Annotated in this window: 113 protein-coding genes, 1 tRNA gene and 1 pseudogene (2 of these 115 cut by a window edge); 49 read left to right on the plus strand and 66 right to left on the minus strand. The window is 65.7% G+C overall.

What is annotated here, in order from left to right; all coding sequences use genetic code 11:
- The 3 genes from AC2ITM_RS14655 to AC2ITM_RS14665 form a co-directional block, all read left to right on the plus strand.
- Positions 1-932: the 3' portion of a class I SAM-dependent methyltransferase gene (locus AC2ITM_RS14655; protein ID WP_486469443.1), read on the plus strand. The gene continues 109 nt to the left of window position 1, outside the view; the window shows 932 of its 1,041 coding nt (coding positions 110-1,041); its start codon lies beyond the left edge, outside the window; its stop codon occupies positions 930-932.
- Entirely contained in the window at positions 922-1,677 is a 756-nt protein-coding gene (gene pgeF / locus AC2ITM_RS14660) for a peptidoglycan editing factor PgeF (RefSeq protein WP_486467369.1), read from the plus strand. The genes AC2ITM_RS14655 and pgeF overlap by 11 nt, the downstream gene beginning before the upstream one ends.
- A gap of 99 nt (positions 1,678-1,776) precedes the next feature.
- Positions 1,777-1,932 (plus strand): hypothetical protein, encoded by a 156-nt coding sequence (locus tag AC2ITM_RS14665; protein WP_486467370.1) that lies wholly within the window; start codon positions 1,777-1,779, stop codon positions 1,930-1,932.
- On the opposite strand, the gene AC2ITM_RS14670 is transcribed toward AC2ITM_RS14665, so the two are convergent.
- The gene (locus AC2ITM_RS14670) at positions 1,929-2,429 is read right to left on the minus strand and encodes an Lrp/AsnC family transcriptional regulator (RefSeq protein WP_486467371.1); all 501 of its coding nucleotides are present in this window, start codon (positions 2,427-2,429) and stop codon (positions 1,929-1,931) included. The two genes, AC2ITM_RS14665 and AC2ITM_RS14670, sit on opposite strands and share 4 nt — an antisense overlap.
- A gap of 198 nt (positions 2,430-2,627) precedes the next feature.
- Here AC2ITM_RS14670 and trxB point away from each other — a divergent pair, with 198 nt between their 5' ends.
- Together trxB and AC2ITM_RS14680 are read left to right on the plus strand one after the other, a co-directional pair.
- Positions 2,628-3,605 carry a thioredoxin-disulfide reductase gene (gene trxB / locus AC2ITM_RS14675; RefSeq protein WP_486467372.1) on the plus strand — a complete coding sequence of 326 codons (978 nt, stop codon included), beginning with the start codon at positions 2,628-2,630 and terminating at the stop codon, positions 3,603-3,605.
- A gap of 304 nt (positions 3,606-3,909) precedes the next feature.
- The gene (locus AC2ITM_RS14680; RefSeq protein WP_486467373.1) at positions 3,910-5,625 is read left to right on the plus strand and encodes a bifunctional sulfate adenylyltransferase/adenylylsulfate kinase; all 1,716 of its coding nucleotides are present in this window, start codon (positions 3,910-3,912) and stop codon (positions 5,623-5,625) included.
- A gap of 284 nt (positions 5,626-5,909) precedes the next feature.
- On the opposite strand, the gene AC2ITM_RS14685 is transcribed toward AC2ITM_RS14680, so the two are convergent.
- Together AC2ITM_RS14685 and AC2ITM_RS14690 are read right to left on the minus strand one after the other, a co-directional pair.
- Positions 5,910-6,134, minus strand: a complete 225-nt coding sequence (locus tag AC2ITM_RS14685; protein WP_486467374.1) for a DUF1150 family protein — start codon at positions 6,132-6,134, stop codon at positions 5,910-5,912.
- A gap of 4 nt (positions 6,135-6,138) precedes the next feature.
- Complete coding sequence (locus AC2ITM_RS14690) at positions 6,139-6,552, minus strand: Hsp20 family protein (RefSeq protein ID WP_486467375.1); 414 nt, start codon at positions 6,550-6,552, stop codon at positions 6,139-6,141.
- Between the two features lie 161 nt (positions 6,553-6,713).
- Between AC2ITM_RS14690 and AC2ITM_RS14695 the strand changes: the two genes are divergently transcribed.
- The 3 genes from AC2ITM_RS14695 (at position 6,714) to AC2ITM_RS14705 (ending at position 8,650) form a co-directional block, all read left to right on the plus strand.
- Entirely contained in the window at positions 6,714-6,938 is a 225-nt protein-coding gene (locus AC2ITM_RS14695) for a YdcH family protein (RefSeq protein WP_486467376.1), read from the plus strand.
- Positions 6,939-7,092: 154 nt separating this feature from the next.
- Positions 7,093-7,581 carry a 5-(carboxyamino)imidazole ribonucleotide mutase gene (purE, locus tag AC2ITM_RS14700; RefSeq protein WP_486467377.1) on the plus strand — a complete coding sequence of 163 codons (489 nt, stop codon included), beginning with the start codon at positions 7,093-7,095 and terminating at the stop codon, positions 7,579-7,581.
- On the plus strand, positions 7,574-8,650 hold the full coding sequence (locus tag AC2ITM_RS14705) for a 5-(carboxyamino)imidazole ribonucleotide synthase (protein WP_486467378.1): 1,077 nt from the start codon (positions 7,574-7,576) through the stop codon (positions 8,648-8,650). Before purE ends, AC2ITM_RS14705 begins: the two co-directional genes overlap by 8 nt.
- A gap of 80 nt (positions 8,651-8,730) precedes the next feature.
- Here the strand turns inward: AC2ITM_RS14705 and AC2ITM_RS14710 are convergent, their stop codons facing one another.
- The 4 genes from AC2ITM_RS14710 to groES form a co-directional block, all read right to left on the minus strand.
- Positions 8,731-9,861: an alpha-D-ribose 1-methylphosphonate 5-triphosphate diphosphatase gene (locus AC2ITM_RS14710; RefSeq protein WP_486467379.1), complete on the minus strand. Its 1,131-nt coding sequence runs from the start codon at positions 9,859-9,861 to the stop codon at positions 8,731-8,733.
- 87 nt (positions 9,862-9,948) lie between these two features.
- Entirely contained in the window at positions 9,949-10,470 is a 522-nt protein-coding gene (locus AC2ITM_RS14715; RefSeq protein ID WP_486467380.1) for a GNAT family N-acetyltransferase, read from the minus strand.
- A 272-nt stretch (positions 10,471-10,742) separates the two neighbouring features.
- Entirely contained in the window at positions 10,743-12,380 is a 1,638-nt protein-coding gene (gene groL / locus AC2ITM_RS14720; RefSeq protein WP_486467381.1) for a chaperonin GroEL, read from the minus strand.
- A gap of 63 nt (positions 12,381-12,443) precedes the next feature.
- A complete protein-coding gene (groES, locus tag AC2ITM_RS14725) occupies positions 12,444-12,731 on the minus strand; it encodes a co-chaperone GroES (RefSeq protein ID WP_486467382.1) in 288 nt (95 codons plus the stop codon).
- Between the two features lie 344 nt (positions 12,732-13,075).
- Between groES and AC2ITM_RS14730 the strand changes: the two genes are divergently transcribed.
- Positions 13,076-13,432 carry a nuclear transport factor 2 family protein gene (locus AC2ITM_RS14730; protein WP_486467383.1) on the plus strand — a complete coding sequence of 119 codons (357 nt, stop codon included), beginning with the start codon at positions 13,076-13,078 and terminating at the stop codon, positions 13,430-13,432.
- Here the strand turns inward: AC2ITM_RS14730 and AC2ITM_RS14735 are convergent.
- Positions 13,411-14,040, minus strand: a complete 630-nt coding sequence (locus AC2ITM_RS14735; protein ID WP_486467384.1) for a DUF2161 family putative PD-(D/E)XK-type phosphodiesterase — start codon at positions 14,038-14,040, stop codon at positions 13,411-13,413. The two genes, AC2ITM_RS14730 and AC2ITM_RS14735, sit on opposite strands and share 22 nt — an antisense overlap.
- Positions 14,041-14,214: 174 nt before the next feature.
- Here AC2ITM_RS14735 and AC2ITM_RS14740 point away from each other — a divergent pair, with 174 nt between their 5' ends.
- Positions 14,215-15,135 carry a manganese-dependent inorganic pyrophosphatase gene (locus AC2ITM_RS14740; RefSeq protein ID WP_486467385.1) on the plus strand — a complete coding sequence of 307 codons (921 nt, stop codon included), beginning with the start codon at positions 14,215-14,217 and terminating at the stop codon, positions 15,133-15,135.
- 70 nt (positions 15,136-15,205) lie between these two features.
- Here the strand turns inward: AC2ITM_RS14740 and AC2ITM_RS14745 are convergent, their stop codons facing one another.
- Positions 15,206-16,393 carry an MFS transporter gene (locus AC2ITM_RS14745; protein ID WP_486467386.1) on the minus strand — a complete coding sequence of 396 codons (1,188 nt, stop codon included), beginning with the start codon at positions 16,391-16,393 and terminating at the stop codon, positions 15,206-15,208.
- A 100-nt stretch (positions 16,394-16,493) separates the two neighbouring features.
- On the opposite strand from AC2ITM_RS14745, the gene AC2ITM_RS14750 reads away from it, so the two are divergent.
- The 4 genes from AC2ITM_RS14750 (at position 16,494) to AC2ITM_RS14765 (ending at position 19,454) form a co-directional block, all read left to right on the plus strand.
- Positions 16,494-17,090 carry a TetR/AcrR family transcriptional regulator gene (locus AC2ITM_RS14750; RefSeq protein ID WP_486467387.1) on the plus strand — a complete coding sequence of 199 codons (597 nt, stop codon included), beginning with the start codon at positions 16,494-16,496 and terminating at the stop codon, positions 17,088-17,090.
- A gap of 94 nt (positions 17,091-17,184) precedes the next feature.
- Complete coding sequence (locus AC2ITM_RS14755; protein ID WP_486467388.1) at positions 17,185-18,057, plus strand: TIGR01459 family HAD-type hydrolase; 873 nt, start codon at positions 17,185-17,187, stop codon at positions 18,055-18,057.
- A 102-nt stretch (positions 18,058-18,159) separates the two neighbouring features.
- Positions 18,160-18,603, plus strand: coding sequence for a MaoC family dehydratase (locus tag AC2ITM_RS14760; protein WP_486469444.1), 444 nt, complete (start codon positions 18,160-18,162; stop codon positions 18,601-18,603).
- Between the two features lie 41 nt (positions 18,604-18,644).
- On the plus strand, positions 18,645-19,454 hold the full coding sequence (locus AC2ITM_RS14765) for a DUF817 domain-containing protein (RefSeq protein ID WP_486467389.1): 810 nt from the start codon (positions 18,645-18,647) through the stop codon (positions 19,452-19,454).
- Here the strand turns inward: AC2ITM_RS14765 and AC2ITM_RS14770 are convergent.
- Positions 19,451-19,831, minus strand: a complete 381-nt coding sequence (locus AC2ITM_RS14770; RefSeq protein ID WP_486467390.1) for a hypothetical protein — start codon at positions 19,829-19,831, stop codon at positions 19,451-19,453. The genes AC2ITM_RS14765 and AC2ITM_RS14770 overlap by 4 nt on opposite strands.
- Positions 19,832-19,952: 121 nt before the next feature.
- Between AC2ITM_RS14770 and AC2ITM_RS14775 the strand changes: the two genes are divergently transcribed.
- Entirely contained in the window at positions 19,953-20,717 is a 765-nt protein-coding gene (locus AC2ITM_RS14775; protein ID WP_486467391.1) for an alpha/beta fold hydrolase, read from the plus strand.
- On the opposite strand, the gene AC2ITM_RS14780 is transcribed toward AC2ITM_RS14775, so the two are convergent.
- The gene (locus tag AC2ITM_RS14780; RefSeq protein ID WP_486467392.1) at positions 20,693-20,998 is read right to left on the minus strand and encodes a hypothetical protein; all 306 of its coding nucleotides are present in this window, start codon (positions 20,996-20,998) and stop codon (positions 20,693-20,695) included. The genes AC2ITM_RS14775 and AC2ITM_RS14780 overlap by 25 nt on opposite strands.
- 457 nt (positions 20,999-21,455) lie before the next feature.
- Here AC2ITM_RS14780 and AC2ITM_RS14785 point away from each other — a divergent pair, with 457 nt between their 5' ends.
- Positions 21,456-21,572: an entericidin A/B family lipoprotein gene (locus AC2ITM_RS14785; RefSeq protein WP_486467393.1), complete on the plus strand. Its 117-nt coding sequence runs from the start codon at positions 21,456-21,458 to the stop codon at positions 21,570-21,572.
- Positions 21,573-21,614: 42 nt separating this feature from the next.
- On the opposite strand, the gene lepA is transcribed toward AC2ITM_RS14785, so the two are convergent.
- Positions 21,615-23,414 (minus strand): translation elongation factor 4, encoded by a 1,800-nt coding sequence (gene lepA / locus AC2ITM_RS14790; RefSeq protein ID WP_486467394.1) that lies wholly within the window; start codon positions 23,412-23,414, stop codon positions 21,615-21,617.
- A 235-nt stretch (positions 23,415-23,649) separates the two neighbouring features.
- Here lepA and AC2ITM_RS14795 point away from each other — a divergent pair, with 235 nt between their 5' ends.
- Both AC2ITM_RS14795 and AC2ITM_RS14800 read left to right on the plus strand, forming a co-directional pair.
- Positions 23,650-24,426 (plus strand): MBL fold metallo-hydrolase, encoded by a 777-nt coding sequence (locus tag AC2ITM_RS14795; protein WP_486467395.1) that lies wholly within the window; start codon positions 23,650-23,652, stop codon positions 24,424-24,426.
- 304 nt (positions 24,427-24,730) lie between these two features.
- Positions 24,731-24,949: a hypothetical protein gene (locus tag AC2ITM_RS14800; protein ID WP_486467396.1), complete on the plus strand. Its 219-nt coding sequence runs from the start codon at positions 24,731-24,733 to the stop codon at positions 24,947-24,949.
- A gap of 4 nt (positions 24,950-24,953) precedes the next feature.
- Here the strand turns inward: AC2ITM_RS14800 and AC2ITM_RS14805 are convergent, their stop codons facing one another.
- Positions 24,954-25,412 carry a low molecular weight protein-tyrosine-phosphatase gene (locus AC2ITM_RS14805; RefSeq protein ID WP_486467397.1) on the minus strand — a complete coding sequence of 153 codons (459 nt, stop codon included), beginning with the start codon at positions 25,410-25,412 and terminating at the stop codon, positions 24,954-24,956.
- 64 nt (positions 25,413-25,476) lie between these two features.
- Between AC2ITM_RS14805 and AC2ITM_RS14810 the strand changes: the two genes are divergently transcribed.
- Complete coding sequence (locus tag AC2ITM_RS14810) at positions 25,477-26,172, plus strand: NAD-dependent deacylase (RefSeq protein WP_486467398.1); 696 nt, start codon at positions 25,477-25,479, stop codon at positions 26,170-26,172.
- Here AC2ITM_RS14810 and AC2ITM_RS14815 read toward each other — a convergent pair.
- The 3 genes from AC2ITM_RS14815 to AC2ITM_RS14825 form a co-directional block, all read right to left on the minus strand.
- Positions 26,169-27,947: an SLC13 family permease gene (locus tag AC2ITM_RS14815; RefSeq protein ID WP_486467399.1), complete on the minus strand. Its 1,779-nt coding sequence runs from the start codon at positions 27,945-27,947 to the stop codon at positions 26,169-26,171. The two genes, AC2ITM_RS14810 and AC2ITM_RS14815, sit on opposite strands and share 4 nt — an antisense overlap.
- Before the next feature lie 62 nt (positions 27,948-28,009).
- Positions 28,010-28,843 carry a TIGR00282 family metallophosphoesterase gene (locus AC2ITM_RS14820; RefSeq protein ID WP_486467400.1) on the minus strand — a complete coding sequence of 278 codons (834 nt, stop codon included), beginning with the start codon at positions 28,841-28,843 and terminating at the stop codon, positions 28,010-28,012.
- A 125-nt stretch (positions 28,844-28,968) separates the two neighbouring features.
- Positions 28,969-29,697, minus strand: a complete 729-nt coding sequence (locus AC2ITM_RS14825) for a M48 family metallopeptidase (RefSeq protein ID WP_486467401.1) — start codon at positions 29,695-29,697, stop codon at positions 28,969-28,971.
- A 79-nt stretch (positions 29,698-29,776) separates the two neighbouring features.
- Here AC2ITM_RS14825 and AC2ITM_RS14830 point away from each other — a divergent pair, with 79 nt between their 5' ends.
- The gene (locus AC2ITM_RS14830) at positions 29,777-30,007 is read left to right on the plus strand and encodes a hypothetical protein (RefSeq protein WP_486467402.1); all 231 of its coding nucleotides are present in this window, start codon (positions 29,777-29,779) and stop codon (positions 30,005-30,007) included.
- A 5-nt stretch (positions 30,008-30,012) separates the two neighbouring features.
- Here AC2ITM_RS14830 and AC2ITM_RS14835 read toward each other — a convergent pair whose 3' ends face one another.
- On the minus strand, positions 30,013-30,279 hold the full coding sequence (locus AC2ITM_RS14835) for a DUF167 domain-containing protein (protein ID WP_486467403.1): 267 nt from the start codon (positions 30,277-30,279) through the stop codon (positions 30,013-30,015).
- 80 nt (positions 30,280-30,359) lie between these two features.
- Here AC2ITM_RS14835 and AC2ITM_RS14840 point away from each other — a divergent pair, with 80 nt between their 5' ends.
- The 3 genes from AC2ITM_RS14840 to AC2ITM_RS14850 are packed head-to-tail and all read left to right on the plus strand — an operon-like array spanning position 30,360 to position 32,781.
- On the plus strand, positions 30,360-31,463 hold the full coding sequence (locus AC2ITM_RS14840) for a class II histone deacetylase (RefSeq protein ID WP_486469445.1): 1,104 nt from the start codon (positions 30,360-30,362) through the stop codon (positions 31,461-31,463).
- A gap of 38 nt (positions 31,464-31,501) precedes the next feature.
- Positions 31,502-32,080, plus strand: a complete 579-nt coding sequence (locus AC2ITM_RS14845; protein WP_486467404.1) for a nitroreductase family protein — start codon at positions 31,502-31,504, stop codon at positions 32,078-32,080.
- Positions 32,065-32,781: an EI24 domain-containing protein gene (locus tag AC2ITM_RS14850; RefSeq protein WP_486467405.1), complete on the plus strand. Its 717-nt coding sequence runs from the start codon at positions 32,065-32,067 to the stop codon at positions 32,779-32,781. The genes AC2ITM_RS14845 and AC2ITM_RS14850 overlap by 16 nt, the downstream gene beginning before the upstream one ends.
- 69 nt (positions 32,782-32,850) lie before the next feature.
- Here the strand turns inward: AC2ITM_RS14850 and AC2ITM_RS14855 are convergent, their stop codons facing one another.
- The 3 genes from AC2ITM_RS14855 to fabA all read right to left on the minus strand — a co-directional run bounded on the left by AC2ITM_RS14855 (position 32,851) and on the right by fabA (position 35,503).
- On the minus strand, positions 32,851-33,639 hold the full coding sequence (locus AC2ITM_RS14855) for an enoyl-ACP reductase FabI (RefSeq protein ID WP_486467406.1): 789 nt from the start codon (positions 33,637-33,639) through the stop codon (positions 32,851-32,853).
- Between the two features lie 8 nt (positions 33,640-33,647).
- Entirely contained in the window at positions 33,648-34,877 is a 1,230-nt protein-coding gene (fabB, locus tag AC2ITM_RS14860) for a beta-ketoacyl-ACP synthase I (protein WP_486467407.1), read from the minus strand.
- A gap of 116 nt (positions 34,878-34,993) precedes the next feature.
- The gene (fabA, locus tag AC2ITM_RS14865; protein ID WP_486467408.1) at positions 34,994-35,503 is read right to left on the minus strand and encodes a bifunctional 3-hydroxydecanoyl-ACP dehydratase/trans-2-decenoyl-ACP isomerase; all 510 of its coding nucleotides are present in this window, start codon (positions 35,501-35,503) and stop codon (positions 34,994-34,996) included.
- A 198-nt stretch (positions 35,504-35,701) separates the two neighbouring features.
- On the opposite strand from fabA, the gene irrA reads away from it, so the two are divergent.
- A complete protein-coding gene (gene irrA / locus AC2ITM_RS14870; protein ID WP_486467409.1) occupies positions 35,702-36,121 on the plus strand; it encodes an iron response transcriptional regulator IrrA in 420 nt (139 codons plus the stop codon).
- A gap of 66 nt (positions 36,122-36,187) precedes the next feature.
- Here the strand turns inward: irrA and AC2ITM_RS14875 are convergent, their stop codons facing one another.
- Entirely contained in the window at positions 36,188-36,616 is a 429-nt protein-coding gene (locus tag AC2ITM_RS14875) for an FKBP-type peptidyl-prolyl cis-trans isomerase (RefSeq protein ID WP_486467410.1), read from the minus strand.
- A 209-nt stretch (positions 36,617-36,825) separates the two neighbouring features.
- On the opposite strand from AC2ITM_RS14875, the gene AC2ITM_RS14880 reads away from it, so the two are divergent.
- From AC2ITM_RS14880 to AC2ITM_RS14920, 9 genes are all read left to right on the plus strand, one after another.
- Positions 36,826-37,509, plus strand: coding sequence for a haloacid dehalogenase type II (locus AC2ITM_RS14880; protein ID WP_486469446.1), 684 nt, complete (start codon positions 36,826-36,828; stop codon positions 37,507-37,509).
- Positions 37,509-38,336: an alpha/beta fold hydrolase gene (locus tag AC2ITM_RS14885; RefSeq protein WP_486467411.1), complete on the plus strand. Its 828-nt coding sequence runs from the start codon at positions 37,509-37,511 to the stop codon at positions 38,334-38,336. The genes AC2ITM_RS14880 and AC2ITM_RS14885 overlap by 1 nt, the downstream gene beginning before the upstream one ends.
- Positions 38,333-39,301, plus strand: coding sequence for a threonine ammonia-lyase (locus AC2ITM_RS14890; protein ID WP_486467412.1), 969 nt, complete (start codon positions 38,333-38,335; stop codon positions 39,299-39,301). Before AC2ITM_RS14885 ends, AC2ITM_RS14890 begins: the two co-directional genes overlap by 4 nt.
- Before the next feature lie 342 nt (positions 39,302-39,643).
- The gene (gene pcaD, locus AC2ITM_RS14895) at positions 39,644-40,435 is read left to right on the plus strand and encodes a 3-oxoadipate enol-lactonase (RefSeq protein WP_486467413.1); all 792 of its coding nucleotides are present in this window, start codon (positions 39,644-39,646) and stop codon (positions 40,433-40,435) included.
- A complete protein-coding gene (gene pcaC, locus AC2ITM_RS14900; RefSeq protein WP_486467414.1) occupies positions 40,425-40,811 on the plus strand; it encodes a 4-carboxymuconolactone decarboxylase in 387 nt (128 codons plus the stop codon). Before pcaD ends, pcaC begins: the two co-directional genes overlap by 11 nt.
- Positions 40,808-41,536, plus strand: a complete 729-nt coding sequence (gene pcaH / locus AC2ITM_RS14905) for a protocatechuate 3,4-dioxygenase subunit beta (protein WP_486467415.1) — start codon at positions 40,808-40,810, stop codon at positions 41,534-41,536. The genes pcaC and pcaH overlap by 4 nt, the downstream gene beginning before the upstream one ends.
- A 4-nt stretch (positions 41,537-41,540) precedes the next feature.
- Positions 41,541-42,140, plus strand: coding sequence for a protocatechuate 3,4-dioxygenase subunit alpha (pcaG, locus tag AC2ITM_RS14910; protein WP_486467416.1), 600 nt, complete (start codon positions 41,541-41,543; stop codon positions 42,138-42,140).
- Positions 42,141-42,246: 106 nt separating this feature from the next.
- On the plus strand, positions 42,247-43,575 hold the full coding sequence (locus AC2ITM_RS14915) for a lyase family protein (RefSeq protein ID WP_486467417.1): 1,329 nt from the start codon (positions 42,247-42,249) through the stop codon (positions 43,573-43,575).
- A gap of 551 nt (positions 43,576-44,126) precedes the next feature.
- Positions 44,127-44,450: a metalloregulator ArsR/SmtB family transcription factor gene (locus tag AC2ITM_RS14920; protein WP_486467418.1), complete on the plus strand. Its 324-nt coding sequence runs from the start codon at positions 44,127-44,129 to the stop codon at positions 44,448-44,450.
- A gap of 60 nt (positions 44,451-44,510) precedes the next feature.
- On the opposite strand, the gene AC2ITM_RS14925 is transcribed toward AC2ITM_RS14920, so the two are convergent.
- The 4 genes from AC2ITM_RS14925 to ettA form a co-directional block, all read right to left on the minus strand.
- Entirely contained in the window at positions 44,511-44,717 is a 207-nt protein-coding gene (locus AC2ITM_RS14925; RefSeq protein WP_486467419.1) for a cold-shock protein, read from the minus strand.
- A 237-nt stretch (positions 44,718-44,954) separates the two neighbouring features.
- Complete coding sequence (locus AC2ITM_RS14930; protein WP_486467420.1) at positions 44,955-45,452, minus strand: hypothetical protein; 498 nt, start codon at positions 45,450-45,452, stop codon at positions 44,955-44,957.
- A 143-nt stretch (positions 45,453-45,595) separates the two neighbouring features.
- On the minus strand, positions 45,596-46,051 hold the full coding sequence (locus tag AC2ITM_RS14935) for a hypothetical protein (RefSeq protein ID WP_486467421.1): 456 nt from the start codon (positions 46,049-46,051) through the stop codon (positions 45,596-45,598).
- Positions 46,052-46,156: 105 nt separating this feature from the next.
- Entirely contained in the window at positions 46,157-47,812 is a 1,656-nt protein-coding gene (ettA, locus tag AC2ITM_RS14940; RefSeq protein ID WP_486467422.1) for an energy-dependent translational throttle protein EttA, read from the minus strand.
- A gap of 174 nt (positions 47,813-47,986) precedes the next feature.
- Here ettA and AC2ITM_RS14945 point away from each other — a divergent pair, with 174 nt between their 5' ends.
- From AC2ITM_RS14945 to dacB, 4 genes are all read left to right on the plus strand, one after another.
- On the plus strand, positions 47,987-49,381 hold the full coding sequence (locus AC2ITM_RS14945; RefSeq protein WP_486467423.1) for a methyl-accepting chemotaxis protein: 1,395 nt from the start codon (positions 47,987-47,989) through the stop codon (positions 49,379-49,381).
- 477 nt (positions 49,382-49,858) lie between these two features.
- Complete coding sequence (locus AC2ITM_RS14950; RefSeq protein ID WP_486467424.1) at positions 49,859-51,172, plus strand: AI-2E family transporter; 1,314 nt, start codon at positions 49,859-49,861, stop codon at positions 51,170-51,172.
- Between the two features lie 85 nt (positions 51,173-51,257).
- Positions 51,258-51,881 (plus strand): nicotinate-nucleotide adenylyltransferase, encoded by a 624-nt coding sequence (locus tag AC2ITM_RS14955; protein WP_486467425.1) that lies wholly within the window; start codon positions 51,258-51,260, stop codon positions 51,879-51,881.
- A 67-nt stretch (positions 51,882-51,948) separates the two neighbouring features.
- Positions 51,949-53,457 (plus strand): D-alanyl-D-alanine carboxypeptidase/D-alanyl-D-alanine endopeptidase, encoded by a 1,509-nt coding sequence (dacB, locus tag AC2ITM_RS14960; RefSeq protein WP_486467426.1) that lies wholly within the window; start codon positions 51,949-51,951, stop codon positions 53,455-53,457.
- On the opposite strand, the gene AC2ITM_RS14965 is transcribed toward dacB, so the two are convergent.
- Positions 53,458-53,589, minus strand: coding sequence for a hypothetical protein (locus AC2ITM_RS14965; RefSeq protein ID WP_486467427.1), 132 nt, complete (start codon positions 53,587-53,589; stop codon positions 53,458-53,460). It abuts the gene before it with no gap.
- 284 nt (positions 53,590-53,873) lie between these two features.
- Positions 53,874-54,296: a tellurite resistance TerB family protein gene (locus tag AC2ITM_RS14970; protein ID WP_486467428.1), complete on the minus strand. Its 423-nt coding sequence runs from the start codon at positions 54,294-54,296 to the stop codon at positions 53,874-53,876.
- 109 nt (positions 54,297-54,405) lie between these two features.
- Here AC2ITM_RS14970 and AC2ITM_RS14975 point away from each other — a divergent pair, with 109 nt between their 5' ends.
- Positions 54,406-55,980: a lysine--tRNA ligase gene (locus tag AC2ITM_RS14975; RefSeq protein ID WP_486467429.1), complete on the plus strand. Its 1,575-nt coding sequence runs from the start codon at positions 54,406-54,408 to the stop codon at positions 55,978-55,980.
- Positions 55,981-56,293: 313 nt separating this feature from the next.
- On the plus strand, positions 56,294-56,947 hold the full coding sequence (locus tag AC2ITM_RS14980; protein WP_486467430.1) for a hypothetical protein: 654 nt from the start codon (positions 56,294-56,296) through the stop codon (positions 56,945-56,947).
- Between the two features lie 299 nt (positions 56,948-57,246).
- Here AC2ITM_RS14980 and AC2ITM_RS14985 read toward each other — a convergent pair whose 3' ends face one another.
- From AC2ITM_RS14985 to AC2ITM_RS15045, 13 genes and pseudogenes are all read right to left on the minus strand, one after another.
- Complete coding sequence (locus AC2ITM_RS14985) at positions 57,247-57,732, minus strand: HugZ family pyridoxamine 5'-phosphate oxidase (protein WP_486467431.1); 486 nt, start codon at positions 57,730-57,732, stop codon at positions 57,247-57,249.
- A gap of 39 nt (positions 57,733-57,771) precedes the next feature.
- Complete coding sequence (locus AC2ITM_RS14990; RefSeq protein WP_486467432.1) at positions 57,772-58,431, minus strand: hypothetical protein; 660 nt, start codon at positions 58,429-58,431, stop codon at positions 57,772-57,774.
- Positions 58,432-58,792: 361 nt separating this feature from the next.
- Positions 58,793-59,084 (minus strand): annotated as a pseudogene (locus AC2ITM_RS14995) (IS110 family transposase); the annotation flags it as partial.
- 81 nt (positions 59,085-59,165) lie between these two features.
- Positions 59,166-59,867, minus strand: coding sequence for a winged helix-turn-helix domain-containing protein (locus tag AC2ITM_RS15000; protein WP_486467433.1), 702 nt, complete (start codon positions 59,865-59,867; stop codon positions 59,166-59,168).
- A 322-nt stretch (positions 59,868-60,189) separates the two neighbouring features.
- Complete coding sequence (locus AC2ITM_RS15005) at positions 60,190-63,294, minus strand: efflux RND transporter permease subunit (protein ID WP_486467434.1); 3,105 nt, start codon at positions 63,292-63,294, stop codon at positions 60,190-60,192.
- Between the two features lie 6 nt (positions 63,295-63,300).
- On the minus strand, positions 63,301-64,524 hold the full coding sequence (locus tag AC2ITM_RS15010) for an efflux RND transporter periplasmic adaptor subunit (RefSeq protein WP_486467435.1): 1,224 nt from the start codon (positions 64,522-64,524) through the stop codon (positions 63,301-63,303).
- A 212-nt stretch (positions 64,525-64,736) separates the two neighbouring features.
- Positions 64,737-68,627: an amino acid adenylation domain-containing protein gene (locus AC2ITM_RS15015; protein WP_486467436.1), complete on the minus strand. Its 3,891-nt coding sequence runs from the start codon at positions 68,625-68,627 to the stop codon at positions 64,737-64,739.
- Positions 68,624-68,872, minus strand: a complete 249-nt coding sequence (locus AC2ITM_RS15020) for a phosphopantetheine-binding protein (protein ID WP_486467437.1) — start codon at positions 68,870-68,872, stop codon at positions 68,624-68,626. The genes AC2ITM_RS15015 and AC2ITM_RS15020 overlap by 4 nt, the downstream gene beginning before the upstream one ends.
- Positions 68,869-70,515: a (2,3-dihydroxybenzoyl)adenylate synthase gene (locus AC2ITM_RS15025; RefSeq protein ID WP_486467438.1), complete on the minus strand. Its 1,647-nt coding sequence runs from the start codon at positions 70,513-70,515 to the stop codon at positions 68,869-68,871. Before AC2ITM_RS15025 ends, AC2ITM_RS15020 begins: the two co-directional genes overlap by 4 nt.
- 59 nt (positions 70,516-70,574) lie before the next feature.
- Complete coding sequence (locus AC2ITM_RS15030) at positions 70,575-71,966, minus strand: YncE family protein (RefSeq protein WP_486467439.1); 1,392 nt, start codon at positions 71,964-71,966, stop codon at positions 70,575-70,577.
- 246 nt (positions 71,967-72,212) lie between these two features.
- A complete protein-coding gene (locus tag AC2ITM_RS15035) occupies positions 72,213-73,034 on the minus strand; it encodes an alpha/beta hydrolase (RefSeq protein ID WP_486467440.1) in 822 nt (273 codons plus the stop codon).
- A 102-nt stretch (positions 73,035-73,136) separates the two neighbouring features.
- Complete coding sequence (gene aroA, locus AC2ITM_RS15040; RefSeq protein ID WP_486467441.1) at positions 73,137-74,414, minus strand: 3-phosphoshikimate 1-carboxyvinyltransferase; 1,278 nt, start codon at positions 74,412-74,414, stop codon at positions 73,137-73,139.
- A gap of 242 nt (positions 74,415-74,656) precedes the next feature.
- On the minus strand, positions 74,657-74,869 hold the full coding sequence (locus AC2ITM_RS15045) for a hypothetical protein (RefSeq protein ID WP_486467442.1): 213 nt from the start codon (positions 74,867-74,869) through the stop codon (positions 74,657-74,659).
- A gap of 186 nt (positions 74,870-75,055) precedes the next feature.
- On the opposite strand from AC2ITM_RS15045, the gene AC2ITM_RS15050 reads away from it, so the two are divergent.
- Positions 75,056-75,802 (plus strand): hypothetical protein, encoded by a 747-nt coding sequence (locus tag AC2ITM_RS15050; RefSeq protein ID WP_486467443.1) that lies wholly within the window; start codon positions 75,056-75,058, stop codon positions 75,800-75,802.
- A complete protein-coding gene (locus tag AC2ITM_RS15055) occupies positions 75,802-76,344 on the plus strand; it encodes a hypothetical protein (RefSeq protein ID WP_486467444.1) in 543 nt (180 codons plus the stop codon). The genes AC2ITM_RS15050 and AC2ITM_RS15055 overlap by 1 nt, the downstream gene beginning before the upstream one ends.
- A 12-nt stretch (positions 76,345-76,356) precedes the next feature.
- On the opposite strand, the gene AC2ITM_RS15060 is transcribed toward AC2ITM_RS15055, so the two are convergent.
- From AC2ITM_RS15060 to AC2ITM_RS15110, 11 genes are all read right to left on the minus strand, one after another.
- A complete protein-coding gene (locus tag AC2ITM_RS15060; protein WP_486467445.1) occupies positions 76,357-77,025 on the minus strand; it encodes a DUF2290 domain-containing protein in 669 nt (222 codons plus the stop codon).
- Positions 77,026-79,158, minus strand: coding sequence for a DEAD/DEAH box helicase (locus AC2ITM_RS15065; RefSeq protein WP_486467446.1), 2,133 nt, complete (start codon positions 79,156-79,158; stop codon positions 77,026-77,028).
- Between the two features lie 372 nt (positions 79,159-79,530).
- Entirely contained in the window at positions 79,531-80,565 is a 1,035-nt protein-coding gene (locus AC2ITM_RS15070) for a TrbL/VirB6 family protein (RefSeq protein ID WP_486469447.1), read from the minus strand.
- Positions 80,565-80,975: a hypothetical protein gene (locus AC2ITM_RS15075; protein ID WP_486467447.1), complete on the minus strand. Its 411-nt coding sequence runs from the start codon at positions 80,973-80,975 to the stop codon at positions 80,565-80,567. Before AC2ITM_RS15075 ends, AC2ITM_RS15070 begins: the two co-directional genes overlap by 1 nt.
- Before the next feature lie 15 nt (positions 80,976-80,990).
- Positions 80,991-81,305: a hypothetical protein gene (locus AC2ITM_RS15080; RefSeq protein ID WP_486467448.1), complete on the minus strand. Its 315-nt coding sequence runs from the start codon at positions 81,303-81,305 to the stop codon at positions 80,991-80,993.
- Complete coding sequence (locus AC2ITM_RS15085) at positions 81,289-82,809, minus strand: relaxase family protein (RefSeq protein ID WP_486467449.1); 1,521 nt, start codon at positions 82,807-82,809, stop codon at positions 81,289-81,291. Before AC2ITM_RS15085 ends, AC2ITM_RS15080 begins: the two co-directional genes overlap by 17 nt.
- A complete protein-coding gene (locus tag AC2ITM_RS15090; RefSeq protein ID WP_486467450.1) occupies positions 82,803-83,291 on the minus strand; it encodes a plasmid mobilization protein in 489 nt (162 codons plus the stop codon). Before AC2ITM_RS15090 ends, AC2ITM_RS15085 begins: the two co-directional genes overlap by 7 nt.
- Positions 83,285-84,163, minus strand: a complete 879-nt coding sequence (locus tag AC2ITM_RS15095) for a hypothetical protein (protein ID WP_486467451.1) — start codon at positions 84,161-84,163, stop codon at positions 83,285-83,287. The genes AC2ITM_RS15090 and AC2ITM_RS15095 overlap by 7 nt, the downstream gene beginning before the upstream one ends.
- A 492-nt stretch (positions 84,164-84,655) precedes the next feature.
- The gene (locus AC2ITM_RS15100; RefSeq protein ID WP_486467452.1) at positions 84,656-85,627 is read right to left on the minus strand and encodes a hypothetical protein; all 972 of its coding nucleotides are present in this window, start codon (positions 85,625-85,627) and stop codon (positions 84,656-84,658) included.
- Positions 85,620-86,804, minus strand: a complete 1,185-nt coding sequence (locus AC2ITM_RS15105) for a tyrosine-type recombinase/integrase (RefSeq protein ID WP_486467453.1) — start codon at positions 86,802-86,804, stop codon at positions 85,620-85,622. The genes AC2ITM_RS15100 and AC2ITM_RS15105 overlap by 8 nt, the downstream gene beginning before the upstream one ends.
- A gap of 148 nt (positions 86,805-86,952) precedes the next feature.
- Positions 86,953-87,042 (minus strand) — tRNA-Ser (locus tag AC2ITM_RS15110).
- A 255-nt stretch (positions 87,043-87,297) separates the two neighbouring features.
- Between AC2ITM_RS15110 and AC2ITM_RS15115 the strand changes: the two genes are divergently transcribed.
- Positions 87,298-87,927, plus strand: a complete 630-nt coding sequence (locus AC2ITM_RS15115) for a DUF1236 domain-containing protein (RefSeq protein ID WP_486467454.1) — start codon at positions 87,298-87,300, stop codon at positions 87,925-87,927.
- Positions 87,928-87,996: 69 nt separating this feature from the next.
- Here the strand turns inward: AC2ITM_RS15115 and ychF are convergent, their stop codons facing one another.
- Positions 87,997-89,094: a redox-regulated ATPase YchF gene (ychF, locus tag AC2ITM_RS15120; RefSeq protein ID WP_486467455.1), complete on the minus strand. Its 1,098-nt coding sequence runs from the start codon at positions 89,092-89,094 to the stop codon at positions 87,997-87,999.
- Between the two features lie 104 nt (positions 89,095-89,198).
- On the opposite strand from ychF, the gene AC2ITM_RS15125 reads away from it, so the two are divergent.
- The 3 genes from AC2ITM_RS15125 (at position 89,199) to AC2ITM_RS15135 (ending at position 91,948) form a co-directional block, all read left to right on the plus strand.
- Positions 89,199-89,612: a VOC family protein gene (locus AC2ITM_RS15125; RefSeq protein WP_486467456.1), complete on the plus strand. Its 414-nt coding sequence runs from the start codon at positions 89,199-89,201 to the stop codon at positions 89,610-89,612.
- 111 nt (positions 89,613-89,723) lie between these two features.
- Positions 89,724-90,515, plus strand: coding sequence for a tryptophan synthase subunit alpha (trpA, locus tag AC2ITM_RS15130; protein WP_486467457.1), 792 nt, complete (start codon positions 89,724-89,726; stop codon positions 90,513-90,515).
- 266 nt (positions 90,516-90,781) lie between these two features.
- Complete coding sequence (locus AC2ITM_RS15135) at positions 90,782-91,948, plus strand: alpha-hydroxy acid oxidase (RefSeq protein WP_486467458.1); 1,167 nt, start codon at positions 90,782-90,784, stop codon at positions 91,946-91,948.
- On the opposite strand, the gene AC2ITM_RS15140 is transcribed toward AC2ITM_RS15135, so the two are convergent.
- Positions 91,949-92,698 (minus strand): hypothetical protein, encoded by a 750-nt coding sequence (locus AC2ITM_RS15140; RefSeq protein WP_486467459.1) that lies wholly within the window; start codon positions 92,696-92,698, stop codon positions 91,949-91,951.
- Positions 92,699-92,889: 191 nt separating this feature from the next.
- Between AC2ITM_RS15140 and AC2ITM_RS15145 the strand changes: the two genes are divergently transcribed.
- The 3 genes from AC2ITM_RS15145 to AC2ITM_RS15155 all read left to right on the plus strand — a co-directional run bounded on the left by AC2ITM_RS15145 (position 92,890) and on the right by AC2ITM_RS15155 (position 94,792).
- Complete coding sequence (locus tag AC2ITM_RS15145; protein ID WP_486467460.1) at positions 92,890-93,498, plus strand: 50S ribosomal protein L25/general stress protein Ctc; 609 nt, start codon at positions 92,890-92,892, stop codon at positions 93,496-93,498.
- Between the two features lie 123 nt (positions 93,499-93,621).
- A complete protein-coding gene (gene pth / locus AC2ITM_RS15150) occupies positions 93,622-94,326 on the plus strand; it encodes an aminoacyl-tRNA hydrolase (RefSeq protein ID WP_486467461.1) in 705 nt (234 codons plus the stop codon).
- 79 nt (positions 94,327-94,405) lie between these two features.
- A complete protein-coding gene (locus tag AC2ITM_RS15155; RefSeq protein ID WP_486467462.1) occupies positions 94,406-94,792 on the plus strand; it encodes a DUF2237 family protein in 387 nt (128 codons plus the stop codon).
- Positions 94,793-94,917: 125 nt separating this feature from the next.
- Here AC2ITM_RS15155 and AC2ITM_RS15160 read toward each other — a convergent pair whose 3' ends face one another.
- The 11 genes from AC2ITM_RS15160 to AC2ITM_RS15210 form a co-directional block, all read right to left on the minus strand.
- On the minus strand, positions 94,918-95,676 hold the full coding sequence (locus tag AC2ITM_RS15160; protein WP_486467463.1) for an ion transporter: 759 nt from the start codon (positions 95,674-95,676) through the stop codon (positions 94,918-94,920).
- 65 nt (positions 95,677-95,741) lie between these two features.
- Entirely contained in the window at positions 95,742-97,004 is a 1,263-nt protein-coding gene (trpB, locus tag AC2ITM_RS15165) for a tryptophan synthase subunit beta (RefSeq protein ID WP_486467464.1), read from the minus strand.
- A 175-nt stretch (positions 97,005-97,179) separates the two neighbouring features.
- Positions 97,180-97,881 (minus strand): phosphoribosylanthranilate isomerase, encoded by a 702-nt coding sequence (locus AC2ITM_RS15170; RefSeq protein ID WP_486467465.1) that lies wholly within the window; start codon positions 97,879-97,881, stop codon positions 97,180-97,182.
- 22 nt (positions 97,882-97,903) lie between these two features.
- Entirely contained in the window at positions 97,904-98,245 is a 342-nt protein-coding gene (locus tag AC2ITM_RS15175) for a lipopolysaccharide assembly protein LapA domain-containing protein (protein WP_486467466.1), read from the minus strand.
- Complete coding sequence (gene ihfB, locus AC2ITM_RS15180) at positions 98,245-98,529, minus strand: integration host factor subunit beta (RefSeq protein ID WP_160894396.1); 285 nt, start codon at positions 98,527-98,529, stop codon at positions 98,245-98,247. Before ihfB ends, AC2ITM_RS15175 begins: the two co-directional genes overlap by 1 nt.
- A gap of 317 nt (positions 98,530-98,846) precedes the next feature.
- On the minus strand, positions 98,847-100,526 hold the full coding sequence (rpsA, locus tag AC2ITM_RS15185; protein WP_486467467.1) for a 30S ribosomal protein S1: 1,680 nt from the start codon (positions 100,524-100,526) through the stop codon (positions 98,847-98,849).
- 248 nt (positions 100,527-100,774) lie between these two features.
- Positions 100,775-101,404 carry a nitroreductase family protein gene (locus tag AC2ITM_RS15190; protein WP_486467468.1) on the minus strand — a complete coding sequence of 210 codons (630 nt, stop codon included), beginning with the start codon at positions 101,402-101,404 and terminating at the stop codon, positions 100,775-100,777.
- 205 nt (positions 101,405-101,609) lie between these two features.
- Positions 101,610-102,218 (minus strand): (d)CMP kinase, encoded by a 609-nt coding sequence (locus AC2ITM_RS15195; protein WP_486467469.1) that lies wholly within the window; start codon positions 102,216-102,218, stop codon positions 101,610-101,612.
- An 81-nt stretch (positions 102,219-102,299) separates the two neighbouring features.
- Positions 102,300-103,646: a 3-phosphoshikimate 1-carboxyvinyltransferase gene (aroA, locus tag AC2ITM_RS15200; protein WP_486467470.1), complete on the minus strand. Its 1,347-nt coding sequence runs from the start codon at positions 103,644-103,646 to the stop codon at positions 102,300-102,302.
- Between the two features lie 141 nt (positions 103,647-103,787).
- Entirely contained in the window at positions 103,788-104,453 is a 666-nt protein-coding gene (locus tag AC2ITM_RS15205; protein ID WP_486467471.1) for an SDR family NAD(P)-dependent oxidoreductase, read from the minus strand.
- A gap of 43 nt (positions 104,454-104,496) precedes the next feature.
- Complete coding sequence (locus AC2ITM_RS15210) at positions 104,497-105,240, minus strand: sulfite exporter TauE/SafE family protein (RefSeq protein WP_486467472.1); 744 nt, start codon at positions 105,238-105,240, stop codon at positions 104,497-104,499.
- 461 nt (positions 105,241-105,701) lie between these two features.
- On the opposite strand from AC2ITM_RS15210, the gene AC2ITM_RS15215 reads away from it, so the two are divergent.
- Positions 105,702-107,282 carry a 2-isopropylmalate synthase gene (locus AC2ITM_RS15215; RefSeq protein WP_486467473.1) on the plus strand — a complete coding sequence of 527 codons (1,581 nt, stop codon included), beginning with the start codon at positions 105,702-105,704 and terminating at the stop codon, positions 107,280-107,282.
- A 66-nt stretch (positions 107,283-107,348) separates the two neighbouring features.
- On the opposite strand, the gene AC2ITM_RS15220 is transcribed toward AC2ITM_RS15215, so the two are convergent.
- Together AC2ITM_RS15220 and AC2ITM_RS15225 are read right to left on the minus strand one after the other, a co-directional pair.
- On the minus strand, positions 107,349-108,662 hold the full coding sequence (locus AC2ITM_RS15220) for a carboxylesterase/lipase family protein (protein ID WP_486467474.1): 1,314 nt from the start codon (positions 108,660-108,662) through the stop codon (positions 107,349-107,351).
- Positions 108,663-108,732: 70 nt separating this feature from the next.
- Positions 108,733-108,815, minus strand: partial view of a DUF808 domain-containing protein gene (locus AC2ITM_RS15225; RefSeq protein WP_486467475.1) — the 3' end only. 853 nt of this gene lie beyond the right edge of the window; the window shows 83 of its 936 coding nt (coding positions 854-936); the start codon falls outside the window, past its right edge; it ends in the stop codon at positions 108,733-108,735.

Raw genomic sequence — 108,815 nt, forward strand, 5'->3', positions numbered from 1 at the left:
TCAGCCAGATGTTCGGCGAACTGCTGGGCCTGGCGCTGGCGCAAAGCTGGCTGGACCAGGGCGCCCCCACCCCCTTCGTGCTGGCGGAACTGGGCCCCGGGCGCGGCACGCTGATGGCCGACGTGCTGCGCGCCACCCGCGCCGTGCCGGGCTTTCACGCCGCCCTGCGCCTGCACCTGGTCGAGGCCTCGCCCACCCTGCGCAAGGCCCAGGCCGAGCGGCTGGCCGACCATGCGCCGCAATGGCACGACCGCATCGACAGCCTGCCAGAGGGCCCGCTGTTCCTGCTGGCGAACGAATTCTTCGATGCCCTGCCGATCCGCCAGTTCCAGCGCGACGGCGAGGGCTGGCGCGAACGCCGCGTGGGCCTTGAGGGCGACCGCCTGACCCCCGGCCTGACCGGCATCGCCCCCGAACCCGCGCTGATGCTGCGCCGCCTCGACACGCAGGACGGCGATATCGTCGAACTCTGCCCTGCCGCCCAGACCATCGCCGCCGAGATCGGCCTGCGCATCGCGCGATTCGGCGGCACCGCGCTGATCGTCGATTACGGCGACTGGCGCTCGAAGGGGGATACCTTCCAGGCGCTGCGTGCCCATGCGCCGGTCGACCCCTTTGCCGACCCCGGCCTTGCGGATCTGACCGCCCATGTCGATTTCGAACAGCTGGCCCGCGCCGCCGCCCCCGCCCGCCATGCCACGCTGACCCCGCAGGGCCCGTTCCTGGAGCGTCTGGGCATCACCGAACGCGCCCGCGCCCTTGCCCCCCGCCTTGGCGGAGCCGCGCTCGACAGTCACATCGCCGCACATCGCCGCTTGACCCACCCCGATGAAATGGGGACGCTCTTCAAGGTACTCGCGCTCTTCCCCGAGGGGCAGATGCCGCCTCCCGGCCTTGAAGCCGCCCCCCCGCTGGACCTCCATGACGCTTGAAATCCTGACATCCCCGGTACTTCGCCCTGCCCGCCACGGCTTCTTCACCCGCAAGGGAGGGGCCTCTTCGGGGATCTTCTCAGGCCTGAACTGCGGCGCCGCTTCCACTGACCAGGCCGAGATCGTGTCGATCAACCGGGCCCGCGTGGCGCAGGCGATGGATGTGCCGCCGGGCACGCTGGCGCAGGTGAAACAGGTGCATTCGGCCCGCGCCGTCACCACCACCGGCCCCTTCACCGAGGCCCCCGAAGCCGACGGCATGGCCACCGCCACCCCCGGCGTGGCGTTGGCGATCCTGACCGCCGACTGCCAGCCGGTGCTGTTCCAGGACCCGGTGGCGCAGGTCGTGGGCGCGGCCCATGCGGGCTGGCGCGGCGCGCTGGACGGCGTGCTTGAGGCGACGATCGAGGCGATGGAATCGCTGGGCGCCAGCCGGGACAACATCACCGCCGCCATCGGCCCGACGATCAGCCAGCAGGCCTACGAGGTCGGTCCCGAGTTCCTGGATGCCTTCCTGGACGAAGACCCCGACAACAGCCGCTTCTTCGCCGGCGGCGCGGGCGACCGGATGCAGTTCGACCTGCCGTCCTACGGGCTGCACAGGCTGCGCAGCGCCGGCATCGCCCAGGCCGAATGGATCGGCCGCTGCACCTATTCGGACCCGGCCCGCTTCTTTTCGTACCGCCGCACCACCCACGAGGGCGAGGCGGATTATGGCCGGCTGATCTCGGTCATCCGACTGTAACGCATTTGCCTTGAATGCCGTGCAGATTTTGCCCCCCGCGCAAGCGGGTGGTAACCCCACGCGCCCATGCTGATCCGTGGTGAGTGGAAAGGCAGTATCATGAGCAAGGAAGAAACCCGGCTGCAGCGGCAGATCGCGGCGGCCGAGGCTGCGGCGGAACATGTTCCCTATCGCCGTGGCCCGGCGCGCGAGGCGCTGAAGGCCCGACTGCGGGACGAAGAGGCACCGCCCCCCGCCCCGCGCAAAAGCGCCTAGGCCTCGCGGGTCAGGCGCTCTTCCAGGATCTCGAAGGGGACGCCGGGTTCATCCTTGGCGCCCCGGATCACCAGCGACGTCTTCACGCTGGCGACGTTCTCGGCCGAGGTCAGCTGACCGGTCAGGAAACGCTGGAAGGTCGACAGGTCGGGGGCCACGCATTTCAGGATGAAATCGACCTCGCCGTTCAGCATGTGGCATTCGCGGACCAGCGGCCAGGACCGGCACTTGTCCTCGAAGGCCACCAGGTCGACCTCGGCCTGGCTGACCAGCCCGACCGAGGCAAAGACCTGCACCTCGAATCCCAGTTCCCGCGCATCGACATCGGCATGGTAGCCGCGGATAAAGCCCGCCTCTTCCAGGGTGCGCACCCGGCGCAGGCACGGCGGGGCCGAGATCCCCACGCGCTTGGCAAGTTCGACATTGGTCATCCGGCCATCTGCCTGTAGCTCGGACAGGATCTTGCGGTCGATGGGATCTAGGCGGTTACCGGGCATTCCTGCTCTCTCCATTATTGCGTTTCTTATAGCAGGGCCAATTCCCGGCGCAATAATGTTTCAACAATGCGCAACATTACATCGGGATGAACGGCGGTTTGCCGCACATTCTTGTCATCTTCCGCCTCGTCTTGCACGGCTGCGGCGCCCGGCCTAAGTAGGCCTTTCACAAAGCGCACCATCCGAGGGAGGGCTGACATGGCCGAGACTCGCACCACCAAGGTTCTGATCATCGGCTCCGGCCCTGCGGGTTACACCGCCGGCGTCTACGCCAGCCGGGCCATGCTGCAGCCGATCCTGGTCCAGGGGATCGAACCCGGTGGCCAGCTGACCACCACCACCGAGGTCGAGAACTGGCCCGGCGTCGCGGAAATCCAGGGCCCCGAGCTGATGGTGAACATGGAAGCCCATGCCAAGGCCATGGGCTGCGAGATCATCGGCGACATCATCACCGATCTGGACCTGTCGAAGCGTCCCTTCGTGGCGAAGGGTGACTCGGGCACCGAATACGTGGCCGATGCGGTGATCCTGGCCACCGGCGCCCGCGCCCGCTGGCTGGGCCTTGACAGCGAAGAGGCCTTCAAGGGCTTCGGCGTCTCGGCCTGCGCCACCTGCGACGGCTTCTTCTATCGCGGCCAGGAGATCGTGGTGATCGGCGGCGGCAACACCGCCGTGGAAGAGGCGCTGTTCCTGACCAATTTTGCCTCGAAGGTCACGCTGGTGCACCGCCGCGACGAACTGCGCGCCGAGAAGATCCTGCAGGACCGTCTGGCGAAGAACCCCAAGATCGAGACCCTCTGGTTCCACGAACTGGTCGAGGTCCTGGGCGAGGACACCCCCAAGGGCGTCACCGGCATCAAGGTCCGCGACGTGCGCGACGGCGCCGAAACGGTGATCCCGACCAAGGGCGTCTTCGTGGCGATCGGCCATGCGCCCGCGTCCGAACTGGTCAAGGACCAGCTGGAGCTGCACCACGGCGGCTACGTCAAGGTCAAGCCCGGCTCGACCGAGACCTCGGTCGAGGGGGTCTTTGCCGCGGGCGACCTGACCGACCACAAGTACCGCCAGGCTGTGACCTCGGCGGGGATGGGCTGCATGGCGGCGCTGGACGCGGAACGGTTCCTGGCCGCGAATGGCCTGGCCGAGGGCGCAACCGCCCAGCCCGTCACCGCCTGACACCCACCCGACAGGGTGATCCCGGGGCCCCTTCCGCAAGGAACGGGGCCCTTTTTACGCCCGGACCGCGCCGCCGCACCGAACCCCGGTCCCGCCGGATCCCCGTGCCCCGAAACGTGTGCCCGGCTTTGGCCCCTGCCCCGGAACATGTGTCCCTGCGGCACCCCGCTGCGGGCAAAACCTGCCTGATCTGCACGCTTTCGTCGCAGGCTATTGCGTCCCCCCGACCTCGGAGGCTAGGTCCGGGGCATTCGTTTCATCCGCTTCAAGACCCTCCTGCGAAGGTCCCGGCAAAGGTAGGAAAATGTCCTCTTACGACCTGTCCCCCATTCCAGAACTTTACGTTTCCCACGAGTCTGCGCAGAAGCTGAAGGTCGAGGCCGCCGACCTTGTCAGCTGGGACCTGACGCCGCGCCAGATCTGCGACCTGGAACTGCTGATGAACGGCGGCTTCAACCCGCTGAAGGGCTTCCTGACCGAGGCCGACTACAACGGCGTGGTCGCCGACATGCGCCTGGCCGATGGCGCGCTGTGGCCGATGCCGATCACCCTCGACGTGTCCGAAGCCTTCGCCGAGAAGCTGACCGCGGGCCAGGACATCGCGCTGCGCGACCAGGAAGGCGTGATCCTCGCCACCATGACCGTCACCGACAACTGGGTGCCCAACAAGGCCCTGGAAGCGGAAAAGGTCTTCGGCGCCGATGACCAGGCCCACCCGGCGGTGCATTACCTGCACAACGTCGCGGGCAAGGTCTATCTGGGCGGCCCGGTCACCGGCATCCAGCAGCCCGTGCACTATGACTTCCGCGCCCGCCGCGACACGCCCAACGAACTGCGCGCCTATTTCCGCAAGATGGGCTGGCGCAAGGTCGTGGCCTTCCAGACCCGCAACCCGCTGCACCGCGCGCACCAGGAACTGACCTTCCGCGCCGCCCGCGAAGCCGAGGCCAACCTGCTGATCCACCCCGTCGTCGGCATGACCAAGCCCGGTGACGTCGACCACTTCACCCGCGTGCGCTGCTACGAGGCGGTGCTGGGCAAGTACCCGGCCTCGACCACGGCAATGTCGCTGCTGCCGCTCGCCATGCGCATGGCCGGCCCCCGTGAAGCGGTCTGGCACGGCCTGATCCGCAAGAACCACGGCGTCACCCACTTCATCGTCGGCCGCGACCACGCCGGCCCGGGCAAGAACTCGGCCGGCGAAGACTTCTACGGCCCCTACGACGCCCAGGACCTGTTCCGCGCCCACGAGGACGAGATGGGCATCAAGATGGTCGACTTCAAACACATGGTCTACGTCCAGGAGCGCGCCCAGTACGAGCCCAACGACGAGATCGCCGACAAGGACAAGGTCACCATCCTGAACATCTCGGGCACGGAACTGCGCCGCCGCCTGCAGGAAGGCCTGGAGATCCCCGAGTGGTTCTCGTTCCCCGAAGTCGTGGCCGAGCTGCGCAAGACCAAGCCGCCGCGCGGCAAGCAGGGCTTCACGGTGTTCTTCACCGGCTTCTCGGGCTCGGGCAAGTCGACGATCGCCAACGCCCTCATGGTCAAGCTGATGGAGATGGGCGGCCGCCCGGTGACGCTGCTGGACGGCGACATCGTGCGCAAGAACCTGTCTTCGGAGCTGGGCTTCTCGAAAGAGCACCGTGACCTGAACATCCAGCGCATCGGCTACGTGGCCTCCGAGATCACCAAGAACGGCGGCATCGCGATCTGCGCGCCTATCGCGCCCTATGCCGCCACCCGCCGCATCGTGCGCGACAACATCGAGCAATACGGCGCCTTCGTCGAAGTGCACGTCGCCACGACGATCGAGGAATGCGAAAAGCGCGACCGCAAGGGTCTCTACAAGCTGGCCCGCGAAGGCAAGATCAAGGAGTTCACCGGCATCTCGGACCCCTATGACGTGCCCGCTAACCCCGAGCTGCGCATCGAGACCGAGGGCACCGACGTGGACAACTGCGCCCACCAGGTGATCCTCAAGCTGGAATCGATGGGCCTGATCGCCGCCCACTGAGGCCGCGCCCCCCGAAGACACGCCCAAAGACGCCCCGACCGCAAGGTCGGGGCGTTTTCCGTTCCCGCCCCGCCCAACAGTCCCGCCCGGCCCCCGCCGCCCGACAGTCCGTATTTATGGAAAGATGAAACCAGACCGCCCGCCCGCGACCCGCGTTGCCATGCATATTTGGGGAAAGATGAAACAGGGCGCGCGCCGGATCCGCCCCGCCCCCTGTTCATTTTCTTGTCTCAAATACCTCGGGGGAGGCCCCGAAGGGGACGGGGGCAGAGCCCCCACCACCCTTAGTGCACCGTCACAGGCGCAAGATCATTTTCCAGAGCCAGTGCGAAGGCCATGCTGCGCTCGCGTACCAGCGCCAGGCGCTCGCCTTCGGGATTGTGCAGCGCAAAGAGGGTCTTGACCCCGGGCACCTGCGCGCGCACCTCGTCGGGTAGGTCTTCGGTACGGACGGGGCGCACGTAGACAGTGCGGTCATCCGCGAACTTGAAGTCGAATTTCTGATCCATGATTTCAGCCTTTCCTGATCGAGATGCGCTGAACGATCCGCTCGGGCTCCGAGCGGGTCAGGTCGACATGCAGGAGCCCGTTTTCCATCACCGCCTCGCCGACCTCGACGCCCTCGGCCAGCACGAAACTGCGTTGGAACTGGCGGGCAGCGATGCCACGATGCAGAAAGACCCGGTCCTCTTCCTCATCGCCCTGGCGGCCGCGGATCACCAGCTGGCGGTCCTCGAGGGTGATTGCAAGGTCATCCTCAGCGAACCCCGCCACGGCGAGCGTGATCCGGTAGGAAAAAGCCGAGGTCTGCTCGATGTTGAAGGGCGGATAACCCTCGTTGCCGGACTTCGCACTGCGTTCCAGCAGGCGTTCCAGTTGCTCGAACCCGAGAAGATAGGGGTGGGACCCCAGGGTCAGCTTGCTCATCCGATCGCGTCCTTTGTCTAAGCGACGTATCAAACAGGTCCCCGGCACCGGCGAACCTGCTGATTTCAATATGGGTAGCGCAGGCTGCGGCTGCAAGAGCTTTGCGATCCGGCGCATCCTGGCCTATTCTGAGGGCCCGACAACCAATGATCGAATCAGCCATGAACGCCTTCAATGATCTGTCCATGAAAACCGACGAGGTCCTGAAGGTGGAGCTTGAGGTGTTCCGGCACGAGCACCGTGACCTGGACGAGGCGATCGAGGCGCTGCATGAGCAGGGCCGGGCCGATGCGCTGACCATCCAGCGGCTGAAGAAGAGGAAGCTGCTGCTGAAGGACAAGATCCGGATGATCGAGGATCGCCTGACCCCCGACATCATCGCCTGAGGCGATGCGGGGGGCTCTGCCCCCGTCAGCCTGCGGCTGCCTCCCCCGAGGTATTTGCAACAAGAAAATGGGAAAGTGCGCGGCGCCGGAACGGCAATTGCCCCGGCGCGCGAAATCTCTATAAGCCAAGGCTCCGATAAGCAGGAGGCAAGGCATGAGCGAGGTCAAGGTCGGGATCATCATGGGCAGCCAGTCGGACTGGCCCACCATGAAGGAAGCCGCAACCATTCTCGACGAGCTGGGCGTGCCCTACGAGACGCGGATCGTCTCGGCGCACCGCACCCCGGACCGGCTGTGGGACTACGGCAAGACCGCCGTGGCGCGCGGCCTGCACGTGATCATCGCGGGCGCGGGCGGCGCGGCGCACCTGCCGGGCATGATGGCCTCGAAGACGCGGGTGCCGGTGATCGGCGTGCCGGTGCAGACGCGGGCGCTGTCGGGCGTCGATAGCCTCTATTCCATCCTGCAGATGCCGAAGGGTTTCCCGGTCGCAACTATGGCGATCGGCTCTGCCGGGGCGGCGAATGCCGGCCTGATGGCCGCAGGCATCCTTGCCGTGTCCGATACGGCACTGGCCGGACGGCTGGACGCCTGGCGCGCAGCCCTGTCGGCCTCCATCCCCGAGGTACCCTCCGATGACTGACGCACTGCCCCTGGGCTCGACCATCGGCATCCTGGGCGGCGGCCAGCTGGGCCGGATGCTTTCGGTCGCGGCCTCGCGGCTGGGGTTCCGCACCCATGTCTTCGAGCCGGGCGCCAACCCGCCCGCCGCCGACGTGGCCCATGCCGTCACCACCGCCTCCTATGACGATACCGAGGCGCTGAAGGCCTTTGCCGCCTCGGTCGACGTGATCACCTACGAGTTCGAGAACATCCCGACCTCGGCCCTCGACGTGATCGAGGCCCTGGCCCCCATCCGCCCGAACCGCGAAGTGCTGCGGATCTCGCAGGACCGCCTGACCGAGAAGGATTTCCTGACTGGACTGGGCCTGACCACCGCGCCCTATGCCGACATCCCCGACCTTGCCGCGCTGGAACAGGCGCTGGCCGATCTGGGTGCCCCGGCGATCCTCAAGACCCGCCGCTTCGGCTATGATGGCAAGGGCCAGGTGCGCATCACCGACGCCGCCCAGGCCGCCCAGGCCTTGGCTGAGATGAAGGGCGCCCCTGCGATCCTCGAAGGCTTCGTCGATTTCACGATGGAGATCTCGGTCATCGCCGCCCGCGGCCTCGACGGCTCGGTCGCCTGCTTCGATCCGGGCCGCAACGTCCACCGCGAAGGCATCCTGCGCGAAACCACCGTGCCCGCCGGCATTCCGTCCCGCCTGCGCACCGATGCAATCCTGCTGGCCGGCCGGATCCTCAACGCCCTCGACTACGTCGGCGTCATGGGCGTCGAGCTTTTCGTCACCCCCCAGGGCCTTCTGGTGAACGAGGTCGCCCCCCGCGTCCACAACTCCGGCCACTGGACCCAGAACGGCTGCGCCACCGACCAGTTCGAACAGCACATCCGCGCCGTCACCGGCTGGCCGCTGGGCGATGGCTCGCGCCATTCCGACGTGGTGATGCAGAACCTGATCGGCGACGACATGGACCAGGTCCCCTCCCTCGCCGCCCGCCCGGGCACCGCGCTTCACCTCTATGGCAAGGCCGAAAGCCGCCCGGGCCGCAAGATGGGCCATGCGAACCACATCAAGCCACAGCAGGCCTGATCCATTTTCTTGTCCGAAATACCTCGGGGGTGAATTGAGCCCGGAAACGGGCTCAAGAGGGGGCAGCGCCCCCTCCCCCATCACCCGAAGAAGCGCCCGGCCATCCCCGGCGCCAGATAGGCCAGCGCGCCGCCCGCCACAGTTGCCGCCACCCGCCCCGTCGCCGGGTCCAGCAGCACCAGATCGGCCCGCAGCCCGGCCTCGATACGGCCACGATCCGTCAGCCCCAGCAGCCGCGCCGGCCCGTCCGAGACCAGCCCCCAGGCGGCCTCGATCCCCAGGGCCTCCGCCAGCTTCAGCGCCGCCTGGCGCGGCGCCGGATAGTGGTAGTCCGACGCCAGCGCCGCGCACAGCCCCTGCCCGATCAGCGCCCCGGCCGACACCTTGCCCGCATGGGACCCGCCCCGCACCACGTTGGGCGCCCCCATGATCACCGGCTCGCCCGCTGAAACCGCCGCCTGCGCCGCCTCGACCGTCTCCGGGAATTCCGAGATCCGGGCGCCGAGCCCGCGCCAGTATGCCCGCCGTTCGGCGCTGTCATCGTCATGGCTGCCGAACCGCACGCCGGACAGGCGCGCCACCAGCGCCGTCACCGCTGGCGCCACCGCATCCCCCGCCGCATGCAGATCGCGCATCAAGGCCCAATGCGCCTCGGGCGAGCGGCCGCTCTTCAGCGCCTGGCCGGTCAGGCGGGGCGGCTTGCGCCCCTCGTCCAGGTGGCGGTGCGGCAGGTGGTCGTTGAAGACCAGATAGCCCACGCCATAGCGCGTCACCACCTCGGCCACGGTGTCGAAATCCGACACCAGATGGCTTTCCAGCCGCAGCTGCACCCGCAGATCCACCGCCTGCAGCGGCGCCACGGCCGCATGGGCCGCCAGCATGGCGCGGGCGAAATCGGGGCCGCGCATACCGCCCTCCCAGGACCAGAACTGCGCCAGCATGGCGGTGGTGATGCCGTTGGCGGCCAGCTCGGCCGCCAGCATCACCAGGCCATCCTCCATGTCCAGCATGGCGCCACGGCGCGGGGCCAGGTGGCGCTCGAACCCATCGCCATGGGGATCGACGATCCCCGGCAGCAGCCACAGCCCCGAGGCATCGACGGCCCGCCCGCAGGCCGCATCGCTCAGCCGTCCTTCGGCGATACCGACGGGATCAAGGGAAAACCCGCCCGGACGCAGCACCTGCGCCCCGGTGAAATGAAAGGGGATCATGCCGCACCCCGCAGGGCCGCGGCCGCTCTGGAGAAGAAGAACCGTGTCATGCCCCCCGCTAGCATGGCCGGGCGGAGGGCGGAAGCGTCAGCGCGTCGGCGCCATGTCCAGAGCATCGAAGGCCGGTGCATAGACCAGCCGTTCCTTGGCAAAGGCCGTCCCCGGCCCGATCGGGTACAGCAGCGTCTGCTGGCTGTCATAAGGCGTCGAAAGGTTCTGCGCCGCCTTGTAGGTAAAGCCGAAGCGCTGGTAATAGCGCCCGTCGCCCAGCACCGTGACCGCCGCCGCCCGCGCCCGGCGGGCATAATCCAGCCCGTAGCGGATCAGGTCGGCGCCGATACCGCTGCCATGGTACGACGGCACGACCGCCAGCGACGACAGGGCGAACCAGTCCTCGGGGGACATGTGGCGCGAAAAGCCGATATAACCCACGGCCTCGCCCGTTTCGGACAGCGCCAGCAGTTCGACCGCCATGTCGCCATCGTCGCGCAGGGTGCTGACCAGCCGCGCCTCGGCCGGTGTCTCGTAGCCCTGGGTCAGGACGTTGCCGACGCGGATATCGTCCCCAGGTTCGAACAACCGCATGGTGATCTTAACTTTTTTCGCCATACCAAAAATCCCGGCTGAAATACCCCGTACCGCGAAGGACGTACCCCGCTGAACCCAAGTTTACCGGGAAGTCTGGCAACCGCAGCCCAATCACGACAGAGCGAGGCAATATTTCGCACTTCTGCGCCAGCTGTGATGAATTTGCAGCCGTTTTCCCGGCACACCACCGCCGATCCCGCCCCTTCGCCCCGGAACCGATTGCATTCAAACGAAAAAGGGAGGCCGAAGCCTCCCTTTCCCACCGGACCAAGGCCCGGATGCAAGTGCGTGACTTACATCATGCCGCCCATGCCGCCCATGTCGGGCATGCCACCGGCGGGCGCGTCTTTCACGGGCTTGTCGGCCACCATCGCTTCGGTGGTGATCAGCAGGCCGGCGATGGAAGCAGCGTCTTCCAGCGCGGTGCGGGTCACTTTCGCGGGGTCGATCACGCCGAACTCGAACATGTTGCCATATTCTTCGGTCTGCGCGTTGAAGCCAAAGTTCAGGTCATCGGATTCGCGGACCTTGCCGGCAACCACGGCACCGTCAACGCCTGCGTTCTCGGCGATCTGGCGCAGCGGCGCTTCGATCGCGCGGCGCACGATGGCGATACCGGCGTTCTGATCCGAGTTGAAGCCTTCCAGACCTTCGAGGCCCTTGCCTGCCTGCACCAGGGCCACACCGCCGCCAACGACGATGCCTTCCTGCACGGCTGCGCGGGTCGCGTTCAGGGCGTCATCGACGCGGTCCTTGCGCTCTTTCACTTCGACTTCGGTCGAGCCGCCGACCTTGATCACGGCAACACCGCCAGCCAGTTTGGCCACGCGCTCTTGCAGTTTCTCACGGTCGTAGTCCGAGGAGGTTTCCTCGATCTGGGTGCGGATCTGCGAAACGCGGGCTTCGATCTCTGCCTTGTCGCCAGCGCCGTCGACGATGGTGGTCTCGTCCTTGGAGATGGTGACGGTCTTGGCCGAGCCGAGCATGTCCATGGTGACATTCTCGAGCTTCATGCCCAGATCTTCCGAGATCACCTGGCCGCCGGTCAGGATCGCGATGTCCTGCAGCATGGCCTTGCGGCGATCGCCGAAGCCCGGTGCCTTGACGGCTGCGATCTTCAGACCGCCGCGCAGCTTGTTGACCACCAGGGTCGCCAGGGCTTCGCCCTCGACGTCTTCAGCGATGATCAGCAGCGGCTTTTGCGACTGGATGACCTGCTCCAGCAGGGGAACCAGCGGCTGCAGCGACGACAGTTTCTTTTCGTGCAGCAGGATGATCGCGTCGTCGAGCTCGGCAACCATCTTGTCGGCGTTGGTCACGAAGTAGGGCGACAGGTAGCCGCGGTCGAACTGCATGCCTTCGACGACATCGACTTCGGTTTCCATGCCCTTGGCTTCTTCGACGGTGATGACGCCGTCGTTGCCGACTTTCTGCATGGCTTCGGCGATCATGGTGCCGATGGCGGTTTCGCCGTTGGCCGAGATCGTGCCGACCTGGGCAACTTCACCCGAGTCGTTGACCGGACGTGCAGCAGCCTTGATGGCTTCGACGACTTTGGCGGTTGCCAGGTCGATGCCGCGCTTCAGATCCATCGGGTTCATGCCGGCGGCAACGGCCTTCAGGCCGTCCTTGACGATGGCTTGCGCCAGCACGGTTGCGGTGGTGGTACCGTCACCGGCTTCGTCGTTGGTGCGGGAAGCGACTTCCTTCACCATCTGCGCGCCCATGTTCTCGAACTTGTCTTCCAGTTCGATTTCCTTGGCAACCGACACACCGTCCTTGGTGATGCGCGGTGCGCCGAAGGACTTGTCGAGGACCACGTTGCGGCCTTTCGGGCCCAGGGTCACCTTGACGGCGTCGGCAAGGATGTTGACGCCCTTGAGCATCTTGTTGCGAGCGTCGGTGTTGAACTTGACGTCCTTAGCAGCCATGTCTCTCTCCTGAATTTCTTGTGCGGGGGTCAGCGGTCAGGGTCATTTCCGATCCGTAAAGGATCAGGAGATGACGCCCATGATGTCGCTTTCCTTCATGATCAGCAGCTCTTTGCCGTCCAGCGTGATCTCGGTGCCGGACCACTTGCCGAACAGGATGCGGTCGCCAGCCTTGACGTCCATGGCAACGCGGTTGCCAGCATCATCCTTGGCGCCTTCGCCAACGGCAATGACCTTGCCCTCGGCGGGCTTCTCTTTCGCGCTGTCGGGGATGATCAGACCGCCGGCGGTCTTTGCTTCGCTTTCGACGCGCTCGACGAGCACACGGTCATGCAGCGGTTTGAATGCCATCTCTGAGGCTCCTTGGCTCAAAGTTTTCTCCCTTGGGCCCGCCCCTGGCGGGCATTAGCACTCGGTACTACTGAGTGCTAACGACACCGGAGATAGGCAAGCGATCCGGGCCTGTCAACGATCCTGCCCATAAAAAAATCCGCACCCCCTGCCGGTGCCGGGGCAACGGGCAGACCCTGCGGCATGACATATGGGAAGCCGGGGCGGATCCTGCCGCAAACCGGCGGCTTTTTGCCCCTTTTGCCGGCAAGCCGGGGAATCATCCGCCCCCGAGGGAACCGCTGGGCCCCTGTCTGCGTCTTGCCACGAGGCCCCGCGAAGGCCCCGATCAGGGAGAGAGACACATGCACCCCGATACCGTCACCCGCCTGTGGCGCGACGAACAGGCCCTGTGGACGGCCGACGCGTCCAGCTTTTTTGCCTGCCGCCTGGCGCCCAGCTGCCTGATGGCGCTGCCCGGCGCCGGCATCCTGCGCGGCCCCGAGATCCTGCGCAGCCTGACCGTGGTGCCGCGCTGGCAGGCCGTGCAGATGACCCGCTGCAAACTGTCGGAACATCACGGCGCGGTGGTGCTGGCCTACCGGGCGCGGGCCCGCGATCCCGAAGGCGCCGATTATGACTGCCAGTGCACATCCTGCTGGGTGCCGCGCGAAGGCGACTGGCAGATGATCCAGCACCATCAAAGCCCGCTGGCGGCCTGACCCTGCAGCGCGGTCCGCCCGGCGGGGCGCAGGGCGTAGACCCCCTTTTCCACCCGTTCGAACCAGCCGTAATGGTCGTCGCGCATGATCTGGGTGGCGCGCGGCACGGCGGTGGCACGGGCGACCTCGGCGCCCTTGCAGGCGCCCGCCTGCGCCAGATGGGCCGCGCAGCGCAGCGCATCCTGCCGGTAGGCGGTGACGATGCCCGCCCGGCTGCCCCCGGTGTTGGGATCCCCCGTCCGTTTCGCGAATTCCCGCAGCAGCCGTCCCTGACGCGCCTTCACCTTGCGCGGCGCATAGGGGCCGGGATCGCACTGCGCCTCGACACAGCCGTCGCGCAGCCGCACCGTCAGCAACCCCAGACCCAGCCGCCGGCACAGCGCCACATGGCGCGCCAGCGCCTTGCGCCCCTTCACCTGCGGGATCGCCAGATAGACGAAATCCGTCACCCCCAGCCGGTCCAGCCCCTGCTGGATCAGCTGCAGGCTCATCGCGGTCTTCATCTCGACGATCAGCGGATCGGGGTCATCGCCGCGCATCGCCATCACGTCGGCGCCCGCGACCTCGGCCTTGACGGTGTAGCCCTGCCCTTCCAGATAGGCCTTCACCGGCGCGTAAAGCTGCGTTTCCTTCAGCGCTCTGCCCCTTTTCTGCCGCCCGCAAGGGCGGCTGTTGCTGCTCCGACGCGAATTGGCGCAGCCCGCTGCAGGACCGGGTGACTTCGCTTTCGGCGCCTCCTATAAGGGCCGCGGATTCCATTTTTGCAACGACGGAAGCATCTCATGACGATCAAGGTCTTCGGCCACAAGTCCCCCGACACCGATTCCACCGGCTCCCCGATCATCTGGGCCTGGTACCTGTCCGAGGTCGAGGGCAAGGCCGCCGCGCCCAAGCTGCTGGGCGAACCCAACACCGAAGCGGCTTTCGTGCTGACGAAATGGGGCTTCGACAAGCCCGAGATCATTTCCGAAGTCACCGCTGACGACACCGTGGTCATCGTCGACACCAACAACCCCGCGGAACTGCCCGCCGCGATCAACGACGCCAATGTCGTGCAGATCATCGACCACCACAAGCTGGTCGGCGGCCTGGAAACCAAGGGCCCGATCGACATCACGATCAAGCCGCTCGCCTGCACCGCGACCATCATGTACGACCTGATGGGCGATGCCGCGGCGAAGATGCCCGACAACATCAAGGGCGCGATGCTGTCGTGCATCCTGTCCGACACGCTGGAATTCCGCTCGCCCACCACGACCGAGGTCGACAAGGCGCTGGCCGAGAAACTGGCGGCCGAGCTGAACATCGACATCGCGGCCTATGCCTCGGAAATGTTCGAAGCGAAATCCGATGTCTCGGCCTTCTCGGATGCGGAACTGATCCGCATGGATTCGAAGGAATACGCCGTCGGCGGTACCAAGTTCCGCGTCTCGGTTCTGGAAACCACCGCGCCGAAGATCGTACTGGACCGCAAGGCGTCGCTGATGGAAAGCTTCAAGACCGTCGCCGCCGAGGATGGCGTGGACGAGGTCCTGCTGTTCGTCGTCGACATCCTGAACGAAGAAGCCACCATGTTCATCCCCAACGACCTGGTGAAGGGCGTGGCGGAAAAGAGCTTTGGCGCGACCGTTTCGGGCGACACCGTGGTCCTGCCGGGCATCATGTCCCGCAAGAAGCAGATCATCCCCAGCCTGGCCGTCTGAGGGTTCAGACCCCGGGAACGGAAAGGGGCGCCCCGCGGGGCGCCCCTTTTGCATGCGGCCAGACCCGCGTTCAGACCCGCACCGGCAAGGCCGCGCGGTCGCGGAACAGCAGCACCGACAGGCCCGCGCAGACCAGCGCTGCCACCCCGAAGATCGAGAAGGCCGTGGTGAAGCCATGCGTCCCGATGATCGGCTGAGAGATCAGCGGCGACAGGAACTGGCCGAGGAAGATCGAGGTCCCGATCAGCCCCGAGCACAGGCTGCGCCGTTTGGCCGGTGCCACATCCATGACCGAGGCCATCACCGTCGGCACGATCAGCCCCGGGCCGGTGCCCAGCAGCAGGCCCGCGATGGTGGCGAAGACCATGTTCGAGGACTGGCCCATCAGCTCGAATCCCACGCACATCAGCACGAAACCGCAGGCCATGACCCCGGCCCGGCCGAGGCCCGCGCGCAGTTTCGGATAGATGAAGGTGACGGATCCCGAGGCGAAGAAGGCCGCCACCAGCACGATAGAGGCCGCCATCGGCTCTGGGTGGCCGATTTCGGCCATGTAGAAGGCGATCTGGGTGGGCACGATGTAATAGCCGACAAAGACCATCAGCCCCAGGAACAGCGCCACGCCCAGCATCAGGACCCAGCCCGGCTGGCCGCCCCCACCCGCCCGGGCATGGGCCGTTGCAGGCTCGTGCGGCGCGGGTTCGCTCAGCGAGACCGCCATGACAGGCAGGTAGATCAGGCCGACGAAATAGAGCGCAAAGGGCAGGAAGGCGGAATGGCCTGCCAGATCACCGGCGATGCCGATGAAGACCACGCCACCGTAGCTCATGAAGGCCATCTGCAGGGCCATGAACCGGCCGCGCACCGGCCCGTGGAAATATTCCGCCGCCAGTGCCGACAGCGGCGCCATGACCAGCGCCACGGCCAGCCCCAGCAGCAGCCGCGACACCAGCAGCAGCGGCAGCGTCGGCAGCCACAGCCCACCTGTGCCGGCGATGGCAAACAGCGCCGCACCGGCCATGATCATCCGCTTGCGGCCAAAGCTGTCGGCGAAATGCCCGGCGATGGGCGCACAGATCGCCACCAGCAGCGAGGGCGCCGTGACCAGCAGCCGGGTCAGCAGACCGGCATTCGGCGTATCCTGGAAATGTTGGGCGATCCCGGTCAGGCCGGGGCTGATGATCGCGTTGGACATGATCGTGAGCGTCGCCGCCAGCAGCAGCGCAATCGCCCGACGATCCTTGAGGAGAGACCCCATGAGCGTTGGACCTTGAGATTCGGGAGGGAGGAGAACTTACAACTTTCAATTTCCGTAACTTGTAAGTAGCCTCCTCGCAAGTTCGTGAGGGGGAATTTCCATGCCGCGCACCGGCCTGAAGGCGGAAGAGATGAAGTCTAAGGCGGTGGCCATCGCCAGCGCCCGCATTCAGACCTTTGGCTATGGCAAGCTGCGCGTCACCGATGTGGCGGCGGAACTGGGCGTCAGCCATGCCGCGCTTTACGCGCATTTCCGCGACAAGGCGGCGCTGCTGGATGCGGTGGTGGATGTCTGGCTGGCCCGCGCCCGCGACCGCCTGCGCGAGATCGCCGCCGGCCCCGGCACCGCCGAGGACCGCCTGCAGACCTTCATGATGGAACGGCTGCGCATCAAGCGGCAGGCGGCGCGCCGCGACCCCGAGCTGTACGAGGCCTATTGCCGGGTCTCGGACCGGCTGCGCGACGTGGTGACGGGCCATATCGACCAGCTGCAGGACCAGATCGCCGAACTGCTGGCCGCGGCGATCCCCGACCTGCCCGATCCTGCCCGCGCCGCGCGTCTGGTGCAGACTGCGATGGTGGGCTTCAACCACCCGCATCTGGTGCGCGAATATCTGGAAATCAGCGATGCCGAGGTCGAGGACCGCCTGCGCGGCACCCTGGCCGCGATGCTGGCGGGGCTGCGGCAGGGGATCTGACGCCCCCGTCCAAGCCGCCTCTGGCACCCCGGGCGCATCTGCGCCATACCTGCGCCCAAGCCCACAAGCACAACAGCCTGGACCCAGAGCCTTCATGACCCGGATCATCTCTTCTCTCGCCGACATCTCCGACGATTACGACGCGCTGTTCGTCGACCTGTGGGGCTGCGTGCACAACGGCGTCACCGCCTATCCCGCCGCCGTCGCCGCGCTGGAAGCCTACCGCGCCAAGGGCGGCACGGTGGTTCTGGTGACCAACTCTCCGCGCACCCGCAAGGCGGTGACGAAACAGCTGGTGGGCTTCGGCGCGCCGGAATCGTGCTATGACACCATCGCCACCTCGGGCGATGCGGCGCGCACCGCCATGTTCGAAGGCGTCGTCGGCCAGAAGGTCTGGTTCATCGGCAGCCCCGAGGAAACGGTCTTCTTCGAACCGCCCGCGATCCTCGAGGATCCGATGCAGATCGACCACGTGGATCTGCAGGACGCCGAGGGCATCGTCTGCACCGGCCCCTTCGACCCGATGGAAGACCCCGAGGTCTACCGTGGCCAGTTCCTGCTGGCGAAAACCAAGGGGCTGAAGCTGCTGTGCGCCAATCCCGACATCGTGGTGGACCGCGGCGATCACCGCGAATGGTGCGCCGGGGCGCTGGCGAAACTGTATACCGAGATGGGCGGCGAGAGCCTCTATTTCGGCAAGCCGCATCCGCCGATCTACGATCTGGCGCGGCGCCGTCTGGCGAAGCTGGGCAAGGACGTGCCCGCGGACCGGATCCTGGCCATCGGCGACGGCATCCACACCGACATCCTGGGCGCCATGGGTGAAGGCATCGACAGCCTGTTCATCACCGGCGGTCTGGCCGAGAAGGAAACCCGGACCACCGACCAGCCCGAGCCCGAGGCCCTGGCCGCCTACCTTGAACACGCGCAGATGGAGCCGACCTTCTCGATCGGCTACCTGCGTTAAGACCTAAGCACGATTGCACTGCCGCATCGGATGGGTAACAAAATTACCCATCCGGCCACCCCCGCGTCGGAAAATGACCCTGTGAATTTCCCGAAAGGAGGGATCATGGATAACTTCCCGCGCGGCACGATCTGCATCGAGGACATCGAGATGGGCATGACCCGCCACCTGCGCAAAGAGGTGACGGATGACGACATTTCCATGTTCGCCCAGGTCTCGACCGACCGCAATCCGGTGCATCTGGACGACGATTACGCCCGCGACACGATCTTTGGCGGGCGCATCGCCCACGGGATGCTGACGGCGGGGCTGATCTCGGCGGTGATCGGGGAACAGCTGCCGGGGCATGGCTCGGTCTACCTGGGGCAATCGCTGAAGTTCCTCGCGCCCGTGCGCCCCGGCGACGTGGTGCGCGCCGAGGTCGAGGTGGTGGGCATCGAGGTCGACCGCCGCCGGGTCAAGCTCGATTGCCGCTGCGAGGTGAACGGCAAGCGCGTGCTGGCCGGAGAGGCGCTGGTCATGGCCCCCTCGCGCAAGTTCGACTAGCGCCGCTGGACAGCCCCGCCGCCAGCCGCCATGAAGACGGCATGACCCTTGCCGATCCCCGCCCCGCCCGCCTGTCGCTGATCCCCGCCCTGCTCGGCTTTCTGGGCCGGCAGCTTTGGGCGGGGCTGTTCGCGGTGATCATCCTGGGCTCGATCATCGGGACCAAGCTGATCTGGCAGCCGGGCTGGCCGGTGGACCGGTATGATGCGCTTTTTGCCATCGCAATCGGCACCCAGGTGCTGTTGCTGGCCTTCCGGCTGGAAACCTGGGACGAGGCCAAGGTGATCCTGCTGTTCCACATCACCGGTACGGTGATGGAATGGTTCAAGGTCAACCACGGCTCCTGGGGCTACCCGGAGGCGGGGATCTTCAAGCTGTTCCATGTGCCGCTGTTCACAGGCTTCATGTATGCCTCGGTCGGCAGCTACATCGCGCGTTCGATCCGGGTGTTCGACGCGGTTTTCGCCCCCTACCCGCCCTACTGGGTCAGCGTGCTGCTGGCGGTGGCGATCTACGTCAACTTCTTCGCGCACCACTTCCTGCCCGATATCCGCATCTGGCTGTTCATCGCGACGGTGGTGATCTTTGCCCGCACGCGGTTGTGGTGGCGGGTGGGGGCGCGGCGCGTCTGGATGCCCTTCCCGCTGGCCGCCCTGGGCATCGCGCTGGCGCTGTGGGTGGCGGAAAACATCGGCACCCTGACCGGCACCTGGGCCTATGCGGGACAGGCCCGCTGGCAGCTGGTCTCGACCTCGAAGATCGGGGCCTGGTATCTGCTGTTCTTCGTCAGCTTCGCCACCGTCACGCTGGTGATGCGCGACACGCTGCGCCGGACGCCCTGGCGCCCCTAGCGGTGCAGCCAGCCGGCCGCCCAGGCGACGGCGAACAGGATCAGCGCCAGGATCGCCAGGTTGATCGCCACCCCCTGCAGCATGTCCACCGCCAGACGCCCCCGCCGTGCCTTCGGATCATATCCCTTCACCCCACGCGCCAGCCGCCGGAAATTGCGCCTGAACGCCTTGGGGTCGATCTGCCGGGCCAGTTTCGGATGCCCCACCATCTGGCCCGCGCGCAAGATCTCCTCGGCGGCGAGGCGCGCGGAATGCGGCATGTGGCGCGCCGCCTGCCGCAGCAGGCTGTCGAAATCGCCATCACGGCGACGCATCCGGCGGCGCAGGGCCTTCTCGACCCGGGCCGCCTCGCGGTGGAATGTCTCGGCATCGACCATGGGGGCCTCCTGCTGCTGCGCCGCTCAACCTAGCGCGGCCCCCGCGCCCCGCCAATCCCCGCAGGGCAGCCTTGCGACTTTGCCTCTGGCAGGGCACCGAGGCTTTGGCTATCGCTGGGCCATGCTGAACACCATCCGCCATGACGGCCCCGCCGATGCCACCCCCCTTCTGATCGCGCACGGGCTGTTCGGCTCGGGCCGGAACTGGGGGGTAATTGCCCGTCAGGTGGCGCAGACGCGCCCCGTCATCGCGGTGGACATGCGCAACCACGGCGCCTCGCCCTGGATGGCGGAACACAGCTATCCCGCCATGGCCGCCGACCTGGCCGAGGTGATCGAGGCCCAGGGCCGTCCCTGCCACGTGCTGGGCCATTCGATGGGCGGCAAGACCGCGATGGCGCTGGCGCTGACCCGCCCCGAGCTGGTCGTCAAGCTGATCGTCGGCGACATCGCCCCTGTCAGCTACGACCATTCCCAGCAGGAACATATCGACGCCATGCGCAGCGTCGACCTGGCGCATCTGACCCGCCGTTCCGAGGCCGAGGCCCAGCTGGCCGCCGCCGGTGTCGACAAGGCGCTGCAAAGCTTTTTCACGCAAAGCCTCGATGTGAAGGAAAAGGCGTGGAAGCTGAACCTGGACGTGCTGGAAGCCGAGATGCCGAAGATCCTGTCGTTCCCGCAGGACCTGACCGGCCCCTTCGACGGGCCCACGCTGATCTTGTCGGGCGCCACCAGCGACTACGTGCGCCCCGAATACCGCGCGCGGATCAAGACGCTGTTCCCCAATGCCAAGTTCGCCAAGATCCCCGGCGCCGGCCACTGGCTGCATGCCGACCGGCCCAGGGAATTCCTGGCCGCGGTTCAGCAGTTCCTGGACATGGCCTGAGGCACGACCTTCGCGAAGACCTGCGCCGCCATCGCCGGCGCCGGGCAACGCCCCCGGGCCTGCGAGCGCGCCACCGGGCGGGTCCGGCGCGGCCGCCCGGCCGTGCCCAATTTCAGCAGCGGCCCGCTGGCCAGCAGGCAAACCGCCAGAAGCGTCAGAAGTTCTGGCAGCGACCAGCCACTGCGCGACAGGATCCTCAGCCCGTCGGCCAGCTGCACCGCCATGCCCGTCATCGCTGCGCCCACCACGAATTGCAGAAAGAAGTGCCGAATGCGCGTCATCTGTGTCTCCTTCCTCCGGGATCTGAGAAGATGGTTAACATTCAAGTCCCCTGCGACACCTTGACCTGCATCAAGTGCCGCAACGTCATCCTGCCCGGGGTGCGACATTCTGTCAAATAGTGGCAAACACGGGCCTGCATTATTCGACACCCCGCCCGGGGAACCAGTTCAGCACTGCGGGCGTTTGCATGACAGCGGGGCCAATTTTCCCCTCTCCAACCGACGGATCTTCCATCCAGAAATCCGCCGGCTTCCCTGCGTGGGCGGCGCCAGCCGTCCAGGGAGGGAACAGGAAGTGCTTTGAGTAACGAGTGTCGGGGTCGGCCTGTGCCGACCCCTTTTCGTGTCAGCACAAGCGCCTGCCCGGATGCCCCCGCCCTCGCCTTTCCTTGTCTGGACCTGCGGCGGGACGGCCCCTAGAACGGGACGATCAATATATCCGAAGACGGGAAAGACGATGATCAGACTGGGACTGTGCCTGGCCCTTGTCCTGGGCCTTGCCGCCTGCGAGACGGTGAAGGGCGCCGGCCGCGACCTGCAGAATGCCGGCAACGCCATGGAGCGCGCCTTCTGAGGGCGCCAAAGCAGAAAGGCCGGGGTTTCCCCCGGCCTTTTGTCATTCGTCCATCTTGAGCGCGGAAATGAAGGCTTCCTGCGGGATCTCGACCTTGCCGAACTGCCGCATCTTCTTCTTGCCCGCCTTCTGCTTGTCCAGCAGCTTGCGCTTCCGGGTGGCGTCGCCGCCATAGCATTTCGCCGTCACATCCTTGCGCAGCGCCGACAGAGTTTCCCGCGCGATCACCTTGCCGCCGATGGCGGCCTGAATCGGGATCTTGAACATGTGGCGCGGGATCAGGTCCTTCAGCTTTTCGCACATCGCCCGGCCGCGCATCTCGGCGCGATCACGGTGCACCATCATCGACAGCGCATCGACGGGTTCGTCGTTCACCAGAATCTGCATCTTGACCAAGCTGTCCTCGCGGTAGCCGGTCAGATGGTAGTCAAAGCTGGCGTAGCCCTTGGTCACCGATTTCAGCCGGTCGTAGAAGTCGAAGACGACCTCGTTCAGCGGCAGGTCATAGACCACCAGCGGCCGCGAGCCGGCATAGGTCAGTTCCTGCTGGATGCCGCGGCGGTCCTGGCACAGCTTCAGCACGTCGCCCAGATATTCGTCGGGCACCATGATGGTGGCCTTGATGCGGGGCTCTTCGATATGGCTGACATAGGTCAGGTCGGGCATGTCGGCGGGGTTGTGCAGCTCCCGCATCGTGCCGTCTTTCATATAAAGGTGATAGACCACCGACGGCGCGGTGGTGATCAGCTCGATGTCGTATTCGCGTTCCAGCCGGTCCCGGATCACCTCAAGGTGCAGCAGACCCAGGAAGCCGCAGCGGAAGCCAAAGCCGAGCGCCGCCGAGGTCTCCATTTCATAGGAGAACGAGGCATCGTTCAGCGCCAGCTTCTCGATCGCGTCGCGCAGGTCCTCGAATTCCGCGGAATCGACCGGGAAGAGGCCACAGAACACCACGGGGATCGAGGGCTTGAAGCCCGGCAGAGCGGTTTCCGCGCCCTTCTTCTCGTGGGTGATGGTGTCGCCGACCTTGGTGTCGCGCACCTGCTTGATCGAGGCGGTGATAAAGCCGATCTCGCCCGGGCCCAGTTCGTCGACGTTCTGCATCGCGGGGCGGAAGACGCCGATCCGGTCGATCTGGTGGATCGTGCCGTTGCGCATGAACTTCACGCGGTCGTTCTTCTTCATCACCCCGTCCATGATGCGGACCAGGACGACGACGCCCAGATAGCTGTCGTACCACGAATCGACCAGCATCGCCTTCAGCGGCGCGTTGCGGTCGCCCTTGGGCGCGGGCAGGCGGTGGCAGATCGCCTCGAGGGTCTCGTGGATGCCGATGCCCGACTTCGCGGAGACCAGCAGCGCATTCGAGGCATCAATGCCGATCACGTCCTCGATCTGCTCCTTGATGCGTTCGGGTTCGGACGCCGGCAGGTCGATCTTGTTGAGGACGGGGATGATCTCGTGGTTGGCATCGATCGCCTGATAGACGTTAGCCAGGGTCTGCGCCTCGACGCCCTGCGTGCTGTCGACGACCAGCAAAGAGCCCTCGACCGCATGCATCGAACGGCTGACTTCGTAGGCAAAGTCGACGTGTCCGGGCGTGTCGATCAGGTTCAGGACATACAGCTCGCCATTGTCGGCGATATATTCGATCCGGACGGTGTTCGCCTTGATCGTGATGCCACGCTCGCGCTCGATATCCATGGAATCGAGCAGCTGCTCCTTCATCTCGCGGTCCGAGACGGTGTTCGTGGACTGGATCAGCCGGTCGGCCAGGGTGGATTTCCCGTGGTCGATGTGGGCAACGATGGAGAAGTTACGGATATGCGCGAGATCGGTCATGATGGGCAGCATATGCGGGGGAAACCGCGTTTTGGCAAGTGGCTTGACGCGGCGCCGGGGCCCGGTTGGGCCCCCTGTATTTCATGGCCCCGCCCCGCCTGCCGCAGGACCGCACGCCCCACCTTTCTTCCGCTGCGTCCATTGCATCATTGTCTCTGGCCCTTGCAGCAATGTAGATGACCCGTGGCCCTCTGCAGACGGCCGGTATTGGTTTGACGATTAAGAGGACAGTTCGATGGCAACACGCAGGCACATGATGATGGGACTGGGGTCCCTGCCGCTGCTGGCCGCAGGCCTGCTTGCCACCCGGGCCCATGCCGCCCAGCCGGCGCCGGGCGATTCCTTCGCCACCCCGCAGGGCGGCACGGTGCAGATCGACACGCTTGGCCGGGCCGGGCTGCTGGTGCAGGCGGACGGCAAGGTGATCTATGTCGATCCGGTGCTGCAACCCGACGCGCTGGACAGCCTGCCCGCCCCGGACCTGGTGCTGATCACCCATCACCACGCCGACCATTTCGACTATCGGCTGCTCGACACGCTGATCGCGCAGCATCCGGCGCTGAAGCTTGTCACCAATGCCAACCTGGCGCGGCAGATGGCCGGTGCGCTGAAGCCCGCGACCACGGGGCTGGCGAATGGCGGCAGCACCCGCTTCGGCGACATCGCGATCACCGCCGTTGCGGCCTACAACACCTCGCAGGACCGGCGCTATTACCACCCCAAGGGACGCGACAACGGCTATCTGCTGACCATCGGCGGGCTGCGCATCTACATCACCGGCGACACCGAGATCACCCCGGAGATGCGCGCCCTGGGCCCGGTCGACATCCTGGCCCTGCCGCTGTCAACGACCTATGTGGCCGACCCGGAAGAAAGCGCCCGGATCGTCGCCCTGACCGGTGCCCGGACGGTCTTTGCCCAGCCCGACAGCGCCACGGATCCGAGCGCCTTCGAAACGGCCCTGCAGCAGATCGCCCCCGGGATCGACCTGCGCCTGCCCCCGCCCGGCTGAGGCCCATCGGCGGAAGCTTGCCGCAGGCGCAGGCCGGACGTTGCCAGCCCGCCGCGAATCCCCCAGCATCCGCGCCAGATCCCGCCGGGCCTCCGGCCGGATCCCCGGTGCGGACAAGGGCAAAGGCCCGGGCGCGCTGCGGCAAGGATGGGCTCAAGCCAGGGACAGGCACATGAAAGGGACATTGCGCGCCACTCTTCGGGGTGGCCTCATTCCATTTACGACGATAGCATTTGCGGGACTTGCGCTGGTCGCGGTCCCCTCGGCGGGCCAGGCCGGCCCCGGCCCGATCGGCAACGCCTGCATGAGCAGCGGCGCCCGTTCGGCCAGCCCCCAGGTCTGTTCCTGCCTGCAAAGCGTCGCCGACCAGACGCTGGCGCGCGGCGACCAGAAGCTGGCGGCCAAGCTGATGATGAAACCCGAAATGGTGGACGAGCTTCAGGCCTCGCAATCCAGCGACAAGCGCGCCTTCTGGAGCCGCTATGTCTCGTTCGGGTCGGCCGCGCGCAACAGCTGCTCGTAAGCGTTCAGGCTGCGGGCAGATCGGCCAGCAGCCCCTTCGCACAATCCTCGATCAGGTCCAGCGCCCCGTCGAAATCGCGGGTGTACCAGGGATCGGGAACCTCGGTCGCGCCGAAATGGCGCGATTCCTGCCCCAGATAGTCGGTGAACAGCCGCACCGGGGTCGTGTTGCCGGCCGGGCGCAGCGCCTCCAGATCGGCGCGGTTCTGGGCATCCATCGCCAGGATCAGGTCGAATTCCCCGAAATCCGTCCGCCGCACCTGCCGCGCCCGCAGGCCCGACAGGTCATAGCCGCGCGCCGCCGCCGCCTGCTGCATCGGGCCATAGGGCGCCTCTCCGGCATGCCAGCCGCCGGTGCCCGCCGAATCGAGCCTCATCCCCGGGGCCAGTGCCCGCACCACCCCCTCGGCCGTGGGCGAGCGGCAGATGTTTCCAAGGCAGACGAACAGGATGGATGTGGTCATGGGCGTCCTCGCTGTGGCACGGTAGGGCAAGGCTAGGGCACCGGAACCGAAGGGAAAAGGGCAGATGGACAAGATCGTGATCCTGACAGGCGCCGGGATTTCGGCAGAAAGCGGCCTGGGCACCTTCCGCGCCGCCGGGGGCCTGTGGGAACAGCACCGGGTCGAGGATGTCGCGACGCCCCAGGCCTTTGCCCGCGATCCCGGGCTGGTGCAGCGCTTCTACAACGCCCGCCGCGCCGCCGCCGCCCAGGCCCGCCCCAACGCCGCCCATGCGGCCCTGGCCCGCCTGCAGCGCGATTATGCAGGCGAGGTCGTCATCGTCACCCAGAACGTCGATGGCCTGCACGAGGCTGCGGGCGCGCAGGTCCTGCACATGCACGGCGCGCTGTCCGGGGCGCTCTGCGCGGCCTGCGGCCACCGCTGGCCTGCCCCCATGGTCATGCACACGCCCGAACCCTGCCCCGCCTGCACCGCCCCCGCCGGGCGCCCCGACATCGTCTGGTTCGGCGAGGTGCCCTATCACATGGAGGACATCCTCGGGCATCTGGAAAGCTGCGGGCTGTTCGCGGCCATCGGCACCTCGGGTCAGGTTTACCCGGCGGCGGGCTTCGTGCAGGCTGCCGATGCCGCGGGCGCCCATACGATCGAGCTGAACCTGGAAGCCTCGGCCGTGCACAGCGATTTCGCCGAAGTGCGCCAGGGCCCGGCCACGCAGGTCGTGCCCGCCTGGGTCGAGGCGCTGCTGTCGGGGTCCATTTAGGCGCCCCAGATGATGCGGATGGCGGCCGAGACGATGAGGCCCATCGAGAGGTTCAGCGGGATGCCGATCCTGAGGAAGTCGGCAAAGCGGTAGCCGCCCGGTCCGTAGACCAGCGTGTTGGTCTGGTAGCCGATCGGGGTCGCGAAGCTGGCCGAGGCCGCGATCATCACCGCGATCACCAGGGGCCGCGCGTCGATCCCCATGGCGCCCGCCAGCCCCACCGCGATCGGCGTCATCACCACCGCCACCGCGTTGTTGGACACCAGCTCTGTCAGCACCGAGGTCAGCAGGTAGATCGACCAGATCACCAGGAAGGGCGGCAGATGCGACATCGCGGGCGCGATCGCATCGACGATCAGCGTCACCGCGCCGGTGTGCTGCAGCGCCACCCCGATCGCCAGCATCGAGAAGATCAGCGCCAGCAGCCGGCCGTCGACCATCTCGAAGGCCTCGTCGCTGTCGATGCAGCGCGTCAGCAGTACCACCGCCACCGCCAGCACCGACAGCAGCAGCACCGGCGCCACCCCGATCCCCGCCAGACCCACGATCGACAGGATCGCCAGGATCGCGATCGGCGCATGCGAGCGGCGGTAGGCGCGTTCCGAGGGCGCGCTGACCTCGACCAGCTCCATCTCTTCGGCCAGGCGCTTGATGTCGCCGGGCGCGCCCTCCAGCAGCAGCGTGTCGCCCACCTTGACCACCAGCTCGTCGATCTGGCGGCCGATGTTCTGGTTGCGCCGGTGCACCGCCAGCGGATAGACGCCAAAGCGCCGCCGCAGCCGCATCGCGCCGATGCTGCGCCCGTCCATCTTGCAGCCCGGGGTGATCAGCACCTCGACGGTGGTGGTCTCGACCGCGCTGACCTGGTCGACGCGCTTCAGGCTCTTGTCGCGCTGCAGGCTCAGCAGTTCCGAGATCTCCGAGCGCAGCACCACCCGGTCGCCCACCTGCAGCGTGACGCCCTTCAGCTCGCGGCGCAGGCTTTCGTCGCCGCGGATTACGTCGATCAGCCGCACCCCCTCGCGGCGGAACAGCTGCACGCCGGTCACCTCGCGGCCGATCAGGTTGCTGTCGGGGGGGATGACGGCCTCGGTGAAGAACTTCATCTTCGAACGCGCCCCCAGCATCGAGGCCATGGAATCGCGTTTGGGCAGCAGAAAGCGCGAGGTCAGCCGCAGGTACAGCATCCCCCACAGCACGACGATGATGCCGATGGGGGTGACCTCGAAGATGCCGAAGGGCTGGAGGCCCTGCGCCCGCGCCACGCCATCCACCAGCAGGTTGGTCGAGGTCCCGATCAGCGTCAGCGTGCCGCCCATGATCGCCGCATAAGACAGCGGGATCAGCAGTTTCGACGGCGCCTTGCCAAGCGCCTTGGCCATCTGGATGAAGACCGGGATCATGACGACGACGACGGGCGTGTTGGACACGATGGCCGAGGACCCCAGCACGAAGGCGAACAGCCCGGCCAGCGCCAGCCGCGGCCGCCGGCTGGCCTGGGCGGTGGCCAGGCGGGTAAAGCTTTCCAGGGCGCCGGTGCGCACCAGGGCGGCCATGACGATGAACATCGCCCCGATGGTCCAGGGCGCGGGGTTCGCCAGCACCTTTAGCGCGTCGTCATAGGGCAGAAGCCCCGTCGCCAGCATCAGCGCCACGCCCCCGATGGCCACCACCTCGGTCGGAAAGATCTCGCGCACGAAAAGCACGAACATCCCGAGCACGACGACAAGCGAAAATACCGCCTGCCAGGTCTCGGGAAGGGCAAGCATCGTCATCTGGCAGCATCCCGTCCGGTCATCGGCCCATCTAGGCCCAGCCCGGCGGCCGAGGCAAGGCTTCAGCCCGCCGCGGGCACCGGCGCGGGTCCCGCAGGCTGCAGCCGGCCACCCTGACGCACCATCTCGATGCGGGTCGCGGCCCCGGTGCGGTCATCGGTCTCGACATAGACGCCCGACACGGTGGCGGCCCCCTCGGCCGGGCTGAAGCGTTCGCGCACCATGCCGGTGACGAAGCGGCGCAGCGGCTCGGCCTTGTCCATGCCGATGACGGAATCGTAATCGCCGCACATGCCCGCGTCGCTCAGGAAGGCGGTGCCGCGCGGCAGGATCTGCGCGTCGGCGGTCGGCACATGGGTATGCGTGCCCACCACCAGGCTGGCCCGGCCATCGCACCAGTGCCCCATCGCCATCTTCTCTGACGTGGCCTCGCAATGCACATCCACCACCGCGGCCTGCACCATCCCGCCGCGCGGATATTTCTTCAGCACTGCCTCGATATGGCTGAACGGATCCTCGAAGGGCCGCTTCATGAAGACCTGGCCCAGCACCTGCGCCACCAGCACCTTGCGCCCGCCCGGGGCATCGAAGACCCGCGCGCCCACGCCCGGCGCCTCCTTCGCATAGTTCAGCGGCCGGATGATCCGGGGCTCGCGGCCGATGGCCTGCAGCATGTCCTTCTGGTCGAAGGCATGATCCCCCAGCGTCACCACATCGGCGCCAGCGGTCAGGAATTCCTGCGCATGGGTGCCCGACAGGCCCGCGCCATGGGTGGCGTTCTCGCCATTGACCACGACGAAATCAAGCTTCCAGGCCGTCCGCAGGCGCGGCAGCCACTCCGCGATGGCGGCGCGCCCGGCGCGACCCATCACATCTCCGAGGAACAGGATCTTCATGGCCCCGGCCTACGCGGGCGCCCTGCGAAAGGCAAGCCGCGCCCCTTTCATCTTTCTCCAAATATGCCGGGGGAGTCGCGCAGCGACGGGGGCAGAGCCCCCTGCCCGGCCGCCCCCCCGCGCTTTCAGTCCAGCCCCTTGCGCCGGGCCGCCCGCACCGCCCGCTTGACCGTCGCCAGGCGCTCGGCATTGGGCGGGTGGCTGCCCAGGAATTCCTCGCCCGGATCGGGCAAACGCTGAAAATACTGCGCGCCCCGAAGCGGATTGTAGCCCGCCGCCAGCGCGATCTGCGCCCCCAGGTAATCGGCCTGCAGCTCGAAGGTCTTGGAATAAGAGCGCGCGCCGTATTCCGCCCCGATCGCCATCGCTTCCTTCTGCTCCTCGGGGCTGGCACCGCTGCGCGCAGCCGCCTCGGCATAGACCCGGGCCCCCTCTGCGGAATAGAGGCGCTGCTTGGCCAGGTGATCCAGAATGTGGTGGCTGGCCTCATGGCTCATGACAAAGGCCAGCTCGTCGGGATTGCGCATGTCCGACACCAGCGCCAGCGTGAAGATCAGCACCGGCTGATCGTCGCGGTCCAGCGTCTGATAGGCATTGGCCTGGCGCCAGGGCGTCGTATCGATCAGGATCTTGAAGGCGCAGTGGCCATCCTTGCGCTTGCGCCGGCAGACCTTCTCGGCCACCGGCTCGACGGTCGAGGCCACCTTGGAGAACTGCGCGGCCGCAGCCGCAGGGCCCAGCCGGGCCTCGTTGTCAGGGGCAGGTGCAGCCGTCTGCTGCGGGGTCGAACAACCCGCCAGCGCCACCGCCCCCAGCAGCGCCACCAGCCCCCCTGCCCGGCCAAGATGCCGCATGATCCGCGCACAGCCGGAGATTACCGTTTTTCTCAACTCGCCCATTCCCCGCCGCGTTACCCCGGGATAAACCAGAAGCATGTTTACGATTGAACACGAATTCGACTGCACCGTTGTGACCCTGGTCGATGATGGACCGGCCCCTCTTCAGGAGGACGTCGTCATCAATGCCTTCGAGGAATGCATCACCGTCGAACAATATGATCCGCGCACGGACGAGATGCGCAAGGTGACATTTTCGATCGCCCAGATGCGTGACCTTGCTGCCGCGCTGAACCTGCCCGAAGGCGCCTACAGTCTCAAGAAGTAGCGCGCTCATTCCCGGGCCACCCGAAACACTTTCTCGCGAGAGGTCTGGCCCTGGGCCAGATCCAGCCGACCGGGCGCCAGGCCCATCGCCTTGGCCAGCAGCCGGCGCACCGCGTCATTGGCCTTGCCGCCCTCGGGGACGCAGGTGACATAGACGCGCAGCAGCCCGTCTTCCTCGACGATCCGCTCGCGCGAGGCCTTGGGCGTCACCCGCACCGCCACCATCGCCCCCGGAATGGCCCGTGCCGTCAGGTCCGGCAATTTCACGGCCATCGCGGCCTCCTGCTGCTCTTGCACCGGACGCATCCCGCGTCCACCTTGCCCCCAACAATAGCGGAGACTGAGCGATGTCAATGAAATCGGGCTTCTACTGGGACGAACGTTGCTTCTGGCACGCAGGTGGCAACTATGCCCTGACCCTGCCGATCGGCGGCTACGTGCAGCCGCTGGCGGCCGGTGGCCTGCCCGAAAGCCCCGAAACCAAGCGGCGTCTGAAGAACCTGATGGATGTCTCGGGGATCATGGCCGATCTGCACGCCGCCTCGGCCGCCCCCGCCAGCCGCGAGGATCTGCTGCGCATCCACCCCGCCAGCTACCTCGATGCCTTCAAGGCGAAATCCGACACCGGCGGCGGGGAACTGGGCCTGCGCACCCCCTTCGCCCAGGGCGGATACGAGATCGCGGCCCTGTCGGCGGGCCTGGCCACCCAGGCGCTGTCGGACGTGATGACCGGCGTCGTCGCCAATGCCTATGCGCTGTCGCGCCCGCCGGGGCACCACTGCCTGCCCGACTGGCCGAACGGGTTCTGCCTGATGGCCAATATCGCCATCGCGATCGAAGCCGCCCGCGCCAGGGGCCAGGGCAAGCGTTTCGTCGTGCTGGACTGGGACGTGCACCACGGCAACGGCACCGAGGCGATCTTCTACGAAGATCCCGACGTGCTGACGATCTCGATCCACCAGGAAAAGAACTATCCCCTGGACACCGGAGAGATCACGGATCGCGGCCGGGGCGCGGGGCTCGGCGCCAACATGAACATCCCCCTGCCCCCCGGCGCCGGCCATGTGGCCTATCTGGACGTGATGGACCGCATCGTGCTGCCCGCCATCGACCGCTTTGCCCCCGATGTGATCATCGTCGCCTGCGGCTTCGACGCCGGGATCTTCGATCCGATCGCCCGGATGCTGTGCACCGTCGAAACCTATGGCCAGATGACCGCCCGGGTGAAGGACGCAGCCCATCGCCTGTGCGACGGCCGCCTGCTGATGGTCCACGAGGGCGGCTATTCCGAGGCCTACGTGCCCTTCTGCGGCCACCGCGTGATCGAGGTCCTTTCGGACAGCGCCCATACCGTCCCCGATCCGATGGCCACCACCGTCGCCGCCCGCCAGCCCAACGCCCGGATGGATGCCTTCCTGCACGATCTGGTGACCGAGATGGCCGCAGAATTCGCCTGATCCCCGGAACCCTCTGCAAGACAAGAAAGGACAGCCCCATGCCCGACCGCAACGATGCCGCCCTGGGTTTCCTGCTGAACCGCCGCTCGCGACCCGCCAAGACCCTGCAGCTGCCGGTGCCCTCGCGCGACCAGCTGCTGCCGCTGCTGACCGCCGCCGCCCGCACCCCCGACCATGGCAAGCTGGAGCCCTGGCGCTTCATCGTGCTGGAACGCCCCGCGCTGGCCCGGCTGGCCGAGCTGGCCCAGACCCGCGCCACCGCCGCCGGCCGCACCCCCGAACAGATCGCCAAGGACCGCGCGCAATACGATCAGGGCCTGCTGGCCGTGGCGGTGATCGAAAGCCCGAAAGCCTCCGACAAGGTGCCGCCGCTGGAACAGACCTATTCCGCCGGCGCCGCCTGCCTGGCGCTGCTGAACGCGGCGCTGGCGGCGGGCTGGGGGGCGAACTGGCTGTCGGGCTGGCCCTCGACCGATCCCGGGTTCTGCGCCGAAGGGCTGGGCCTGCAGCCCCAGGAACGGGTCGTCGGGCTGGTGCACATCGCCACCGAAACCGTCGCCGCCCCGGAACGCCCGCGCCCTGACCTTGACCAGGTGGTGACATGGATTTCGGACTGATCCTGCGGGCCTTTTCCCGGGCGCTGGCGCAGATCGGCGACCCGCGCTTTCGCAAGGTGCTGTTCCTCGGGCTGGGTCTGACCATCGGCCTGCTGGTCGCGGCCTGCATCGCGGTCTGGTACGGGCTGGAATGGCTGACCGGCCCCGACGTGACCCTGCCCTGGATCGGCACGGTGCACTGGATCGACACGCTGGCGGCGGCCTCGGGCGTGCTGGCAATGATGGTGCTGTCGGTCTTCCTGATGATCCCGGTCGCCTCGGCCTTCACCTCGCTCTTCCTCGATGACGTGGCCGAGGCGGTCGAGCACCGCCATTACCCCCAGCTGCCCGATGTCCCCGGCCAAAGCATCCCCGACGCCATCCGCGACACGCTCAGCTTCCTTGGCGTGATGATCGTGGCGAACATCCTGGCCTTCGCGCTCTACCTGATGTTCCCGCCGCTGGCGCCGCTGATCTTCTGGGGGCTGAACGGCTTCCTGCTGGGGCGCGAATACTACACCCTCGCCGCCGTCCGCCGCCTGCCCGCCGATCAGGTCAAGGACCAGCGCCGCCGCAACGCCCCCACCATCTGGGCCGCCGGCATCCTGATGGCGATCCCGCTGTCGATCCCGCTGCTGAACCTGGTGATCCCGATCATCGGCGCGGCCACCTTCACCCATATCTTCCACGGCACGCAGCAAAAGGCCCGGCGCGTCGCCTGACGCCCGGACCTCTGCTTCATCTTTCCAAAAATATGCACGTCGCGCCCTTTCAACCGGCGCGACGGCAGATCAGAGGTTCTCGGACTGCGGCATGCCCAGCACGTGGTAGCCGCCATCGACCCGGATGATCTCGCCGCTGGTGCAGGCGCCGGCATCAGAGGCCAGATAGACCGCCGTGCCGCCGATCGCCTCAAGCGTCGCATTGGCGCGCAGCGGCGCGTTGGCCTCGGTCTGGCGGAAGGTCTTGCGTGCGCCCCCAATGGCAGCCCCCGCCAGCGTCTTCATCGGCCCCGGCGAGATCGCGTTCACCCGGATGCCCTCGGGGCCCAGATCGTTCGCCAGATAGCGCACGGCCGATTCCAGCGCCGCCTTGGCCACGCCCATCACGTTGTAGAACGGCGTCACCCGGGTCGAGCCCTGGTAGGTCAGCGTCAGGATCGTGCCGCCTTCCTTCATCAGCGGCTGCGCCCGGCGCGCCACGTCGATCAGCGAGTAGCAGGAAATATCCAGCGAGTTCTTGAAGTTCGCCCGGCTGGTGTTGATGAAGCGCCCCGCCAGCTCGTCCTTGTTGGAATAGGCGATGGCATGGACCACGAAATCGAGGCCCCCCCATTCCTGTTCCAGCAGCCCGAAGGCCTGGTCCATCGAGGCGTCGTCGGTGACATCCGCATCCACCAGCAGCTTGACGCCCAGCTGTTCCGCCAGCGGCTTCACCCGCTTGCCGAAGGCCTCGCCCTGATAGGTGAAGGCCAGTTCCGCCCCCGCCTCTGCCATAGCCTTCGCGATGCCCCAGGCGATCGAGCGGTCGTTCGCGACCCCCATCACGAGGCCGCGTTTGCCTGCCATCAATCCCGTCATGTCTTGTGTCACCCGTCGAAGCGGGACAGCAGCATCGATCCGTTCGTGCCGCCGAACCCGAAGGAGTTGGTCATTACCGTGTCAAGTCCGGCCCCTTCGATCAGCGCCGTGGCGATCTCTTCCGGCGCCAGCGCCGGGTCGAGGGTCTCCACGTTGATCGAGGGGGCGATGAAATCCTGCTCCAGCATCAGCAGGCAGAAGATGGCTTCCAGCGCGCCGGCGGCGCCCTGGGCATGGCCGGTCATCGACTTGGTGCTGCTGATCAGCGGCGTCGTGCCCTGGCCGAAGACCCGGCGCACGGCCTGGACCTCGCCCACGTCGCCCACCGGGGTCGATGTGCCATGGGCGTTGATATAGCCCACCTTGCGGCCCGCGGGCAGGGTTTCCAGCGCCAGGCGCATCGCGCGCTCGCCGCCCTCGCCCGAGGGCGCCACCATGTCATGCCCGTCCGAGGTCGCGGCATAGCCCGTCACCTCGGCATAGATCTTGGCGCCGCGCGCCTTGGCGTGCTCCAGCTCTTCCAGCACGACGATGCCGCCGCCGCCCGAGATGACAAAGCCGTCGCGACCCGCATCGAACGCGCGCGAGGCCTGGTCAGGCCGATCATTGTATTTCGAGGACATCGCCCCCATCGCGTCGAACAGGCACGACAGGCTCCAGTCCAGTTCCTCGGCGCCGCCGGCGAACATGACATCCTGCTTGCCCAGCATGATCTGTTCCGCCGCATTGCCGATGCAATGCAGCGAGGTCGAGCAGGCCGAGGTGATGGAATAGTTGATGCCCTTGATCTTGAAGGCCGTCGCCAGGTTGGCCGAGATCGTCGAGCTCATGCATTTCGGCACGGCGAAGGGGCCGATGCGCTTGGTGGCGCCGCTTTTCAGCACCGACTGGTGGGCCGCGAACATCGCGCTGGTCGAGGGGCCTCCCGATCCCGCCACCAGGCCGGTGCGCGGGTTGATCACGTCGGCTTCCTCAAGCCCCGCATCGGCGATGGCCTGGGTCATGGCGATGTGCGCATAGGCCGCACCCGGCCCCATGAAGCGCAGGGCGCGCTTGTCGACATGTTCGGCCACGTCGATCTTCAGGGTGCCCGCGATCTGGCTGCGGAACCCGTGTTCGGCCATCTCGGCGCTTGCCTCGATGCCGGAGCGCCCCGCCTTCAGCGACGCAGCGACTTCTGCGGCGTTGTTTCCGATCGAGGAAACGATCCCCAGCCCGGTGACCACGACTCGGCGCATGGCGCCCTCCTTCCGTTGAACGCCCGGGGACCTTCAGGGCCACCGCGACGTCCGCTTTCGCATCTCGTTTCGGCGGCGGCCCCGAAGCGGCACCGCCAGTCTTGCGTCAGGTCCCGTCAGGATTCCGACAGGGCGACCTTCATGTCCTTGACCATGTAGATGACTTCGCCATCTGCCTCGACGCGGCCGTCGGCCACGCCCATGGTCAGCCGGCGGGTCTGCACGGCCTTGGTGAAGTCCACATAGTACTTCAGCATCTTGCGGTCAGGGCGCACCATGCCGGTCAGCTTCACTTCGCCGACACCCAGGGCATAGCCCCGCCCCTGCCAGCCGCGCCAGCCCAGGTTGAAGCCCGTCAGCTGCCACAGACCGTCCAGGCCCAGGCAGCCCGGCATGATCGGGTTGCCCGGGAAGTGGCAGTCGAAGAACCACAGATCCGGCGTGATATCGAATTCCGCCACCACATGCCCCTTGCCATGGGCACCGCCGTCACCGGAAACCTCGGTGATGCGGTCCATCATCAGCATGGGCGGCGCGGGCAGCTGCGCGTTACCGGGGCCGAAAAGCTCTCCGCGCGCGCATTTCAGAAGATCGTCCCGATCAAAATAGCTGGGATAGTCGGCCATTCAGCCCCGCCTCTTTCCTGTCTTCTCGTCTTGCATCCCGCCCCCTCTATCACCGCGTCAACACGCCATGCAAGTGCGCGGGGCCCTGCCGTTCCGACAGCACCGCCGCACCCCTGACGCAAGGGAAACGCGGGCCGGTTGCACTCGACCCTCTTTTTTTCCTATATTGCCAGGCGAACTACAGGATACAAGATCGCCATGAATGGAACGGCAACCGAACGCGGCGCCGCCTGGCTTGCAAGGGCCGGCCTGCGACCGACCCGGCAGCGTCTGGGCCTTGCCACGCTGCTGGTCGGCGATGGCAATGATCGCCACGTCACCGCGGAAAGCCTGTTTGCCGCCGCCAAGGACAATGGCCAGCCGGTATCTCTGGCCACGGTCTACAACACCCTGCGCGCGTTCTGCGACGCGGGTTTGATGCGGGAAATCACGGTCGACGGATCGCGCAGCTATTTCGACACCAAGATGCACGACCATCCGCATTTCTACTGGGAAGACGACGGCGAACTGACCGACGCCCCCTCGGAAGAGCTTGAGATCATGCGCCTGCCCCGGGCCCCCAAGGGCGCGCGCATCGCCAAGGTCGACGTGGTGATCCGCCTGACCCGCGACAGCTGAGCGCCGCTGCGGATCAAAAAGGGCCCGCCGGATGGCAGGCCCTTTCGCTGTGTACCGGATCGCCGCTCAGCGGATCTCGACCATCTCGACGTCAAAGATCAGGTCCTTGCCGGCCAGCATGTGGTTCGCGTCCAGCGTCACTTCCTCGGCGCCGACCTCGGTCACGGTGACCGGAATCGCGCGGCCGTCGGGGGTCTGCATCTGCAGCTGCAGGCCCACTTCCAGCGGGATCGAATCCGGGATGGCGTTGCGCGGCACCGCCTGGGTCGCGTTCGGATCCCGCTCGCCATAGGCTTCCAGGCAGGGGATCTCGACCTTCTTGGTGTCGCCCACGGCCATGCCGGGGATCGCCTTGTCCAGGCCGGGGATGATCTGGCCCGATCCGACGACGAATTCCAGCGGCTCGCGGCCGGCGGAGCTGTCGAAGGTGGTGCCGTCGGTCAGGGTGCCGGTGTAGTGAATGCGGACGGTATCGCCTGCCTTTGCAGTGCTCATGGCCTCTCCAATCCTTTCGGGGGGTGAATTGCGGGGCCGGCGTCGCTCTCGCCGGGTGCCCGTCTCCGGGGGCAGCCTAACCTACCCGGCCCCGGGGTGCAAACCGACCGCCCTTTCCCTGCCGTCCGCCCCGTGGCAGTCTGCCCCCACCACCGGAGGGGGGGAGGACCCACATGCCCGAATTTTCCGCGTCGGACGAGGCCGCCCGGCTGCCCGTCACCACCTGCGTCTTCGATGCCTACGGGACGCTGTTCGACGTGGCCGCCGCCGCCCGAGAGGCGGCCTCGGACCCGGCCTTTCCGCAGCTGGCACCGCACTGGCCCGCCATCGCCGCCATCTGGCGCACCAAGCAGCTGGAATATTCCTGGCACCGCGCCATCCGCGGCCTGCACTGCGATTTCTGGCAGGTGACGGTCGATGGCCTCGATTACGCGCTGGAGGCCGAGGGGATGCAGGACGAGGCCCTGCGCCGCCACCTGCTGTCGCTCTACCGGCGGCTGACGGCCTTTGCCGATGTCCCCGAGACCCTGCAACGGCTGCGCGCGAAGGGGCTGAAGACGGCGATCCTGTCGAACGGCGCGCCCACGATGCTGGCGGATGCGGTGGCCTCGGCGGGGATCGGCGGGATGCTGGATGCGGTCCTGTCGGTGGAAACCATCGGCCTCTTCAAACCCGCGCCGGTGGTCTACGACCTGGTGGGGCGGCGCTTTCACACCCAACCCGCGCAGGTCCTTTTCGTCAGTTCGAACGGCTGGGATGCGTCCTCGGCCGCGGCCTACGGTTTCGTCACCGCCTGGGTGAACCGCGACGGCCTGCCGATGGACCGCCTGCCCGGCGAGCCCGCCCATGTCCTGCCCGACTTCACCGCCCTGCCCGACCTGGAGATCTACTGATGCCCCATTTCCACACCCCCGACGGCACGCGCCTTTACTACGAGGACCAGGGCACCGGCACCCCCGTTCTGTGCCTGGCCGGCCTGACCCGCAATTGCCGCGATTTCGACTTCGTGGCGCCGACGCTTGCGGGGGTACGGATGATCCGCATGGACTACCGCGGCCGCGGCCTGTCGGACTGGCCCGGCCCCGCAGGCTACACCATCCCGCAAGAGGCCGCCGATGCGCTGGCGCTGCTCGACCATCTGGGGATCGCGCGGGCGGCCATCCTGGGGACCTCGCGCGGCGGGCTGATCGCCATGGCCCTGGGACTGACCGCAAAGGACCGGCTGCTGGGCGTGGCCTTCAACGACGTGGGCCCGGTGGTCGATCCGGCAGGGCTGCAGGCCATCGGCACCTACCTGGGCCGCGTTCCCGACGCCGCGACCGTCGCCGATGTCGCCCGCGCCCGGCTGACGGACCCCGCCTTCCCCGGCGTGCCGCTGGACCGCTGGCTGGCCTATAGCGCCGTCACCCTGCAGGACACGCCCCAGGGCCTGGCACTGCGCTATGATGCGCGCCTGCGCGATGCCGTCTTCCCCCCCGATGCCGCCCCCGCCGCCGAACTGCCCGACCCCTGGACCTTCTTCGCACCGCTCCTCGACCTGCCGGCAGCGGTGATCCATGCCGAAAATTCCGACATCCTGTCGGCCGAAACCGCGGCCGAGATGGCCCGCCGCCACCCCTCGCTGATCCTCGCCACGATCCCCGATCGCGGCCACATCCCCTTCCTCGACGAACCGGGCGCCACCGACGCCCTCCTCAGATGGCTGGAAAGACTGCAATGAACATCGACATGATCGAGGCCGCCGCCGCGCGCCTTGCCGGACATGTGCGCCACACGCCGCTTCTGTCCTCTCCCTTCCTCGACCAGATCGCCGGCCGCCGGGTGCTGGTCAAGCCCGAGTGCCTGCAGCACACCGGCTCGTTCAAGTTCCGCGGCGCCTGGTCGGCCATTTCCGCCCTCAGCCCGGCCGAGCGCGCAGCCGGCGTCATCGCCTTCTCCTCGGGCAACCATGCCCAGGGCGTGGCCCATGCGGCGGCGCTGCACGGCATCCCCTCGGTCATTATCATGCCCTCGGACGCCCCGGCGCTGAAACTGGCCAACACCCGCGCCCTCGGTGCCGAGGTCATCCCCTACGACCGCGCCACCGAGGACCGCGACGCCCTCGGCGCGCGCCTTGCCGCCGAACGCGGCCTGACCCTGATCAAGCCCTTCGACGAACCCCAGGTGATCGCGGGCCAGGGCACCATCGGGCTGGAAATCGCCGCCGACGCCCAGGCCATGGGCCTCACCCAGGCCGAGGTCCTGGTCTGCTGCGGCGGCGGCGGCCTGACCTCGGGCGTGGCACTGGCGCTGGCGGCCAAGGCCCCCGGCATGACCGTGCGCCCGGTGGAACCCGAGGGCTTCGACGACGTCGCCCGTTCCCTTGCCGCAGGCGAAATCCGCCGCAATCAGGCGCTCTCGGGCAACATCTGCGACGCCATCGTCACGCCGCAGCCGGGGGACATCACCTTCCCGATCCTGAAGGCCCATTGCGGCCCGGGCCTGGCGGTCTCGGAAACCGAGGCGCTTCAGGCCATGGCCCAGGCCTTCCTGCGCCTCAAGATCGTGGCCGAACCGGGCGGCGCCGTCTCCCTCGCCGCGGCCCTCTGGCGCGCCGACCAGCTGCAATCAGACACGGTGATCGCCGTCGTCTCGGGCGGCAATGTCGACCCCGGGATGTTCGCCCGCGCCCTCGCCACGCTCTGACCCCACCCCTCCCCCCTTTCATCTTTCCCCAAATATGTCGGGGGGAGGGCCGCAGGCCCGGGGGGCAGAGCCCCCTCACTGCCACATCACATGCCCTTCGAAACCGCCCTCCCCGGATTTCGACCGCAATTTTAGTTGACAAAGATAATTGCTTTTGTCACTCAGCTTCCAGGGAGGACGTCAGCATGACATATGGGAAGACCCGTTCAGGGCACCGGGCCCCTTCGGCCAGCCGGACTATCGCGGCCCGCCCGCAGGCTCTATCGTGGCGGCATCCGGCCTTCCGGGCAGCCCGCTGATCCCTTCCGCAAGGCCCAGAAATCAATTGGGAATCCCAGCCGCATGAAGATCGCAGACCTTTCCGCCCTGAAAATCCACTACACCGATGAAGGCGATCCGAACGGCGCCCCCATCGTCTTTGCCAACTCGCTGGGCACCGACCTGCGGCTCTGGGACAAGCTGGTTCCGCTGCTGCCCGCCGGCCTGCGCATCATCCGCTACGACAAGCGCGGCCACGGCCTGACCCAGGCGACGCCTGCCCCCTATTCCATGGGCACGCTGATCCGCGACGTGGAAATGCTGCTCGACCATCTGGCCGTGAAGGACGCGATGTTCGTGGGCCTGTCGATCGGCGGCATGATCGGCCAGGGCCTGGCGGTCAAGCGCATGGACCTGGTGCGGTCGCTGGTGATCTCGAACTCGGCCGCCAAGATGGGCACGGCCGAGATGTGGAACACCCGCATCGCCAACTGCCGCGCCAATGGCGTGGCCTCCATCGCCGAAGTCACCATGGAGCGCTGGTTCGGCAAGCGCTTCCGCGCCACGGCCGAACTGGAAGCCTGGCAGAACATGCTCTCGCGGCAGGACCTTGAGGGCTACACCGGCTGCTGCGCCGCCATCGCCGGCACTGATTTCTACACCCCCACCTCGGGCCTGCGGCTGCCCGTGCTGGGCATTGCGGGCACCGAGGACGGCTCGTCTCCGACCGATCTGGTGCGCGAGACGATCGACCTGGTTCCAGGGTCGAAATTCGCCATGATCCGCGGCGCGGGCCATCTGCCCTGCGTCGAGGACCCCGAAGAATACGCCCGCATTCTCAACGACTTCATCAAGGAGACCGGCCATGTCCACTGATCGTTTCGAAACCGGCATGAAGGTCCGCCGCTCGGTGCTGGGCGACGCCCATGTCGACCGCGCGGAAAAGAACAAGACCGATCTCGACCTGCCCTTCCAGACCCTGATCACCGAGGGCGCCTGGGGCACGGTCTGGGCCAGTGACGGCATCACCAAGCGCGAACGCTCGATGATCACCCTGGCCCTGCTGGCTGCCACCGGGAACTTCGAGGAGATCCCGATGCATATCCGCGCCACCGCGAATACCGGCGCAAGCAAGTCCGACGTGCTGGAAGCCTTCCAGCATGTCGCCATCTACGCAGGCGTGCCCAAGGCCAACCATGCCCTGAAGCTCGCCAAGGCAACCTACGCCGAAATGGAGGAGGAGACCCAATGACCGACCTCGGCCCGCTGATCCCGCGCAATCGCGACGCGCACCCCCCCGGCTATGACATCGGCTACAAGACCTCCGTGTCCCGCTCTCCGAGCTGGCCGCTCTTGTCGATGGAAAGCACCCCCTCCGAGGAAACCGGCCCGCGTTTCGGCCATTCCATGCTGGGTGCGCTCGACAACAACCTGATCCTGAACTGGACCAAGGGTGCCGCCCCCGCCGTGGGCGAACGCATCCTGGTCCACGGGCAGGTGCTGGATGAAAACAACCGGCCCGTCCCCCACACTCTGGTCGAGATCTGGCAGGCCAATGCCGGTGGCCGCTACCGCCACAAGAAGGACGTGTATTTCGCGCCCCTCGATCCGAACTTCGGCGGCTGCGGGCGCACCATCACGGACGAGAACGGCTACTACCAGTTCCTGACCATCCGCCCCGGTGCCTATCCTTGGATGAACCGCGGCAATGACTGGCGGCCGATGCACATCCACTTCTCGGTCTTCGGCCACAGCTTCGGCCAGCGGCTGATCACCCAGATGTACTTCCAGGGCGACCCGCTGGTCGACATCTGCCCGATCGTCAACACGATCAAGGACAAGGCCGCCATCGGCAACCTGATCGCGCCGCTTGACCTGTCGCATTCGCGGCCGATGGATTTCCTGGCGTACAAGTTCGACATCGTGCTGCGCGGCCGCCGCCAGACGATGTTCGAGAACAAGCTGGAGGGGATGTAAGATCATGGTCCAGAAACTGAATGTCCTGCAGGAATCCGCGTCCCAGACCGCCGGTCCCTATGTCCATATCGGCTGCATGCCGACCTATGCGGGCAATGCCGGCGCCTACGAGATCGAAACCGGAGAGCGCATCTTTACCGATGGCGCCAAGGGCGAGATCATCGAGATCACCGGTGAGGTCCGCGACGGCATGGGCTGGACCCTGCGCGACGTGATGCTGGAAACCTGGCAGGCGGATGCCGCGGGCATCTACCCCGGCCAGGAGGGCGCCGATCCGAACGTCACCGGCTATTCCCGCGTGGCGGCCGATTTCGAAACCGGCAAATTCACCATCCGCACCGTCAAGCCCGGTGCCACCAAGGGCCGTGGCGGCGTGATGCAGGCGCCGCACATTTCCCTGTGGCTGGTGGCGCGCGGCATCAACATCGGCCTGCAGACCCGCTGCTATTTCGAGGACGAAGACAACAGCGCCGACCCGGTGCTGAACCGGATCGAGCAGCGCACCCGCGTCCAGACCCTGATCGCGAAGAAGACCGGCGATGGCCAGTACAGCTTCAACATCATCATCCAGGGCGAGGGCGAGACGGTCTTTCTGGACGTCTGACCCCCGGCCCGGGCCTGTGCAGCCCGGTGCCGCTTTGCTAGACATCCCCCCGGGACCGGCTTTTCCGGCCCCGGGGGTTTTCCATCCGAAGACGAAAGGCAGCACCATGGCGGGATCGGTCCACGACAGCACGATCTACTCGAAACTCTTCGACTGCGGCGAGGCGGGGCGGCTGTTCACCGACTCGGCCGAGGTCCGGTCCATGGTGATCGTCGAGGGGGCACTGGCCAAGGCCCAGGGCACGCTGGGCATGATCCCCGAGCTGTCTGCCAGGTTCATTCACCGCGCCTCGCTGGAACTGCCGCTGGATCCCGCCGGCCTGGCCGCCGGAGCCGCCAAGAACGGCGTTCCGGTGCCGGGTCTTGTCGCGGCCTTCCGCAAGGCCATGGAGGCCCCCGAGCACGCCCAGTTCGTCCACTGGGGCGCCACCAGCCAGGACATTGCCGACACCGGCCAGATGCTGCGGCTGCGCCAGCTGCTGATCCTGTGCGAAACCGGCCTGAAGACCCTGCTGAAGGCGCTGGCCGCCCAGGCCGAGGCCCATGCCGACCTGCCGATGGCCGGGCGCACCTACGGCCAGTTTGCCACCCCCGTCAGCTTTGGCAGCCATGTCGCGAACTGGGGCTGGCCGCTGCTGGACCTGCTGGGGGAACTGGACGCCCTGCGCGCCAGTTCGCTGTGGGTGTCGCTGTCGGGGGCTGCCGGAACCGGGGCCGAGTTCGGCGAGGACCGTGACGCCCTGCGCGCCGCCCTGGCCCAGGGGCTGGGCCTGGCCGACCCGGGCCGCAGCTGGCACGCGGATCGCGGCCCCGTGCTGCGCATCGCCGGCTGGCTGACGCGGATGGCCCAGATTCTGGGCAAGATGGGCGACGACCTGATCCTGATGGCCCAGTCCAGCGCCGGAGAGATCCGCCTGGGCAATTCCGGCGGGTCCTCGACCATGCCGCAAAAGCAGAACCCGGTGCAGCCCTCGGCGCTGCTGGCGCTGGCGCGGCAGGTGATCGGGCTGAACGCCATCCTGCAGGGCGCCGGCATGCCGCGGCAGGAACGCGACGGCGCTGCCTGGTTCACCGAATGGATGACCCTGCCGCAGCTCTGCCTGTCGGCCCATGCCGCCCTGGTCACCGCCACCGCTCTGGTGCCGGACCTGCAGCCGCAGGCCGACCGGATGGCCCAGGCCTTCAGCGGCTCTCAGGGATTGCTGCACGCCGAGGCCCTGTCCTTCCGTCTGGCCCGTTCGATGCCGCGCCCCGAGGCCCAGGATGCCGTCAAGGCGCTGGCCAAGCAGGTCCTGGCCTCGGGGCTGACCCTTGGCGAACTGGCCCGCGAGACCTGGCCCGAACTGGACCTGAGCGGCCTCTTCGCCCCGGAAGAGCAGATGGGCGACGCCCCCGCCACCGCCCGCCGCTTTGCCGCAGCGGCCCGGGCCCTCTGACGCCTCTGGCCCTCTGGCCGCTGGTCTCAACCTCCGGGCGCCGCCTGATTGATGCGGCCCCCGGGGAAGCCGATGCCCCCGCCCCGACGGCCGGCCCTGCGGGCGGCCAGCATCGACAGGACCGGCGCCGGGCGGATCCTTTCCCGTGGCGCCGCCCTGAACCGCCAGGTTGCCGGGCAGCGCCGTCTCTGGGCGGGCGCTGAGGGTCAGCGCCTTCAGCCATGCCATCCCCCTTCAGGCCGCTGTTGGGCGCCCTGCCGGACGCCTTCAGGCGGCGCCGATACTGTCACGGGATTGATCGGCTGGCGGCTGGTGTCGCACGCGCCCCCATGGCCGAGGACCGGCCACGCCCCCCTCCGGTCGGCCACCCTGCCTACCCGAAGCGCCCTTCGCCACCGCAAACCTGCGGCTGCCGCCTGCTATAGGTTCGCCCCCCGTCCGCGGGCCCCCGCCGGAACCCATTCGAAAACACTCACGTGCGGGATGAGTGATAGCGCTGCATGCCACAGCATGTTAAAAATCATTCATCTTATGTTCCGGAGCAGACCCCGATGAAGGACGCGACCGTCCCTCCCGACATCATGGCCGAGAATGCCAAGAATGCAGCCGCCTTCCTGAAGGCACTGGCGCATGAGGGCCGGCTGATGATCCTGTGCCACCTGTGCAGCGGCGAGCGTTCGGTCGGAGAGCTGGAGGCGCTGTTGCAGATGCGCCAGGCGGCGGTCAGCCAGATGCTGGCCCGGCTGCGTGACGAGGGCTTCGTCACCACCCGCCGCGAGGGCAAGGCGATCTACTACCGGCTGAAGGACGACAGTGTCGCGCAGGTGATCGGGCTGCTCTACACGCTGTTCTGCAAAGAGCAGGACGAGGCCTGACACGAAAACGGCCGCCCGGGAGGTCCCGGACGGCCGCGGAATTCGAGGATCGGCGAGCGATCAGTCGAGAACCAGGTTCACAGCGCTTTCGCGGCCGTCACGGCCGGGCTGGATGTCGAAGGTAACCTTCGCGCCGTCCTTCAGGCCGGTCAGGCCCGAACGTTCGACAGCGGAGATGTGGACGAAGACGTCCTTGCTGCCGCCCTGGGGCGCGATGAAGCCGTAGCCTTTGGTGGTGTTGAACCATTTCACGGTGCCAGTGGCCATTCCGTGTACTCCTGTTAATCATACCGCCCGCGGAAGTGCGGCGGCCCGGCGTCATGTCGTCACATCGATGACTGTCGTCGGTAGAGAACAGGGGGTCGATAGATCGCGCTCGCGCGGGAACCCTTATGGCAGGTTTCGTGAGTCGGGGAAAGAGGCAGGTTGAGCGACCCGGCCCTCTCGCTCGATATATCCTGACCGAACCCAGCCTCTTCACTGTCACGCGCCAGGCCACCGGGATCATTGTGGGGCGGGCAATGCGGGGCCAATATCCTGGAGGGTCTTCAGGGCAACGATCTGGTTCATCTGACTTTTTGAAACCGCGCCCTGATTAGCCTGCCCGTCCCTGCCGTCCTTTATCGTGTACACAAAGATGACATAAACGCAGAAGTACACCAGGGTGATCGCCAAAATGGCAACACCAAGATAGCTGCTTTTGATCGCAATCTTGCTGTTTTCAATCTGGACATCATGCGGAACGGCATCAACGCCGGCCTGTTTTCCCGCCATGGACAATTTGAATGATGTCAAAAGCTGGACCCCTCCCAGGACAACCCCGGAAATAATCAAAAATGTGACGGACCACATCACGACAGCATTCGCCACGCCCTGATCCCGAAAAACCATGGCACTGACCTTCAGCAATGCGGATTGATCTTGATAGGCCAGGATTTCCGCACAGCTTCTTGCTGCCGTGATCCCGAAGGCCTCTCCTCCGGACCTGGCCAGAAGATCCATGCATTGAAAAATGTCGCCCCTCTCTATGAGGAAGGACCAGGCCTTGTTCGACACAGAGTATATCGACGCGGCGACCAAAACGCCTGCCCCGACACCAAGCCCGAAGAGCAGAAAATATGGGATGACCGAAAGTCCTGGGCGTCTCACCTCAGGTCCCCTCCGCCGTAGGAAACACTGACATTCTCAACCAAGCCCGACACATCTTCTCCATTCAGGTTACAACTGCAGGCGGCCCCCACGGCCTCGCCGGTCGCACAGTACCCCCTTTGCCCCGAAAGCACGCAATAGGGGATCACGACCGGTTGCAGTCCGGGCAGGACCGAGTTGGCATCCCCCCGCTGGGAAGAGGTTATGCCAACCATGGCCGAATATGCCGGCCGGCCTATCACGATCAGACCCTGTGCCCCGTCCGCAATTGATGGTGTGTTCTGCTCCAAAAGCGCCACGCCCCCGGGCGCAGAAAGTATCCGCCCGAGCGTTTCCAGCTGTTCCGACGAAAATTCCTTTTTCAGGTCCTGCGAGGAATACAGCTGATCCTCTCTGGCACTGGCAGAAAAGGCGCTGAATAGAATGGAAAACAAAAGTGCCACGATCCACATGCCGCCCTCCATTTTCCGAACAACGTACCACCCAAAGATGATTCCGGGAAAAACAAAAACCCCGCCAGAAACTGGCGGGGTTCTGCAAACTGCGGTTCAGCTTTATCAGCGAGCGAACTTCTTGTACTTGATGCGCTTGGGTTCCAGCGCATCCGGGCCCAGCCGGCGCTTCTTGTCCTCTTCGTAATCCTCGAAGTTGCCCTCGAACCATTCCACATGGGCCTCGCCTTCGAAGGCAAGGATGTGGGTGCAGATCCGGTCAAGGAAGAAACGGTCGTGCGAAATCACCACCGCGCAGCCGGCGAAATCGACAAGCGCGTCTTCCAGCGCCCGCAGGGTTTCCACATCGAGGTCGTTGGTCGGTTCGTCAAGCAGCAGCACGTTGCCGCCCGAGCGCAGCAGGCGCGCCATGTGGACGCGGTTGCGCTCGCCCCCCGACAGCAGCGACACCTTCTTCTGCTGGTCGCCGCCCTTGAAGTTGAAGGCCGAGCAATAGGCCCGCGCGTTCACCTCGGCATCGCCCAGCTTGATGATGTCCTGACCGTCGGCAATGGCTTCCCAGACGTTGGCATTGGGGTCCAGATCGTCGCGCGACTGGTCCACGTAGGACAGTTTCACGGTGTCACCGAACTCGACCGTGCCCTCGTCGGGCTGCTCCTGCCCGGTCAGCATCTTGAAGAGCGTGGTCTTACCCGCGCCGTTCGGGCCGATGACGCCCACGATACCACCCGGCGGCAGCGCAAAGCTCAGGCCCTCGACCAGCAGCTTGTCGCCCATGGCCTTCTTCAGGCCCTCGACCTCGATCACCTTGTTGCCAAGGCGCGGGCCGTTCGGGATGACGATCTGGGCATTCGCCAGCTTCTCGCGCTCGGACTGGTTCGCCATCTCGTTATAGGCGTTGATCCGGGCCTTGGATTTCGCCTGACGGGCCTTGGCGCCCTGGCGCATCCATTCCAGTTCGCGCGACAGGGTCTTTTGCTTGGCCTTGTCCTCGCGGGCTTCCTGCTCCAGCCGCTTGGCTTTCTGCTCCAGCCAGCTGGAATAGTTGCCCTCGTAGGGGATGCCGCGACCGCGATCCAGTTCCAGGATCCAGCCGGTGATGTCATCCAGGAAGTAGCGGTCGTGGGTGACGCACAGGATCGTGCCCTTGTAGTCGATCAGGTGCTGCTGCAGCCAGGCGATGGTTTCCGCATCCAGGTGGTTGGTCGGTTCGTCCAAGAGCAGCATGTCGGGCGCTTCCAGCAGCAGCTTGCACAGCGCCACGCGACGCTTTTCACCGCCCGACAGCTGGGTCACGTCGGCATCATCGGGGGGGCAGCGCAGCGCCTCCATCGAGACATCGACCTGGCTGTCCAGATCCCACAGGTTCTGGCTGTCGATCTCGTCCTGCAGGCGCGCCATCTCGTCGGCGGTCTCGTCGCTGTAGTTCATCGCCAGTTCGTTGTAGCGGTCCAGGATGTCCTTTTTCGCCTTCACGCCCAGCATGACGTTGCCGCGCACGTCCAGGTTCGGGTCCAGCTCGGGCTCCTGCGGCAGGTAGCCGACCTTGGCGCCTTCCGCATGCCAGGCCTCGCCCTGGAAGTCCTTGTCCCAGCCCGCCATGATCTTCAGCAGGGTCGATTTACCGGCGCCGTTGACGCCGACCACCCCGATCTTCACCCCGGGGAGGAAGTTCAGGTGGATATTTTCAAAGCACTTCTTGCCACCCGGATAGGTCTTGGAGACGCCGGACATGTGGTAAACGTACTGATAGGCGGCCATGAGATCCTCCGTTATCGCTTGGGCGCCTAGATACGCGGGGCGCGGCGCTTTCACAATTGCCTCGTCGAAAATTCCCGCGCGGGAAGCGGCCTGCGGTTTACGGGGCCCTTACCGAATCGCCCGATGCTTGCGCCAAGTTTTTGTCCGCCGGTGCGGCGGAAGGGAAGGAACCGGATGAGCATCGAGACAGAGATCCGCCGCTGGAGCGCGGAAGAGCGGGCGCACGGCGAACAGGTCCGTGCCCTGATTGAGGGAGAGCTGCGCACGGTCCTTCTGAACGCCTACCGCGTGATCGACCCCTCCATGACCATCCTGCCCGAAGACCTCTACCAGAAAGAGCTGCGCAAGTTCCGCCGCATCACCACCGGTGATTTCTCGGCCGAGTATTTCCGCGAGCAGGCCGAGATCGCCGCCGACATCGCGCGCCAGATCGATTTCCCCGCGTACCTGCAGGGCTATGCCCATTACGCGGCGGGGCTGCAGGGGGCGCTGGCCCGGGCCACGCTGACGATGCGCAAGGGGCGACGGCAGCCGCTGTTCAGCCAGCTCAGCATCGGGATATTCTCGGATGTGGCGGTGGCCATGCACCACTTCTTCCAGGCCGAAGCCGAGGCCGACCGCCAGGCGACCGATGTTCTGGGCCGCGCCCTGCGCAGCCTGGCCGCCGGGGATCTGACCCACCGGGTGGGGGCGGACGCGCCGGCCAAGATTGATGCGGCGCGGCAGGATTTCAACGCGGCGATGCAGACCCTTCAGGGCACGCTGGGGGACATCGCGACCAGCTCGGCCGAGGTGCAGATGGGCAGCCAGCACATCGCGGCAGCGCTGGAGGCCCTGTCGACGCGGACCGAACGGCAGGCGGCCGCCATGGACACCAGCCGAACCTCGCTCGATCAGGTCAGCAAGACGGTGAAGGGCACCGCCGATGGTGCCCGCAAGGCCTCGGCCGCAGCCACACAGGCCCATGACATGGTGACGAAATCCAGCGAGGGGATGCGCCAGACCCAGACTGCCATGCAGGAGATCCTGGCAAGTTCCAAGGAAATCGCTCAGATCGTTTCCGTCATCGATACGATCGCGATGCAGACCAACCTGCTGGCGCTGAATGCAGGCGTCGAGGCGGCCCGGGCGGGCGAAGCCGGCCGTGGCTTTGCCGTGGTGGCGACCGAGGTGCGCTCTCTGGCGCATCGCTCGGCGGAGGCGGCGCAGACGATCCGCAATCTGATCGAGCAGAGCGCCCGCCACGTCGATCATGGCGGCAAGCTGGTGGACGAGACCGGCGCCGCGCTGGACCTGACGCGCGACAAGGTCGGCGAAATCGACGCGCTGCTGCGGGCCATCCGGGGTTCGGCCGAAGAGCAGGAGGGCAGCATTGGCCAGATCAGCAGTGCGATCAGCCAGAGCAGCGACTTTACCCAGCAGAATGCGTCGATGTCCGAGGAGACAACCGCCGAGGCGATCCGGCTGAGGGATCAGTCTCAGGCTCTGGGCAGCCTGATCGGCCAGTTCCGACTGGAGATCCCACCCGATGGCACGGCCAGCCCCACCACCCAGCGCCGAACGGGCTGATCCGGGAAACGTGCAAGGCGCGTCTGGGCGCCGGGCCCCAGGCGGCAAAAGCAGAGGGCCGCATGGCCCAAGCTGGGTACGCCAGGGTCGACGGAGGGGCGAGGTCAGGGGACTGAGACCGGGACTAAGGGAACCGGATCAGGAACGGGAACGGGAACGGGAACGGGAACGGAAATCAACCCATATGAGGTGAGCGACTTAAAGGCTCACGATCCGGGGTGCTGCCTGCTGCCTGCTGCCTGCTGCCTGCTGCCTGCTGCCTGCTGCCTGCTGCCTGCTGCCTGCTGCCTGCTGCCTGCTGCCTGCTGCCTGCTGCCTGCTGCCTGCTGCCTGCTGCCTGCTGCCTGCTGCGAAACAGCCCACCTGGCCGGCCCCATCTGTCCAGCCATATTCGTACGGATCGCCCTTGCCCCTCGGCGCGTCTCGGAACTGCGGCCCGCAGCAAACGTTGATCCCGGCAGCAGGGAGAGCCACGCCATGACAGACACGACCGACCGGCCCAGCCAGACACCCGCCCCGCCCCCAGAGGCCGACCAGATCCGCAACCGCTACCTGAAACGCATCTTCGCGATGCTGACCGCGCTGGTGACCCTTTTTGCCTTCTGGTCGATCTCGCTGGCCAAGGTGGTGGTGCTGCCCATCGTCCTGGGCCTTCTGATCGCGCTGACGCTGGCCCCCTTCACCCGGCTGCTGGCACGGGCGCGCATCCCGCATGCGGTCGGCGCGGTGCTGCTGATCTTCTCGATCGGCGCGGCCAGTGCCACCGGGGTCTATATGCTGCGCGTCCCCGCCCAGATGCTGATCGAGGAAGTCCCTCAGATCCAGGCCGAACTGCGCCTGAAGCTGTGGAAGATCACCCGCAATGTCGACAAGATGCAGCAAGCCACGGAAGAGCTGAAACAGCTGGCCTCGGGCGGCGAGAAGGGCAGCCAGGACACCAAGGTCATCGTGCAGAACGGACCCTCGCTGCTGCGGACGGCCGCGGCGTCGGCGGCGGGCACCGGATCAACGGTGCTGGTGGCGCTGCTGCTGGCGATGTTCCTGCTGGCCAGCGGCGGCATGTTCCGACACAAGTTCATCGATTCCTTCCCCGATTTCGGATCGAAGCGGCGCGCCATGCGGATCAGCCGCGATGTCGAACGGCAGATCTCGCGCTACCTGGCCGCGATCACGGTGATCAACGCCTGCCTGGGCCTGGCCATCGGCACCGCGCTGCACCTGCTGCACATGCCCTATGGGTTGCTCTGGGGCGTGGCGGCCTTTGGCTTGAACTACCTGCCCTACCTGGGTGCAATGCTGGGCATCGGCGCCTCGGGGGCAGTGGCGCTGGTCAGCCTCGACAGCACGGGGGCCGCCCTCATGGTGCCGCTGACCTACATGCTGCTGACCTCGCTCGAGGGGCAGATCATCACGCCTTGGGTGGTCGGCCGCCACCTGCGCCTGAACACCCCCGCCGTCTTCCTGGCGGTGATCTTCTGGGCCTGGCTTTGGGGCGTGGCGGGGGCGCTGCTGGCGGTGCCCTTCCTGGTGATGATCAAGGTGGTCTGCGACAATGTCCCGGAACTGGCCGTGGTCGCCCGCTTCCTTGACGGAGAGGACGGCCCGGCGCTCGGACGGGCCGAGATGCGCCGCCGCCGCCGTCTGCGCGCCGAGGCCGCCCGCCGCAGCCACGCCATGCGCCATCCCGGCCATGTCACCCTGCCCTCGACCACCGATGCACCGCTGGGCATCGCCCCCGGTCATGGCCCCAGCCCCGGGCTGCAACCCATGAAGGCCCCCCCGCGCGACTGAAGAGATGTTTGACTTTCCCGCGCCTTGCGTCACAAAGCCAAGTCTGATGACAGACCCCTGACGGACCACGCAAGGAGCCTCCCCCTTGGCCGCGACCCCGCCACCCTGCACGACACGCCCCCTGGCCCGCCCCGGCCAGCGCATCGGGCTGCTGGGCGGCTCTTTCGATCCGCCTCATTTCGGGCATCTGCACATTACCCTCGCGGCACTGCGCGCCTTCGAGCTGGATCAGGTCTGGTGGCTGGTCAGCCCCGGCAATCCCCTGAAAACACGCGGCCCCGCCCCGATGGCCGAACGGCTGGCCGCCGCGCGCGCGCTGGTTGATCACCCGCGTGTGAAGGTCACCGATCTGGAAGCACGCACCGGTACACGATACACCGCCGGGACGCTGCGCGCCCTTGGGCGGCTCTACCCGGGCGTGCGTTTCACCTGGCTCATGGGAGCCGACAACCTCGTGCAGTTCGACCGCTGGCAGGAATGGCGCTGGATCATGGAACACTTTCCCCTGGGCGTGCTGGCCCGGCCCGGAGACCGCCTGCAGGCGCGCACATCGCGCGCGGCGCGGATCTTTCGCGACCGCCGCCTGCCCGCCAGCCAGAGCCACCTTCTGGCCCAGGCCCATCCGCCCGCCTGGTGCTTCGTGAATGTGCCGCTTGTTTCCATTTCGTCAACCATCCTTCGCCAGCGTGGCGAATGGGGGTCGCGCTGACACCTCGCCCTTCGACCAGACCCGTGACCCGGCGCCCCCGCCGCGCCAACCAGAGAGGACCGCGCCCTTGACGAGCGCCGCTTTCACCCGACGTGCAGCCCTGCGCAGCCTGCTGGGCGGCGCCATGGCCGCCTCGGCCCTGCCCGCCTATGCCGCAACGTCCGAATCCGTCCGGCCCAAGCTGCGCCCCGCCGCACAGACCGCCGCGCCGGTGTCGGGGCTGGAACATGCGGTGACCTCGATCAACGTGCCGGGCGACACTGCCTGCGTGGTGCATGACCTGGTGACCGGCAAGACGCTGGAATCCTATCACGGCGATCACCCGATGGCCCCGGCCAGCGTCGCCAAGACGATGACCAGCATGTATGCGCTGGAACATCTGGGCGCCGATCACCGGTTCCAGACGCGGCTCTTGACCACCGGGCTGATCGACAACGGCACGCTGAAGGGCGACTTGATCCTGGCAGGCGGCGGCGATCCTGAACTGGACACCCAGGACCTGGGCACGCTGGCCTCGCAGCTGCGCGCCGTCGGCATCCACGCGGTCGAGGGCAGCTACCTCTATTTCGGCAAGGCCCTGCCCGAGACCCGCAACATCGACCCCGGCCAGCCCTACCATGTCAGCTACAACCCCGGGGTCTCGGGGCTGAACCTGAACTTCAACCGGGTCTATTTCGACTGGAAGAAGGTCGGCAACAGCTTCCAGATCTCGATGCAGGCGCCCGCCGGCAGCTACCGCCCCGGGGTCGAGATCGCGACGATGCAAATCGTCGACAGCTCTCCCAGTGTCTTCACCTGGGAGGACAAGGACGGCAAGGATGTCTGGACCGTCCTGCGCAGCGCCCTGAACGAGGACGGCGCCCGCTGGCTGCCGGTCACCCGCCCCGCCGCCTACACCGCCGAGGTCTTTGCCACGCTGGCGCGCTCGAACGGGATCGAACTGGGCACGCCGCAGGCGCTGGATGCGCTGCCCGCCGATGCCTACCAGATCGCGCTGCACGAAAGCCGGCCGCTCGATCAGGTGCTGAAGTCGATGCTGTTCTATTCCACCAACGTCACCGCCGAGATCGTCGGCTGTTCGACCACCACCAAGCTGATGGGCAAGCCGCCCGCCTCGCTGGAAATGTCGGCCAAGTACCTCAGCGCCTGGCTGCGCGCGCGTTTCGGGATGCAGCAGGTGGCGATGGTCGACCATTCGGGGCTGGGCGATGCCTCGCGGGTGTCGGTGAACGATCTGGCGGGGATGCTGAATTCGGAAAGCGCCCAGACCCGGCTGCATCCGCTGCTGAAGACCATTCCGCTGCGCAACGGCGGCAAAAAGATCGACCCGAAACACCCGATGACGGTGCAGGCCAAGACCGGCACGCTGAACTTCGTCAGCGCCCTTGCCGGTTACGAGATCGCCCCGAACGGCCACAAGCTGGTCTTCGCCATCATCTCGAACAACCTGGAGAAACGGGACGAGCTGACCCGCGACCAGAAGGAACACCCGCCCGGCGGGGCCCCCTGGCTGGCGCGCGCCCGCTACCTGCAGCAGGACCTGATGGAACGCTGGGGCGGGATGTACCGCAGCTGATCAGTTGCGCTGCATCTCGGGCAGCGCGGTCGAGACGGCCGTGGGCACGAAGGACGAATGATCTGTCATCACCCCCAGGACGGGGACCAGGCAGAGAAGGGCAAGACCGCCGAAAAGGAACACGCGGCGCATGACGGAACCTCGGGTGCTGTTGCTGCCCGCCATGAGGTGGCGGGCACACCCCCTTGGTCAATTCCGTTATGTGGATGCGTGGCCCTGTGGCAACAGCTGGCCGGTGACCGGCCGGAACTGGCCGCCCGGCGTTTCAGCAGGTTTCAGCCCGCCGCCTTGCGCGTGATCACGGCCCGGCGCAGGCACGGATCACCGGCCCGCGATACCCCGATCACCCCCGGGCCCGGCCCACTGGGGGCGGAGTCCCGTCAGCCCCGGGTGGCGCGCCATCCCTGCCCTGGCCCTCAGGCGCGCAGGTGGCGGGCGCGGGCGCCACGCTCGATCGCGGCGGCATGCAGGCGGTCCAGGTTCAGCTCGTAGCGGATTTCTTCCAGCAGGCGCAGCTCGGGCTCATGCAGGGTGCCGTCGGCGGCGGCCACGTCGCAGGCCAGCGCATAGGCGGTTTCGAACAGCCGTTCCGACAGGTTGTCGCGAATCAGCCCGAAGAGCGCATCCAGCCCGTCCTCTTCCGAGAACAGCTCGAACACGATGGTGGACATCTGCTTGATGCGGGCATCGTCGTATTCCGCGAAGATCGGCAGGGTGTTCACCTGGCTCTCAATCTTGATCAGCTCGGCGGTGCGCATGTTCTCGTCGGATGCGGATACCGCGATCATCAGCAGGACGAGGCAATCCTGTTCGGACAGCGAATGAGAGATCTCGGTCATGATGGGAAACCCTGAATTCTGCCTTGAAGGCCCAGATTATTGACCTTGGGCAGGACGCACAATAGGAAGCGCAGGTCCCGGAGCAAGGGTGCAACCCAAGGAGTCCATCATGTCCGAACTGCGCGCCGCAGCACTTGAATCGAAGGCCTGGCCTTTCGAGGAGGCCCGTGCCCTGGCCAAACGGTACGAGAAGGCTCCGCCCGAGAAGGGCTATGTGCTGTTCGAGACGGGCTATGGCCCCTCGGGCCTGCCGCATATCGGCACCTTCGGCGAGGTGGCCCGCACCACGATGATCCGCACCGCCTTCGAGGCGATCAGCGACATCCCCACCCGTCTGATCTGCTTCTCGGATGACATGGACGGCATGCGCAAGGTGCCGGAAAACGTTCCGAACCAAGAGCTTCTGCACGCCAACATCCAGAAGCCGCTGACCTCGGTCCCCGATCCGTTCGAGCAGTTCGAAAGCTTCGGCCACCACAACAACGCCATGCTGCGCCGGTTCCTGGATACCTTCGGGTTCCAGTACGAATTCTACTCGGCCACCGAGTTCTACAAGTCGGGCCAGTTCGACGCGGTGCTGAAGCGCGCGGTCGAGAAATACGACGACGTGATGAAGGTCATGCTGAAGTCGCTGCGCGACGAACGCGCCGCGACCTATTCGATTTTCCTGCCGATTCACCCCGAAACCGGCCGTGTCCTCTACGTGCCGATGAAGAAGGTGGATGCGGAAAACTACACCATCACCTTCGATGACGAAGACGGCCGCGAATGGACCCTGCCCGTGACGGGCGGCACCGTGAAGCTGCAGTGGAAGCCCGATTTCGGCGCCCGCTGGGCCGCGCTCGACGTCGATTTCGAGATGTACGGCAAGGATCACAGCACCAACACGCCGATCTACGACCGCATCTGCGAGATCCTGGGCGGCAAGAAGCCGAACCACTTCACCTACGAACTGTTCCTGGACCAGAACGGCGAGAAGATCTCGAAGTCGAAGGGCAACGGCCTGTCGATCGACGAATGGCTGACCTATGCCTCGACCGAGAGCCTGTCGTATTTCATGTTCCAGAAGCCCAAGACGGCCAAGCGGATGCATTTCGATGTCATCCCGAAGGCGATGGATGAATATCACCAGCAGCTGACGGCCTACCACGCGCAGGACATCAAGGGGCAGCTGGCGAACCCGGTGTGGCACATCCACGGCGGCAAGGTTCCGGTCTCGACCATGGTGGTCAGCTATTCGATGCTGCTGAACCTCGCCTCGGTTGCGGGCGCCGAGGACAAGGAGACGCTGTGGGGCTTCATCCGCCGCTACGCGCCGGACGCCACCCCGGAAACCCATGCCGACCTGGATGCGGCAGCCGGTTTCGCGGTGCGCTACTACAATGACTTCGTGAAGCCCGAGAAGGTCTTCCGCGCCCCCACCGAAGCCGAGCGCGAGGCCCTGGAGGCCCTGCGCGACGCCCTGCGCGCCTACGACGGCGAAATGACCGACGAGGCGCTGCAATCGGTGGTCTACACCATCGGCCGCGAGCGGTTCGACCCGATGAAGGCGTGGTTCTCGTGCCTTTACGAGGTGCTGCTGGGCGCCGCCCAGGGGCCGCGCTTTGGTGGCTTCATCGCGCTTTACGGCGTGACGGAAACCGCTGATCTGATCGACCGCGCCCTGGCCGGTGCATTCGCCTGACGGCCTCGCAACGCAATAATGCCGGATCGGCAATGAAAGGGCGCCTTCGGGTGCCCTTTTTCATTCCCATTTCACGAAACGGCAGGGTTTCAATTCACGATTCCAATCCAGAGATTCGCCCCCCACTTCCCTCCGTGGCCCTTGTGGACTGAGGATTTGACCGTCTGGTCCGCAATTGCGACAGGCATGTGGAACCGAAAGAGAACATCAGGAACGGCAATGCGGATTTCCGGTCTTTTCCATCCGGGATAGTCATTTCTTAGGGGATATCTGGAATTCAGAACGGGTCACACCCTCGCAAAAGGGAATGCCCATGTTTCTTTCTCAGCCCCTTCGCCGCATCGGCTTTGGCCTGTGTGCCCTGCTGCTGTTCAGCGCCTCTGCCCAGGCCCGCCCGTCCGAGAAACGGATGATGCTCGACAGTGGCCTGTCGACGCTGGGCTTCTACATCGACCCGATCTTTCACGTCACGCCACGGCTGAACCTGCGGCTGCCGATCTACAACGGGCTCCGCTTTGGCCAGCTGGACATCCGCCGCGGCAACCGCTTTACCGGCAACCTGCTGGCGCGTTCCATCGCGGCGATGGCGGAATACCACCCGTTCGACAATGGCCTTTACGTCACCGGCGGGCTGGCCGTCGGCGGATACGAGGCCAGCGGCATCGCCACCCACCTGACCGCCGCCGGACAAAGCCATTACGGCGATTTCGCCCTGTCGATCGAGCAGACCACCGCAGTGGCGCCGCAGATCGGCCTGGGCTACCGGCGGGTCAGCCAGAACGGCTTTACCATGCTGATCGAGGCCGGGGCCCGCGTCGCCCACCACCGTGCCACCCTGACCGGCACCGACGGCCTGCCCGCAGACGCCCGGGCCGATCTGGAAGGACAGATGCAGGATCTGAACGATGACCTGTCGGACTGGCCCGCCTATCCCTACCTCAGCCTGGCGGCGGGCTGGCGGTTCTAGCCGGACGCAGAAGGGCAGCCTCGCCACTGCGCCAGCCCTGGGGCCATCTCGCCGCGCTGCTGGCCGTGGACCGCGAAAGGGCCCGGCGCACCGGACGCGGCGGGCGTTCCAAACACCATTTTCGACCGAGCGTTGAAAAAGTCTCTGAACCGGCGCGACCGGGCGGATCAGCAGAACTCCCTCCCGCAAAGGCTCTCCTGAACACTTGCGGTTTGCCAAGGGGCGGCCTGCAGGACCAGCGGTCCAGGATTTCGGGCCATGTCTTGGTTCACAGAGTTTTCAATACAATCGGCCCTCTTCTAGGCCGGGGGCCCGGACAGATCCTGGGGGGCCAGCCGACAGGCCTTGCCGAAGCCCGCGTTCAGCAGCCCCGACAGCGGCACCAGCCGCACCAGCAGAAAATCCGCGAAACCGATGTACAGCTTCGCCTTCGGCCGTTGCGACAGATAATGGGCGGCCAGCGCCTGAAAGGCGGGATCGTCGCGCGGCACCGGCTGCGGACGCGCCTGCAGGGTCAGCCGCGGATGGGTCAGCGGATCGCCCCCGGGGCCGGGATCACCCAGCAGCAGCGACACTTCCGCAGCCGCCAGCAGCGGGCCGGTGTGATCGGCCAGCCGCGACACCAGCGTCAGCGGCTGCCCTGCGGGATCGCAGGCCAGGGCGATGCGGGTGACGAAAGGCACGCCCTCGCGCAGCGTCGCCAGCGCGCCGTGGCGGGCAGTGGTGATCAGACGACGCGCCAGCGCGCAGGCTTCGTCATCGGCAGGACGGTGGGGATCGGTCATGGCGGCACGATAGGCCTGCAGCGGCGGCGCGGGAAGGGGTCAGAACTCTTTCCAGAAACCGACCTTGAGACGGTAAAGGTCGCTGTTGGCCAGCGCGGCCGAGCCGCCCACGTCGATGGAAAGGCCCTTGCGCATCGGCACTGCCAGCGACACGGCCATGCGGGCAAAGGCGGGGTCGGACTGGCTCTTGCCGGTCTGCAGCTGGACATAGGTCTTGGCCTTGCCGGCAGGCGAGACGCCGAAGGTGAAATCGGCCTTCCAGTCATAGCTGCCATCGCCGGGATAGAATTCGACCGCGGTTTCCGCCGTGACCCAGCCCTTGGGCCAGTCAAGGCCCCGCCCGATCGCCAGCCCCGGCCGCAGCACCGGCCGCCCCGAGATCGCCCCCGCCCCCAGGTCTGCCCCGAAGGCGAACCGCCCCGGCGCGGGCAGTGGATGGCTGACAAAGGCCACCATCTTGTCCAGCCCCGAGATCGCCCCCCCGACATCCGCCCCCAAGGTCCAGCTGTCGCTCAGCCCGTATTCGTAGAAGAGCGTGTAGCCAGTGGTCAGCGGCCCGGCGGTGCCCAGGCCATAGACCCGCAACGCCCCGGCGGCAAAGCTCTTGCCATCGCCGCGTGGCCAGGCCCCCGCCCCGGCCGGCGTCGCCAGCCCCACGGCCAGCAGAAGTGCCAGAGCGATGCCCGTTCCTCTGCCCATGCGCCCCCCTCAACCGAGAGAAGTATCACTACAGCAAGGTTAACGCTTAACTAATATTTAACGCCAGGATCTCACGGGCCGAAAAGCCGACCCTCCGGCCCAACGGGACACAGCCGAGGCCGTCATCCAATCGCATGCCATACTGCAAGACCTTTCTGCTTTTGGGGAGCATCCGTGCCGGGAGCGGTGTCATCTTCGCGGTCGGCATATGCCGCCGCATGGTGGGGCATCGCGGGGCCCCTTCCAATGTGGGGAGCACCCCATCGGCCTTGACGCGCGGATGGTGCAACAGCCTCGGCGGAATGGTTTGGGCCACGTCCCGGCAGGGACGCGTCGACAGCTCGGCGCGGTCGGTTGCGGCTCAGGCCATGGGTTCGGCTTGCCGTTGGAACATCTGACCGGATTTCAGCATTGCGGCATGATAACCGCCAGCTTGCGCGCCACGGCAACGGCGGCACGCTTGCAGCCAATCCGCTCCCGCAGCTGCAGGCCCGCGGGTCTCGGCGCACCGTCGGCCATGGTTCTGGTCAGCACCACGGGCCGCCGCGTAGAGCCCCCAGATGGGCGTTCCCGCGTCGCGAGATATGCCCGGCGCAATCGACCTTACCGGACGGATAGCGGCGCGTGGTCAGCCCGATCCGGGCGGCAACGGATCCCGGGGCCAGAGCTTTGGGCAGGCGGCAGGCGGAACGCCCCCTGCCCTGCCACGTCGCCCCCGGCGCCCGGTTCCCGGATCAGGCAGCGGCCTCCTGCGGCACGGGGCGGCTGGGGGCATGCATCCGGATCCCCTGGCCGAAGCTGGTCAGGATGACGTCCTCGCTCACGCCGACGGCGGCCAGCTTGGCCCGGATGCGGCAGATATAGACGTCGATGATCTTGGGGTCGGGTTCGTCCTGCCAGGCATAGAGCTGCAGCATCACCTGTTCGCGGGTGACCATGCCGCCGTTGCGCAGGGCCAGCATCTCGACCAGCTCGTATTCCAGACGGGTCAGGTGGATCGGCATGTCGCCGTAATGGACCTGCATCTGGGCGACATCGACGGTGATCGGTCCGCAAAGCAGCTCGGGGTGGGCAAAGCCCGCGGCGCGGCGGACATAGGCGCGGATCTGGGCGGCGACCTCGATGGCCTTGGAGGGCCATTCGATCATCGCATCGGCGCCGCGCGTCAGGTACAGCGCCCGGTCGCTTTCAGTGACACGGCGGCTGACGACACAGATCACGCAGGCGGGATACTGGGCACGCAGCCGGGCCACCAGCGCGGGCGCCGCCAGGTCCGGCACATCGGGATCGATCAGGAAGGCGTCCAGCTCTCCGGCATCGGCGAATTCGAGCGCCTCGGCGGCATTCGCGGCCTCGGTGATGTAAAAGCCTTCGCCGCGCAGCGCATGGGCCAGGCCGGCGATGTTCCAGGTGGTGTCGGTGACGAGAAGACGCATCCTGCAAATCCTTTCCTCGGGAAACGAGGGTCTGGGTTCGCGGATGCCCAGGGTGGGCAAACTCGGCCCACACCGTCGCATCGTGATTGATCCCGCGGCGCTTCGGCCACTGCCGGGCGGCCCCTGTCTGGTCCCCCGGCCCCGGTGCCCCTGGGGCATCCGGTACAGGATCTTTAATACCGCGTTACGCAGCGGCAGGCCACAGGAAAGAGGAATTTCATCAAGTTTTTCATTTAGTTGGTTAACAAACTCTTACACCCCTAGGAACGGCAACGGGCGGCAGGGATGTCCTGCCGCCCGCCCTTGCGCCCTGTCACCTGCCTCAGCGCGGCTGGCGGCGCGCCTCGCGGTCAGATATCCGCCGGATCAGCACGTAGAAGCTGGGGACCATGAAGACGCCGATGAAGGTTGCCGCGATCATGCCGCCCAGCACGCCGATGCCGATGGCATTCTGCGCCGCAGCCCCGGCCCCTGTGGCCAGCGCCAGCGGCACCACCCCCAGGATGAAGGCGAACGAGGTCATCAGGATCGGCCGCAACCGCATCCGTGCGGCCTCGATCGTGGCGGCGACCAGGGGCTTGCCCTGGGCCTCCAGGTCCTTGGCGAATTCGACGATCAGGATGGCGTTCTTGGCGGCCAGGCCGATGGTCGTCAGGATGCCCACCTTGAAGTAGACATCGTTGTCGCCCGCCGCGACCCAGGCCGCGACCAGCGCCCCCAGCACACCCACCGGCACCACCAGCATGACCGAGAACGGCACCGACCAGCTTTCGTAGAGCGCCGCCAGCGACAGGAAGACCACCAGCACCGACAGCGCATAAAGGTAGGGCGCCTGGTTGCCGGACTGCTGTTCCTGATAGGAAATGCCGGTCCAGGCCACGCCGTAGCCGCCTGGCAGCTTGGCCACCAGTTCCTCCATCGCCTTCATCGCATCGCCCGAGGACACGCCCGCCCCCGCCTGCCCCGAGATCGACATCGCATTGGTGCCCCCGATCCGCGACAGCGTCGGCGAGGCCGAGACCCACTGCGTCGTCATGAAGGCCGAGAACGGCACCATCTCTCCGTCGGAATTGATGGCGTACCAGTCGTCGATATCCTCGGGCTGCATCCGGTAGGGGGCGTCGCCCTGCACGATGACCGGGCGCAGGTTGCCGTTCATGTTGAAGTCGTTCACCGTCTTGCCGGTAAAGATCGTCGACAGCAGCGTGTTCACCGCCGAGGGCGTCACGCCAAAGCTCTGCGCCTTCTGCTGGTCGATGTTGATGCGCAGCACGGCCTCGGATTCATCGCCCGTGACACGCAGGTTCTGCGCCCGGCCATCCTGCTGGACCAGGGTTTCCAGCTGCTTGGTGGCCTCGATCATGGCGGCATTGCCATTGTTGGCCTGATCCACCATGTACATCGAGAACCCCGAGGTATTGCCCATCCCCGGGATCGCCGGCGGCTGCAGGAAGAACACCCGCCCCGCCCGCAGGGTGCCGAAGGCCTTGTTGCCGGCCTGCACCAGGGCGCCGGCGGTCTGGTCCGCCCCGGTCCGCTGGTCGAAATCCTTCAGCTTGACGAAGATCATCGCCTGGTTCGCCCCGGTCCCCCCGAAGGCAAAGCCCAGCGTGGCAAAGGTGCTGTCGACGCTGGCGGCTTCCTTGGTCTTCAGCCAGTCGTCGATCTGGTCCACGACGCTCTTGGTCTGCGTCGTGGTCGAGCCCTCGGTCAGCTTGACGATCACCATCATCACGCCCTGATCCTCGGAGGGCAGGAAGGACGAGGGGATGCGCTTGTAGACCTGGGTGGCGGCGGCCACCACCAGCGCCAGCACGAAGATCATCACCACCGGCGCCTTCAGGAAGCGCCGCACGGTGCCGCCATAGCCCTGACTGACGCGCTCGAAGTTGCGGTTGAACCAGCGGGCCGGGGCGATGGCGCGGCCATGGGCGGGCTTCAGCATCGTCGCGCACAGCGCCGGCGACAGGATCAGCGCCACCAGCGCCGACAGCACCATGGCCGAGATGATCGTCACCGAGAACTGCCGGTAGATCACCCCGGTCGAGCCCCCCATGAAGGCCATCGGCAGGAACACCGCCGACAGCACCAGCGCGATGCCGACCAGCGCGCCGGTGATCTGGCCCATGGATTTCTCGGTGGCGGCAAGGGGCGACAGGCCCTCTTCCTCCATCACGCGCTCGACGTTCTCGACCACGACGATGGCGTCATCGACCAGAAGGCCGATGGCCAGAACCATGGCGAACATCGTCAGCGTGTTGATCGTGAACCCCATGGTGGCCAGGATCGCGAAGGTGCCCATCAGCACCACCGGCACGGCGATGATCGGAATGAGCGTCGCCCGCCATTTCTGCAGGAACACCAGGATCACCAGCAGCACCAGCAGCACGGCCTCGCCCAGGGTGTGGTAGACCTTTTCGATCGACAGCTGCACGAAGGGCGAGGTGTCGTAGGCATAGTGGATCGTGACGCCCTCGGGCAGCGCGGGTTGCAGCCTGGCCAGCGTCGCGCGCACGGCGGCGGCGGTGTCGATGGCATTGGCGCCCGCCGCCAGGTTGACGCCGAAGCCGGCCGCGTTCTCGCCATTGAAGAACGAGTTGACGCCGTAATCCTCCTGGCCGATCTCGACCCGGGCGACATCGCCCAGGTAGACTGCGCTGCCGTCGGCCTCGGTCTTCAGCAGGATCTGCTCGAACTGCTCGGCCGAGGTCAGCTGGCTTTGCGCGGTGATGGTGGCGGTGAACTGCTGGCCCTGGGTGGTGGGCAATTCGCCCAGCGTGCCCACGGACACGGTGGTGTTCTGGTTCGCCACCGCCGTCGTCACGTCGCTGGGCGTCAGCTGGTACTGCGCCAGTTTCAGCGGATCCAGCCAGATCCGCATCGCATAGCCGGAACCAAAGACGTTGATGCCGCCGACACCGGTGGTGCGTTCCACCGGGCCCTCGATCATGTTGGTGATGATGTCGCCCAGCTGAACGGTGGAATAGCGCCCGTCCGCGGAGACAATCGCCCCGACCATCAGGATCGAATCCGACGAACGCGACACCTTCACCCCCGCGGTCACGACCGCATCGGGCAGCTGGCTCTCGATCGAGGAGACCTTCACCTGGACCTCGTTCTGGGCGTCTATCGGGTCGATCGAGCCGTCGAAGGTCAGCGTCACCCGCGCCGATCCCTGCCGCGAGGAACTCTCCATGTAGAGCATCCCGTCAAGGCCGGTCAGCGCGTCCTCGATGGTCGAGGTGACGGAATTCTGCACCGCATCGGCGGTGGCGCCGCTGTAGGTGGCGGTGATGCGGATCGTGGTGGGGGCGATCTCGGGATATTGCGAGACCGGCAGCTGGGTATAGGCGAAGGTGCCCGCCAGGATCGTGACCAGCGCCAGCACCCAGGCAAAGACGGGGCGGTGAATGAAGAAACGGACCATCGGGCGTCAGTTCCCGTTGCCCGAGGCGGCCTTGGCCGCATCGGTCTTGGTGCCGCCGGTCTTGGCCGCGTCACCCGGGTTGGCATTGGTCTGGTCGACCACCAGGCCGTTCTTGTCGATGGTGACGGGCACGGTCTTGATCTTGGTGCCCGCCTTCATGTCGCGCAGGCCGTCGACCAGCAGCTTGTCGCCCGGTTCCACCCCTTGGGTGACCACCCAGGCGTTTTCGTAGCTGCCCTGCGAGGTCAGCACCACCTGCTTGGCCACGCCATCGGCGGCGATGAAGGCCGTCAGCGTTCCGTCCGAGGCCCGGTCGGTGGCGCGCTGCGGCACCAGGATCCCCTGCCGGGTGCCCAGCACGATGGCGACGCGCAGGAACTGGCCGGGCAGGATCAGCCGGTCGGGGTTGTCGAATTCGAAGCGGAAGTCCACCGATCCGGTGGTGGTCGAGACGATGGCGCTCGGGCTGACGAGGGTCCCCTTGCGTTCATAGGTCTGGCCGGTTTCCAGCGTCAGGGTGACGTCCAGCTTGTCGGCCCGCGTCAGCGTGCCGTCGGCGATCATCTGGCGCACCCGCAGCATCCGGGCCGAACTTTCCTGCACGTCGACATAAATCGGGTCCAGCCGCGTGACCGTGGTCAGCGCATCGGTCTGGTTCGCCGTCACCAGCGCGCCGACCGTATAGGCGGGCACGTCGGGGATGCCGTTGATCGGGCTGCGGATCACCGTGCGGTCCAGGTTCAGCTGCGCCGATTTCAGCGTCGCCTCGGCCGAGCTGAGCGTCGCCTTGGCCGAGGCCAGCGTCGCCTGCGCGGTTTCCAGATCGCCCTGCGTGACGCCGACGCCGTTCAGCCGCTGGTAGCGGTTGACGGTGGCCTGGGCGGCGGACAGGGCGGCCTCGGCGCTGGCCTTCTCGGCCTTGGCGGCGGCAAGGGCCACGTCATAGGTGTCGCTATCCAGGGTGAACAGCACGTCTCCGGCCTTCACCGGGCGGCCGGCGGTGTAGTTGATCTGCTCGATCGTGCCTTCGACACGGGGGCGGATCTCGGTCTGGTCGCGGGCCACGGCGCGGCCCGGCAGGGTCAGGGAATAGGGCACGCTGGAGGATTGCAGCGTCACCACGCCGACCTCGGTCGGACCAAGTTTCTGGGCGAACTGGGCATTCGCCAGTCCAGGCACGGCAATAAGCGCCAGAATGGCAATTGTCCTGCGCAGGGCAAGCATGGTCATGGAGTCTCCCAAGGGCTGGCGGACCGGATCACGGAAAAGGATAATGTGTGTGGAACGAATGAGTACGGGAATTCCGTCCCCTCTGAGTTGAGCTTTTCGTGACACTCCGTGCAAACCTGTACCAGTCAATTGCGCAAGACAGGCACGTGAAAACGAATGACCGCCGCGGCCCGGAGGCAGCGGCGGTCATTTGACCGGCAAAGCGGCGATCGTCAGTCCTGGCGATGGGCCGGGCGGTCGGGCACCAGATGGGCGGCGATGCGGCGGCTGACGCGATCCGACACCATGTCGGCATGGCGGCAGTCGATGTCCCAGACCTGCAGCGCGCCTGCATAGGGCTGCCACAGCGCCGGGGTCCGGGTGCTGCCCGCATGATCGAGGCGCGCGTGCACATGGGTGACGGGGACCGCGACGCGCGGTTCGTGATGGCCGCGCACCAGCCGGTTGACCTGCTGGACAGAGCGCACCACCCCGTGCTGCGCCGCCATCGGCAGATGCCCCAGCGGATGGCCGGTTTCCCGCAGGAAGCCCAGGATCTGCGCGCGCGTCACCAGATGCGGATAGGCATCGGGGTCATGGCCCGCAATCGCCAGCAGCGCGCGCAGGGCGGCGCCCTCGTCGGGCTCGGGCTCGTTGCGCCAGCATTCGGACGGATAGGCATCCAGCAGGATCAGCGCGGCGACCTCGCGGCCGCGCGATTCCAGTTCGGCCGCGACGGCATGGGCGATGATGCCGCCCAGCGACCAGCCCAGCAGATGCAGCGGCCCCTCGGGGCGTTCCGCGGCGATCCAGTCCGCATATTGCGCGGCCAGAGCCGTCAGGCTGTCGGGCAGCGGCGCGTTGGGATCCAGCAGCGGCGACTGCACGCCGATGACCTGCCAGGGTTTCAGGTGCCGCGCCAGACGGCGATAGCACCAGGAAATCCCGCCCGCCGGGTGGATGGCGAACAGCGTCTTGTCGCCCTGCCCCTTCGACAGCCGCACCAGTGGCCCAAGGCCGTCGTCGCTGTGCCCCGCGCGGTCCAGCCGCTGCGCCAGATCCGCCAGCACCGGGGCCTCGAAGATGGCGCCAAGGCCGGGGTCGGTGCCAAGGGCCTCCTCGATGGCCAGCGACAGCTGCACCGCCTTCAGGCTGTCGCCGCCCGCGGCAAAGAAATCAGCCTCGGCCGAGGCAGGCCCGGGCAGGCCCAGGATCTGCGCATAAAGATCCGCCAGGACAGTTTCGGTGCCGGGGGCGGCCGGACGCGCGGCCGGTGCATCGCCGAACTGCGGCGCCGGAAGTTGCCGGCGGTCCAGCTTGCCTGAAGGGTTCAGCGGGAAAGCATCCAGCCGCAGGATCGCGGCCGGTTGCATCATCGCCGGAAGGCGACCGCTCAGGGCCGCGCGGATATGGTCGGCATCGGCTTCGGGCGCCACCACATAGGCCACCAGCCGCGCCTTGCCCGCATGGTCGGGGGGCGCAAGGACAGCGGCCTGGGTGACAAGGCCTGTGGCCTCCAGCGCGGCCTCGATCTCGCCCAGCTCGATGCGCACGCCGCGGATCTTCACCTGATGGTCGATCCGGCCCAGGAAGGTCAGCGTGCCGTCGGGCGCGGCCATCGCCAGATCGCCGGTGTCGTACATGCGTTCACCGGGCACGAAGGGATCCGCCGGGAACCGTTCCGCCGTCAGGTCGGGCCGCCCCAGATAGCCGCGCGCCAGTTGCCGCCCCGCCAGATAAAGCCGCCCCGCGACCCCATCGGGCACCGGCCGTCCGCGCGGGTCCAGCAGATAGAGGCGCGTGTTCCACACCGGCCTGCCGATCGGCACCGAGGCACCCTGCTCCTGCCCGGTCGCAGGCTGATAGGTGACGTCCACGGCGGCCTCGGTCGGGCCATAAAGGTTGTGCAGCGTGCCGGTGATGCGCTCGCCGAACTGCCGCGCCAGGCTGGCGGGCAAGGCCTCGCCACTGGCGAAGACGCGGTCGATCACCAGCCCGGCCGAGGCCGGCGCCGCCAGGAACAGCGACAGCATCGAGGGCACGAAATGCAGCGTGGTGATCGCCTCGTCACGGATGATCCCCGCCAGCTGGACCGGATCGCGATGGGCGCCGGGGGGCGCCACCACCAGCGCCGCCCCCGACAGGAAGGGCAGGAAGAATTCCCAGACCGACACGTCGAAGGTGGCGGGCGTCTTCTGCAGGATCCGGTCTGCGGGGCCGAAACCGTAGTGGTCGCGCATCCACAGCAGCCGGTTCACGATGGCCCGATGGTCGATCACCACGCCCTTGGGCTGCCCGGTCGAACCGGAGGTGAACAGCACATAGGCCGCATCCTCGGGCCCGGGGGCTGTGGGCTGCGCACGCGGGCCTTCGGACCAGGTCTCGGGCGGCAGCACCGGCACGTCCTGACCGGCGGTGTCAAAGCCCGCCTCGGCCAGCACCAGCCGGGGCGCGGCGCGTTCCAGCATGTCAGCCCGCCGCGCCGAGGCATCCTCGGGGTCGAGCGGCACATAGGCCGCGCCCGCCCGCACCACCGCCTGCAGCGCCACGATCAGCGCGACCGAACGCGGCAGCGCCACGGCCACGACGCTGCCCGGGCCGATGCCGCGCGCGGCAAGATTGCCGGCCAGATCGTCGATGGCCGCATCCAGCTGCGCGGCGTTCAGCCGGGTGTCGCCGAAGACCAGCGCGGGGGCATCGGGCGCGGCGCGCAGCCGGTCGCGGATCAGCGCCGCCAGCGTCGTGTCGGGCACCGGATGGGCGGTGGCGTTGCGTGTGATCACATGGGTTTCATGCTCGGCCGGGGTCAGCGTCGGCACATCGGCCAGACGCTCTGCGCCAAGGGCTGCGGCCAGGAAGGCGGTCAGCCGTTCCGCATGGGCGGTGGTCATGGCGCGGTCGTAAAGATGCGGGTTGGCATCGGCCTGCACCAGCAGCCCCGCCCCGCCATCACCACGGAAGCAGAAGGTCAGGTCATCGACAGAGCCCGCGCCCAGGATCTGCAGGCGCGTCGTCAGCCCCGCCATCTTGGGCGTCGCATCGAAGGGCAGCACGTTGACCAGCGGCCCGTGCAGCCGCTGCCCGGCGCCGATCCGGCCCAGTTCACGGCGCAGCGCCTCGCCGCGGTAACGGCCATGCCGGCGCATCCCGGCCATGCGTTCGGCGGCAGCGGCCAGCCAGTCAGCCAGCGGCGCGTCCTCGTCCACGGCAAGGCGCAGCGGCAGCACGTTGACGATCGAGGCCGGCACGCGCGAGGCCTTCGTGCCCATCCGGTTCATCAGCGGCACGCCCAGCACGACCTCGGGGGTGTCTTCGCGGGGCGGCAGGCAGCGGGCCACATAGGCGCCCGAAAGCGCGGTCAGGATGTCGGGCCACGACAGCCCCGTGCGCGCGGCCAGATCATGCAGCGCGCTGCGGGCGGCTTCCGGCAGCGGCACCTCGGCGCGGTGGAACCAGCGGGCCGAGGCCGCATCCCCGGGGGCCATCCCTTCGACTGCCCCCAGCCCGGAAAGGGCCTCGTGCCACCAGGCGCGGTCCTTGTCGCGTCTGGGGCCGTCACGATAGGCCGCATCCGCGTCCATGGCCTGACGATAGGAAGGAAAGGCGGGGCCGGGTTCGGTGCCGGTGACGGCGGCATTGTAAAGCTCGGCCAGGCGGTTGGTGATCAGCACCATGGCATAGCCGTCGGCGGCAAGGTGGTGGATGCGCTCGGACAGGATGTGGCGCCCGGGGCCCAGCACCCACAGCGTGAAGCCCGCGATCGGGCCATGGGCCAGATCGGCGGGGGCCTTGGCCTCGGCCAGGATGGCGGCACGGGCGGCGGCTTCGGGGTCGGCCTCGGCCGAGAGATCGCGCAGGGCAAGGCGCGGCGCGCCGCCCGGTTGCAGCCATTGCCGCGGGCCGTCGCGGGTTTCCGTGAACCGCAGCGACAGGCATTCGGCCTCTTGTCCCAGCCGGTCAACCGCCTCCGACAGGGCCGCCACATCCAGCGGCCCGTCGATGTGCAGGGCCTGCCCGGTCATGAAGACCGGGCTGCCGGGATCGCGGCGCTGCGCGTACCAGATGCCATCCTGGCTGTCGGCGAGCGCGAAACGCCCCGCCTCGATCACACCCGCGACGCTCACTTTGCCTGCGCCCCGGCCGCGATCTGCCACCAGTCCTCGAAGGTCTCGGCCTCCATGAAAAGCGAGAATTCCAGGCCCGGGATGACCTCGCCCCATTGCATCAGCAGGGTCATGACCTGCATGGAATCAAGGCCCAGATCGACCAGGCTTTCGTCCGGTTCGACCTCGGCCACGGGGATGCCGATCTGGGCGGCGATGTCGGCCTGCATCTGGTCGCGGCTCAGGGCCAGTTCAGTGTCGCTCATGCGGTTTGTTCCTTCTGGGCGGCCTCGTCTGCCAGCACCTCGTCGCGCAGGGTGATGCGCAGCTGGCGGCGGCTGATCTTGCCGACGGCAGTGATGCCGAAACCGTCGACAAAGCGGATCTCGTCGGGGATCTTGAAGGCGGCGATCTGGCGGCCACGCATGAACTTGCGCAGCTCGACCGCCTTCAGCACATGGCCGTCGCGGGGTTTCACGAAGGCGCAGATGCGTTCGCCCAGATGGGCATCGGGGATCGAGACCACCACCGCGTCAAAGACGCCGGGATGGGCCAGCAGGTGGTCCTCGACCTCTTCGGCGCTGATCTTTTCACCGGCGCGGTTGATGTGGTCGCCCGCCCGACCCTGCACCACCAGATTGCCATCCGCCCGCCGCAGCACGATGTCGCCCGAGCGGTAATGGTCGTTTTCAAAGCTGCGGGCATTGGCGCCCGGCTCGTCATGATAGGCGTTGATCGTGTAGGGGCCGCGGGTCAGCACATGGCCGGGCGTGCCCTCGGGGACGGGGTTTCCGGCGTCATCCAGCAGCAGGATCTCGTCATCGGGCGAAATCGGGCGCCCTTGGGTGGTGACGATGGTTTCCTCGTCATCATCGAGGCGGGTGTAGTTCACCAGCCCCTCGGCCATGCCGAAGACCTGCTGCAGGGTGCAGCCCAGCACCGGACGCACGCGGCGCGCGCTTTCGGGCAGGAACTTGGCGCCGCCCACCTGCAGGACCTGAAGGCTGGGCAGTTCGGGTTTCATCCGTTCGGCCGCATCCAGCCACAGCAGGGCCAGCGGCGGCACCAGCGCGGTGATCGTCACGCCTTCCTTCGCGATCAGCGGGAAGGCCGCGTCGGGGACCGGCGAATGGCCCAGGACCACGGTGCCGCCGGCGTAGAAGGTGCCGAAGGTGCCGGGGCTCGACATGGTGAAGTTGTGGCCGACGGGCAGCACCGCAAGAAACTTGCTGTCGGGGGTCAGGCCACAGATCCGGGCGCTTTCGCGCAGGGTATAGATATAGTCGTCATGGGTGCGCGGGATCAGTTTCGACAGCCCCGTCGAACCGCCCGAGATCTGCACGAAGGCTACGGATTCGGGATCGGGATCGGCGGGCAGCGTCGCCGGATCACCCTGCACATCGGCCATGGCGGTGAACCCGCTGTCGCCCGGATCGCCCGCGACGATGACATGTGTCAGGCCCGGCAGGTCCGCCTGAAGCTCGGCCGCGAGGGGGCGGTAGTCAAAGCCATCCGCCTTGTCGGGGATGATCAGGCCGCAGGCCTCGGACTTGCGCAGCAGGTGCTCAATCTCGGTGCGGCGATGGGCGGGCAGCGCAAAGACCGGGATCAGACCGGCAGCGAACAGGCCGAAGGTCGCGTAGAAGAAATCGGGCGTGTTGCCCAGCTGGACCAGCACCCGGTCGCCGGGTTTCAGACCCAGACCCGCCAGACCGGCACCAAAGCACTGCGACCGCTCGGCCATCTGGGCATAGGTGACGCGGGTATCACGGTGCACCAGCGCGATCCGGTCGGCAAAGTCGCGGGCCCGGTCGCGCAGCAGCGCAGGAAAGGTGGCGCCGGTCCAATAGCCCTTGGCGCGGTAGAGCGCGGCACGGTCGGCCGGGAAGATCTGCTCGAGCGGTTTCATCGGGTGCACTCCGTTCTGGAAAACGGCCGCGCCCTGCGGAGGGCGCGGCCGAGAAAGGCTTAGTCTTTCAGGGTGATGCGGGTGATCTTGTCGCCCGTTGCATCGTCATCGCCCTGACGCTTGTTGACGACCAGCACGCCGCCGTCCTCGTCCGCGATCAGGTGGTTCGGGAAAGAGCCGATCTTGAGGTTGCCGATCACGTCCCCCTCGGGCGAAAGCACCGCAACCGTCCCCGAGGCGCGCACCGCCACGTAGACATCGCCATCCTTCGCCACCGCCACGTTCAGCGGCATCGAGCCCACCGGAACGCTCTTGATCAGCTTGCCCGAGGCCATGTCGAGGATCGACACGTCATCGCTGCCGGCATTGGCGGTGTAGATGTGGTGGCGCTCGGGATCGACGGCCAGACCGATGACACGCTCGGCATCGGGCACGTCATAGCTGGCGGTCTGCTTGCCGGAGGCCAGATCCACCACGGCGACCTCGGAGGTGCCAAGACCCGCGACATAAAGCGTGCCCGTGGCCGGATCCAGCGCCAGGCCCGCGGTGCCGAAGGTCTCGCCGCGCTTGCGGGATTTCAGCTCGATCGTGGCGACGTGTTCCAGGGTCTTCTCGTCGAAGACCTCGACATCGGGGGTGAAGGTGGCCGAGACATAGGCCTTGCCGTCAAACACCTTCACGTCGCGCGGATGCGCCACGCTGTCATCGGGGAACTGCTTGATCAGCTTCAGGTCGTCGGTGGAATAGACCGCCACGGTGTTCTGGCGCGAATTCGTCACCCAGACCTGCCCCGCCTTGGCATCCACATCCAGGCCATAGACCGCATAGACGCCGCCCTTGTCAGAGGCCGGAGGCGTGACTTCGGCGATCTTCTTCAGGGTCTTGGCATCGTATTTCGCGACCGTGCTCTGCTCGACCGGGGGGCGGCCGTTGGCGGCGGCCACGAAGACCGCGTTCAGCGAGGGGGCCTCGGCCACCTGGTAAAGGCCCGGCACGCCGTCATGGGCGGCAACGGTGAACTTGTCGGCGCCGACATCGCCCAGATCGGGCGCCACGCGGACATCGAAGGTGGTGGCATAGGGCGGATCCTGGAATTCCGCGACCACCGGATAGGCGCCGACCTCGGCATTGGCGGGGATCGAGACGGCCAGGCTGAAGGTGCCGTCGGCGCCCACGGTGACGGGTTCACCGCCGTTCAGGGCAACGCCGCTCTGGCGGAAGGTGATCTTCTGGCCGGGGGTCAGGTTGCGCCCTTTCAGATCCACCTTGGTGCCCGGCAGGATCGGGCCGGGCGCGGCCGCCATGGCGATGAACTGCCCGTGCGAGGTGCCGGTTTTGGTGAAGGCATCCTGTGCCTGGACGCTGCCTGCGGTGACCAGAAGGCCCGCGATGGCGGCGGCGACAAGCCAGCTCCCCTGGCGGCGGCGCGGCTGACCGGAAACATGGGTCATGCTGAAAAGACCTTTCGCTGCTTGGGGCATCTGACACGCGGCCCCGTCGATGTTCAGAGGTCCCTGTTCGCTTGCAGCGGCGCTGTGGCTGGTCCGAAGGCCATGCCTTCGCGCGGGGCCAGGGCGGACCCGCCCCCCGCGGTTCCGGCGCGGGGTGAACGCGCCGAGGATTAGTATTCCTGATAAAGTTAGTCAACTAATGACGGGAGCACAGGCGCCCTCACGTTGCCTCGACCGCTCAGGCGCTTAGAGCGGCACGCCGAGCGCCAGCGCGCGCCAGCTTTCACGGACCGAGCGGCTGTAGGTTTCGCCATGCGAGAGGCCGGGGAAGAGGGTCAGACCGGGGCTGCGACCGGCGCGCACGAAGGCCTGCGCCAGGTCCGGCAGGGCAGATTCGGGCAGCGCGTCGCGCATTTCCATGAAGGCGCGGGCCTCGGGGCGCTGCGAGCGCGTGGCGCGGGCCTTTTCGGCGCTGCCATAGTGGAAGGTGACGGGAAGGCGCGGGCGCTGCCCGGCGGCCAGCTGCGCCTGCAGCCCGCGCAGGAAGGCCTGGTTATCCCACCAGAGCGCGGGACTGGCGGCAACCGCCCCGGCAAAGGGCGTGTCCCCCTGCCCCATCGCGTGCCGCAACACGAACAGCCCGCCATAGCTGTGCCCCCACAGCCACCTTTGCCCGGCATCGACCGGCGCCAGCCCTTCGGCCCCGGCGATGATCTGCGGCAGCAGGGCCTCGAAGGCGGCGGCGCCACCGGCGGCGCGGCCGTGCGGATCCAGCACCGGGCGGCCCTGCGGATCGGGGGGCGTGTAGTCACGGGTGCGCTCGATGCGGGCAAAGCGGGCGTCGGTTTCGGCGCCCAGCGTCACCAGCACGGCACCGGGGCCTTCGGCGCAGCGGGCGCGCACCGGCGCGTCGATGTCCTGCAACGCGGCATTGCCATCCAGCGCGTAAAGCACCGGAAAGCCGCCCGGCGGCGGCGCATGGTCGGGGATCAGCAGACGGATGTGATGGCGAAGCGGCCCCGGGGACGGCAGAAAGAAGGCCTCGTGCCGGTAGGCATCTGCGGACATGCGTGCTCCTTGCGGGGGCGTCCCCCGTGGCTCGGTGGTCGATCTGGCTGGCATTCCGCTGGCAGCGGCGGACCTTAGCGATCCGCCGCCCTGATGCAAGGGTCAGGCGACCGGCGTCACCACCACCCCGAGGGACGCCATGTCGCGCCAGTATTCGGGATAGGTCTTGGAGGTGCAGCCCGGATCCAGGATGCGGATCCCCTGCACCTTCAGCCCGGCCAGGGCAAAGCACATGGCGATGCGGTGATCGGCATAGGTCTCGATCTCGGCGGGCAGGGTCTGGCCGGCGAAGGCGGGGCTGCCCTCGACGATCAGGTCGTCGCCCTCTTCGCGGGCAAGACCCGGGCGGATGCGGTTCAGTTCCGTCGACAGCGCCCGGATCCGGTCGCATTCCTTGACCCGCAGGTTCGCAATGCCGGTAAAGCGCACCGGGGTTTCGTTGAACATCGCCATGACCGCCAGCGTCGGGATCGCATCCTGCATCTGGTCACCGACGATTTCCGCCGGCATCCGGGGGAACTGCGCGATCACCGCATGGGCGCGGGCGTCAGGCTGGCTCATCCCATCAGCCTGGGCACCGATGTCGATGGCACCGCCCGTCAGCACCTCGGCAGCCCAGAGGTAGGTCGCGGCCGAGGCATCGGGTTCGATGGCGTAATCCGCGGCCACATAGCCCGTCGGATGGATCAGCCAGGCCAGCGGGCCGACCTCCTCGACCTTGGCACCAAAGGCGCGCATGACGGACAGCGTGATGTCGACATATCCGCGCGAGCCGATGGCCCCGCCCGTCACCTGCACCCGGATCGGCATCGGCGCCACGGGCGCGGCCATCAGCAGCGCCGAGACATACTGGCTGGAGAGCGAGCCGTCGATTTCCAGCAGCCTTTCCGTCTGCGAGGCCAGCGCGCCCGGGTTGCCCCGGATCACCACCGGCGGGCAGCCGGTTTCGGTGGCCGCATCGACGCCCAGCCGGTTCAGCGCGTCGACCAGGGGGCGGATCGGGCGTTTCTGCATATGCGCATCGCCGGTGATGACGACCTCGCCTTCGACAAAGGCGCAGGCGGCGGTCAGGAAGCGCACGGCGGTGCCGGCATTGCCCAGGAAAAGCGGCGCCTCCGGGGCGACCAGATGCCCGGGAGAGGTGACGGTAAAGGTGGTGCCGTCCTGCGTGACCTCGACCCCCATGGCGCGCAGGGCGGTCATCATGTGGCGGGTGTCATCGCTGGTCAGCGCGCCGGTCAGCCGGCTGGTGCCCCGCGACAGCGCCGCCACCAGCAGCGCCCGGTTGGTGATGGATTTCGACCCCGGCAGGGTGACCCGCCCGGCAAGCGGCTGGACGGGCGGCGTGATGTCGACGGCGTGAAGCGGATCTGCGGGCATGGCTGGGGTCTTCCGGTCTGTGGTCGGGTGCCCTCCCTTACAATGCCCGGAGCCCTTGCGGTAGCCCCGGCAGGACGGACAGCCCCCGGGCCTGCGCCAGAAGTCGGGTACCACATGCGGAAGGAAGGGGGGTGGCGGAGACGAAGGAAAGTGTATTTTTTCATCAACGAATTGATTTTAAACATTTTTTTGAAGGGTGATTTCTTGCGTACCACATTTCAAACCACGACAAGAGTATCATCTTACTTCGCTTTGCCTGTCTTGGCGTCATGCCGCTCGTCTTCGGTGCTCAGTCGATCCAGTAGCGCTTGAAGAATGATTTCCTCGATCGTCTCAATCCGCAGACCATGTTCATATGCAAGACGGTCAACAAGGTAAGCAATTTCTGGATTTTTAGGCCCATACATGGGCCAGTCGTTCAACTCGTGGCTGTCAGGATGTGCTCGTGGTTCCATTGTCTGTCCCTTGCATAGTGCTTAGGTGCTCGGAGCTACCCAGCCGCAGCGAAGCCATCTAAGATTCTGAAATTCAACACACTTTCATAAACACATGTGTTCATTGGATTTTATTGCCATTCAGTGAAGCTAGATGATACGGTGAAGGCGGCGTCTCGACTACCGTTGGCCGTCAAGAGTGAGACCATGAGCAAGAACTACACATTGTACATCAAGGCCTACACGCCCGAAACCATTCCGATGGCTCGGCTGGCTCAGTACATGCAAAATCTCGCCGCCATGCTAGGCCACGACGCCGCGGTTCACTTCGACACGCTGAAGCCTGGGAGCACGCAACTCGTGACTAGAGTTGACCATGAAGAAGTGCCTAAGGTCGAAGCTCATATCGCCCAAGTAAAAAGAGGCGAAGGAGGCCCCGAGGCAAATAAGGCTAAGGCAGAGATTGATCGCTTGCTTGCGGAAGATAATGCGACAGGCTTCGTATACGAAAACGATGATCAAAGCGCGGAAATAATTGCATTCCCGGGAGTAGAGCGCGCTAAGCCAGAGACATACGGTCCGTTCAATCAGGACGGAACGCTAGATGGTATCTTGGTCAGTGTGAGTGGCGCAGATCAGACTGTGCACCTTCAGCTGCAAAACGGCGGGATTAAGTATACTGGCATTGACACAAATCGCGAAACCGCTCGACGCCTCGCCAAACATATGTACGAGGAAGTGCGAATATTCGGGACGGGTAGATGGCTTCGCGATCAAGGGGGCAATTGGGTTCTTAAAAAGTTCCGTGTGGACAATTTTGTGGTGCTCGCGCCGGGCAGCATTAAAGATGTCATTGATCATATGCGCGAGATTGAAGGAAGCGACTGGTTGGAAATGGACGATCCGATTGGCGCGCTGAAAGCTCTGCGGGAGAAGGGGAACGGCTTACACTAATGGTTGTTTTCGATAGCTCAATTTTGCTGCTAGTTTTGGACCCAAGCGCCAAGGCGCCAGTCGATTTAAATACTGGCAATCTTGTGGAGAGTTCCGCTGAACGGATTGAGCACCTGATCGCCAATCTTACCGCAGATAAGGAGAAAATCGTAATCCCTACACCCGTTCTGAGCGAGGTACTGGTTCATGCGGGCACTGCAATGCAGTCATATCTTGACGTACTTAACGGGCACGGTGCATTTAGGATTGCCCCGTTCGACCAAAAGGCGGCTATCGAAGCGGCGCTCGCTATGAGTGATGCAATAAAAAGGGGCGGACATCGCATTGATGCTGCAAACCCGGATGCCACTAAAACTAAGATAAAGTTTGACCGACAAATCGTCGCGATAGCGAAGGCTGAAGGAGCACATACAGTTTATTCCGATGATGCGGATGTGCACAGCTACGCAAGACACTCAGGATTAAAGGTCTGCCGAACCGCTGACCTTGATCTGCCTCCAGAGGATCCGCAGCAATCCTGGAATTTCGATGAAGAGCATTGAAAGTCGGCTGCTCTAGTCGAAGCTCCAATATAAATCTGCTCTTTCTCGTTTCGTCGCCGTTGCTGCGAAATCAGCAACGCCGCCTTTCCACTCCGAACAGAGCTCGTGATACGGCGTGTTGTAGAAAGCCCTAAGAACAAAATTCAAGAATCGATACGGCGTTAAAGCGCCGACTACCGGTATTCTACAGTTCTTATACTGACCCACCGTGAAATGCGAAGCTGGGTGAACGTAATCCTGGAATGATGAAAGATCAAAGTCAAATCGGACGGGAGTCGTCACGATATCTTTCATGACAACCTCAGCAAAGAGAACATCAGTCTCATAAATTTCTGGATCGTTTTGATACTCCAGCAAATCCGGAGAGGGGTAGAAGGAAAGTACGTGCTTCAAGAGCTCGTTCTTCCGAAATCGGTAGCGAAATTGCACGAGGGCGCCATCAATCAGGCGCATATTGAAGGCTCTCTTTTGCCGGAGTACCTCATAGGTTTCCGCATAAGGCCTATTGCGCAACGCGGCTGACGCCTCTTCCAGCCCCGAAATTGACACCTCATCCACCGCGCCCTTTTCAGATGGATGGGTTGTCATGCTCGGAAAGTTAGCTTCCACACACAAGCCAACTTCGATCATTTTCGAAGTTAGCTCACGAATTTCCGCGGCAACCGAATTGAACTCTCCCATTTACTGCTTTCCCAGGAGACCGCGGAGAGCTTGAATGTCACTTTCGGCCAAGTCATCCAATTGAATGTCTCCTGCCGCGAGCTGCTGCACGATGACAGACATGGATTGCTTGGCGGATTTAACTTTTTTCTTTTCTTCAGCAGACATGTCCCGGTTAACCACTCGTAGTCGGGCACGTAGATCTTCGTCGGGGTACACGAAATCAAGGCGATAATCGTGCTCCACAATAGAGTTATATTCCTTGACCAACCCATCCATATTTGGGCCGACGCCGGTGACACGCACCCAGGCTTTGCTTCGGGTCATCGCAGTGAAGAGTCTATTCCGAACTTTGCCAATTTCCCCAAAGGAGCTGTAGCAATCTTGGGCATTGATAACGTAGACCATGCCGGCTTCATTTCCTTTTGCACGGAAGATTCCAGTAAAGGCAACGGAGCCCTCATCAGGCTTGAAGAACACATCTCCCGACGTGTCCACGCCAGCCAAGTGCGAAGGGATTCCCTTATCGAAGAGAATTTTCCTGATTGCGCCGACCTGTTTAGCTGTGCTCATGGGGTCTGGATTGATTACGATAATGTCTTCTGGCCTCAGCTCATCGTAAGTGAGGTTCTTTATAATCTGATCAGCCACCCATTGGGCCTGCGAGCTAACATCCTGAAAGCTCTCAAAGATGATAAGCTCGTCGACTACACTCGGACGCTCCAGAAACTCTGGGCTGGCGACCTTTGTGCGCCCCAAGGAGACCTTTTCGCCGTCTTCAAGTTGGCCGTCTAAGACCTCATATCCTACATCTGTCCAAAGTTCTGCGCGATCAAACATTTGCGTGAGGCCAGTGTTGAGCTTTTTATCCGGCTCTCGATAAATTCCAAATCCCAGCGCATGAGCGGAAGCGAGTACTGGCCGCGAGTTTCGATAACATTTGTCTAGGATGATGTCTTGGCTCGCAACCGAACCGTCGAAAGTGACAAGCGGCTTATTGTTTTGGTCTGTACCGAAAATTTCTTCTGGTGCCGGTAGGCTAGCATCCGTGAGCGACTGTAGTTCGTCATAAGCATAGACTAGCCGCTTCTCGGGGCCCAGAGAGTGGTAGCATAGCCTTAGAAAGGCCGGATCAAAGTCTTGCGCTTCATCAATAAGAATAGCATCATACATCGGCTTGATCGATTTAACTTCAGATAGCGCAGCTGCTGTTACGCCAGCGAAAGCCCCATCATAGCCATACTTGCTTTTAGCCTGCTGGAAATCATAATAGGAAGCGCCGTTTTCCACGCAGAACTGATAATAGATTCCGGATCGACTTGCGCCGCCGGGTGCGCCCCATGCGTTAATCACTTTGATATTTTCGTTTGGCTGTTCGCCAGTCTGTTCCACAACGAAGGTTTCGATCAGTCTTAGGAACTGCTCTTTAAGCGAACGAGTATTGAAGGTAACTGCAATCTTCCAATCTGGATTCTGAGAGTGGAGATAAGCCGCCTTCAGCGCCAGAACAATTGTTTTGCCTGAGCCAGCAAGTCCTCGAATCCGTTGAACGCCTTCAACTGTTTCGATAACAGCTTTGCTTTGGCGGGCATCGAGATTTGCTATGGATTCCTCAAGGAGCTGGAGTGCAGCTCCATGGGAATCGGACCTGACATTGGCTCTGCGCCGCCGATTCCTGCGAATGGTCGAGATTGACTGGATAACAGACAATACCGATTCATAAAGCGCAGGCTCGCCCCAGGAAATAGATTGAATAGCTTGTACGATCTCCTCATCATTAACAATCCTACGTCCTTCGTCGTCTTCTCCAGACGGTAGCAAAGGCGCGTAGGTCAATGTCTCGGGCACAGCGAGAAGCTTTCGACCTTTACGAAGAGATTTGTGCTGCATGAATTTTGCATCAAGCAGACTGGCGACGTCATCTTGCAGCTCACCGTAGCCCTGGGCTTCCTTGCCTTCAACCAAGTTGATGGCGACTACACCGTGCTCTCGCGATATGAGAAGTGCGTCAATAGAAATGGATTCATCAGACGAAGACAGGACGGGGTAGCCGACATAAAGAACACCTTCCAGTTGCGAAAAGTGTTTCTCGAACGTCTCAACAAGCCTGTCGGTCGAAACGGGTTTCCTGGCCGACCCCCTGATAATTTCCATTGCTTTTCTTTCTTACATGTGGGCCTTCAAACCGTCTTGTAGCAACTTCACTTGCCTTCGGAAACCTCGAACGACACCCGCTTACTGTGTGCGGGCAGGCTGGTTGGCCAGCGCCGATGTTATCGATGGGGACAGCGCTTGGCATGCGGTGGGGTTGGCCTTCGGCTGGGCTACGTGTCAACGATACATCACGGGGAGACCCTGCTACGGGCTGAAAGCCGAGGTCTTTCGTTAACATCCGTGCCGATCGCCTGCCTACTGCTGGCAGACGATGGCAGCTGAACAGTTTTTCGCGGCGTAGCGAGCGCACAACTTCTGGTCGCTGTGCATTCTGTTGGCCACGAGTCGGTGGCCCGCTTCTGCTACCCAAAGTCACTTCTTTAGGCGCTCGGTTCGCTCCATCCTGTGGCGCATCTTTGTGCCAGTGCTTACCGAGGCGGTTGAGTTTCTCAACGTGTCGGAAGTTCGCGTTCTCTCTTGACCTAGTTTCCTATTTTCGTTGGCACGTCCGCGAGATGCGTTGCTAATGGCTGGTGTCGCGTTTCTTCGAGGAAGTACCTGTCTAATTCCCGCGCTCACACTGGAGGCTGCCCAGCCAGCTTGCAGATTTCCTGATAGCATGGGCACGATGAAGGGAATTGCCAGTACCATAGCAAGAGACAGGATTACTACTCCGAGAAACGGCACCATCTTCCCAGCTTTGTCGGCTGTATCGATCGAGCCGAGATCACTGACGAGCAAGCTAACCAAGCCGAAGACCATCGAAAAGACCCCAGCGATCACGACTGGATAGAGGGCGAAGCTCGCCAGTGACGACATCCAGCGATGAAAATAGTCCTTAGTCACGTCAAACATCGAGCAGAGGATCATGATCGGCGCCAGACCAACCAGCAGCGTGATCATCATTTTCGCAAGAACCAAAACAGCTCCGGCCAGCCCGCCCACTAGGGCAATCAGGGCCATGAAGAAAACGCCCATCAGCGCCTTGCTGACCCTCGACATATGAGAGGCGGCTTCATTCCCGTACTCTGCCAGCCGGTCCATTTGCAGATCGAACCGCGCCGCGAAATAGGCCGACCCAATCGCATCCTCGCCGGTCGCTGAGCCGATCAGGCTGCCAGCGAGCTCGTCCAGCCCGTCGATCAGGTGCTGGCTGACAAAGTTGAAGTTCGCCCAGTTCAGCGCGAACGCCTTGATCAAGCTGATCTTGAAGAGCAGCACTAGCATCTCTCGCCCGTCCATGGGCCGAATTTGCCATGCCATGTTGATGAAGAGCGCGATGATCGCAACGGTCGCGGCCCCCATGATGATCGTGCCGGAAATCTCTGCTACGGCGGCGAACTGCGAAGTTGCGACGGTATCTAGGCCCTTGTCGGCTGCCTCTACGATGAATGTAACGATCCCCATCAATCAGCCTCCTGACATTGTTCCCGCAGTGCTGCGCGAAGGTTCGAAATGACAGGGAAATACTCGGTGGCGGCCCAGGTGACATGAAGGCTGTCCGTTGCCTGCGGATCAGCGAAGCCAAGCGCGTCGAACTCCTCTTTGATGCTGGACCAGTCAGGCCAGAGTGCATCGCAGGCACATGAGCCCGCCTCTAGCGCCGCCTGGTGTCTTCGAAGGGAATAGAGGTCATCTGCGGCGGTATTGCGCCATGCATCGCGGAATCCCCTGTAGGTCATTCCATCCGGGCGCTTTCTGACCGTGCAGCCGTAGCGATCTGTTCGGGCAGAGCTGGCGGAAAGTAAAGGCGTGGCCGTATCTGCGTAGACGGGGCCAGCTGAGGCGATCAGGATTAGCGTGGTGAGCAATTTCATGTCGGTTTCCTCCGATCAGTCGGCGCTTCGAGGTGATTGATCGATGTGCGTGAAGTCGCGGCTCGGTGCCGCGCTCAGCCAACCTTGGATCGCGGCGAGATTGCCGTGTTCGCTGAGCACGATTTCCAGCCCGTGGCGAAATCCTTTCGGGCACTGGTTGGCGTATCGTCGGGCCTGCGCGCCCAGCTCGAAGGCATAGCTGTCGTCCCAGCATGCCCCGCTACGGATTAGCACCCCGATGCGCTCCAAGGCGTCGAACGCGCGATCACTGCCCGGACGCCATGCCAGCCATGGGTTCACCGGGAAGCGCGGTTTAGTGTTGGAGCGCATGGGTATCCTCCCTGTCTTCGCTCAGCGCGTCTCGAGGTGCTTCTTCGCTCTCTGCGCCTGTTCCATGCTGTCGTTGAGCTGCGCGGAATCCGGCATCCAAGCGCTCAATGCTGCGGCTAAGGAGAGCTGTGATCTGAGCAACGCGATCACGGAGCTGCGTAACCCAGCCAGCTCCGTCCGCGTCTCCTCGCCGTAGGTTGTCAACTCCTGCGCGGATTCCTTCGAGGCTTCCGTCAACCGCTCGACGCAGCTCAGCAATTCGCGCTCTAACGCTGTCAGACCATGCATCGCTCACTCCTTCGGCAGAACGAGACAGTCCACCGGCGCCCCCGCCAATTGACACCGGTCCAGCGTCGCCCGGCCATCGCGTGGGATCAGATAAGTCGCCTCGGGACGGTCGATCACTCGCAGACCCATCGTGTTCAGGTTCGGCATCAGCCAGGTCATGACCGACCATGTCGAAATCCCCGTGCTGATCATCAGGCAGCAAGCTACCAATGTCGGCCACATCAGGGCTTTCCACTCCGGCCGTGCTGCGTTCGCGCTCTGCCTCATGAGGTGTTTCCTCACGCGCAGCAGGTAGCCTTCCGTATCGGTCTTGATTGTAGCCAGCGCGTTTTCGGCAATGCCCTTCAAATCGGTCCTGAAGCTCTGCAACTGTGCGTCGATCGAGGCGGCGTTCTCGGCCCTGATCCGCTCCATGTCCGCGTTCAGCTTCTCGCTCAACCGTTGCTTCGGCTCTCCAGTTTTCATGAAAACACGTCCCTTTTAGTCTGAAATTTTCTTTTGAGATTGGATCGACGATCGAGACAGTGTTGCCTCGCTGCCGATTGACCTCGTACCCCGCGTCCTGAAACGCGGTGATCAAGGTCGCACGATCCGTGATGAGCCCGACCGAGATATGATCACGTAACCAATCATGGATTTCTGCCCGGGCTTGCTTCCGCTCCGCTGACTCCCTGACTTCTTTGAAGTCGAGCCTGCGTGCTGCATCCAAAGGATCGGCCCATCCATGGGTTCTGTTCATCAAGTCGCGCAGGCTGTCGAAGGCACGCTCATAGCCGGGCGGGGCAATGTTGAGGCTGTGCCCGCTGTACAGCTCCATGCGCGGCGTGCAGAAATGCAGCTCGACGCGATCCTCGTGGGTGTGGCGCACCCAGAGGCAGGCGTAGCGGTCTGCATCGAGCCCGGCGAAGGCGATCTCTTCGAAACGGTCGATCACCTCCTGCTGCTGGTCTTCGGTCGGGGCGTCCTCGCCGGCGAAGCTGACGACGCCGGCGCGGTAGGTCCATTGGTGCGGGCAAGCGTCGATCAGGTCGATCATGCCCTGTGGATCGCCGCGCACGACCTCTGGCAGCGGCGCACGCGTCACGGTCATGGGCTGGCCCGACGCATCGCGGATCAGGTCGCGGTTGTCGTCATAAGCCAGCACGGTGCGGGCGGTCAGGTATTCGACCGGCCCCGCACCGCCGCCTTTGCCGTTGGGAAAGAACTTGATCAGCATCCGGGCGGCCTCCGATGCTGTGCAAGGATTTCCACCAACCGCCGCTCGATGCTCACCAGCGCCGCCGCCACGCGCAGGGCTTCGACCTCGCTGGATCGGCCCGCGCGGGTCGCCGTGTTCAACCAGCGCGCGATCTGGTTGAGGTTCCCGCCGTAGCGCGCCACGGCCAGAACGAGAGAAGGGTCAACGCGGGGTGCGGGTTTGCGTCGCCGAGACTGCGTGGCCCACAGGGCCTCCCGCAGCAGCTCGGCGGCAGACAAACCCGCCGCTTCGGCTTTCGCTCGAAGCGCCGCCTTCTCTTGCGCCGAGCATCGGAAAACGAAGGTTTCCGTGCGCGGCTCCTTTGCGCGGCCTAGGGCCGCGCCGGTGGGGTTCGAAGGGGAGGCTTGCCACCCCTCGCAAGGTCCCGTGTCAGAAGCGTCAGCGTATGACATGGGTCGCCTTGCTCTTTGTGCAGACTGCTTGATGTTCGAGGTCACCATGCCACCTCCGCACGGCGAAGCTCTGCCTCTGCAACCAGGCCACGCGCCAGCAACTCACTGGCCTGATTGCGGGAAATGTGCTGGCACATCCAATTGCGCTCCCGAACGTATCTGGCGAGCTGGCGAAAGTGCTTTCCCTCTTTTTCGGCCGCGTCGATTTGCGCTTCACGGGCCTCTTCGACATAGCGCTTCCAGCGGCTCTCCCGGAACCAGTTGTCAGAGAAGCACACCTTCGAGCGGGTGTAGCCTTCGGTCTCGGTCGCGTAGGCTCGGACTGCGCAGGATAGCTCCTCAGCAGGTGTCCCGTCGTCGAGTGCCTGTTGGAAATGCTGGCGACAGGTGGTCTTTTTCCGTCGCCGATCCGCCGGATAGGCTGACCAAGCTTTCTCGAAATCCTGATTATCCGCCTCGCGTGCATCCACGCGCGTAGGTGGTTTCTGGGTGGTTTTAGTATGGTTTGGGGGTCGTGAAGACCCCGGGGGTGGGGTCGTGGTGACCTCGGGGGCCGGGTCATTCGCATCCGGGGTCTTGCTGACCCCGGTTTGCTGTTGCCCCCCTTGAGCGTCCGTTTTTCTTTTCGTCAGGTCATGCAGATTGGACACGGTTGCAAGACAAATGCGATACTCGTTTGTGTACCCGTAGTCACATTCGCGCTCCCCTGTCTGAACTAGGATGCCCTCGGCGATGAAGTCACGAACGATGCGCTTGACCGTGGCCAAGCTCAGTTCGGTGAACTTCGCGATGCTGTGTTTGGAGCAATAGACGCCCTCGCCATCGTCAGAAGCCTTGTCCGCCAAGAACATGATGACTTGCTTGCGTGGGGCGCTGCCGAACTTGCGTTTATTGCATCGATTTGAGACCTGCCAACTCATGACGCGTCCGCCCTCAGGAAGGCCGAGCAGACATTTCGCGGCAGGAAGCCTACAAGGGAGGGCAGACCAGACATCGACGCCGTTCCTGATAAATTGGGTCGAACGCGACCACGTAGTTTCGCGTGGCCCTCGTTAGGGGCGCGCACCATGAGTGCAGCGCCAGGCTCATTTGTGTGCATCATTGAGCAAGCCTTTCCCGGCAGCCCGCCTCAGGCGGTCTGGCGATACCGAGAACGGCATCGGCTACAGGGTTGAGTATTGGGGCGGCTTGGGCTTAGACTTCTGGTGCGCAAGAAATCAAAGCAAGGCTCCGCCCGGTGCGGGGTTTTGCTTTTCTGGCCTAGGCCACATCGCCTGGCGAAACGCGGTTCTCTTCAACATACGCGTTCAAATCAGCGCCATGATACTTCACACGCCTGCCAAATTTTAGGAAGGGAGGCCCGACCCTGCGGTGCCGCCATTGTGCCCGTTTTGATCGGGGCGCAATGATGTCTAGCTCTTCGTCAGCGTCATCATAGAGCCGGTTTCCATCGAACATTTCGTATAGCAAAGCAGATACTCCAGTCGCTTGTCGCTCATTGCTACTGAATTGATAGATTTCTGCTCTGGTGTCATGTTTTCGACCCAACCAACTTCCGAAAACAGAAGAGGTTGGTCTTCATCAAACTGGCTATTCTCGATCAGGCATTGACGGTAAAATCGCAAGTTCTCGTCAGTTTCAGGACGTCCCTTCGCCCGTCTCGCTCTGGCGTAAGTTTCTGTTTTCAAATTGATTGCTTCGTAAACTTCATCAAGGCAGCGACAGAATACACCGCTCAGGACGACGCTGCCATCAGCCACATACTTCCCGCAAGTTACTGGCTTCTTCAGGTAGTGTTCGTAGGCCGCTCGCAAAGCTAGGGCCACCCGGTCTGCGAGCGCATTCCCCCTATTTTGGTGCGGTGCCTGTAGCTCAAGATGAGCACGATAGGCGGAGACCAAACGATGAATTTTGGAACGAGGCTCGTTGAACAAGTCTACATCGAACATAAGGTTCCCGGGGGCCGGTATGCTCGTCAAGATGGCTGCCAGGTTCTGACGAAAAGCTGAGACATCTCCCGAGGAGTTCGCGCCACCCAGCCACACCTCCTCTCCATGCAAGATCTGCTCGGCACGTTTGAGAGCGTCGATAGCCTTCTTTGTTACATCTTTGCCATGCTGAGACTTGTCGAGATACCAAATAGGCCCCTCGTCATCGTTATAAATCAGGCTCGCAGCGAAATATGACTCGGCGCAGACAAGTGGAATACGAAGGTACTCTTCAAGGATATCGTCTATCAGCTTCACTTTTTCTGCGTGGGCTTGCCGGTAGGGATTTACGTCCGGAACTGAAAAATGAGCCTTATACGCGCTCCAGCGTCGGCGAGCCGTGCGAGTGCGTTTCTCGCGCGATATCCGCCGGAACCGTGCCTCCTGGTCATCCATCCGCGGTACCTCCATGAACATGCTCACACCATTCTGACATCAGCACGCGGCGACGTTGAAGGAGATCAGATCGCGCATAAGCCCTCTCGACTTCGGACCCAACCTTGTGGCCCAAACTCAGTTCAGCGACCTCGCGCGGATGGTTGCCAACCTCGGCTGCCCAATCCCGAAACGCAGAGCGGAACCCATGGACAGTCACATCCTCGATCTTCATCCGCCGCAAAAGCATCAACATGGACATGTTGGAGAGGGGTTTGTGGCGGCGTTGTCCCTCAAAAACGCAGTTGGCACGAAGCGCCTTGAGCGGATCGATGATCTCCAGCATTTGGGCAGTTAACGGGACGCGATGCTCTGAGCCCGTTTTGGTTCGCGCTTCGGGTATCGCCCAAGTCAGCTCATCGAAGTCGAACTCTTCCCAAACCGCTTGAAGGACTTCGCTGGTCCGGCATCCTGTCAGGCAGGTGAACATCAATGCCTTAGCCGCCATGCCGCTTTGCCGAGATAGCTGGCCGTAGAACGCCGGGACGTCCTGCCACCGCATGGCATTGTGGTGCTTCACCTTGGCCTTCACGCGCGGCAGGACACGAGCGTCCATGACGACCGTCACGGGATTCTCGCCTTCACGGAAGCCGCGTGAGCGGGCGACGTCCAGAACCGCCTTCATGCGTTGTGCGACACGACGAGCGGTCTCATGCTTCTCGGTCCAGATAGGAGAGAGGACTTGCAAGACTTCTGGCTGATCAATCTCAGACACAGGCAAGCGGCCGATCTTGGGGAAGGCGTAATCTGCGAGCGTGTTGATCCACTGCTGGCCGTGCTTCGGGTTCTTCCAGGTCGGCAGACGCTCGATATGGACCTGCCGTGCGACCTCCTCGAAGCATGGCACCTCCTTGTCGCGATGGTACTTCGGGTTCAACCCCTGCTTGGCGAGGCGTCGGTATTCAAGCGCTCGCTCACGGGCGACCGTCAGGGTGATGATGTCAGCGCCGCCGAGGCCGAAGTCCGTTCGATTGGGCTTGCCCTGGCGATTGCGCTGCCCCTTCACTGTGACGCGCACGATCCAGCGGCGAGCGCCGGACGGGTCGACGACAAGGTAGAGGCCATTGCCGTCGCCGTGCCGCCCCGGGCCGAGGGTGCGGACGAGATTCTTGGTCAGTTTGCCAGAGGTGTAGGCCATCGGACGTACCACCTTTCATACCACGGAACGAACAGAACCGAGCGCAATCGAAGTGAAACGAACGCAATCAACGAACGAGAATAAGCGCATAAGTCCATAGACTTATACGCTATCAAGCGCCCCAAGGCCATTCAATGAAAATGGTAGGTGGCGGAGACGAAGGGATTCGAACCCTCGAGACGGTTACCCGTCTGCACCCTTAGCAGGGGTGTGCCTTCGACCACTCGGCCACGTCTCCGTCGACCCGTATATTGGGCACACGAAGCTGAAACAAGGCCGAAAACCAGCGATCCGAAAAAATTTCGCCCTGCCCTCAGGGCAGCCGGATCACCCTTTGATTTCCGTAACAATCGTGAACGATCCAGCCCCGGCTTCGGCGGATTTCCACACCTGCCCCCCGTTGCATTCGGAACCTCGAAGGCGTCACACCGGTTCTCTTCCCATGCACGGGCCGCGCCGCGGCGCCGCCCAGGGAACACCAAGGAGACTTCTTATGTTCGCCAAGATCGCAGGCCTCAGCGCCCTGGCCATCATGACCGCCACCGGCGCCATGGCCGCCACCAGTGCCACCGCCACCACCGACCTCAACATGCGCTCCGCGCCCGGCACCCAGGCCAGCGTCGTCGGGGTGATCCCTGGCAATGCCTCGGTCGTGGTCGAGCAATGCGCCAGCCAGCTGTCGTGGTGCAAGGTCGATTACAACGGCCGCCAGGGCTGGGCCTACAGCGCCTATCTCAGCGCCTCGCTGGACGACAAACCGGTGATCGTGCACGATAATGTCCAGCGCCTGCGCCTGAAGACGGTCGAGGTGCAGCCCGATCATCCGCATCCCTATGACCATGACGCCTCGGGTGCCCCGATGGCCCTGCGGATGCCGCCGCCGCCCCGCGGCCCGGCCCCCGACGGCCATGACATGCGTCCGCCGCGCCCCGATGTCACCTATATCGAACAGCACCCCACGAAGCAGGTCTACCTGGAAGGCGAAGTCGTCCGTGGCGCCGGCATTCCCCAGGGCGTGCAGCTGACCCGCATCCCCGACAGCCACTACAGCTATGTCTACGTGAACGGCGTCCCCGTGCTGGTCGACAACAACCGCACCATCGTCGAGATCGTGCACCAGTAACCCGCCCCCGAAAACGCAGAAAGGCCCGCCAACCGGCGGGCCTTTTCGCACCTTCAGGGCAACGCCCGATCAGGTGTTGAACAGGAAGTGCAGCACATCGCCATCCTTGACGATGTAGCTCTTGCCCTCGGAGCGCATCTTGCCCGCTTCCTTGGCCCCCTGCTCGCCCTTGCCGGCGACGTAATCGACATAGGCGATGGTCTCGGCGCGGATGAAGCCGCGTTCGAAATCGCCGTGGATGACGCCGGCGGCCTGCGGCGCACCGGTGCCCTGCTTGATCGTCCAGGCGCGCGCTTCCTTCGGACCGACGGTAAAGTAGGTCTCAAGGTGCAGCAGGTCGTAGCCGGCGCGGATCAGACGATCCAGGCCCGCCTCTTCCAGGCCCATCTCACCCAGGAACATCTCGGCCTCTTCGGCATCAAGCTGAGAGATCTCTTCCTCGATCCGGGCCGAGATCAGCACGCTGCCCGCGCCCTGTTCGGCGGCCATCTTCTCGACCGCGGCCGAGAAGGCGTTGCCCTTGGCCGCGTCTTCCTCGTTGACGTTGCAAACGTACAGAACCGGCTTCGAGGTCAGAAGCTGCAGCATCTTCCACGCCTTCAGGTCCTCGGCGTCGATGGCCACGGTGCGCGCCGGACGGCCATCCTCGATGGCGGCCTGGGCGGCGGCCAGCAGGCGGTCCTGCTGCTGGGCTTCCTTGTCGTTGCCCTTGAGCTTGCGCACCAGGTTGGCGCGGCGCTTTTCGATGCTTTCCAGATCGGCCAGCATCAGCTCGGTCTCGATCACCTCGGCATCGGCCACCGGATCGACGCGGCCTTCCACGTGGGTGATGTCGCCGTCTTCAAAGCAGCGCAGCACATGGGCGATGGCGTCGGTCTCGCGGATGTTGGCCAGGAACTGGTTGCCCAGGCCCTCGCCCTTCGAGGCGCCCTTCACCAGGCCCGCGATGTCCACGAAGGTCATCCGCGCGGGAATGATGCTGCGGCTGCCGGCGATCTCGGCCAGCACGTCCAGACGCTTGTCCGGCACGTTGACCTCGCCCACGTTGGGTTCGATCGTGCAGAACGGAAAGTTCGCCGCCTGCGCCGCCGCCGTGCGCGTCAGCGCGTTGAAAAGCGTCGATTTGCCGACGTTCGGCAGACCGACGATACCCATTTTGAAGCCCATGGCCTGCTCCTTTCGCCGTTTTGCGCGTCATAGAGGGCGCAGAGAGACGCCGCAAGGCGAAGCTGCTACACTGGTCACCCGCAGACCGTGAAAGGAGGCCCCCGATGGCCATCTACCTGTTCTTCGACGGCACCGCCCGCGCGGCGATCGCGCTTTACACCCGGCTGCTGGGCGCCCAGCTCGAAGCCCTCCAGAGCTTCGCCGAGATGCCCGGCGACACCCCCCTGCCCGAGGGTACGGCCGACCGGGTGATGCATGCGCGGCTGCGTCTTGGCGAACAGGTGATCATGATCTCGGACACGTTCGATCCGGCAACGCGCACCAGCTACAGCGGCTTCACGATGCAGCTTGACCGCACGGATCCCGACGAGGCCGCAAGCCTTTTTGCACAGCTCTCCGAGGGCGGCCAGATCACCATGCCCTTCGGCCCGACCTTCTGGGCGGCGGGCTTTGGCACCTGCACCGACCGCTTCGGCATCCCCTGGATGATCAACTGCGACCGCGCCCCCGGCACCTGACCCGCCGCTTTGCGCAAATGCGGCCAAGGCCCCGGAAGGGGCCGCCCTGCGCTCTTGCTCTTCGTCCCGGTTTCCGCCAAACCCTCAGGCAAAATCGGGGAAGGACCGCACATGAGCCGCATCGACGCCAGGTTTGCCGAACTCAAGGAACAGGGCCGCAAGGGCTTCGTCGCCTATATCATGGCCGGCGACCCGGACGAGGCGAAGGCCCTAGAGATCATGAAGGGCCTGCCCGCCGCCGGCGTCGACGTGATCGAGCTGGGCCTGCCCTTCACCGACCCGATGGCCGACGGCCCGACGATCCAGCTGGCCGGCCAGCGCGCCCTGGATGCGGGCATGACGCTGCCCAAGACCCTCGCCATGGCCAAGGCCTTCCGCGAAACCGACCAGAAGACGCCGATCGTCATGATGGGCTATTACAACCCGATCTATTCCCGCGGCGTCGACCGTTTCCTGGCCGAGGCGAAAGAGGCCGGCATCGACGGCCTGATCGTGGTCGACCTGCCCCCCGAGGAAGACGAAGAGCTCTGCCTGCCCGCCCAGGCCGCCGGCATCAACTTCATCCGCCTGGCAACCCCCACGACCGATGACCGGCGCCTGCCGAAAGTGCTGCAGAACACCTCGGGCTTCGTCTACTATGTCTCGGTGACGGGCATCACCGGCGCCGCAGCGGCACAATCCGACGCCATCGCCCCCGAAGTTGCCCGCATCAAGGCCGGAACCGACCTGCCGGTGATCGTGGGCTTCGGCGTGCGCACCCCCGAAACGGCCCATGACGTCGCAAGCGTCGCCGACGGCTGCGTCGTGGGCTCGGCCATCGTGAACGAGATTGCCCAGGGCAAGTCCACCGAAGATGTGCTCTCCTTCGTGGCGGCTCTTGCGGCCGGTGCGCATTCCGCATGATCCCGCCGTGGCGGGGGCTCTGCCCCCGTCTCCTGCGGAGACTCCCCCGGAGTATTTGTGGTCAGATGATGAAGAACCGGTTCTTTCATCTGACCACAAATACTCCGGGGGGTGAATTAAGCCGGAGGCTCAAGAGGGGGGCAGAGCCCCCCTTCTTTCGTTCCCGACAGCGGCAAACCTGTGTTCGCCGCATCCGGTCAAGGCCGGGCTTGTGACACGATGGCACGATTGGTAAGAAATACTAACCGCATTCCGAGGAGCCCGCCATGCCCGTCATCACCTGCATTGACGACCTGAAGCGCCTGCACAAGCGACGCACGCCAAAGATGTTCTACGACTATGCCGAAAGCGGCTCCTGGACCGAGCAGACCTTCCGCGAGAACACCTCGGATTTTGAGAAGATCCGCCTGCGGCAGCGCGTTGCGGTCGACATGTCGAACCGGACGCTGGCCTCGAAGATGATCGGGCAGGATGTCGCCATGCCGGTGGCGCTGGCCCCTGTCGGGCTGACCGGCATGCAGCGCGCCGATGGCGAGATCAAGGCCGCCCGCGCCGCCGAGGCCTTCGGCGTGCCCTTCACCCTGTCCACCATGTCGATCTGCTCGATCGAGGACGTGGCCGAGCATACCACCCGCCCCTTCTGGTTCCAGCTTTATACCGTGAAGGACCAGGATTACCTGCGGCGGCTGATCCAGCGGGCCAAGGATGCGAAATGTTCCGCCCTGGTGATCACCCTCGACCTGCAGATCCTGGGCCAACGCCACAAGGACCTGAAGAACGGCCTGTCAGCACCGCCGAAGCTGACGCCCGCGGTTATGGCGGATCTTGCGACCAAGTGGACCTGGGGGCTGGAGATGCTGGCCACCAAGCGCCGCAGCTTCGGCAATATCGTCGGCCATGCACAGGGCGTCACCGATCCGTCCTCGCTGTTCTCGTGGACGGCCGAGCAGTTCGATCCCCAGCTTGACTGGAAGAAGATCGAAGAGATCAAGAACCTCTGGGGCGGCAAGGTGATCCTGAAGGGGATCCTGGACCCCGAGGACGCCAAGATGGCCGCCAAAGTCGGCTGTGACGCGATCCTGGTATCGAACCACGGCGGCCGGCAGCTGGATGGCGCGATCAGCACCATCCGGGCGCTGGACCCGATCCTGCAGGCCGTCGGCGGCGAGGTCGAGGTGCATCTCGACAGCGGCATCCGCTCGGGGCAGGACGTGCTGAAGGCGCTTGCCATGGGGGCCACCGGCACCTTTATCGGGCGCTCGTTTATCTATGGCCTGGGCGCCAATGGCGAGGACGGCGTGCGCACCGCGCTGGAGATCATCGCCAAGGAGATGGACATCTCGATGGCGCTGTGCGGCAAGCGCGACATCAAGGATGTCGACCGCGACTGCCTGCAGATCCCGGAGGGGTTCTCGGGGCGCTGGCAGGGCTGATCAGGCGGGGAAGATCCGCGCCATCTCGGCCTCGAACCGCGCCCAGGTGATCCCGGCGCGGTTCTGCCCCACCCCGTCATAGCGCGAGCGTCCGCTGCGGGTCGGCAGGCCCGCCCAGATGCCCGCGAGGTTCTCCATGAAACGGGTGCGCGGCAGGCTGCCCGAAAGGAAGTCCTGCAGCCCGGCCTGGATCAGCAGCAGGTCCGCCAGCCGGTCCTGCAGCTGCGGAGAAAACCGCGTCTGCGGCGGCACGCCCAGGGCTTGCAGCAGGTCCTCCAGCGTCGAGGGGATGAACTGGTAGCGGCCGATGGCATGGTCCTGGCCGGGGGTTTCGGCGATCCAGCGGCGGATCTCGGCGATGGAAAGCTGCGTGGGCGGCGCCTTGGGCGGACGGGTGGCGGAATAGACCACGGCGTCATAGCCTGCCGGTCCGGCCTCGACCCGGGCGATCAGGTGGCGGAGTTTCTCGACCGGGGTGCCGGGGGGCAGCGGCTGCGCATGGCGCGGCTCGGGGGCCGGGCGCGGCGCCATCTGGAACAGCCCCCCCACCGCGCGGCCGGCGAACAGGCTGGCGCCGCCCGGCGCGCCGGATCCGGGCCGGTCCGGCAGCAGCGGCGCGGCCGCGGCGGGAAACAGCGCCCCCTCGCCTGCAGCCAGCGGCAGGACGGAGGAGGCGCGCACCACGCCCGCAGGCGGCAGCCACAGGAGCAGACCCACCAGGCCCGCCGCGAGCGTCTTGCTTCGTGTCATTGCAACCTTCTGCCGAATGATCCACCGTCGAGACTGCCAGCCACCGGTTGAGATTCGGTTGTCCCGGTCGGGAAATTCCCGTCCTGCGGGCGGGGGGCCCTTCCCTTGCGGGAAGAATCCGTGTAAGCGCGCGTGACTTGAACGCGGGCATACAGCCTTGGAGGATGCCCGCCCCATTTAGGAGATACAAAATGGCTGGAGAAATTCCTGATCTCGTGGCCGAGGTTCGTGCGGGGACGGGCAAGGGCGCCGCTCGCGCAGCTCGTCGTGCTGGCATGGTTCCCGGTGTGGTCTACGGTGGCGACGCCGAGCCCGTCTCGATCCAACTGCCGTTCAACGACCTGCTGAAGCGCCTCAAGCAGGGCCGCTTCCTGGCAACGCTGTTCAACCTGAAGGTCGAAGGCCAGGAAGACGTCCGCGTCATCTGCCGCGGCGTTCAGCGCGATGTCGTCAAGGATCTGCCGACCCACGTCGACTTCCTGCGCCTGCGTCGCACCACCCGCGTCAACCTGCACATCCCCGTCGAGTTCATCAACCACGCAGCCGCCCCCGGCCTGAAGCGTGGCGGTGTGCTGACCGTGGTGCGTGCCGACGTCGACCTGTCGGTCGTGGCCGGTGACATCCCCGAACACATCTATGTCGACCTGACCGGCAAGCAGATCGGTGACACCATCACCATCAGCCAGGTCGAGCTGCCGGAAGGCGTCAAGCCGACCATCGAGCGCGACTTCGTGATCGCCAACATCACCGCACCGTCGGGCCTGTCGGCAGCCGCCGATGACGAGGCAGAAGAGGCCTGAGGCCCCTTCCCTTCGGGATGAAATCAGACGGCCTCCGGCATCCGCCGGGGGCCGTTTTTCCTTGCCCTGCTGGACCATCGGGCCATTCCCGGCTAGGTCAGGGGCAATCCTGCGGAGGTCCCCATGCTGCTTTTCACCGGCCTTGGAAATCCTGGCGAGAAATACGCCGGCAACCGTCACAACATCGGCTTCATGGCGCTGGACCGGATCGCTTCGGACCACGGCTTTTCGCCCTGGCGGGCGAAATTCCAGGGCGAGGTCGCCGAGGGGAGGCTGGGCAGCCAGAAGGTTCTGTTGCTCAAGCCCATGACCTACATGAACAATTCAGGTCAGTCCGTGGGCGAGGCGCTGCGGTTCTGGAAGCTGGGGCCCGATGCGCTGACGGTCTTCCATGACGAGCTGGACCTGGCGCCGGGCAAGTGCCGCGTCAAGCAGGGCGGCGGTCACGCGGGGCACAACGGGTTGCGCTCGATCCACCAGCATGTCGGGGCCGAATATCAGCGCGTGCGGCTGGGCATCGGCCATCCGGGTCACAAGGACCGGGTCGCGGGCTATGTGCTGGCGGATTTCGCCAAGGCCGAGCAGACCTGGCTGGATGATCTGCTGCGGGGGATCTCGGACGGGGCGGCGGCGCTGGCGGCAGGCGATGCGGCAAAATTCCAGAACGCGGTGGCGCTGCGGGTCAGCCCGCCGCGCAGCTCGGGCGGCAATGCCGGTCCGGCGCCGCGGAGCGAAACGCCGAAGACCGCCCCCGCCGCCGAGCCGCAGGCAGATGCGGCACCGGACGGGCGCTCGCCGCTGGAGAAGCTGCGCGACCGGTTCCGCTGAAAGGTCGCAGCGAGGCGCCTCGCGATTTCCTGCGATATATGATAGGGTTGGGGTTCGTGGTCCTTGCAGGAGACCAGCCATGACCCCCAAAGCCCCTTCCGTGAACGTGCTGGGCAGTACGCTAGAGCCCTGTTCGCGGGCGCCTGTCACCGGCTATTTCCGGGACGGCCATTGCAACACCTGCGCCGAGGATACCGGCAGCCACACCGTCTGCGCGGTGATGACGGACGAGTTCCTGGCGTTTTCCAAATATGTCGGCAACGACCTGACGACGCCGCGGCCCGAGTTCCAGTTCCTCGGGCTGAAGTCGGGGGACCGCTGGTGCCTGTGCGCGGCGCGTTTCCTGCAGGCCCATGACGAGGGCTGCGCGCCGCTGGTGCGGCTGGAGGCCACCCATGCGCGGGCGCTGGAGGTGGTGCCGATGGAGGTGCTGCAGCTTTATTCCGAAGACCCGGCGCAGGGTTGAGCCGGTCTGCGGTGTCAGACGGGGTGCGGGGTGGACGGGGTGTGGGGGCGCTGCCCCCTCTTGCGCCTGCGGCGCAATTCACCCCCGGAGTATTTTCGGCCAGATGACAGGGAACCGGGCGGCGCCTAGCTGCTGCCTTCGGTGCGGATGTGGATCGTCGTGCCGCAGTGCTTGCAGTGCACCGCATCGAAATCGTGCAACACCAGGCCGCAGACCTGGCATTCCTGGCGCACCTTCGAGGGGCGGATCAGCACCTGCAGCAGCCGCAGGAACAGCGTCACCCCGAAGATCATCACCGCCACCGACAGCAGATGGCCGCTGGTGCCCTTGAGGGTGATGTCGCCGAAGCCCGTGGTGGTCAGCGTGGTGACGGTGAAATAGAGCGCATCGGCATAGTTGCGGATGTCCGGGTTCACCCCTTCCTGGGTGGCGTAGATCAGCCCCGTCATGATGAAGAGGAAGACGCCGAGGTTGAGCGTGGCGTGGATGATGTCCTCGTTCCGGCGGAACAGGCTGAAATCCTGCCGCAGGCGCGCCAGAAGCTGGTAGCTGCGCAACAGCCGCAGTGTCCGCAGGACCCGCAGGAAGCCGAGCGCCTCGCCGGTGACGGGGGCCAGGAACGACAGGATCGCCGCCAGGTCCGCCCAGGTCGCCGGGCGCAGCAGGTGACGGGGGTGGGGTTCGATCCACAGGCGCGCCAGCACGTCGATCGTGATCAGCAGGCCAAGGGCGAGGTCGGCGGCCTCCATCCAGGGGGCGCGCGGCAGGAAAGAGGTGACGATGACGAAGAGCACCGTGCCGAGGTCGAAGGCCAGCAGCCCGTAGCGGAAGCGGTGGGCTGCGGGGCTGTCGCCCTCGTAGAGCGCGTGGAGGCGTTTGAGCATGGATCCCCTGGAGATGCGAAGGGCCCCGGCGATGCGGGGCCCTGCAGGTTCTAGCGCGGATCGGATCAGTCGGCAGTGCGGCCTTCGGACGCCATGCCGGTATCGCCCATGTCGAAGCCGAGGTATTTCGCCACGGTGAAGATGTCCTTGTCGCCACGGCCGCACATGTTCATGACGATGATGTGGTCCTTGGGCAGGGTCGGCGCGATCTTGATCACATGGGCCAGGGCGTGGCTGGGTTCCAGCGCGGGGATGATGCCCTCGGTCCGGCAGGCGACCTGGAAGGCGGCGAGCGCCTCCTTGTCGGTGATCGAGACATATTCGGCGCGGCCCACGTCATGCAGCCAGGCATGTTCCGGGCCGATGCCCGGGTAATCGAGACCGGCCGAGATCGAGGAGCCTTCCAGGATCTGGCCGTCTTCGTCCTGCAGCAGGTAGGTGCGGTTGCCGTGCAGCACGCCGGGGCGGCCGCCGGTCAGCGAGGCGCAGTGCTGCATCGTCTCGTCGACGCCCTTGCCACCGGCCTCGACGCCGATGATGCGGACCGAAGGATCGTTCAGGAACGGGTAGAACAGGCCGATGGCATTCGAGCCGCCGCCGATCGCCGCGACCACGGTGTCGGGCAGACGGCCCTCGCCTTCCTGTTCGGCAAGCTGCCAGCGGACTTCCTTGCCGATGATCGACTGGAAGTCACGCACCATCGCCGGATAGGGATGCGGGCCCGCGGCCGTGCCGATGCAGTAGAAAGTGTCCTTGACGTTGGTCACCCAGTCGCGCAGCGCGTCGTTCATCGCATCCTTCAGCGTGCCGCGGCCGGAACGCACGGGGATCACCTCGGCGCCCAGCAGGCGCATGCGGAAGACGTTGGGGGCCTGGCGTTCCACGTCATGGGCGCCCATGTAGACCACGCATTTCAGGCCGAACTTGGCGCAGACCGTCGCGGTGGCGACGCCGTGCTGGCCGGCACCGGTTTCCGCCAGGATCCGCGTCTTGCCCATGCGGCGCGCCAGGATGATCTGGCCCAGCACGTTGTTGATCTTGTGGGCGCCGGTGTGGTTCAGCTCGTCCCGCTTGAAGTAGATCTTGGCGCCGCCCAGTTCCTCGGTCAGGCGGGGGGCGAAGTAGAGCGGGCTGGGGCGGCCGACGTAATGTTTCCACAGGTCGTCCATCTCGGCCCAGAAGGTGGGGTCGGTCTTTGCCTTCTCGAACTCGGCCTCCAGGTCGAGGATCAGCGGCATCAGGGTTTCCGACACGAACCGGCCGCCGAAGGTGCCGAAACGCCCCTTCTCGTCCGGGCCGGTCATGAAGCTGTTGAAGAGATCGTCCATGAGAGCCTCCTGCGCGCGATGGTGGGCAAGCTGTAGCGTCACGGGTCCCGATGGGCAAGCCGGGCGGGACCTGCCGAAGCCGGTGGGGCGGTGTTGCCGGGGGGGGTCAGGGGGCGCTGCCCCCGTCGCGGCGGGGCCGCGACTCCCCCGGCATATTTGCGGAAAGATGAAAGCGTCAGAGACGCGGCACGGCCGGAGCGGTGGCGGCGCTGACGAAGGCCTGGATGCGGGACGCGTCCTTCTGGCCGGGGGCGCCTTCGACCCCGGAGGAGACATCGACCTGGGTGGCGCCGGTCAGGCGGATCGCCTCGGCGACGTTGTCGGGCGTGAGGCCGCCGGCCAGCATCCAGGGACGCGGCCAGCGGTAGCCCGCCAGCAGGCGCCAGTCGAAGGCCAGGCCATTGCCGCCCGGCAGATGCGCGGTCTTCGGTGGCTTGGCATCGACCAGGATCTGGTCGGCCACCTGGGCATAGAGGGCGATGCGGGACAGGTCCCCGGGGTCGGCGATGCCCACCGCCTTCATCACCGGCAGGCCGGTGCGGGCGCGGATCTCGGCCACGCGTTCGGGAGTTTCCTGGCCGTGCAGCTGGATCATGTCGAGCGGCACCTCGGCATGGACCGCATCGATCAGCGCATCGCCCGCATCGACCAGCAGGGCGACCTTCGCCAGGCCCACGGGGGCCTCGAGCGCCAGCGCCCTGGCCGTGTCGATCGAGATGTTGCGGGGGCTTTTGGGGAAGAACACCAGGCCCATGTAGGCCGCACCGGCACCGGCGGTGGCCGCGACGTCCTCGGGGCGGGTCAGGCCACAGATCTTCACACGGACGGGGCCCCCGGCCTTGGGGGCCGAGGGCGAGGGATCGATCAGGACGGGCATGTGCCGGTGTCTTTCGTAATCGTCAGTCGAGGAGAGCCAGGACCTCGTCCTTGCCCTTGTGTTTTTCGCCCTTCAGGCGGCGCACTTCGCGCTGCAGCTTGGAGGCTTCGCGGCCCTGGCGGCGGGCTTCGGCGCGGTGCTTGTGTTCGCGCATCCATTCCCAGAAGAAGCCGATCAGCAGCCCCACCAGGATGCCCAGCACGATCACCACGAACAGCGGCATGCTGACCGACTGGTTCAGGCCGATGATATCGGCCAGGCCCTGCGGCAGCAGGGTCAGCGTGACCATCTGGCGGTTGCCGAGCGCGATCGAGATCAGCACGATGGCCAGGACGGCCAGGAAGGCGGCACGAATGTATTTCATCAGGCGTTTCCGTTCAGTCGGTCGCGCAGCAGCTTGCCGGTCTTGAAGAAGGGCACGTGCTTTTCTTCGACGTCCACGGCTTCACCGGTGCGCGGGTTGCGGCCCGTGCGGGCGTCACGCTGCTTCACCGAGAATGCGCCGAAGCCGCGCAGCTCGACGCGGTTTCCCTTGGCCATCGCCTCGGTGATCTCTTCGAAAATGGTGTTCACGATCCGCTCGACATCGCGCTGGTAGAGGTGCGGATTTTCGTCGGCAATCTTCTGGATCAGTTCAGAACGGATCATCTGTCTCAGTCTCCCCCGAGGCCTGGTTCGGTCTTTCACCTGTCAGGACTATATGAGCTTTCTTTTCGTCCGGGAACATCCTCTTGCGCCGCAGACCCCTGGAATCCGCAAGAAAAACCATACCTTCGGCGGTTTCCCCGGCGTCGAACGCCCGTGCATTGCGCGAAGCCCTGCCGATTTCCGCCAGTCGGACCGGAGGGCGTGATGATTCGCAATGATTTCAACCCCCTGCCCCGCGCCCCTGGCGGGGCAAAACAAAACGGCCCCGGGGATGCACCCCGGGGCCGTTCCGTTGACTTGCGTCAGGCGGGATCGCCTCAGTTGTCGCCCTTCAGGGCTGCGCTGAGGATATCGCCCAGCGACGCGCCGGAGTCGGAGGAACCGTACTGTTCGACGGCCTCTTTCTCTTCCGCGATCTCGCGGGCCTTGATCGACAGGCCCAGGCGGCGCGAACGCGAGTCGACGTTGGTGACGCGAACGTCGACCTTGTCGCCCATGTTGAAACGCTCGGGGCGCTGGTCGGCGCGGTCGCGCGACAGGTCGGAGCGGCGGATGAAGGACTTCATGCCTTCATATTCCACTTCGATGCCGCCTTCTTCGATGGCGGTGACGTTGACGGTGATGATGTCACCGCGCTTCACGCCGCCAACCGCTTCAGCGAACTTGTCGCCACCGACGTTCTTGATCGAGAGCGAGATGCGCTCTTTCTCGATGTCGACTTCGGAGACAACGGCCGAAACCATGTCGCCCTTGCGGTAGTTCTGGATGGCGTCTTCGCCCCGCTCGTCCCAGGACAGGTCCGACAGGTGGACCATGCCGTCGATGTCGCCCGGCAGGCCGACGAACAGACCGAATTCGGTGATGTTCTTGACTTCGCCTTCGACAACGGTGCCCTCGGGGTGGGTCTCGGAGAAGACTTCCCACGGGTTGCGCATGGTCTGCTTGAGGCCCAGCGACACGCGGCGCTTGGCCTGGTCGATTTCCAGGACCATGACGTCGACTTCCTGGCTGGTCGAGACGATCTTGCCGGGGTGGACGTTCTTCTTGGTCCAGGACATCTCGGAGACGTGGACCAGACCTTCGACACCGGGCTCCAGCTCGACGAACGCGCCGTAGTCGGTGATGTTGGTCACGCGGCCCGAATGGACCGAGGACAGCGGGTACTTGGCGGCAACCAGATCCCACGGATCTTCCTGCAGCTGCTTCATGCCCAGGCTGATACGGTGGGTGTCCTTGTTGATCTTGATGACCTGGACCTTGACGGTCTCGCCGATCGACAGGATCTCGGACGGGTGGTTGACACGGCGCCATGCCATGTCGGTGACGTGCAGCAGGCCGTCCACACCGCCCAGGTCGACGAAGGCGCCGTACTCGGTGATGTTCTTGACGACGCCCTCGACAGCCTGGCCTTCGGTCAGGTTGGCGATGACTTCAGCGCGCTGCTCGGCACGCGATTCTTCCAGGATCGCACGACGCGAGACAACGATGTTGCCACGGCGACGGTCCATTTTCAGGATCTGGAAGGGCTGCTTCAGACCCATCAGCGGGCCGGCGTCGCGCACGGGGCGGACATCGACCTGCGAGCCGGGCAGGAAGGCAACGGCGCCGCCCAGGTCGACCGTGAAGCCGCCCTTGACGCGACCGAAGATCGCACCGTCGACGCGCTGGTCGTCGGCATATGCTTTTTCCAGGCGGTCCCATGCTTCTTCGCGGCGGGCCATCTCGCGCGAGATGACGGCTTCGCCACGGGCGTTCTCGGCAGCGCGAAGGTAAACTTCGACTTCGTCGCCGACAGCGATTTCAGGGGCTTCGCCGGGGTTTGCGAATTCTTTCAGATCAACGCGGCCTTCCATCTTGTAGCCGACGTCGATGATGGCCTGGCCCGCTTCGATCGCGATCACCTTGCCACGGACAACCGAACCTTCGTTCGGAGTGTCGATTTCGAAGCTTTCTTGCAGGAGGGCTTCGAATTCCTCCATCGTGGTGTTCTGAGCCATGAGGTCTCTGGGTTCCTAACTATGTGCTATACTGGCCGAGCGGTTGTCTCCGCCGGTCTTGGAATTGGTCATCTGAGCAGCCACAAAACAAAGAGGGCCGAAAAGGAATCCGATCCCGTTCGTCCCTGCATCGCGGCTTTTGCGCCTTGTCGACGCGGGCTCTTTAGCGGCGCGGAGCCTGCAAATCAAGGAGAAAGGGCGGATCCGGTGGCCCGGACCCGCCCTGCATATGCCCCGGGGGCGCCGGGTCAGCCGATTTCGGTGACGAATTCCGACATCGGTTTGCGGACCTTGGGCATCGGGTGCAGCCAGTCGCCTTCCGCGTCGCGGGTGCCCAGCGGCAGCATCACGACGCTGCGCAGGCCCTTGGCGCGCAGGTCCAGGATCTCGTCCACGGCGGCGGGATCGAAGCCGCCCATGGGGGTGCTGTCGACCTCAAGTTCGGCGGCCGCGGCCAGCGCGAAGCCCAGGCCGATGAACGCCTGGTTGGCGGCATGGGCAAAGTTCACCGCCGGATCGCGGCCCAGCAGGCGCTCTTTCAGGCGGTCGTAATAGGCGGTGATGCCCTCGCTCTTGCCGCGGGCGGCCTCGATATCGGCCACGGTGTCGTCCAGCCGTTCCAGGGTGAAATCGTCCCAGGCGGCGAAGACCAGCAGATGCGAGCAGTCGGTGACCTGCGGCTGGTCCATCGACACGGTGCGCAGGCGGGCGCGCAGCGCGGGGTCGCGGATCAGGAAGACGCGGTAGGCCTGCACCCCGCTGGAGGTCGGCGCCATGCGGATCGCCTCGAGGATCCGGGCCACCTTCTCCTCCGAGACCGGGCGCGAGGGGTCCATCTTCTTGGTGGCGTAGCGCCAGTTCAGTCGGTCGAGAAACATCGGGAGGGTCCTTTCGGGCAGTTTTCCGCAATATGGCGAGCCGCCCTGCGGCATCAAGTCACCCGCGGCCGGGACAATCCGCGCCACCCAGGATGAAACATGATGTAAGGCAATGGGTTAAGCCAGAAAAACCCGCAGACGTGCATTCCGGAAGACCCGGTTGCGCGCCGGTGCGCGGGGCCGGATGCCCGGCCCGCAGGCAGGTTCAGCCGCGCCGCGCCTCGATCACCGATTTCGCCGCCGCGACAGCCGCCTCGATCGACATGGTGCTGGTATCGAGCAGCACCGCGTCCTCGGCGGGTTTCATCGGCGCGGTGGCGCGCGCGGCGTCGCGGGCATCGCGTTCGCGCAGGTCCGCCAGCACGCCTTCCAGCGTCACCGCATGGCCCTGGCCCTGCATCTCGGCGTAGCGGCGTTCGGCGCGCACCTCGTCCGAGGCGGTGACATACAGCTTCACCTCGGCCTCAGGGCAGATCACCGTGCCGATGTCGCGCCCGTCCAGCACCGCGCCGCCCTGGCGGCGGGCGAAGGCGCGCTGGAAATCGACCAGCGCCGCGCGGACCTCGGGGATGGCGGCCACCTGAGAGGCCGCGCGCGCCACATCGGGGCTGCGCAGGTCGGGGCGGTCCAGATCCGCAGGTGTCAGGCTGCGGGCGGCCTCCTCGGCCGAGAGCCCTTCCAGCAGGCGCGCCCCGGTGGCGCGGTAGAGCAGCCCGGTGTCCAGATGCGCGAGGCCAAAGGCCTCGGCCACGGCCCGGCTGATCGTGCCCTTGCCGGCCGCTGCCGGCCCGTCGATCGCAACGGTCAAACGCATTTCCATCCCCACAAAGTCACACTCGTCATCGAAAACCAACGGCGCGCACAGTCGCATTCTTCGGCCCCGAAGTCGAGCCGGTCAGCCCCGGGCCAGCGAGGCGCCCAGATCCGTCATCAGCGCGGCAAAGCCCGGGAAAGAGGTCTCGATCGGGGCGGCATCATCCAGCACCACCGCCTGCCGCGCCCCCAGGCCCAGGCACAGGAAGGACATCGCCACCCGGTGATCCATCCGCGCCGCGATCCGCGCCCCGCCTTCGACACCGCCCGGGCCCTGACCCGCGACGCGCCACCAGTCCGCGCCGGTCTCGACCGTGACGCCGCAGGCGCGCAGGCCCTCGGCCATGGTGTCGATCCGGTCGCTTTCCTTGAAGCGCAGCTCTCGCACGCCGGACATGGTGGTGGGGCCTTCGGCGAAGGCCGCGACGACCGACAGGATCGGGTATTCGTCGATCATCGCCGGCGCGCGTTCGGGCGGCACGTCGATGCCGATCAGGCCGGGGGAATGGCGGACGCGCAGATCGGCCACCGGTTCGCCGCCCTCGTCGCGCAGGTTTTCATAGCTCAGGTCCGCGCCCATCTCGCGCAGCGTGTCGAACAGGCCGGCGCGGCTGGGGTTCAGGCTGATGCCCGGCACCCGCAGGTCCGAGCCCGGCACGATCAGCGCGGCGGCCACCGGGAAGGCGGCCGAAGAGGGATCGCGCGGCACGGCCAGGGTCTGCGGCTGCAGTTCCGGCTGGCCCTTCAGGGTGATGACTCGCCCCTCGGGCAGGTCCTGGACATCAAGGCGGGCACCGAAGGCAGCCAGCAGGCGTTCGGAATGGTCGCGCGTCGGCTCCGGTTCGATGACGACGGTTTCGCCGGGGGTGTTGAGCCCCGCCAGCAGCACCGCCCCCTTCACCTGCGCCGAGGCGACGGGCGAGGTGTAGCGCACCGGCACCGGCGCGCGCGCACCGGTCAGCGTCAGCGGCAGCCGCCCGCCCGAGCGCCCCATGGCCCGGGCGCCGAACAGTGCCAGCGGCGCCAGGATGCGCTCCATCGGGCGGCGGCAGAGGCTGGTGTCGCCGGTGAAGGTCGCGGTGATCGGCGAGGTCGCCACGGCGCCCATGATCAGCCGCACGCCGGTGCCGGAATTGCCGCAGTCGATGACGCGGTCGGGTTCGGCAAAGCCGCCGGTGCCCAGGCCGTGGATGTGCCATTCGCCGGGGCGGGGAGAGCTGAGTTCAGCCCCGAAGGCGCGCATGGCGGCGGCGGTGTCGAGGACGTCGCGGCCTTCGAGCAGGCCGGTGATGCGGGTCTCGCCCACTGTCAGGGCGCCGAGGATCAGGGCGCGGTGGCTGATCGACTTGTCGCCGGGCACGCGGGCCTCGCCGGTGAGGGGGCCCGAGGGATGGGCGGTCATCGGGACTTGGGAGCCTTGGGCGGACATCGGATCTCCTGGGCGGTGCGTCCCTGGTGGTAGCGCAAGAGGCCCGGGGGGTCACGGGGAAAAGGGGGCCGCAGGCTTGCCCCCGGGAGGGGCGCGCCTGCGGCGGGGCGCGCGTGCCGCGGCCCCCCCACCGCCCCGCGGCTACCAGGGGACGGGATCGCCGCGCCAGTCGAAGAAGCCGCCGGTCTCCTGCGGGGTGAGGCCCGCGAGGACGGAGAGGAGGTTGCGGGCGGCCTGGGGCGGGGAGACCGCCGGGTGGCGGCCGAGGTAGGCCCGCGTCAGGTCCGACTGCACGGTGCCGGGATGCAACGCCACGCAGAGGGCCTGGGGGTGGGTGCGGGCGATCTCGATCGCGGCGCCGTGGACCAGCTGGTTGAGGGCGGCCTTGGCGGCGCGGTAGCCGTACCAGCCACCCAGACGGTTGTCGCCGATCGAGCCCACCCGCGCGGAAAGCACCGCCAGGACCGCCCGGCGGTCGCGCGGCAGGAGCGGCAGCGCGTGCTTGATCACCAGCGCCGGGCCGATGGCATTGAGGGCGAACTGCGCCGCCATAGCCGGGGCCGAGAGATCCCTGAGGGTCTTTTCCGGGCCGGCGCCGTCGATTTCGAGCGCCCCGGTGGCGCACAGGATCAGATCATAGCCCGGGTCCAGCGGCGCGAGAGCAGCGCGGATCGTGGCCTCGTCCCGCAGGTCGAGGCCATCGTGGCGACGCGACAGGGCGGTGACCTGCACCCCCTGCCCTTCCAGCGCCTGCACCAGCGCCGCGCCGATCGCGCCGCTGGCACCGAGAATGAGAGCCTTCTGCATGATGCCTCCTGTCGGGGGAATACGCGGGCCCCGGCGGCGCGGATCAGGAGAGGAGCTCGGCCCCGCCCTTGAACAGCAGGGTCACCGACAGGATCAGCAGGAAGACCTGGATCACCCGCATGTAGGTGGCTTCCGACAGGCGGTGGGTCAGCCAGCGGCCGAGGTAGGTGCCCGCAATGCCGAAGAGCGCCAGCGCCGCGATCAGCCCCCAGTTCAGCCCGTCGAGCTGGCCGATGGCCGCATAGGCCGGCAGCTTGGCCAGGTTGCCGATGGCGAAGGAGATCGCGATGGTGCCGGCGAACTCCAGCTTGGGCAGGCGCTGCGGCAGCAGGTAGGCCTGCACGGGCGGCGCGCCGGAATGGGTGATGAAGCTGGCGATGCCGGTGATCGTGCCCCAGAAGAGGCCGGGGGCGACATGGGCATAGGCGACCTCGTCGGTGTTGCGGCGCAGCCAGGCGCGCACCGCGTACCAGACGCCGATCAGCCCGGTGAAGATCAGCAGCACGCTTTCCGGCGTCCAGGGGGTGATCAGCGTGGCGATCAGCACCCCGAACAGGATCGAGGGCACCAGGATCGCCACGTTGCGCTTCGAGAAATGGTGCCGGTAAAGCCAGACGCCGATCCAGTCGGTGACGATATAGACCGGCAGCAGCGTCGCCGCCGCGGTGATCGGGTTCATGAAGAGGGCCAGCATCGGCACGGCGATGGCCGCAGCCGAGGACAGCCCGCCCTTGGAGACGCCGACGATCAGCGCCGCCAGCAGCAGGAGGAAGGTCTGGTCGTGCATGGGATCCTTTCCCGGGGCGAGGCGCGGCCTGCGGGGCCCGCGCCGATGTCGGCACCAGACTGTGCGGCTTTGCCGCGGCCGTCCAGCCCGCGCGCCTCAAGCCCGCCGTTGCTGCTGCGGCGCGCCCGCGCCGGGCAGGCCCGGCACGGGGCCTCCGGCGGGAGTATTTGGGGCCAGATGAAAGAACCTGCGGGCCGGGCCGGGCGCCGCGGGAAACCGGACCGGGGCCGCCAGTTTGCACCTGCGGCGTAATTTCCACCTTCCCTTCCGCGGGATCCTTGGGTAAGGACGTCGCCATGACGATCCAGGCACATATCCCCAATGCACCGCGCCCCCAAGGCGCGTTTCGTGCTGGCCTGCTTCTCCTAATCCGCCTCTGAGCGTGCCGTTTCGGCGCGACTCGCTCAGAGGACATGCCGTTTCGCGCCAAGGCATTCAGGAGAACGAAAGAGAGAAATCCCATGACCAATACCATCGTCCCCGCCGATTCCGGCCGCGTCCTCATCTTTGACACCACGCTTCGTGACGGCGAACAGTCGCCCGGTGCGACCATGACCCATGAAGAGAAGCTCGAGATTGCCGAGCTTCTGGACGAGATGGGTGTCGACATCATCGAAGCCGGCTTCCCGATCGCCTCGGAAGGCGATTTCGCCGCCGTGTCCGAGATCTCGAAGCGTTCGAAGAACGCGGTGATCTGCGGCCTGAGCCGCGCCAATTTCAAGGATATCGACCGCTGCTGGGAGGCCGTGAAACACGCAGCCCAGCCGCGCATCCACACCTTCATCGGCACCTCGCCGCTGCACCGCGCCATCCCGAACCTGACCATGGACGAGATGGCCGAGCGCATCCACGACACCGTGACCCATGCGCGCAACCTTTGCGACAACGTGCAGTGGTCGCCGATGGATGCCACCCGGACCGAGCATGACTACCTGTGCCGCGTCGTCGAGATCGCCATCAAGGCCGGCGCCACCACGATCAACATTCCCGACACCGTGGGCTATACTGCGCCGATCGAAAGCGCCGCGCTGATCCGCATGCTGCTGGAGCGCGTGCCGGGCGCCGACGGGATCATCTTTGCCACCCACTGCCACAACGACCTTGGCATGGCGACGGCGAACAGCCTGGCGGCCGTCGAGGCGGGCGCCCGCCAGATCGAATGCACGATCAACGGCCTGGGCGAACGCGCCGGCAACACCGCGCTGGAAGAGGTGGTGATGGCGCTGAAGGTGCGCCACGACATCATGCCCTTCACCACCGGGGTCGATTCGCGCAGGCTGATGAACATCTCGCGCCGCGTGGCGGCCGTGTCGGGCTTCCCGGTGCAGTTCAACAAGGCCATCGTCGGCAAGAACGCCTTCGCGCATGAAAGCGGCATCCACCAGGACGGCATGCTGAAGAATGCCGAAACCTTCGAGATCATGCGCCCCGAGGACGTCGGCCTGGCCGCGACGAACCTTGTGATGGGCAAGCACTCGGGCCGGGCGGCGCTGCGCGACAAGCTCAAGCAGCTGGGCGTCGAGGTTGGTGACAACCAGCTCAAGGACATCTTCGTGCGGTTCAAGGACCTCGCCGACCGCAAGAAGGAAGTCTACGACGACGACATCCTGGCGCTTGTTCGGGTGTCCGAAGACGCGACGCCGGATTATCTGGTGCTGAAGGACCTGCGCGTCGTCTGCGGCACCGGTGGCCAGTCGGCCGACATGGTGATGACCGTGGATGGTGTCGAGAAATCCGCCTCGACCACCGGCGACGGTCCGGTCGATGCCGCCTTCAACGCCGTGAAGGAGATCTTCCCGCATGGCGCCAAGCTGGAGCTGTACCAGGTCTCGGCCGTCACCAAGGGCACCGATGCCCAGGCGACCGTTTCGGTCCGCCTGAACGAGGACGGCCGCATCGTCACCGGCTCCAACGCCGACACCGATACCGTGGTGGCCAGCGTCAAGGCCTACATCCATGCGCTGAACCGCCTGATCGTGCGGCGCGGCAAGATGGGCGCAGGCGCCGATGCGCGCGAGATCAGCTACAAGGACGTCGGCTGAACGTCGCCCCTTCGCAGGGACCACAGGGCCCGGAGCATCGCTCCGGGCCTTTTTCATGATGCGGGCTCAGGCGGGGGGATGCGGGGCCAGGCCGCCCTCGGCATCGAACAGCATCCCCGCATCACCCGGCGCATGTCGCGGCCAGGGCGGGCCGCCGGGCTGGCCGGTCTTGACGAAGCCCACCAGCGCGGCCTGGGCCGTGCGGCTGGCGCGGCGGTCCTCTTCGGTGACGCGATCCGCGCCCAGGCGGGCGGCAAGGGTGCCGAAGAAATAGGGGATCTCGGTCGCATGGGCGGCGCCCAGCGTGTCGGGACGGCGCTCGGCCACGGCGACATAATCGAATTCGTAGAAATAAGTGGGCACGCCGGCCTGCGCCAGCATCGCCGCCAGATCGCGCGCGCCCGTCGCCATAAAGCCCTGCGGGCCGCCCAGATCGTCGCTGGTGAAGCCGATCATCACCGGCACCGGCGCGACATCCCCCTGCGCATAGGCCTGCCGAATCGCCGGGAACTGCCGGCCGTCGGCGACCGGGGTGCAAAAGTCGGGCTCGGCCCGCAGATCGGGCAGATGGGTCATGTTCAGCCCGTCGCAGAGCGCCTCGGCCGGCAGCGCCCGCAGCGCCTCGGCGGTGTCGGGCAGGCCGCGGCGGGCGGTAAAGCGCAGGCTGGCGGCATGCGCGGCGTCGCGCGTCATCCACAGGTCATGGCCATCGGTGCCCGACTGGATCACCGCGCCCCGCAGCAGATCCCGCACAGCAGGCGAGGTCAGCGCCACATGCACCGACAGCCCGCCCGCGCTTTCCCCCACCACCGTCACCTGCCCCGGGTCGCCACCGAAGGCCGCGATGTGATCACGCACCCATTCCAGCGCCGCCCGCTGGTCCAGAAAGCCAAAGTTGCCCGTCGCCTCGGCCTCCGATACGCCCGCCGCCAGCGCCGGGTGATGGAAGAAGCCAAAGCGCCCGACCCGGTAGTTGAAGCTGACCACCACCAGCCCCTCGCGCGCCAGCGCCGCGCCGTCATAGACCGCCGGAGAGGCCCCGCCGTTGACCAGCCCGCCGCCGTAGATCCAGACCATCACCGGCAGGTCCGCGCCCGCGCCCGTGCCCTCGGGGCGCCAGACGTTCAGGTACAGGCAGTCCTCGGCGGGCGGGGTGCCCAGCGGAGCCGCATCGCCGGGGAAAGGGTGCTGCATCGGATCGGGGCCATGCGCCTGCGCCAGGCGCAGGCCGTCCCAGGGCGCCACCGGCTGCGGTGCCCGCCAGCGCAGCGCACCGACAGGGGGCGCGGCATAGGGAATGCCCAGGAACTGCTCGGCGCCGTCCCGCGCCAGCCCCAGCAGGGCACCGCAGGTCAGGTGGACATGGGGGGCATCGGTCATCGGGCGGTCCTTTTCGGGAAATCCGCCGCAGGCTAACCGCCCTGCCCCGCCCCACGCCAGAGGCCGGCGGTCACTTTCTCCGCACCAGCCCCAGAAGCGCCACGATCACCGCGCCAAGCGCCAGCCCGACGATGCCGTCACAGGCGGCCGTGA

It is taken from the genome of Pseudooceanicola sp. NS-SX9 (assembly GCF_057380705.1).

What these genes read in the sequence shown, in the direction of transcription:
- pgeF (WP_486467369.1), top strand. Translation starts at nt 922, where the DNA reads ATGACGCTTGAAATCCTGACATCCCCGGTACTTCGCCCTGCCCGCCAC.
- AC2ITM_RS14665 (WP_486467370.1), top strand. Translation starts at nt 1,777, where the DNA reads ATGAGCAAGGAAGAAACCCGGCTGCAGCGGCAGATCGCGGCGGCCGAG.
- AC2ITM_RS14670 (WP_486467371.1), bottom strand. Translation starts at nt 2,429, where the DNA reads ATGCCCGGTAACCGCCTAGATCCCATCGACCGCAAGATCCTGTCCGAG.
- trxB (WP_486467372.1), top strand. Translation starts at nt 2,628, where the DNA reads ATGGCCGAGACTCGCACCACCAAGGTTCTGATCATCGGCTCCGGCCCT.
- AC2ITM_RS14680 (WP_486467373.1), top strand. Translation starts at nt 3,910, where the DNA reads ATGTCCTCTTACGACCTGTCCCCCATTCCAGAACTTTACGTTTCCCAC.
- AC2ITM_RS14685 (WP_486467374.1), bottom strand. Translation starts at nt 6,134, where the DNA reads ATGGATCAGAAATTCGACTTCAAGTTCGCGGATGACCGCACTGTCTAC.
- AC2ITM_RS14690 (WP_486467375.1), bottom strand. Translation starts at nt 6,552, where the DNA reads ATGAGCAAGCTGACCCTGGGGTCCCACCCCTATCTTCTCGGGTTCGAG.
- AC2ITM_RS14695 (WP_486467376.1), top strand. Translation starts at nt 6,714, where the DNA reads ATGAACGCCTTCAATGATCTGTCCATGAAAACCGACGAGGTCCTGAAG.
- purE (WP_486467377.1), top strand. Translation starts at nt 7,093, where the DNA reads ATGAGCGAGGTCAAGGTCGGGATCATCATGGGCAGCCAGTCGGACTGG.
- AC2ITM_RS14705 (WP_486467378.1), top strand. Translation starts at nt 7,574, where the DNA reads ATGACTGACGCACTGCCCCTGGGCTCGACCATCGGCATCCTGGGCGGC.
- AC2ITM_RS14710 (WP_486467379.1), bottom strand. Translation starts at nt 9,861, where the DNA reads ATGATCCCCTTTCATTTCACCGGGGCGCAGGTGCTGCGTCCGGGCGGG.
- AC2ITM_RS14715 (WP_486467380.1), bottom strand. Translation starts at nt 10,470, where the DNA reads ATGGCGAAAAAAGTTAAGATCACCATGCGGTTGTTCGAACCTGGGGAC.
- groL (WP_486467381.1), bottom strand. Translation starts at nt 12,380, where the DNA reads ATGGCTGCTAAGGACGTCAAGTTCAACACCGACGCTCGCAACAAGATG.
- groES (WP_486467382.1), bottom strand. Translation starts at nt 12,731, where the DNA reads ATGGCATTCAAACCGCTGCATGACCGTGTGCTCGTCGAGCGCGTCGAA.
- AC2ITM_RS14730 (WP_486467383.1), top strand. Translation starts at nt 13,076, where the DNA reads ATGCACCCCGATACCGTCACCCGCCTGTGGCGCGACGAACAGGCCCTG.
- AC2ITM_RS14740 (WP_486467385.1), top strand. Translation starts at nt 14,215, where the DNA reads ATGACGATCAAGGTCTTCGGCCACAAGTCCCCCGACACCGATTCCACC.
- AC2ITM_RS14745 (WP_486467386.1), bottom strand. Translation starts at nt 16,393, where the DNA reads ATGGGGTCTCTCCTCAAGGATCGTCGGGCGATTGCGCTGCTGCTGGCG.
- AC2ITM_RS14750 (WP_486467387.1), top strand. Translation starts at nt 16,494, where the DNA reads ATGCCGCGCACCGGCCTGAAGGCGGAAGAGATGAAGTCTAAGGCGGTG.
- AC2ITM_RS14755 (WP_486467388.1), top strand. Translation starts at nt 17,185, where the DNA reads ATGACCCGGATCATCTCTTCTCTCGCCGACATCTCCGACGATTACGAC.
- AC2ITM_RS14765 (WP_486467389.1), top strand. Translation starts at nt 18,645, where the DNA reads ATGACCCTTGCCGATCCCCGCCCCGCCCGCCTGTCGCTGATCCCCGCC.
- AC2ITM_RS14770 (WP_486467390.1), bottom strand. Translation starts at nt 19,831, where the DNA reads ATGGTCGATGCCGAGACATTCCACCGCGAGGCGGCCCGGGTCGAGAAG.
- AC2ITM_RS14775 (WP_486467391.1), top strand. Translation starts at nt 19,953, where the DNA reads ATGCTGAACACCATCCGCCATGACGGCCCCGCCGATGCCACCCCCCTT.
- AC2ITM_RS14780 (WP_486467392.1), bottom strand. Translation starts at nt 20,998, where the DNA reads ATGACGCGCATTCGGCACTTCTTTCTGCAATTCGTGGTGGGCGCAGCG.
- AC2ITM_RS14785 (WP_486467393.1), top strand. Translation starts at nt 21,456, where the DNA reads ATGATCAGACTGGGACTGTGCCTGGCCCTTGTCCTGGGCCTTGCCGCC.
- lepA (WP_486467394.1), bottom strand. Translation starts at nt 23,414, where the DNA reads ATGACCGATCTCGCGCATATCCGTAACTTCTCCATCGTTGCCCACATC.
- AC2ITM_RS14795 (WP_486467395.1), top strand. Translation starts at nt 23,650, where the DNA reads ATGGCAACACGCAGGCACATGATGATGGGACTGGGGTCCCTGCCGCTG.
- AC2ITM_RS14800 (WP_486467396.1), top strand. Translation starts at nt 24,731, where the DNA reads ATGAGCAGCGGCGCCCGTTCGGCCAGCCCCCAGGTCTGTTCCTGCCTG.
- AC2ITM_RS14805 (WP_486467397.1), bottom strand. Translation starts at nt 25,412, where the DNA reads ATGACCACATCCATCCTGTTCGTCTGCCTTGGAAACATCTGCCGCTCG.
- AC2ITM_RS14810 (WP_486467398.1), top strand. Translation starts at nt 25,477, where the DNA reads ATGGACAAGATCGTGATCCTGACAGGCGCCGGGATTTCGGCAGAAAGC.
- AC2ITM_RS14815 (WP_486467399.1), bottom strand. Translation starts at nt 27,947, where the DNA reads ATGACGATGCTTGCCCTTCCCGAGACCTGGCAGGCGGTATTTTCGCTT.
- AC2ITM_RS14820 (WP_486467400.1), bottom strand. Translation starts at nt 28,843, where the DNA reads ATGAAGATCCTGTTCCTCGGAGATGTGATGGGTCGCGCCGGGCGCGCC.
- AC2ITM_RS14825 (WP_486467401.1), bottom strand. Translation starts at nt 29,697, where the DNA reads ATGCGGCATCTTGGCCGGGCAGGGGGGCTGGTGGCGCTGCTGGGGGCG.
- AC2ITM_RS14830 (WP_486467402.1), top strand. Translation starts at nt 29,777, where the DNA reads ATGTTTACGATTGAACACGAATTCGACTGCACCGTTGTGACCCTGGTC.
- AC2ITM_RS14835 (WP_486467403.1), bottom strand. Translation starts at nt 30,279, where the DNA reads ATGGCCGTGAAATTGCCGGACCTGACGGCACGGGCCATTCCGGGGGCG.
- AC2ITM_RS14840 (WP_486469445.1), top strand. Translation starts at nt 30,360, where the DNA reads ATGAAATCGGGCTTCTACTGGGACGAACGTTGCTTCTGGCACGCAGGT.
- AC2ITM_RS14845 (WP_486467404.1), top strand. Translation starts at nt 31,502, where the DNA reads ATGCCCGACCGCAACGATGCCGCCCTGGGTTTCCTGCTGAACCGCCGC.
- AC2ITM_RS14850 (WP_486467405.1), top strand. Translation starts at nt 32,065, where the DNA reads ATGGATTTCGGACTGATCCTGCGGGCCTTTTCCCGGGCGCTGGCGCAG.
- AC2ITM_RS14855 (WP_486467406.1), bottom strand. Translation starts at nt 33,639, where the DNA reads ATGACGGGATTGATGGCAGGCAAACGCGGCCTCGTGATGGGGGTCGCG.
- fabB (WP_486467407.1), bottom strand. Translation starts at nt 34,877, where the DNA reads ATGCGCCGAGTCGTGGTCACCGGGCTGGGGATCGTTTCCTCGATCGGA.
- fabA (WP_486467408.1), bottom strand. Translation starts at nt 35,503, where the DNA reads ATGGCCGACTATCCCAGCTATTTTGATCGGGACGATCTTCTGAAATGC.
- irrA (WP_486467409.1), top strand. Translation starts at nt 35,702, where the DNA reads ATGAATGGAACGGCAACCGAACGCGGCGCCGCCTGGCTTGCAAGGGCC.
- AC2ITM_RS14875 (WP_486467410.1), bottom strand. Translation starts at nt 36,616, where the DNA reads ATGAGCACTGCAAAGGCAGGCGATACCGTCCGCATTCACTACACCGGC.
- AC2ITM_RS14885 (WP_486467411.1), top strand. Translation starts at nt 37,509, where the DNA reads ATGCCCCATTTCCACACCCCCGACGGCACGCGCCTTTACTACGAGGAC.
- AC2ITM_RS14890 (WP_486467412.1), top strand. Translation starts at nt 38,333, where the DNA reads ATGAACATCGACATGATCGAGGCCGCCGCCGCGCGCCTTGCCGGACAT.
- pcaD (WP_486467413.1), top strand. Translation starts at nt 39,644, where the DNA reads ATGAAGATCGCAGACCTTTCCGCCCTGAAAATCCACTACACCGATGAA.
- pcaC (WP_486467414.1), top strand. Translation starts at nt 40,425, where the DNA reads ATGTCCACTGATCGTTTCGAAACCGGCATGAAGGTCCGCCGCTCGGTG.
- pcaH (WP_486467415.1), top strand. Translation starts at nt 40,808, where the DNA reads ATGACCGACCTCGGCCCGCTGATCCCGCGCAATCGCGACGCGCACCCC.
- pcaG (WP_486467416.1), top strand. Translation starts at nt 41,541, where the DNA reads ATGGTCCAGAAACTGAATGTCCTGCAGGAATCCGCGTCCCAGACCGCC.
- AC2ITM_RS14915 (WP_486467417.1), top strand. Translation starts at nt 42,247, where the DNA reads ATGGCGGGATCGGTCCACGACAGCACGATCTACTCGAAACTCTTCGAC.
- AC2ITM_RS14920 (WP_486467418.1), top strand. Translation starts at nt 44,127, where the DNA reads ATGAAGGACGCGACCGTCCCTCCCGACATCATGGCCGAGAATGCCAAG.
- AC2ITM_RS14925 (WP_486467419.1), bottom strand. Translation starts at nt 44,717, where the DNA reads ATGGCCACTGGCACCGTGAAATGGTTCAACACCACCAAAGGCTACGGC.
- AC2ITM_RS14930 (WP_486467420.1), bottom strand. Translation starts at nt 45,452, where the DNA reads ATGGATCTTCTGGCCAGGTCCGGAGGAGAGGCCTTCGGGATCACGGCA.
- AC2ITM_RS14935 (WP_486467421.1), bottom strand. Translation starts at nt 46,051, where the DNA reads ATGTGGATCGTGGCACTTTTGTTTTCCATTCTATTCAGCGCCTTTTCT.
- ettA (WP_486467422.1), bottom strand. Translation starts at nt 47,812, where the DNA reads ATGGCCGCCTATCAGTACGTTTACCACATGTCCGGCGTCTCCAAGACC.
- AC2ITM_RS14945 (WP_486467423.1), top strand. Translation starts at nt 47,987, where the DNA reads ATGAGCATCGAGACAGAGATCCGCCGCTGGAGCGCGGAAGAGCGGGCG.
- AC2ITM_RS14950 (WP_486467424.1), top strand. Translation starts at nt 49,859, where the DNA reads ATGACAGACACGACCGACCGGCCCAGCCAGACACCCGCCCCGCCCCCA.
- AC2ITM_RS14965 (WP_486467427.1), bottom strand. Translation starts at nt 53,589, where the DNA reads ATGCGCCGCGTGTTCCTTTTCGGCGGTCTTGCCCTTCTCTGCCTGGTC.
- AC2ITM_RS14970 (WP_486467428.1), bottom strand. Translation starts at nt 54,296, where the DNA reads ATGACCGAGATCTCTCATTCGCTGTCCGAACAGGATTGCCTCGTCCTG.
- AC2ITM_RS14975 (WP_486467429.1), top strand. Translation starts at nt 54,406, where the DNA reads ATGTCCGAACTGCGCGCCGCAGCACTTGAATCGAAGGCCTGGCCTTTC.
- AC2ITM_RS14980 (WP_486467430.1), top strand. Translation starts at nt 56,294, where the DNA reads ATGTTTCTTTCTCAGCCCCTTCGCCGCATCGGCTTTGGCCTGTGTGCC.
- AC2ITM_RS14985 (WP_486467431.1), bottom strand. Translation starts at nt 57,732, where the DNA reads ATGACCGATCCCCACCGTCCTGCCGATGACGAAGCCTGCGCGCTGGCG.
- AC2ITM_RS14990 (WP_486467432.1), bottom strand. Translation starts at nt 58,431, where the DNA reads ATGGGCAGAGGAACGGGCATCGCTCTGGCACTTCTGCTGGCCGTGGGG.
- AC2ITM_RS15000 (WP_486467433.1), bottom strand. Translation starts at nt 59,867, where the DNA reads ATGCGTCTTCTCGTCACCGACACCACCTGGAACATCGCCGGCCTGGCC.
- AC2ITM_RS15005 (WP_486467434.1), bottom strand. Translation starts at nt 63,294, where the DNA reads ATGGTCCGTTTCTTCATTCACCGCCCCGTCTTTGCCTGGGTGCTGGCG.
- AC2ITM_RS15010 (WP_486467435.1), bottom strand. Translation starts at nt 64,524, where the DNA reads ATGACCATGCTTGCCCTGCGCAGGACAATTGCCATTCTGGCGCTTATT.
- AC2ITM_RS15020 (WP_486467437.1), bottom strand. Translation starts at nt 68,872, where the DNA reads ATGAGCGACACTGAACTGGCCCTGAGCCGCGACCAGATGCAGGCCGAC.
- AC2ITM_RS15025 (WP_486467438.1), bottom strand. Translation starts at nt 70,515, where the DNA reads ATGAAACCGCTCGAGCAGATCTTCCCGGCCGACCGTGCCGCGCTCTAC.
- AC2ITM_RS15030 (WP_486467439.1), bottom strand. Translation starts at nt 71,966, where the DNA reads ATGACCCATGTTTCCGGTCAGCCGCGCCGCCGCCAGGGGAGCTGGCTT.
- AC2ITM_RS15035 (WP_486467440.1), bottom strand. Translation starts at nt 73,034, where the DNA reads ATGTCCGCAGATGCCTACCGGCACGAGGCCTTCTTTCTGCCGTCCCCG.
- aroA (WP_486467441.1), bottom strand. Translation starts at nt 74,414, where the DNA reads ATGCCCGCAGATCCGCTTCACGCCGTCGACATCACGCCGCCCGTCCAG.
- AC2ITM_RS15045 (WP_486467442.1), bottom strand. Translation starts at nt 74,869, where the DNA reads ATGGAACCACGAGCACATCCTGACAGCCACGAGTTGAACGACTGGCCC.
- AC2ITM_RS15050 (WP_486467443.1), top strand. Translation starts at nt 75,056, where the DNA reads ATGAGCAAGAACTACACATTGTACATCAAGGCCTACACGCCCGAAACC.
- AC2ITM_RS15055 (WP_486467444.1), top strand. Translation starts at nt 75,802, where the DNA reads ATGGTTGTTTTCGATAGCTCAATTTTGCTGCTAGTTTTGGACCCAAGC.
- AC2ITM_RS15060 (WP_486467445.1), bottom strand. Translation starts at nt 77,025, where the DNA reads ATGGGAGAGTTCAATTCGGTTGCCGCGGAAATTCGTGAGCTAACTTCG.
- AC2ITM_RS15065 (WP_486467446.1), bottom strand. Translation starts at nt 79,158, where the DNA reads ATGGAAATTATCAGGGGGTCGGCCAGGAAACCCGTTTCGACCGACAGG.
- AC2ITM_RS15070 (WP_486469447.1), bottom strand. Translation starts at nt 80,565, where the DNA reads ATGGGGATCGTTACATTCATCGTAGAGGCAGCCGACAAGGGCCTAGAT.
- AC2ITM_RS15075 (WP_486467447.1), bottom strand. Translation starts at nt 80,975, where the DNA reads ATGAAATTGCTCACCACGCTAATCCTGATCGCCTCAGCTGGCCCCGTC.
- AC2ITM_RS15080 (WP_486467448.1), bottom strand. Translation starts at nt 81,305, where the DNA reads ATGCGCTCCAACACTAAACCGCGCTTCCCGGTGAACCCATGGCTGGCA.
- AC2ITM_RS15085 (WP_486467449.1), bottom strand. Translation starts at nt 82,809, where the DNA reads ATGCTGATCAAGTTCTTTCCCAACGGCAAAGGCGGCGGTGCGGGGCCG.
- AC2ITM_RS15090 (WP_486467450.1), bottom strand. Translation starts at nt 83,291, where the DNA reads ATGGTGACCTCGAACATCAAGCAGTCTGCACAAAGAGCAAGGCGACCC.
- AC2ITM_RS15095 (WP_486467451.1), bottom strand. Translation starts at nt 84,163, where the DNA reads ATGAGTTGGCAGGTCTCAAATCGATGCAATAAACGCAAGTTCGGCAGC.
- AC2ITM_RS15100 (WP_486467452.1), bottom strand. Translation starts at nt 85,627, where the DNA reads ATGGATGACCAGGAGGCACGGTTCCGGCGGATATCGCGCGAGAAACGC.
- AC2ITM_RS15105 (WP_486467453.1), bottom strand. Translation starts at nt 86,804, where the DNA reads ATGGCCTACACCTCTGGCAAACTGACCAAGAATCTCGTCCGCACCCTC.
- AC2ITM_RS15115 (WP_486467454.1), top strand. Translation starts at nt 87,298, where the DNA reads ATGTTCGCCAAGATCGCAGGCCTCAGCGCCCTGGCCATCATGACCGCC.
- ychF (WP_486467455.1), bottom strand. Translation starts at nt 89,094, where the DNA reads ATGGGCTTCAAAATGGGTATCGTCGGTCTGCCGAACGTCGGCAAATCG.
- AC2ITM_RS15125 (WP_486467456.1), top strand. Translation starts at nt 89,199, where the DNA reads ATGGCCATCTACCTGTTCTTCGACGGCACCGCCCGCGCGGCGATCGCG.
- trpA (WP_486467457.1), top strand. Translation starts at nt 89,724, where the DNA reads ATGAGCCGCATCGACGCCAGGTTTGCCGAACTCAAGGAACAGGGCCGC.
- AC2ITM_RS15135 (WP_486467458.1), top strand. Translation starts at nt 90,782, where the DNA reads ATGCCCGTCATCACCTGCATTGACGACCTGAAGCGCCTGCACAAGCGA.
- AC2ITM_RS15140 (WP_486467459.1), bottom strand. Translation starts at nt 92,698, where the DNA reads ATGACACGAAGCAAGACGCTCGCGGCGGGCCTGGTGGGTCTGCTCCTG.
- AC2ITM_RS15145 (WP_486467460.1), top strand. Translation starts at nt 92,890, where the DNA reads ATGGCTGGAGAAATTCCTGATCTCGTGGCCGAGGTTCGTGCGGGGACG.
- pth (WP_486467461.1), top strand. Translation starts at nt 93,622, where the DNA reads ATGCTGCTTTTCACCGGCCTTGGAAATCCTGGCGAGAAATACGCCGGC.
- AC2ITM_RS15155 (WP_486467462.1), top strand. Translation starts at nt 94,406, where the DNA reads ATGACCCCCAAAGCCCCTTCCGTGAACGTGCTGGGCAGTACGCTAGAG.
- AC2ITM_RS15160 (WP_486467463.1), bottom strand. Translation starts at nt 95,676, where the DNA reads ATGCTCAAACGCCTCCACGCGCTCTACGAGGGCGACAGCCCCGCAGCC.
- trpB (WP_486467464.1), bottom strand. Translation starts at nt 97,004, where the DNA reads ATGGACGATCTCTTCAACAGCTTCATGACCGGCCCGGACGAGAAGGGG.
- AC2ITM_RS15170 (WP_486467465.1), bottom strand. Translation starts at nt 97,881, where the DNA reads ATGCCCGTCCTGATCGATCCCTCGCCCTCGGCCCCCAAGGCCGGGGGC.
- AC2ITM_RS15175 (WP_486467466.1), bottom strand. Translation starts at nt 98,245, where the DNA reads ATGAAATACATTCGTGCCGCCTTCCTGGCCGTCCTGGCCATCGTGCTG.
- ihfB (WP_160894396.1), bottom strand. Translation starts at nt 98,529, where the DNA reads ATGATCCGTTCTGAACTGATCCAGAAGATTGCCGACGAAAATCCGCAC.
- rpsA (WP_486467467.1), bottom strand. Translation starts at nt 100,526, where the DNA reads ATGGCTCAGAACACCACGATGGAGGAATTCGAAGCCCTCCTGCAAGAA.
- AC2ITM_RS15190 (WP_486467468.1), bottom strand. Translation starts at nt 101,404, where the DNA reads ATGTTTCTCGACCGACTGAACTGGCGCTACGCCACCAAGAAGATGGAC.
- AC2ITM_RS15195 (WP_486467469.1), bottom strand. Translation starts at nt 102,218, where the DNA reads ATGCGTTTGACCGTTGCGATCGACGGGCCGGCAGCGGCCGGCAAGGGC.
- aroA (WP_486467470.1), bottom strand. Translation starts at nt 103,646, where the DNA reads ATGTCCGCCCAAGGCTCCCAAGTCCCGATGACCGCCCATCCCTCGGGC.
- AC2ITM_RS15205 (WP_486467471.1), bottom strand. Translation starts at nt 104,453, where the DNA reads ATGCAGAAGGCTCTCATTCTCGGTGCCAGCGGCGCGATCGGCGCGGCG.
- AC2ITM_RS15210 (WP_486467472.1), bottom strand. Translation starts at nt 105,240, where the DNA reads ATGCACGACCAGACCTTCCTCCTGCTGCTGGCGGCGCTGATCGTCGGC.
- AC2ITM_RS15215 (WP_486467473.1), top strand. Translation starts at nt 105,702, where the DNA reads ATGACCAATACCATCGTCCCCGCCGATTCCGGCCGCGTCCTCATCTTT.
- AC2ITM_RS15220 (WP_486467474.1), bottom strand. Translation starts at nt 108,662, where the DNA reads ATGACCGATGCCCCCCATGTCCACCTGACCTGCGGTGCCCTGCTGGGG.